This window comes from Rhodococcus sp. A14 (assembly GCF_011603105.1).
Lineage (GTDB): Bacteria > Actinomycetota > Actinomycetes > Mycobacteriales > Mycobacteriaceae > Rhodococcus_F > Rhodococcus_F opacus.
In genome coordinates this window covers 1-115,343 of sequence record NZ_JAAOQS010000008.1, presented here as the reverse complement: position 1 = coordinate 115,343, position 115,343 = coordinate 1, and the positions used below count along the sequence as shown (strand labels likewise).

Annotated in this window: 104 protein-coding genes, 4 tRNA genes and 3 pseudogenes (1 of these 111 running past the window's edge); 55 read left to right on the top strand and 56 right to left on the bottom strand. The window is 68.1% G+C overall.

What is annotated here, in order from left to right:
* From G9373_RS07135 to G9373_RS07125, 3 genes are all read right to left on the bottom strand, one after another.
* Positions 1-830 carry the 5' end (the start) of an ABC transporter ATP-binding protein gene (locus tag G9373_RS07135; protein WP_054246847.1) on the bottom strand. 904 nt of this gene lie to the left of the window's left edge, so 830 of the gene's 1,734 nt are visible here — the first part of the coding sequence; its start codon is at positions 828-830; its stop codon lies beyond the left edge, outside the window.
* 116 nt (positions 831-946) lie between these two features.
* Positions 947-3,295 carry an MMPL family transporter gene (locus tag G9373_RS07130; RefSeq protein WP_167114487.1) on the bottom strand — a complete coding sequence of 783 codons (2,349 nt, stop codon included), beginning with the start codon at positions 3,293-3,295 and terminating at the stop codon, positions 947-949.
* A 50-nt stretch (positions 3,296-3,345) separates the two neighbouring features.
* The gene (locus G9373_RS07125) at positions 3,346-3,948 is read right to left on the bottom strand and encodes a TetR family transcriptional regulator (RefSeq protein ID WP_005253325.1); all 603 of its coding nucleotides are present in this window, start codon (positions 3,946-3,948) and stop codon (positions 3,346-3,348) included.
* Positions 3,949-4,069: 121 nt separating this feature from the next.
* Here G9373_RS07125 and G9373_RS07120 point away from each other — a divergent pair, with 121 nt between their 5' ends.
* The 5 genes from G9373_RS07120 to G9373_RS07100 all read left to right on the top strand — a co-directional run bounded on the left by G9373_RS07120 (position 4,070) and on the right by G9373_RS07100 (position 8,072).
* Positions 4,070-4,885 carry a class I SAM-dependent methyltransferase gene (locus G9373_RS07120; protein ID WP_054246845.1) on the top strand — a complete coding sequence of 272 codons (816 nt, stop codon included), beginning with the start codon at positions 4,070-4,072 and terminating at the stop codon, positions 4,883-4,885.
* A gap of 136 nt (positions 4,886-5,021) precedes the next feature.
* Entirely contained in the window at positions 5,022-6,095 is a 1,074-nt protein-coding gene (locus G9373_RS07115) for an aromatic ring-hydroxylating dioxygenase subunit alpha (protein WP_043787312.1), read from the top strand.
* 18 nt (positions 6,096-6,113) lie between these two features.
* Positions 6,114-6,329, top strand: a complete 216-nt coding sequence (locus tag G9373_RS07110; protein ID WP_005561602.1) for a hypothetical protein — start codon at positions 6,114-6,116, stop codon at positions 6,327-6,329.
* A 15-nt stretch (positions 6,330-6,344) separates the two neighbouring features.
* Entirely contained in the window at positions 6,345-7,304 is a 960-nt protein-coding gene (locus G9373_RS07105) for a PDR/VanB family oxidoreductase (protein ID WP_054246843.1), read from the top strand.
* Between the two features lie 15 nt (positions 7,305-7,319).
* A complete protein-coding gene (locus G9373_RS07100) occupies positions 7,320-8,072 on the top strand; it encodes an IclR family transcriptional regulator (RefSeq protein WP_005561607.1) in 753 nt (250 codons plus the stop codon).
* On the opposite strand, the gene G9373_RS07095 is transcribed toward G9373_RS07100, so the two are convergent.
* Positions 8,038-8,535 carry an Rrf2 family transcriptional regulator gene (locus tag G9373_RS07095; RefSeq protein ID WP_005248742.1) on the bottom strand — a complete coding sequence of 166 codons (498 nt, stop codon included), beginning with the start codon at positions 8,533-8,535 and terminating at the stop codon, positions 8,038-8,040. The two genes, G9373_RS07100 and G9373_RS07095, sit on opposite strands and share 35 nt — an antisense overlap.
* A gap of 37 nt (positions 8,536-8,572) precedes the next feature.
* Positions 8,573-8,989, bottom strand: coding sequence for a VOC family protein (locus G9373_RS07090; protein WP_133985934.1), 417 nt, complete (start codon positions 8,987-8,989; stop codon positions 8,573-8,575).
* A 165-nt stretch (positions 8,990-9,154) separates the two neighbouring features.
* Here G9373_RS07090 and G9373_RS07085 point away from each other — a divergent pair, with 165 nt between their 5' ends.
* The gene (locus G9373_RS07085; RefSeq protein WP_005253308.1) at positions 9,155-10,123 is read left to right on the top strand and encodes a sterol desaturase family protein; all 969 of its coding nucleotides are present in this window, start codon (positions 9,155-9,157) and stop codon (positions 10,121-10,123) included.
* Here the strand turns inward: G9373_RS07085 and G9373_RS07080 are convergent.
* From G9373_RS07080 to G9373_RS07055, 6 genes are all read right to left on the bottom strand, one after another.
* Positions 10,055-10,738, bottom strand: coding sequence for a YceI family protein (locus tag G9373_RS07080; protein ID WP_005561610.1), 684 nt, complete (start codon positions 10,736-10,738; stop codon positions 10,055-10,057). The genes G9373_RS07085 and G9373_RS07080 overlap by 69 nt on opposite strands.
* A gap of 69 nt (positions 10,739-10,807) precedes the next feature.
* Positions 10,808-11,602, bottom strand: coding sequence for an SDR family oxidoreductase (locus G9373_RS07075; protein WP_054246841.1), 795 nt, complete (start codon positions 11,600-11,602; stop codon positions 10,808-10,810).
* A gap of 93 nt (positions 11,603-11,695) precedes the next feature.
* Positions 11,696-11,786, bottom strand: a tRNA-Ser gene (locus tag G9373_RS07070).
* A gap of 55 nt (positions 11,787-11,841) precedes the next feature.
* Positions 11,842-12,033, bottom strand: coding sequence for a CsbD family protein (locus tag G9373_RS07065; RefSeq protein WP_005561211.1), 192 nt, complete (start codon positions 12,031-12,033; stop codon positions 11,842-11,844).
* A gap of 138 nt (positions 12,034-12,171) precedes the next feature.
* A complete protein-coding gene (locus tag G9373_RS07060) occupies positions 12,172-12,630 on the bottom strand; it encodes a nucleoside deaminase (RefSeq protein ID WP_005561213.1) in 459 nt (152 codons plus the stop codon).
* Positions 12,631-12,641: 11 nt separating this feature from the next.
* Positions 12,642-13,181: a tRNA adenosine deaminase-associated protein gene (locus G9373_RS07055; protein ID WP_005561215.1), complete on the bottom strand. Its 540-nt coding sequence runs from the start codon at positions 13,179-13,181 to the stop codon at positions 12,642-12,644.
* Positions 13,182-13,230: 49 nt separating this feature from the next.
* Here G9373_RS07055 and G9373_RS07050 point away from each other — a divergent pair, with 49 nt between their 5' ends.
* Positions 13,231-14,199: a prephenate dehydrogenase gene (locus G9373_RS07050; RefSeq protein WP_037202828.1), complete on the top strand. Its 969-nt coding sequence runs from the start codon at positions 13,231-13,233 to the stop codon at positions 14,197-14,199.
* A 49-nt stretch (positions 14,200-14,248) separates the two neighbouring features.
* Here G9373_RS07050 and G9373_RS07045 read toward each other — a convergent pair whose 3' ends face one another.
* Positions 14,249-14,836, bottom strand: coding sequence for a putative glycolipid-binding domain-containing protein (locus tag G9373_RS07045; RefSeq protein WP_005248751.1), 588 nt, complete (start codon positions 14,834-14,836; stop codon positions 14,249-14,251).
* Positions 14,833-15,945 carry a hypothetical protein gene (locus G9373_RS07040; protein ID WP_005561218.1) on the bottom strand — a complete coding sequence of 371 codons (1,113 nt, stop codon included), beginning with the start codon at positions 15,943-15,945 and terminating at the stop codon, positions 14,833-14,835. The genes G9373_RS07045 and G9373_RS07040 overlap by 4 nt, the downstream gene beginning before the upstream one ends.
* Before the next feature lie 180 nt (positions 15,946-16,125).
* Here G9373_RS07040 and dcm point away from each other — a divergent pair, with 180 nt between their 5' ends.
* The 5 genes from dcm to G9373_RS07015 all read left to right on the top strand — a co-directional run bounded on the left by dcm (position 16,126) and on the right by G9373_RS07015 (position 19,316).
* On the top strand, positions 16,126-17,271 hold the full coding sequence (dcm, locus tag G9373_RS07035) for a DNA (cytosine-5-)-methyltransferase (protein WP_005561219.1): 1,146 nt from the start codon (positions 16,126-16,128) through the stop codon (positions 17,269-17,271).
* Between the two features lie 14 nt (positions 17,272-17,285).
* Positions 17,286-17,690: a very short patch repair endonuclease gene (locus G9373_RS07030; RefSeq protein WP_005561220.1), complete on the top strand. Its 405-nt coding sequence runs from the start codon at positions 17,286-17,288 to the stop codon at positions 17,688-17,690.
* 128 nt (positions 17,691-17,818) lie between these two features.
* Complete coding sequence (locus G9373_RS07025) at positions 17,819-18,085, top strand: hypothetical protein (RefSeq protein ID WP_231137792.1); 267 nt, start codon at positions 17,819-17,821, stop codon at positions 18,083-18,085.
* Positions 18,086-18,146: 61 nt separating this feature from the next.
* Entirely contained in the window at positions 18,147-18,803 is a 657-nt protein-coding gene (locus G9373_RS07020; protein ID WP_133985933.1) for a class I SAM-dependent methyltransferase, read from the top strand.
* Between the two features lie 81 nt (positions 18,804-18,884).
* On the top strand, positions 18,885-19,316 hold the full coding sequence (locus tag G9373_RS07015; protein WP_005561222.1) for a nitroreductase family deazaflavin-dependent oxidoreductase: 432 nt from the start codon (positions 18,885-18,887) through the stop codon (positions 19,314-19,316).
* A gap of 16 nt (positions 19,317-19,332) precedes the next feature.
* Here the strand turns inward: G9373_RS07015 and G9373_RS07010 are convergent, their stop codons facing one another.
* The 5 genes from G9373_RS07010 to G9373_RS06990 all read right to left on the bottom strand — a co-directional run bounded on the left by G9373_RS07010 (position 19,333) and on the right by G9373_RS06990 (position 25,632).
* Entirely contained in the window at positions 19,333-20,136 is an 804-nt protein-coding gene (locus G9373_RS07010) for an NAD(P)H-binding protein (RefSeq protein WP_005561223.1), read from the bottom strand.
* A 76-nt stretch (positions 20,137-20,212) separates the two neighbouring features.
* The gene (locus tag G9373_RS07005) at positions 20,213-21,526 is read right to left on the bottom strand and encodes a serine hydrolase domain-containing protein (RefSeq protein WP_037202823.1); all 1,314 of its coding nucleotides are present in this window, start codon (positions 21,524-21,526) and stop codon (positions 20,213-20,215) included.
* A gap of 102 nt (positions 21,527-21,628) precedes the next feature.
* Positions 21,629-23,197, bottom strand: coding sequence for an MFS transporter (locus G9373_RS07000; RefSeq protein WP_005561224.1), 1,569 nt, complete (start codon positions 23,195-23,197; stop codon positions 21,629-21,631).
* The gene (locus G9373_RS06995; RefSeq protein ID WP_054247594.1) at positions 23,194-24,432 is read right to left on the bottom strand and encodes a cation:proton antiporter; all 1,239 of its coding nucleotides are present in this window, start codon (positions 24,430-24,432) and stop codon (positions 23,194-23,196) included. The genes G9373_RS07000 and G9373_RS06995 overlap by 4 nt, the downstream gene beginning before the upstream one ends.
* Before the next feature lie 126 nt (positions 24,433-24,558).
* Complete coding sequence (locus G9373_RS06990) at positions 24,559-25,632, bottom strand: D-2-hydroxyacid dehydrogenase (protein WP_054247593.1); 1,074 nt, start codon at positions 25,630-25,632, stop codon at positions 24,559-24,561.
* Positions 25,633-25,883: 251 nt separating this feature from the next.
* Here G9373_RS06990 and G9373_RS06985 point away from each other — a divergent pair, with 251 nt between their 5' ends.
* From G9373_RS06985 to G9373_RS06975, 3 genes and pseudogenes are all read left to right on the top strand, one after another.
* On the top strand, positions 25,884-27,287 hold the full coding sequence (locus G9373_RS06985) for an MFS transporter (RefSeq protein WP_054247592.1): 1,404 nt from the start codon (positions 25,884-25,886) through the stop codon (positions 27,285-27,287).
* On the top strand, positions 27,284-28,024 hold the full coding sequence (locus G9373_RS06980) for a fumarylacetoacetate hydrolase family protein (RefSeq protein ID WP_054247591.1): 741 nt from the start codon (positions 27,284-27,286) through the stop codon (positions 28,022-28,024). The genes G9373_RS06985 and G9373_RS06980 overlap by 4 nt, the downstream gene beginning before the upstream one ends.
* Positions 28,021-28,161, top strand: a pseudogene (locus tag G9373_RS06975) (SDR family NAD(P)-dependent oxidoreductase); the annotation flags it as partial. The gene G9373_RS06980 and the pseudogene G9373_RS06975, both read left to right, overlap by 4 nt.
* Before the next feature lie 65 nt (positions 28,162-28,226).
* Here G9373_RS06975 and G9373_RS06970 read toward each other — a convergent pair.
* Entirely contained in the window at positions 28,227-29,138 is a 912-nt protein-coding gene (locus tag G9373_RS06970; RefSeq protein ID WP_054247590.1) for a LysR substrate-binding domain-containing protein, read from the bottom strand.
* Between the two features lie 101 nt (positions 29,139-29,239).
* Here G9373_RS06970 and G9373_RS06965 point away from each other — a divergent pair, with 101 nt between their 5' ends.
* Both G9373_RS06965 and G9373_RS06960 read left to right on the top strand, forming a co-directional pair.
* Complete coding sequence (locus G9373_RS06965; protein ID WP_005253274.1) at positions 29,240-29,605, top strand: nuclear transport factor 2 family protein; 366 nt, start codon at positions 29,240-29,242, stop codon at positions 29,603-29,605.
* Positions 29,606-29,691: 86 nt separating this feature from the next.
* On the top strand, positions 29,692-30,165 hold the full coding sequence (locus tag G9373_RS06960) for a hypothetical protein (protein ID WP_050998641.1): 474 nt from the start codon (positions 29,692-29,694) through the stop codon (positions 30,163-30,165).
* Positions 30,166-30,181: 16 nt separating this feature from the next.
* Here G9373_RS06960 and G9373_RS06955 read toward each other — a convergent pair whose 3' ends face one another.
* Complete coding sequence (locus G9373_RS06955; RefSeq protein WP_005561235.1) at positions 30,182-30,541, bottom strand: Rv2640c family ArsR-like transcriptional regulator; 360 nt, start codon at positions 30,539-30,541, stop codon at positions 30,182-30,184.
* Positions 30,542-30,634: 93 nt separating this feature from the next.
* Between G9373_RS06955 and G9373_RS06950 the strand changes: the two genes are divergently transcribed.
* Positions 30,635-31,108 carry an ArsI/CadI family heavy metal resistance metalloenzyme gene (locus tag G9373_RS06950; protein ID WP_167114482.1) on the top strand — a complete coding sequence of 158 codons (474 nt, stop codon included), beginning with the start codon at positions 30,635-30,637 and terminating at the stop codon, positions 31,106-31,108.
* 59 nt (positions 31,109-31,167) lie between these two features.
* Here the strand turns inward: G9373_RS06950 and G9373_RS06945 are convergent.
* The 3 genes from G9373_RS06945 to G9373_RS06935 form a co-directional block, all read right to left on the bottom strand.
* A tRNA-Arg gene (locus G9373_RS06945) sits at positions 31,168-31,240 on the bottom strand.
* Positions 31,241-31,285: 45 nt separating this feature from the next.
* Positions 31,286-31,377: transfer RNA gene (locus tag G9373_RS06940), tRNA-Ser, on the bottom strand.
* Positions 31,378-31,476: 99 nt separating this feature from the next.
* Positions 31,477-32,202 carry a dienelactone hydrolase family protein gene (locus tag G9373_RS06935; RefSeq protein ID WP_005253270.1) on the bottom strand — a complete coding sequence of 242 codons (726 nt, stop codon included), beginning with the start codon at positions 32,200-32,202 and terminating at the stop codon, positions 31,477-31,479.
* A gap of 61 nt (positions 32,203-32,263) precedes the next feature.
* Here G9373_RS06935 and hisC point away from each other — a divergent pair, with 61 nt between their 5' ends.
* On the top strand, positions 32,264-33,340 hold the full coding sequence (gene hisC, locus G9373_RS06930) for a histidinol-phosphate transaminase (RefSeq protein ID WP_166680659.1): 1,077 nt from the start codon (positions 32,264-32,266) through the stop codon (positions 33,338-33,340).
* A gap of 89 nt (positions 33,341-33,429) precedes the next feature.
* A complete protein-coding gene (locus G9373_RS06925; RefSeq protein ID WP_133985931.1) occupies positions 33,430-35,130 on the top strand; it encodes a 5'-nucleotidase C-terminal domain-containing protein in 1,701 nt (566 codons plus the stop codon).
* Positions 35,131-35,138: 8 nt separating this feature from the next.
* Here G9373_RS06925 and G9373_RS06920 read toward each other — a convergent pair whose 3' ends face one another.
* Entirely contained in the window at positions 35,139-36,140 is a 1,002-nt protein-coding gene (locus tag G9373_RS06920) for an alpha/beta hydrolase family protein (RefSeq protein WP_005253267.1), read from the bottom strand.
* Between the two features lie 310 nt (positions 36,141-36,450).
* Positions 36,451-37,083 carry a maleylpyruvate isomerase family mycothiol-dependent enzyme gene (locus tag G9373_RS06915; protein ID WP_005569415.1) on the bottom strand — a complete coding sequence of 211 codons (633 nt, stop codon included), beginning with the start codon at positions 37,081-37,083 and terminating at the stop codon, positions 36,451-36,453.
* A gap of 142 nt (positions 37,084-37,225) precedes the next feature.
* Between G9373_RS06915 and G9373_RS06910 the strand changes: the two genes are divergently transcribed.
* Genes G9373_RS06910 through G9373_RS06895 form a run of 4 tightly spaced genes read left to right on the top strand, consistent with a single transcriptional unit; the run spans position 37,226 to position 39,657 of the window.
* Positions 37,226-37,492 carry a metalloregulator ArsR/SmtB family transcription factor gene (locus G9373_RS06910; RefSeq protein WP_231137790.1) on the top strand — a complete coding sequence of 89 codons (267 nt, stop codon included), beginning with the start codon at positions 37,226-37,228 and terminating at the stop codon, positions 37,490-37,492.
* Positions 37,492-38,475: a TIGR03086 family metal-binding protein gene (locus G9373_RS06905; RefSeq protein WP_133985930.1), complete on the top strand. Its 984-nt coding sequence runs from the start codon at positions 37,492-37,494 to the stop codon at positions 38,473-38,475. The genes G9373_RS06910 and G9373_RS06905 overlap by 1 nt, the downstream gene beginning before the upstream one ends.
* Before the next feature lie 24 nt (positions 38,476-38,499).
* Positions 38,500-39,291 carry a VOC family protein gene (locus tag G9373_RS06900; protein ID WP_005253264.1) on the top strand — a complete coding sequence of 264 codons (792 nt, stop codon included), beginning with the start codon at positions 38,500-38,502 and terminating at the stop codon, positions 39,289-39,291.
* 3 nt (positions 39,292-39,294) lie between these two features.
* Positions 39,295-39,657 (top strand): TfoX/Sxy family protein, encoded by a 363-nt coding sequence (locus G9373_RS06895; protein ID WP_005569418.1) that lies wholly within the window; start codon positions 39,295-39,297, stop codon positions 39,655-39,657.
* A 54-nt stretch (positions 39,658-39,711) separates the two neighbouring features.
* On the opposite strand, the gene G9373_RS06890 is transcribed toward G9373_RS06895, so the two are convergent.
* Both G9373_RS06890 and G9373_RS06885 read right to left on the bottom strand, forming a co-directional pair.
* Positions 39,712-39,799 (bottom strand) — tRNA-Ser (locus tag G9373_RS06890).
* Between the two features lie 42 nt (positions 39,800-39,841).
* Positions 39,842-40,324 carry a MarR family transcriptional regulator gene (locus G9373_RS06885; protein WP_005248780.1) on the bottom strand — a complete coding sequence of 161 codons (483 nt, stop codon included), beginning with the start codon at positions 40,322-40,324 and terminating at the stop codon, positions 39,842-39,844.
* 121 nt (positions 40,325-40,445) lie between these two features.
* Here G9373_RS06885 and G9373_RS06880 point away from each other — a divergent pair, with 121 nt between their 5' ends.
* Positions 40,446-41,441, top strand: a complete 996-nt coding sequence (locus G9373_RS06880) for an NAD(P)H-quinone oxidoreductase (RefSeq protein WP_005253262.1) — start codon at positions 40,446-40,448, stop codon at positions 41,439-41,441.
* Between the two features lie 104 nt (positions 41,442-41,545).
* Here the strand turns inward: G9373_RS06880 and G9373_RS06875 are convergent, their stop codons facing one another.
* Positions 41,546-42,748: a cysteine desulfurase-like protein gene (locus G9373_RS06875; protein ID WP_005253261.1), complete on the bottom strand. Its 1,203-nt coding sequence runs from the start codon at positions 42,746-42,748 to the stop codon at positions 41,546-41,548.
* Between the two features lie 133 nt (positions 42,749-42,881).
* Between G9373_RS06875 and G9373_RS06870 the strand changes: the two genes are divergently transcribed.
* The 8 genes and pseudogenes from G9373_RS06870 (at position 42,882) to G9373_RS06835 (ending at position 50,956) form a co-directional block, all read left to right on the top strand.
* Positions 42,882-43,466, top strand: a complete 585-nt coding sequence (locus tag G9373_RS06870; protein WP_005571487.1) for a bacterial proteasome activator family protein — start codon at positions 42,882-42,884, stop codon at positions 43,464-43,466.
* Positions 43,467-43,514: 48 nt separating this feature from the next.
* Positions 43,515-44,387 carry an ABC transporter permease gene (locus G9373_RS06865; protein WP_005571488.1) on the top strand — a complete coding sequence of 291 codons (873 nt, stop codon included), beginning with the start codon at positions 43,515-43,517 and terminating at the stop codon, positions 44,385-44,387.
* A 12-nt stretch (positions 44,388-44,399) separates the two neighbouring features.
* Complete coding sequence (locus tag G9373_RS06860; RefSeq protein ID WP_133985929.1) at positions 44,400-45,296, top strand: ABC transporter ATP-binding protein; 897 nt, start codon at positions 44,400-44,402, stop codon at positions 45,294-45,296.
* A complete protein-coding gene (locus G9373_RS06855; RefSeq protein ID WP_133985928.1) occupies positions 45,293-46,204 on the top strand; it encodes a glycosyltransferase family 2 protein in 912 nt (303 codons plus the stop codon). The genes G9373_RS06860 and G9373_RS06855 overlap by 4 nt, the downstream gene beginning before the upstream one ends.
* Before the next feature lie 157 nt (positions 46,205-46,361).
* Complete coding sequence (gene rsgA / locus G9373_RS06850) at positions 46,362-47,477, top strand: ribosome small subunit-dependent GTPase A (RefSeq protein ID WP_133985927.1); 1,116 nt, start codon at positions 46,362-46,364, stop codon at positions 47,475-47,477.
* Positions 47,478-48,070: 593 nt separating this feature from the next.
* Positions 48,071-49,870 (top strand): zinc ribbon domain-containing protein, encoded by a 1,800-nt coding sequence (locus G9373_RS06845; RefSeq protein ID WP_064080284.1) that lies wholly within the window; start codon positions 48,071-48,073, stop codon positions 49,868-49,870.
* 3 nt (positions 49,871-49,873) lie between these two features.
* A pseudogene (locus G9373_RS46280) lies at positions 49,874-50,014 on the top strand (GTPase RsgA); the annotation flags it as partial.
* 66 nt (positions 50,015-50,080) lie between these two features.
* The gene (locus tag G9373_RS06835; protein WP_054248767.1) at positions 50,081-50,956 is read left to right on the top strand and encodes a class I SAM-dependent methyltransferase; all 876 of its coding nucleotides are present in this window, start codon (positions 50,081-50,083) and stop codon (positions 50,954-50,956) included.
* Here the strand turns inward: G9373_RS06835 and G9373_RS06830 are convergent.
* From G9373_RS06830 to G9373_RS06820, 3 genes are all read right to left on the bottom strand, one after another.
* On the bottom strand, positions 50,928-52,451 hold the full coding sequence (locus tag G9373_RS06830) for a glycosyltransferase family 39 protein (RefSeq protein ID WP_133985925.1): 1,524 nt from the start codon (positions 52,449-52,451) through the stop codon (positions 50,928-50,930). The two genes, G9373_RS06835 and G9373_RS06830, sit on opposite strands and share 29 nt — an antisense overlap.
* Positions 52,448-54,337, bottom strand: coding sequence for a glycosyltransferase (locus tag G9373_RS06825; protein ID WP_054248769.1), 1,890 nt, complete (start codon positions 54,335-54,337; stop codon positions 52,448-52,450). Before G9373_RS06825 ends, G9373_RS06830 begins: the two co-directional genes overlap by 4 nt.
* 81 nt (positions 54,338-54,418) lie before the next feature.
* A complete protein-coding gene (locus G9373_RS06820; RefSeq protein WP_005253252.1) occupies positions 54,419-55,222 on the bottom strand; it encodes a glycosyltransferase in 804 nt (267 codons plus the stop codon).
* Positions 55,223-55,304: 82 nt separating this feature from the next.
* On the opposite strand from G9373_RS06820, the gene G9373_RS06815 reads away from it, so the two are divergent.
* Positions 55,305-57,488, top strand: coding sequence for a hypothetical protein (locus G9373_RS06815; protein ID WP_133985924.1), 2,184 nt, complete (start codon positions 55,305-55,307; stop codon positions 57,486-57,488).
* Here the strand turns inward: G9373_RS06815 and G9373_RS06810 are convergent.
* Together G9373_RS06810 and G9373_RS06805 are read right to left on the bottom strand one after the other, a co-directional pair.
* Positions 57,460-58,311 carry an SGNH/GDSL hydrolase family protein gene (locus G9373_RS06810; protein WP_005571168.1) on the bottom strand — a complete coding sequence of 284 codons (852 nt, stop codon included), beginning with the start codon at positions 58,309-58,311 and terminating at the stop codon, positions 57,460-57,462. The genes G9373_RS06815 and G9373_RS06810 overlap by 29 nt on opposite strands.
* A 61-nt stretch (positions 58,312-58,372) precedes the next feature.
* Positions 58,373-58,993 carry an XRE family transcriptional regulator gene (locus G9373_RS06805; protein WP_005253247.1) on the bottom strand — a complete coding sequence of 207 codons (621 nt, stop codon included), beginning with the start codon at positions 58,991-58,993 and terminating at the stop codon, positions 58,373-58,375.
* Positions 58,994-59,079: 86 nt separating this feature from the next.
* Here G9373_RS06805 and G9373_RS06800 point away from each other — a divergent pair, with 86 nt between their 5' ends.
* Positions 59,080-60,036: an NAD(P)/FAD-dependent oxidoreductase gene (locus G9373_RS06800; RefSeq protein WP_133985923.1), complete on the top strand. Its 957-nt coding sequence runs from the start codon at positions 59,080-59,082 to the stop codon at positions 60,034-60,036.
* Here G9373_RS06800 and G9373_RS06795 read toward each other — a convergent pair.
* Complete coding sequence (locus G9373_RS06795) at positions 60,026-60,991, bottom strand: Gfo/Idh/MocA family oxidoreductase (RefSeq protein WP_133985922.1); 966 nt, start codon at positions 60,989-60,991, stop codon at positions 60,026-60,028. The two genes, G9373_RS06800 and G9373_RS06795, sit on opposite strands and share 11 nt — an antisense overlap.
* A complete protein-coding gene (locus G9373_RS06790) occupies positions 60,991-62,091 on the bottom strand; it encodes a DegT/DnrJ/EryC1/StrS family aminotransferase (RefSeq protein WP_005571174.1) in 1,101 nt (366 codons plus the stop codon). The genes G9373_RS06795 and G9373_RS06790 overlap by 1 nt, the downstream gene beginning before the upstream one ends.
* A 104-nt stretch (positions 62,092-62,195) precedes the next feature.
* Between G9373_RS06790 and G9373_RS06785 the strand changes: the two genes are divergently transcribed.
* The 3 genes from G9373_RS06785 (at position 62,196) to G9373_RS06775 (ending at position 64,779) form a co-directional block, all read left to right on the top strand.
* Positions 62,196-62,915 (top strand): DapH/DapD/GlmU-related protein, encoded by a 720-nt coding sequence (locus tag G9373_RS06785; protein ID WP_133985921.1) that lies wholly within the window; start codon positions 62,196-62,198, stop codon positions 62,913-62,915.
* 69 nt (positions 62,916-62,984) lie between these two features.
* The gene (locus G9373_RS06780) at positions 62,985-63,977 is read left to right on the top strand and encodes a lysylphosphatidylglycerol synthase transmembrane domain-containing protein (RefSeq protein WP_133985920.1); all 993 of its coding nucleotides are present in this window, start codon (positions 62,985-62,987) and stop codon (positions 63,975-63,977) included.
* 10 nt (positions 63,978-63,987) lie between these two features.
* Entirely contained in the window at positions 63,988-64,779 is a 792-nt protein-coding gene (locus tag G9373_RS06775; protein WP_133985919.1) for a class I SAM-dependent methyltransferase, read from the top strand.
* On the opposite strand, the gene rfbB is transcribed toward G9373_RS06775, so the two are convergent.
* Entirely contained in the window at positions 64,769-65,773 is a 1,005-nt protein-coding gene (gene rfbB, locus G9373_RS06770) for a dTDP-glucose 4,6-dehydratase (RefSeq protein ID WP_133985918.1), read from the bottom strand. The genes G9373_RS06775 and rfbB overlap by 11 nt on opposite strands.
* A gap of 63 nt (positions 65,774-65,836) precedes the next feature.
* Between rfbB and rfbA the strand changes: the two genes are divergently transcribed.
* From rfbA to G9373_RS06740, 6 genes are all read left to right on the top strand, one after another.
* On the top strand, positions 65,837-66,712 hold the full coding sequence (gene rfbA / locus G9373_RS06765) for a glucose-1-phosphate thymidylyltransferase RfbA (RefSeq protein WP_005248802.1): 876 nt from the start codon (positions 65,837-65,839) through the stop codon (positions 66,710-66,712).
* Position 66,713: 1 nt separating this feature from the next.
* A complete protein-coding gene (gene rfbC, locus G9373_RS06760) occupies positions 66,714-67,301 on the top strand; it encodes a dTDP-4-dehydrorhamnose 3,5-epimerase (RefSeq protein ID WP_005565990.1) in 588 nt (195 codons plus the stop codon).
* A gap of 57 nt (positions 67,302-67,358) precedes the next feature.
* Positions 67,359-67,865: a polyketide cyclase gene (locus G9373_RS06755; RefSeq protein ID WP_005248804.1), complete on the top strand. Its 507-nt coding sequence runs from the start codon at positions 67,359-67,361 to the stop codon at positions 67,863-67,865.
* A gap of 22 nt (positions 67,866-67,887) precedes the next feature.
* Positions 67,888-68,697, top strand: coding sequence for an enoyl-CoA hydratase (locus G9373_RS06750; protein ID WP_133985916.1), 810 nt, complete (start codon positions 67,888-67,890; stop codon positions 68,695-68,697).
* 84 nt (positions 68,698-68,781) lie between these two features.
* On the top strand, positions 68,782-69,189 hold the full coding sequence (locus G9373_RS06745) for a PPOX class F420-dependent oxidoreductase (protein WP_133985915.1): 408 nt from the start codon (positions 68,782-68,784) through the stop codon (positions 69,187-69,189).
* 27 nt (positions 69,190-69,216) lie between these two features.
* Positions 69,217-70,293 (top strand): trypsin-like peptidase domain-containing protein, encoded by a 1,077-nt coding sequence (locus G9373_RS06740; protein WP_133985914.1) that lies wholly within the window; start codon positions 69,217-69,219, stop codon positions 70,291-70,293.
* Here G9373_RS06740 and G9373_RS06735 read toward each other — a convergent pair whose 3' ends face one another.
* The 3 genes from G9373_RS06735 to G9373_RS06725 form a co-directional block, all read right to left on the bottom strand.
* Positions 70,294-71,331: an alpha/beta hydrolase gene (locus G9373_RS06735; RefSeq protein WP_005565986.1), complete on the bottom strand. Its 1,038-nt coding sequence runs from the start codon at positions 71,329-71,331 to the stop codon at positions 70,294-70,296.
* 170 nt (positions 71,332-71,501) lie between these two features.
* Positions 71,502-72,401, bottom strand: coding sequence for a PIN domain-containing protein (locus G9373_RS06730; RefSeq protein WP_133985913.1), 900 nt, complete (start codon positions 72,399-72,401; stop codon positions 71,502-71,504).
* Between the two features lie 122 nt (positions 72,402-72,523).
* Entirely contained in the window at positions 72,524-73,000 is a 477-nt protein-coding gene (locus tag G9373_RS06725; RefSeq protein ID WP_005248820.1) for a GtrA family protein, read from the bottom strand.
* 98 nt (positions 73,001-73,098) lie between these two features.
* Here G9373_RS06725 and G9373_RS06720 point away from each other — a divergent pair, with 98 nt between their 5' ends.
* The 4 genes from G9373_RS06720 to G9373_RS06705 all read left to right on the top strand — a co-directional run bounded on the left by G9373_RS06720 (position 73,099) and on the right by G9373_RS06705 (position 77,585).
* Positions 73,099-74,532 carry an FAD-binding oxidoreductase gene (locus tag G9373_RS06720; protein ID WP_005253221.1) on the top strand — a complete coding sequence of 478 codons (1,434 nt, stop codon included), beginning with the start codon at positions 73,099-73,101 and terminating at the stop codon, positions 74,530-74,532.
* Positions 74,532-75,293, top strand: a complete 762-nt coding sequence (locus G9373_RS06715) for a decaprenylphospho-beta-D-erythro-pentofuranosid-2-ulose 2-reductase (protein WP_005248822.1) — start codon at positions 74,532-74,534, stop codon at positions 75,291-75,293. Before G9373_RS06720 ends, G9373_RS06715 begins: the two co-directional genes overlap by 1 nt.
* Positions 75,294-75,304: 11 nt before the next feature.
* On the top strand, positions 75,305-77,197 hold the full coding sequence (locus G9373_RS06710) for a galactan 5-O-arabinofuranosyltransferase (RefSeq protein WP_208328707.1): 1,893 nt from the start codon (positions 75,305-75,307) through the stop codon (positions 77,195-77,197).
* Positions 77,198-77,309: 112 nt separating this feature from the next.
* Positions 77,310-77,585 carry a hypothetical protein gene (locus tag G9373_RS06705; protein WP_054246977.1) on the top strand — a complete coding sequence of 92 codons (276 nt, stop codon included), beginning with the start codon at positions 77,310-77,312 and terminating at the stop codon, positions 77,583-77,585.
* On the opposite strand, the gene G9373_RS06700 is transcribed toward G9373_RS06705, so the two are convergent.
* Positions 77,582-78,283 carry an MspA family porin gene (locus G9373_RS06700; RefSeq protein ID WP_120659913.1) on the bottom strand — a complete coding sequence of 234 codons (702 nt, stop codon included), beginning with the start codon at positions 78,281-78,283 and terminating at the stop codon, positions 77,582-77,584. The two genes, G9373_RS06705 and G9373_RS06700, sit on opposite strands and share 4 nt — an antisense overlap.
* A gap of 214 nt (positions 78,284-78,497) precedes the next feature.
* Between G9373_RS06700 and G9373_RS06695 the strand changes: the two genes are divergently transcribed.
* A complete protein-coding gene (locus tag G9373_RS06695) occupies positions 78,498-80,288 on the top strand; it encodes a glycosyl transferase (protein WP_133985912.1) in 1,791 nt (596 codons plus the stop codon).
* A gap of 7 nt (positions 80,289-80,295) precedes the next feature.
* Here G9373_RS06695 and map read toward each other — a convergent pair whose 3' ends face one another.
* Complete coding sequence (gene map / locus G9373_RS06690; RefSeq protein WP_133985911.1) at positions 80,296-81,060, bottom strand: type I methionyl aminopeptidase; 765 nt, start codon at positions 81,058-81,060, stop codon at positions 80,296-80,298.
* Positions 81,061-81,112: 52 nt separating this feature from the next.
* Between map and G9373_RS06685 the strand changes: the two genes are divergently transcribed.
* The 4 genes from G9373_RS06685 to G9373_RS06670 all read left to right on the top strand — a co-directional run bounded on the left by G9373_RS06685 (position 81,113) and on the right by G9373_RS06670 (position 89,253).
* Positions 81,113-81,373: a helix-turn-helix transcriptional regulator gene (locus tag G9373_RS06685; RefSeq protein WP_005572349.1), complete on the top strand. Its 261-nt coding sequence runs from the start codon at positions 81,113-81,115 to the stop codon at positions 81,371-81,373.
* A gap of 59 nt (positions 81,374-81,432) precedes the next feature.
* A complete protein-coding gene (locus G9373_RS06680) occupies positions 81,433-84,669 on the top strand; it encodes an arabinosyltransferase domain-containing protein (protein ID WP_054246983.1) in 3,237 nt (1,078 codons plus the stop codon).
* A 66-nt stretch (positions 84,670-84,735) separates the two neighbouring features.
* On the top strand, positions 84,736-88,059 hold the full coding sequence (locus tag G9373_RS06675; RefSeq protein WP_054246985.1) for an arabinosyltransferase domain-containing protein: 3,324 nt from the start codon (positions 84,736-84,738) through the stop codon (positions 88,057-88,059).
* 219 nt (positions 88,060-88,278) lie between these two features.
* Positions 88,279-89,253 carry a hypothetical protein gene (locus tag G9373_RS06670; RefSeq protein WP_133985910.1) on the top strand — a complete coding sequence of 325 codons (975 nt, stop codon included), beginning with the start codon at positions 88,279-88,281 and terminating at the stop codon, positions 89,251-89,253.
* A 20-nt stretch (positions 89,254-89,273) separates the two neighbouring features.
* Here G9373_RS06670 and G9373_RS06665 read toward each other — a convergent pair whose 3' ends face one another.
* The 14 genes from G9373_RS06665 to glf all read right to left on the bottom strand — a co-directional run bounded on the left by G9373_RS06665 (position 89,274) and on the right by glf (position 111,920).
* Entirely contained in the window at positions 89,274-90,818 is a 1,545-nt protein-coding gene (locus G9373_RS06665) for an acyl-CoA carboxylase subunit beta (protein WP_005565873.1), read from the bottom strand.
* Positions 90,815-95,791: a polyketide synthase Pks13 gene (gene pks13 / locus G9373_RS06660; RefSeq protein ID WP_005565876.1), complete on the bottom strand. Its 4,977-nt coding sequence runs from the start codon at positions 95,789-95,791 to the stop codon at positions 90,815-90,817. Before pks13 ends, G9373_RS06665 begins: the two co-directional genes overlap by 4 nt.
* A gap of 73 nt (positions 95,792-95,864) precedes the next feature.
* Positions 95,865-97,760 carry a long-chain-fatty-acid--AMP ligase FadD32 gene (gene fadD32, locus G9373_RS06655; RefSeq protein WP_054246989.1) on the bottom strand — a complete coding sequence of 632 codons (1,896 nt, stop codon included), beginning with the start codon at positions 97,758-97,760 and terminating at the stop codon, positions 95,865-95,867.
* A gap of 187 nt (positions 97,761-97,947) precedes the next feature.
* Positions 97,948-98,937 carry an LLM class F420-dependent oxidoreductase gene (locus tag G9373_RS06650; RefSeq protein ID WP_005248835.1) on the bottom strand — a complete coding sequence of 330 codons (990 nt, stop codon included), beginning with the start codon at positions 98,935-98,937 and terminating at the stop codon, positions 97,948-97,950.
* A 194-nt stretch (positions 98,938-99,131) separates the two neighbouring features.
* Entirely contained in the window at positions 99,132-100,112 is a 981-nt protein-coding gene (locus tag G9373_RS06645; RefSeq protein ID WP_005565878.1) for a cutinase family protein, read from the bottom strand.
* A gap of 6 nt (positions 100,113-100,118) precedes the next feature.
* A complete protein-coding gene (locus G9373_RS06640; protein ID WP_064080280.1) occupies positions 100,119-100,694 on the bottom strand; it encodes a DUF732 domain-containing protein in 576 nt (191 codons plus the stop codon).
* A gap of 126 nt (positions 100,695-100,820) precedes the next feature.
* A complete protein-coding gene (locus G9373_RS06635) occupies positions 100,821-102,707 on the bottom strand; it encodes an alpha/beta hydrolase-fold protein (protein ID WP_037204975.1) in 1,887 nt (628 codons plus the stop codon).
* A gap of 131 nt (positions 102,708-102,838) precedes the next feature.
* Positions 102,839-103,834 carry an alpha/beta hydrolase family protein gene (locus G9373_RS06630; protein ID WP_080606195.1) on the bottom strand — a complete coding sequence of 332 codons (996 nt, stop codon included), beginning with the start codon at positions 103,832-103,834 and terminating at the stop codon, positions 102,839-102,841.
* 285 nt (positions 103,835-104,119) lie between these two features.
* Entirely contained in the window at positions 104,120-105,130 is a 1,011-nt protein-coding gene (locus tag G9373_RS06625; RefSeq protein ID WP_043789365.1) for an alpha/beta hydrolase family protein, read from the bottom strand.
* Positions 105,131-105,467: 337 nt separating this feature from the next.
* Positions 105,468-107,387, bottom strand: a complete 1,920-nt coding sequence (gene zomB, locus G9373_RS06620) for a flagellar motor control protein ZomB (RefSeq protein WP_005565887.1) — start codon at positions 107,385-107,387, stop codon at positions 105,468-105,470.
* Position 107,388: 1 nt separating this feature from the next.
* The gene (locus tag G9373_RS06615; protein WP_005248842.1) at positions 107,389-108,294 is read right to left on the bottom strand and encodes a decaprenyl-phosphate phosphoribosyltransferase; all 906 of its coding nucleotides are present in this window, start codon (positions 108,292-108,294) and stop codon (positions 107,389-107,391) included.
* Positions 108,291-108,809 (bottom strand): phosphatase PAP2 family protein, encoded by a 519-nt coding sequence (locus tag G9373_RS06610; RefSeq protein WP_005260442.1) that lies wholly within the window; start codon positions 108,807-108,809, stop codon positions 108,291-108,293. The genes G9373_RS06615 and G9373_RS06610 overlap by 4 nt, the downstream gene beginning before the upstream one ends.
* A complete protein-coding gene (locus tag G9373_RS06605; protein WP_005248844.1) occupies positions 108,790-110,706 on the bottom strand; it encodes a glycosyltransferase in 1,917 nt (638 codons plus the stop codon). Before G9373_RS06605 ends, G9373_RS06610 begins: the two co-directional genes overlap by 20 nt.
* Positions 110,703-111,920: a UDP-galactopyranose mutase gene (gene glf, locus G9373_RS06600; RefSeq protein ID WP_005260443.1), complete on the bottom strand. Its 1,218-nt coding sequence runs from the start codon at positions 111,918-111,920 to the stop codon at positions 110,703-110,705. Before glf ends, G9373_RS06605 begins: the two co-directional genes overlap by 4 nt.
* 147 nt (positions 111,921-112,067) lie before the next feature.
* Here glf and G9373_RS06595 point away from each other — a divergent pair, with 147 nt between their 5' ends.
* On the top strand, positions 112,068-113,192 hold the full coding sequence (locus G9373_RS06595) for a glycosyltransferase (protein WP_005565890.1): 1,125 nt from the start codon (positions 112,068-112,070) through the stop codon (positions 113,190-113,192).
* Here G9373_RS06595 and G9373_RS06590 read toward each other — a convergent pair.
* Complete coding sequence (locus tag G9373_RS06590) at positions 113,189-114,763, bottom strand: SpoIID/LytB domain-containing protein (protein WP_133985909.1); 1,575 nt, start codon at positions 114,761-114,763, stop codon at positions 113,189-113,191. The genes G9373_RS06595 and G9373_RS06590 overlap by 4 nt on opposite strands.
* Positions 114,764-114,999: 236 nt before the next feature.
* Here G9373_RS06590 and G9373_RS06585 point away from each other — a divergent pair.
* A pseudogene (locus tag G9373_RS06585) lies at positions 115,000-115,343 on the top strand (cold-shock protein); the annotation flags it as partial.

Genomic DNA, 115,343 nt, shown 5'->3' with positions numbered 1-115,343 from the left:
ATCGCGGTCAGCGAGCCGACCTGCATGGTGCCGCTGTTGATCTCGTGGCCGCCGAACCAGATGACGGCGACACTGGTGATGTTCGCGATGACCATCACGAGGGGGAACATCACCGCCGTCAGCCTGCCGACCCGGAGGGCTGTCTGGGTGAGCTGCTCGTTCGCGTCGCCAAACCGCGCCACCTCGGAGCGCTCACGGACGAACGCCCGCACCACGCGGATACCGGTGATCTGCTCACGCAGCACCCGGTTGACCCCGTCGATACGGGTCTGCATCTCCCGGAACGCGGGCACCATCCGCGAAATCACGAATCCCATGGACAGCGCGAGAACCGGCACGGTGACCGCCAGGATCCAGGCGAGCCCGGCGTCCTCCCGGATCGACATCACGACACCGCCGACGCACATGATCGGCGCCATCACGAGGATCGTGCAGCTCATCACGACGAGCATCTGCACCTGCTGCACGTCGTTGGTGTTGCGGGTGATCAGGGACGGCGCGCCGAAGCGGCCGAACTCGCGGGACGAGAAGCTCCCGACCTGATGCATCACGGCGCGGCGCACGTCGCGCCCGAAACCCATTGCGGCACGGGCGCCGAAGAACACGGAACCGATCGAGCAGATGATCTGCACGACGGTGACGAGCAGCATCATGAGGCCCGTGGACAGGATGTACCCGGTATCGCCCTTGGTGACGCCGTTGTCGATGAGATCGGCGTTCAGACTGGGCAGGTAGAGGGCGGCCGCGGTCGCGACCAGCTGGAACAGGACGACCGCCGTGAGGTCCCGCTTGTACGGGCGGAGGTACGTGGTGAGCAGGGCATTCAACATGGGCAGCGATCCTGGCGGGTCATCATTGTGTCCGAAGGTTACCAACAGAAGGCCTACGGCCTTGTGCGCCTTTCTGGTAGCAGGCACTACCAGAAAGGCGCACGGGCGCGAAGCGCCTACCGGACCGGCTGCAGCGGCTCGTCCGCGTCGTGCAGGACCTTCTTCAGCTTCTCGCCCTCGATGTCCACGTTGGGCAGGATCTTGTCCAGCCACTTCGGCAGCCACCACGCCTTGTCGCCGAGCAGTGCCATCACGGACGGGATGATCACCATGCGCACGACGAAGGCGTCGAAGAACACGGCCGCCGCCAGGGCGAAGCCGATCGACTTGATGAACGAGTTCGGCTCGGCGATGAACGCCGCGAACACCGAGATCATGATGACCGCGGCGGCGCTGACCACCCGGGCACCGTGGTTGAAGCCGACGGTGACGGCCTGCTTCGCGGTCGCGCCGTGGACGTATTCCTCCCGCATCCGGGTCACCAGGAACACCTGGTAGTCCATCGCGAGACCGAACACGACGCCGATCAGGAAGATCGGCATGAAGCTGACGATCGGCTGCGGGTTGGAGATGATGCCGCCCCAGCCCTCCTGGAACACCGCGACCGTGGCACCGAACGTGGCCGCGACGCTGAGGAGGAAGCCGAGCGTGGCCGTCAGCGGCACGAGCACCGACCGGAACACGAGCAGCAGCAGGAGGAAGGCCAGGCCCACGACCACCGCGAGGTACGGGATCAGCGCGTCCTGCAGCGTCTCGGACACGTCGCCTTCGAGCGCGGTCTGCCCGGTGACGCCGTAGTTGACGCCGATCGAATCGTGCAGACCTGCCTCCGCACCGCGGATGTTGTTCACCAGGTCCATCGTCGCCGGATCGCTGGGGGCGCTGCTCGGCGTCACCAGGATCTGCGCGGTGTCACCGGCCTTGTTCACGCCGACGACCTGCGCGTTGGACACGTCGTCCTGCGCGGTGATGGTCTTCACGACCTCACCGAATGCCTCCGACGGCGTGCCGGTGGTGACGTCCTTGGCGTCGACGACGACGAGCAGCGGACCGTTCTTGCCGGGGCCGAAGCCTTCGCTCACGAGGTCGTAGGCCTGCCGGGAGCTGGTGGCGGGGTCGCCGGTGCCCTCGCTGGGCAGGGCCAGGCTCAGGCCGGTCGCGGGGATGGCGAGCGCCCCGAGCACCACGACTCCGGCGATCAGCGGAATCGCGGGACGGCGGACCACGGCGCTGATGTACCGCAGGGCGAGGCTCGGCTTGCCCTCGTCGTCCTCGAGGTCGCGACTGCTGAGGAACGGGATCTTGCCTGCGAACGCCTTCTTCCCGAACAGCCCGAGGATCGCGGGCAGGAGCGTCAACGCGATCGAGACGGCGATGAACACCGTGAACGCGGCGGCCGCACCCATGTCGGAGAGGAACGGGATCCCGACGACGCGCAGCGCGATCAGGGCGATGATCACCGTGAGACCGGCGAACACCACGGCGGAACCGGCGGTGCCGACGGCACGTCCGGCCGCTTCCGAGCGGTCGTCCGTGAGGGTGAGTTCGTGCCGGAACCGGGACACGATGAACAGCGAGTAGTCGATGGCGACGGCCAGGCCGATCATGATGGCCAGCGTGGGTGTCATCGAGCTGAGGTCGGTGAAGCCGGTGGCGACGGTGATTCCGAGGCTGCCGATCATGATGCCGATGATCGCGGTGATCAACGGCAGACCGGCGGCGACCAGCGAACCGAACGTCAGTGCGAGCACGACAGCGGCCACGCCGATACCGACGAGCTCGGTGGCGCCACCGGGCGGTTCGGCTTCGTTGGCGGCGGAACCACTGATCTCGACGGTCAGTCCGGCGTTGCGGCCGGCGTCGGCAGCGGCCGAGATCTGGTCGCGCAGAGCCTGGTCGACGTCACCCATGCTGCCCTTGAACGGCACCTCGACGTAGCCGACGGTCTTGTCGGCGTTGAGCGGGGACAGCGCCTGCGCGTTCGCGACGGCGGCCTCTTCACCGATTCCCTTGTCGGGCGCGGACGACTTCGCCATCTCGACGAGCTGCTCGTTCGCCGTGACGGGGTTGACCAGGGCCTTCGCGGCGTCGGCGCCCGAGGCGGTGGCGGGATCGACCTTGGCGGCGTCCTGGACCTGGTCGATGCCGCGCACCTTGGCGAGCACCGCGTCCATCGCCTGCCGACTCTGCTCGCTCTCGAGGGTCTGCCCCTCGGGAGCGGCGAACACGTAACGCGCGCTGACGGCGTTCATCGGGTCGCTGGCCGCGGCTTCGGGGAACCGTTCGGCCATCAGGTCCTGCGCCTGCTGCGCGGGGGTGCCCGGGATGGAGAACGAGTCCTTCGTGGGCCCGGACAGTGTTGCCGCCCCGACGCCCATGAGGACCAGGATCACCAACCAGACGCTGAGGACCGCACCTTTTCGCCGGTAGGCGAATCTGCCGATCCGATAGAGATAGGTGGCCACGAGAGGCTCCTTCTGAGTCGGTGGAACGAAGAGTGATTCGGGGCAGCCGGCTACGGCTGCGGGATTCCCTGACGGAGTTGGCGCATGGCGTCGCGGACCAGTTCTTCGGGTCCGCTCGCGCCGGATTTGCCGCTCATCCACAGGTCGAGCGACGCCTTGCACGCCGATCCGACCGCCAGGTGCAGCAGGTTGGGGTAGAGGTCGGTGTCGATGTTCGTGCCCGTGCGTTCGGCGATCACCTCACCGACCAGACGGGTGACGCGCAGGTGCACTTCGAGTTTCTTCGCGAGCAGCGCGGGGCTGGTCTCGACGAGTTCCATCATCACCGCGGTCTCTTCGAGCGGTTTCGCCGGATCGGTGACGATCTGGACCACCACGTGCTCGAGGGAATCCCAGATCGGCTCGTCCTCCGGGCGGGCGCGGAGCAGGTCCACCCAGTCGTGGACGGACTGCTCGAAGTGCGCGAGTACCGCCTCCTCCTTGCTGGAGAAGTAGTTGTGGAACGTCCGAGTCGAGACCCCCGCCTCGGACGCGATGGCGTCGGCAGTGACGCATTCGATGCCCAGCGCGCGGGCCAGGCGTGCGGCGGCGCCGCTGAGGGCTGCACGCGTGGCGGCCTTCTTGCGGTCCCGCAGTCCGATTTCCGAAATCACTACTCCGACGGTACAGAACTTGCAGAGCTCTGCAAATTTGCGCGACAGTGCAACTTTCATGTTCTTGCCCACAGCCCGCGCAGCACTGTGTCGGGAGTCACCGCGGCGTTACGGTGGATCCATGTCCGATCCGACGGCGCCGCTGTCGTTCCGGGCGGACGAGATCGACCGCGCCGCCCTGGACCAACTCGCCGCAGTCCTCGACCTGCAGGCCGCGCGCCCGGGAATCCGGCGACTGCGCGAGTGGTCGCTCGCTGCCCTGCACGTGCAGCCGGGCGAGAGCGCCCTCGACCTCGGATCGGGCACGGGATCGGAGACGCGGGCCCTCGCCGCCGCGGTCACCCCGTCGGGTCGCGCGATCGGACTCGATCCCAATCCCGGCATGGCCCTCCTCGCCCGGGAGCGGACCGAGGAGGAGGGCTCGACCGCGCAGTTCGTGATCGGCGACGCCTACTCGCTGCCGTTCCCCGACGACCGCCTCGACGTCGTACGGTGCGAACGGGTGTTCCAGCACCTGAGCGAGCCGGACCGCGCGGCGGCGGAAGTGGCCCGCGTGCTGCGGCCCGGCGGGCGCGGCGTCATCGTCGACAGCGACTGGGGCACGGCGATCATGCACCCCGGAGATCCCGAGATCCTGCAACGGATCATGGACGTGATGCTGTCGCACACCGCGAACCCGCACTCCGGGCGGCTGCTCCCGGGACAGCTCACCTCCGCCGGACTCGTCGTCGAGGACATCGGCACGGAGGCGCTGATCCAGGATCCGGGCGATGTGACCGGCCCACTCGTCCAGATGATGACGGCCGCCGCGATCGCCGCGGGGGCGATCACCGAGGCGCAGAGCGCCGAGCTGCTGGACCAGCTGAACGCCGCCGCCCGCAGCGGCGACTTCCACATGTCGGTGACGATGTTCGCCTATCTCGTTCGCAAGCCCTGACGAAACCCTTCCGACATTCGGAAACCGAGTGTGGTGGATCACCTCCGGTGCCGCACAGTGGTGGAGACGACGCCGACGCCTCACCGAGTCCGGCGTCACGAATAACGCAGCAGCCCAGCATATTCCGGAGGCACTCATGTCCACGATCGCCCGTAACCAGTGGTACGTCGCAGCGTACGGCCGTGAGGTCGGACGCGAGCTGTTCTCGCGCACCATCTGCGAGGAGCCGATCCTGTTCTGGCGGACCGAGGCCGGCGAGGCCGTCGCGATGAGCGACCGGTGCGTGCACCGCCGGTACCCGCTGTCCGAGGCGCCGAGCCGGCTCGACGGCGACAAGGTGGTCTGCGGCTACCACGGATTCACCTACGGCAGCGACGGCGGCTGCGTGTTCGTGCCCGGCCAGGCGCGCGTTCCCCGCACCGCCCGGCTGAAGTCGTATCAGGTGGTCGAGCAGGACTCGTTCGTGTGGGTCTGGATCGCCGACCCACAAAACCCCGAGCAGGGCGATCCCACCCGCATCCCCCGCGCACCGTGGATGGACTCCCCCGACTACACCGTGGTCAGCGGCATGGAACCGATCGACTGCAACTACGGCCTGCTCGTCGACAACCTGATGGACCTGTCGCACGAGACGTACCTGCACGGCGGCTACATCGGCACCCCCGAGGTGGCGGAAACCCCGATCACCACGGAGATCGACGAGGACCGGAACGTCATCTACGTGTCCCGGCACATGGACGACGCCGAGTGCCCGCCGTTCTACTCCAAGTCCACCGGCATCGAGGGACGCATCACCCGCTGGCAGGACATCGAGTACACGCCGCCGTGCCTGTACCTGCTGCACAGCCGCATCGCCCCGATCGGCGCACCGCTGCCCGGCGACGACGGCTCCGACCCGCACGCGTTCCACAGCGAGATCGTGTACGCGATCACCCCGTCGACGGAGAATTCCACCCTCGACTTCTGGGCCGTGGCCCGCGACTTCGCGGTCGGCGACGACGCCGTCACGACGTTCCTGGCGGAGAACAACCGAACCGTCGTGATGCAGGACGTCGTGGCGCTGAACGTCCTGCAGAAGGCGCTCGACACGGAAAAGGACGGCTACCAGGAGCTGTCGATCAACATCGATGCCGGTGGCCTCGGCGCACGCCGGATCCTGAAGAAGCTGGTCGACGCGCCGCAGGCCGTCACGGCAGCGGCGGTGGGCTGAGCCGTGGAACCGACCAGGATGCTCCGCGGCGCCAACGTGATGCGCATCGTCTGGCTTCCGGGCTCGGACCTGCTCGAGGGCGAGTGCCACTGCGGCGCGCGCCACGTCGCGGAAGAACCCGCCACCCTCTGGGAGTGGTTGCTCGCCCACCCCGAGGGACACCACCCCGCCGATCCGCCGGTGCCCGCCACGCCGCTGCCCGCGGCGCCGGAATCCGCTCCCGTTCCCGTCTGACCCGGAGAAACCGCCATGCCTACCCCACCCGAACCCGTGCTCGAGCTGGAGCTGACCACCAGGACCACCGGCGCCGACGGCGTCGTCGTCCTGGAGTTCCGCGACCCGTCCGGCGCGGACCTGCCCGCGTGGACACCGGGTGCGCACATCGATCTCGTGCTGACGCCGGAGCTCACCCGCCAGTACTCGCTGTGCGGCGACCCGGCCGACACCGGGACCTGGCGCGTCGCCGTGCTGCGGGAGGCGATGGGGCGCGGCGGTTCGCAGTTCGTGCACGACAAGCTGAGCGAGGGCGACCGCGTCACGGTCCGGGGACCGCGGAACCATTTCGAGCTCGCACCGTCACCGCGGTACGTGTTCGTCGCGGGCGGCATCGGGATCACGCCGATCCTCACCATGGCGCACGCAGCGGAGAACGCCGGCGCCGACTGGACCCTGGTCTACGGCGGGCGCAGCCGCAGTTCGATGGCGTTCGCCGACGCACTCGCCGAGCGGTTCGGCGACCGGGTGGTAGTGCACCCCGAGGACGAGCACGGCCTCATCGACCTACCGGGACTGCTCGACGACGTCCGGGACAACACCCTCGTGTACTGCTGCGGGCCCGCGCCGCTGCTCGACGCGGTCACCGGTCACTGCGACAGCTGGCCGTCCGGCGCGCTGCACATCGAGCGCTTCGCGGCCAAGGATCTCGAGGAACCGGTCCGCGCCGAGGGGTTCGAGGTGGAGCTGACTCTGAGCGGCAAAACCGTCACGGTGGCACCCGAGCAGTCGATCCTGCAGGCCGTCACCGCCGCCGGCGTCCAGGTGCTGTCGTCCTGCGAGGAAGGGACCTGCGGAACCTGCGAGACGGCCGTGCTCGGCGGTACTGTCGATCACCGGGATTCCCTGCTCACCGCGGACGAGCAGGCCGCCAACGACACCATGATGATCTGCGTCTCGCGTGCGAGCTGTCCACGTCTGACGCTGGAACTGTGAGACGGAGAACGAGCAATGGCGATCACCGGGTCGGTGACCATTCGCTCGTTGCGGCTCCTCGAGCTCTTCACCCCCGCGTCCCCGCGGCTGACCCTCAGCGATCTGTCGCGGAAGTCAGGGTACCCGCTGAGCACCGTGCACCGGCTGACCAGCGACCTCATCGAATGGGGCGCCCTCGAACGTGACAGCAGCGGCCGCTTCACGGTCGGGCTCAAGCTGTGGGAGATCGCGTCGCTCGCACCGCGCGGCACGATGCTGCGCGAACTGGCGATGCCGGTGATGGAGGACCTGTCGCAGATCACGCGGGAGAACGTACAGCTCGGCATCGCCGAGGGCACCGAGGTCGTGTTCGTCGAACGCATCGCCGGACAGAAGGCCGTGCCCGTCCAGACCCGCGTCGGCGGCAGGTTCCCGCTGACGGCGTCCGGCATCGGCCTGGCCCTGCTCGCCTACATGCCCGCCGACGTGCAGGAGCAGGTGCTGAGCGGGCCGATCGAGAAGTTCACCGAACGGACCGTCACCGACCCCGTCGTGCTGCGGCGGACGCTCGCCGAGATCCGCCGATCCGAGGTCGCGATCAGTGATCGCCAGGTGACCATGGACGCGGTCTCCGTCGCGGCACCGATCTTCGAGCGTCCCGGAGCGGCGGTCGCGGCCGTGTCGCTGGTGGTCTCGGCGGAGAACGCGTCACTGAACGCGCTGGTCCCGCTGGTGCGTGCGGCCGGCCGGACGATCAGCCGCGCGCTGCGCCCTCGTCAGCCGTCGTAGCCGGACGGGTGCGACGCTCCCAGGCCCCCGGATCGGATGTCAGCGTGGTGAGGAAACCCGGCAGCTGCTCGTTCGCCACATCCGCCAGGCTCACGTTCTCGAGCACGGCCCGCAGGTTCACCCGTACCGCGATCCACACGTCCTGCAGTTTGGCGGCCGGCCCGCAGTAGTCGACGTCCTCGGGACGCTCACCCCGCACCGACGCGAGCGGACCCTCGACGGTCCGGATGACGTCGGCGATCGTGATGTCCTCGGCGGGACGGGCCAGCCAGTAGCCGCCGTCGGGTCCGCGCCTGCTGTTGACCAGTCCCCCGCGCCGGAGGTCGGCGAGGACGGCCTCGAGGAACTTGTGCGGAATGGTCTGCGACTGTGCCAGGAACTCGGCCTTGGACGGGGACGGCCCGGCAGCGGCCAGTTCGATCAGCGTCCGCACGGCGTAGTCCACCTTTGCGGTGATGTGCACACCGAATTCCTACCATCCGAGTATGAAAACGGGCAACTCACGCTTCGCCGCGCGCACCCAGAATGTCCAGGTAATGCGGGTTGTACATGACGCCGAGGATGTTGCCGAACGGGTCCACGACGGACGCGGTGACGAATCCCGACTCACGTTCGGTGCGCGGCTCGTGCTCTGTCGCGCCCATCGACAGCAGCTTCTCGACGGCGACGGTCACGTCGTCGACGTGCCAGAACACCACCACGCCGGACGGGCCGTCCGCGGCGCCGTGCGGGGCGTATCGACGGTCGATGATGCCGAGCTCGTACTGGTAGTCGCCGATCCGGTATTCGATGTACGCAGGGTTCTCGGAGCCGGGGCGTTGGAAGTACGGGGCGATGCCGAGCACGGCGCTGTACCACTCGCGGGCCGCCGGGATGTCGTCGGCGAAGAGGCTGACGGTGGTGAGTCCTCGCAACATGACGAGTCCTTTCGACTGATCCGGTTCCTGCTGACGGGATCCATTCTTCGCCGCAAAGTGCGCACCCGATGAGCACTTTGTTTTGCTCTTCGAATCGAGGCGGATAGTGATGCGTGTCACTCCGAGGTACATTGAACTGGACGATCGTCTTGTGGAGGAAGCAGCATGTGGGAGACCGTGACGTCGGCGTGGAATTCGGCGCTGCTGACGCCCCTGCACGAGCCGGTGACGCTGGCCATCCCGGCGTTCGTGCTGTTCCTCGCCATCGAATGGTTCGCGGCCCGGCACCTCGAGGACGCGACGTTCGACCCCGACGGACGGTCCCGCCCGGTGCGCGGAGGCTACGAGCGCCGCGACGCGCGGGCGAGCGTGTCGATGGGCGCCGTGTCCATCCTGACGACCACGTTCTGGAAGCTGCTGGCCCTGATCGGGTACTCCGCCATCTGGGTGTACCTCGCGCCGTGGCACCTACCCGCGGACGCGTGGTACACGTGGGTGATCCTCATCCTCGGCGTCGATGCGCTGTTCTACGCGTATCACCGGATGGCGCACCGCATCCGCCTGATCTGGGCCACCCACCAGGCGCACCATTCGAGCGAGTACTTCAACTTCTCGACCGCGCTCCGCCAGAAGTGGAACAACAGCGCCGAGATCGTGATGTGGATTCCGTTGCCGCTGATCGGCGTTCCGCCGTGGATGGTGTTCATCGGATTCTCCGTGAACCTCGTCTACCAATTCTTCGTCCACACCGAGCGCATCGGCACGCTGCCCCGGCCCATCGAGTTCGTGTTCAACACCCCCTCTCATCACCGCGTCCACCACGGCTGCGACCCCGAATACCTCGACCGCAACTACGCCGGCATCCTTATCGTGTGGGACCGGATGTTCGGCACGTTCCAACCCGAAACCCACCGCCCCACCTATGGACTCACGAAACCGGTGGGCACCTACAACATCTGGAAACTGCAGACCCGCGAATACGCCGCCATCGTCCGGGACTGGCGCCGGGCGTCGTCGTGGCGCGACAAGCTCGGCTACGTGTTCGGGCCGCCCGGCTGGGCGCCGTCAGGAACGCGCGAAGCTGACCAGGAAGTCGACCGTGCCGTTGCCGTCCACGGTCACGAAGCCCAGTGACGGCGGCGTCACCCCGAAGTCCGTCCAGGTCACCGGGATACTGCCCGAGGCGATGAGGTCGTCGCCGGAACGCAGCACGTCGATGTCGACGGACACCGGACGCGACTGCCCCTTGAGGGTCAGCGTGCCCTGGGCCGTGACCGTTCCCACGGAACCGTCCGCAGGCAGCCCGGACAGATCGACCGGGGAATCGACCGTGAACGTGGCGGTCGGGAACGTGCCTGTGTCCATCACGTTGCCGCGGAACTGGTTGTCGCGGCGGGACTGATCGGTCGCGATCGTCGCCACCTGCACAGTCACCTCGCCGGCGGTGAGTTTCTCGCCCTCGACGGTCGCGTTGCCGGTCACGTCGCCGGTCGACCCGACCACCGTGACGCTGGCGCCGTTGAGGATCTCGTGGACGGTGTACCCCGCCGCCGTCTGGTTGGAGCCCTGACCCGGCGTGACGGTCCACTGTCCGTCGACCGATCCGGTGGCCGCCTCCGCGCCCTCGGTCGACACCGAGGCCGCCGGTGCGTCGTCCTCCGCGATGAATTGGCCGTAGAACCACGGTCCCACCAGCACCGCGATCACGACGATGACAACTGCGCCGACCAACCACCACAGCTTCTTCATGAGATCACGCTAATTGCAGCTTCAATGGATGTCACTCGCTACGACCTGCGAGAGTGCTGTGAACGGCGGTCACGGGACGATGGAATCGATGTAGCCGCCGTCCACCCGCACCGCCGCGCCGGTGGTCGCCGACGCCTGCGCCGAACTGAGGTAGACGACCATGTTCGCGATCTCCTCCGGCTCGATGAGTCGCTGCAGCAACGACTGCGGCCGGTACTTCTTCATGAACTCGCGCTGCGCCTCTTCCCACGGCAGGTCCGTGTCGACAAGGCTGTAGACGAAATCCTCCACACCGCCCGTGTGGGTGGGGCCGGCGAGAACCGAGTTGACCGTGACCCCCGTCCCCGCCGCCTCTTTCGCGAAGCCGCGCGAGACCGCCAGCAGTGCCGTCTTCGACATCCCGTAATGGATCATCTCGGCGGGAATGACGATCGCGGAGTCACTGGCGATGTCGAGGACCCGGCCCCACGACCGTTCGACCATGCCGGGCAGGACCAGACGTGTCAGCCGGATCGCGGACAGCACATTCACCTCGAAGTAGCGGCGCCACTCGTCGTCATCGATCTCCAGGGCCGGCTGTGAGCCGAAGATCCCCAGATTGTTGACGAGGATGTCGACGACCGGAACGATCTCCAGGACCCCGCGCGCGCCCTCGTCCGTCGTGACGTCGGCGGCCGCCGGAACGAATTCGCCGTCCGGGACGTCGGCCCGCAGTCGCTCGATCGCCGCACCCACGGACTTCTCGGTGCGGCCGTTGATCGCCACCCGTGCGCCGGAGCGGGCGAGACCCGCTGCGATCGCGGCGCCGATGCCCTGCGTCGATCCGGTGACCAGTGCCGTCCTGCCCGTCGAGTCGATGCGCATGTCGCCTGCCCCTTCCCTCCAGGACACGCTAACGAACATCCCCGGCACGGATACACAAAAAGCTCCCCACCTGCGAGTGCAGGTGGGGAGCTTTGGCGGTGGCGGAGGGATTTGAACCCTCGGACGGGGGTTACCCGTCACACGCTTTCGAGGCGTGCTCCTTAGGCCGCTCGGACACGCCACCGCCGGTGACTTTACCGGATGTGGCGCCCGAGCCCGAAATCGCCAGGTGAAACCGTTTAAGTCAGCTTGTCCTTGACGTTCTTGGCGGCGTCCTTGACCTTCTCGCCGGCATCCTTCACCGCCGAGGACGCCTGGTCTGCCTTGCCCTCGTCGCGCAGGTCCGGATCGCCCGTGGCTTTGCCGGTGGCTTCCTTCGCCTGGCCCTTGAGGTCTTCCGCCTTGTTCGAAGCTTTGTCTGCGATTCCCACGAGATACCTCCGTGAATCCGATTTCGAACCCGGGGACGGGTCCGGCGGCGCCTCGTCAGCGCCTGTCTCCAGAGAAGCACGGGTCATGCGGACCCGGCCACATTGTGTCGAGTACCCCACGAAAGAGTTTGAAACCGGTCAGCGCCGTTCACGGAAGAAGTCTTCGAGGATGCCGGCGCATTCGTCCTCGAGAACACCGCCCCTGACCTGCGGGCGGTGCGTGAGGCGGCGGTCGCGGACCACATCCCACAACGAGCCGACGGCACCGGTCTTCGGCTCCCACGCCCCGAACACCACCCGGGAGATCCGGGCCAGCACGAGCGCGCCCGCGCACATCGTGCACGGCTCCAGCGTCACCGCGAGCGTCGCCCCCTCGAGACGCCAGCCGTCGCCGTACACCCGCGCAGCGGCCCGCAACGCGATGATCTCCGCGTGGGCCGTCGGATCCGACATCGCCTCCCGCGAGTTCACGGCCCGCGACACCTCGACACCGTCGGCGTCGAACACCACCGCACCCACGGGCACGTCGGCGTCGGTGGCAGCCCGGGCCGCCTCGATCGCCGCGCGGATCATCCGCTCGTCGTCCTGAAGAGTCACGGCGCGTGGAACTACCGGGGAAGCGTGTCGAGAACCCCGGCCAGCTCCGTGGTGAACCCGAGCCGCTGCGCGATCATCCCGAGCTGCTCGTCGGGATACAGGTCCGTCTCGGACGTGATGACAGCCAGAACGGGTTCAGGCAGACCGAGGTCCGCGAGCAACGACAGGTCGCCTTCCTCCCACGGCTCGATGTCGTCGAGTTCGTCCGGGTCGATGTCCGGGACCTCGACGTTGAGCGCCTCGAGGACGTCGGCGGCGATGTCGTAGTCGAGGGCCGCGGTGGCGTCGGACAGCAGCAGACGCGTTCCCGACGGCGCAGGCCGGAGCACGACGAAAAATTCGTCGTCCACGTCCAGCAGACCGAAGAACGCGCCCGCGCTACGAAGGGCCCGAAGCTCCTCCTCCGCGACGCTGAGACTGGTCAGAGCAGCCGAAGTGAGGGCCTTGACCTTCCACCGGCCGTCCTCGTGTACTACCGCGACACCGAAGCCCTCCAGATCCTCTGCCCGATCCGAGGAGGCGCTGTTGTTTTCCGCGCGCTGTGCACCCATGAGCGCAACGGTAGCCCGCGGGGTGCCGGTAAATGAAGTCCGCACTCGAATGTGCCAACCTGTTCGGGTGTCTGATACCCCTTCCGCACCTCCGGTGTGCGTGCTCGGCCTGGGCTTGATCGGCGGTTCACTGCTGCGTGCGGCGGTCCGGGCGGGCCGCGAGGCGTGGGGTCACAACCGATCCGCGCCGTCCGTCGACGCCGCCCGGGCGGACGGTTTCGACGCCGACACCGATCTGGTCGCGGTGCTCCAGCGTGCGTCGGCCGCGTCGGCGCTGATCGTGATCGCGGTCCCCGTGCCCGCCGTCGCCGCCACCCTCACCGCGATCGCCCTGTACGCACCGAACTGCTCGATCACCGACGTCGTCAGCGTCAAGGCGGAGGTCGCGGCGGCGGCAGCCCGTCAGGGCCTCGCCGACCGCTACGTGGGCGGGCACCCCATGGCGGGAACGTCGGCGTCCGGGTGGAGCGTCGGCAGCGCCGACCTGTTCCGGGAAGCCGTGTGGGTGGTCGGCACCGACGACGGCGTCGACCCCGCCATCTGGACGCAGGTCGCGCAACTCGCGTTGGACTGCGGTTCCGTCGTCGTGCCCGCCGAGTCCGCCGAACACGACCGGGCGGTCGCGCGCATCTCGCACCTGCCGCACCTACTGGCCGAGACCCTCGCAATCACCGGTGCCCGCGGCGGACCGCTCGCCCTGGGCCTGGCGGCCGGCTCGTTCCGCGACGGCACCCGCGTGGCCGGCAGCGCGCCCGGACTCGTCCGGGCCATGTGCGAGGGCAACCGGGACGCCCTGCTGATCGCCCTGGACGAGGCGCTGGCACTGCTGCAGGACGCGCGGACCGAACTGGCGGACCAGTCGTCGGCCGCGACACTCGTCGAGGCCGGTCACACCGCTCGCCTGACATACGACAACCAGGAGACGTGGGAAATCACCGGCATCGTTCCCGGCCGCGCAGGCTGGATCGACGACATGCGTGATGCGGGTCGGCGGGGAGGGCGGCTCCGCCGCCTGTGAGCCTTTCTGGTTGCCGGAGCTACCAAAAAGGCGCACGGGTGCGGAGCGCCTAAATCCGTTCGGCCAGGCCCGGGTAGTCGATGATGAACCCGTCGCGGTCGACGGTCACCGAGGAACTCGACACCGGCGACAGCACGTGGATGCCGTCCGGACCACTGCTGTATGTGAGGATCGCGCCCTCGACCCGGAGGTCCAGGAGGTTCACGTAGACAACGGGTACCTCGACGTCCTCGGACCCGAGGTGCAGTCCGTACCGCCGGATGGGCAGGGCGTTGAAGAACGGGCTGAGCACCATGTCGACGTCGAGGGCGCCGTCGAACGTGGACCGCTGGTGGTTGGCGCCGTGCTCCACCATCCACGTGCCCTCTTCGTCCCGGCTGATCGACATCTGCCGTTCACCGGCCGCAACGGACGTCCGCAGCGACAGCCGGCGGGTGACGCCGCTTTCGTCCGTGACGAGGTCGTAGGACGCGCTGAACGCCGGATGCTCAGGGCACTCGCCGCCGATGATCCGGCCTGCTGCCTTGATGCGGTCACCGTTGAGCTGGACGCGCACCGATTCCATTCGGGGTGCGTTGTCCGCCCGCCACGTCAGTACTGCGGGCCAGGTCGAGGCACCGGAGGCTTGGATGCTCACCTGTCTACGGTAAGCGACGACGGCTCCCGGGGTGGCAACGGGCCGAGTTTCGTTGCAGCAGAGTTGCCGAGACTCAGTGCCCGGGCTCGTTCCGTGACCGCGATGCGCGACGAGAAGACGACGAGGGCGCCGAGTCCGACCGCCACGTTCAACAGCGCCCCGAACTCCTGGGCGACGAAGTCGAACACCTCGGTGAGCAGCACCGTGACCAGCGCCGCGGCCCGCAGGAACTGCAACGGCCACAGCTTCCCGTTCCGCAGTCGCACGATGGCCGACCAGCACAGGACGAACGCGATCGCGGACCCGGTGAGCTGGCCGACCGTCGTGATGTCCGTTCCCTCGTCGCCGCGGAGGTCGTCGTCGAGCGTGATCACCGCACTGAGCAGTCCCAGGGTGGAGAACAGGGTGAGGAGCACGGCCGCCGTCCAGAGCATCCCGGGACCCTTCGCGAAGGCGGGGGTCGCGCGGCGGGCCAGCTCCCGGGCCGTGGGCACGGCCCGGCCGTTCCGGTCCGGGCAGTGGGCGAGCAGATCCCGGACCGACGTCAGCGTCGCCTCGTCCGCGCCGGCGGCGGCCGCCCGGCGCAGCTGCGCCAGCGCCTGCTCCCGGCGTGCGCGGTCCAGCCCGCGATCCAGGCCGCCCAGCGCGATGGCGGCGGCGTTGGCGACGTCCTCCGTCGGGGTCGGCGGCCGGACGTCGTGCAGCGACCGGTTGACCAGCAGCAACACGACGATCACCACGTACATGATCGCGACGGACGGCCGATAGAAGTAGTCGTTGGACTTGGTGACGAACTTGCCGATCTCGTCGAGGAACAACCCGAACCCGATGCCGCCGATCACGACGCCCAGGACGCGCGGTTTCATCCCCAGGAACGAGAACACGGTCACCAGCGCCACGACCATGCCGAGTCCGCCCCACAGGACGTGCGCGATGTGCAGCGAGGAACCCCCGACCTGCGGATAACCGGTGAGATGAAGGTAGGCGCGGGTGAGCAGGATCGTGACGATCCCGATGATGACGAACGCTTCGACGAGGCCGCTGCCCTGGGCGTCGCGCAGGAGGTGCGGCCGGTTCCGGAAACCCGAGATCCGGAAACCCGAGATCATGGCGCCTCCCTGTGCTCCCACCTACTGGAAGTCTATGTGGCTTCGCCACCCGTGAGTACTTATTAACCGCCCGCCGTTAATAAGTACTCACGGGTCGTTGGTCAAAGCGGGCACAGATCTCGAGTAACGTTCTCGGGTGACTGGTTCGTGAGGAAGGGTGCCGTGACGTCAACCGGGAGCATGGTGGGCCTGTTCGCCGGTATCGGCGGGCTCGAGTTGGGTCTGAGAGAGCACGGCTGGAATACCGAACTGCTCTGTGAGATCGACCCGGGCGCCCAGGCGGTTCTGCGTACCCGATTCACCGACGTCCCTGTGCATTCCGACGTCACCAAGCTGCGTTCCCTCCCCCAGGACATCGAACTCGTCGCCGCGGGATTCCCCTGCCAGGACCTCTCCCAGGCCGGCCGGACCGCCGGTATCACGGGTTCCCGTTCCGGCCTCGTCGACGAGGTGTTCCGCTTGGTGAAGCGGAAGAAGGGTCCGCGCTGGCTCCTGATCGAGAACGTGCCGTTCATGCTGCAACTGGGTCGCGGGGCTGCTATGAGGCATATCACGGACGCCCTCGAGGACCTCGGCTACACGTGGGCGTACCGGGTGGTCGATGCGCGCGCGTTCGGGCTCCCCCAGCGCCGTCAGCGGGTCCTGATGCTCGCCTCGCGCACCGAGGACCCCCGCGCGGTGCTGTTCGGTGAGGACGCCGGAGAACGCCCCGTCGACGACCATGCCGACTTCCCGTGCGGTTTCTATTGGACCGAGGGCACCCGCGGTCTCGGGTGGGCGGTCAACGCGGTCCCCACGCTGAAGGGCGGTTCGTCCGTCGGTATCGCGAGCCCGCCCGCCGTGCGACTGCCGTCGGGCGAGATCGTGACGCCCGGACTCGTGGACGCCGAACGCCTGCAGGGCTTCGACCCCGACTGGACGGCGCCCGCCGCGCTGGTCCCCGGGCTGCGGAACAGTCATCGGTGGAAGCTCGTCGGCAACGCGGTGAGTGTGCGGATGGCGTCGTGGGTCGGTCGGCGTCTGCTCGAGCCGGCGGACTACGAGCGGGGCATCGAGACGCCGATGAAGCCCGGCGACGCGTGGCCGGTGGCGGCGTGGGGCAGCAATCGTCAGGCCTTCCGGGTGCACACCTCGACGTGGCCGGTGCAGGAGCCGTACGAGGATCTCAGCGGATTCCTGGAGGACACCCGGCTGCTGTCTGCGCGCGCGACCGCCGGCTTCCTGAAGCGGGCGCGGATGGGCAATCTGCGTTTCGTTCCCGGGTTCATCGACGACGTCGAGAGCCACCTCGACCGCATGGGCGGCTTCCCCGAGGCCGCCGCGTAGCGGACGGACCCGCGATGCCCGCCACCGATCCCGCGACCAGTGCCCGGATGCGGGCGCAGCGGCGTCGCGACACCGCACCCGAACTCGCACTGCGCCGGGAACTGCACCGGCGTGGGGTCCGGTACTACGTGGACCGGGCGCCGATGAAGGGCGTCCGGCGGCGCGCCGACCTGGTGTTTCCGCGACGGAAGGTGGCCGTGTACGTGGACGGGTGCTTCTGGCACAGCTGCCCGCAGCACGCCACGTTCCCGAAGAACAACGCGCAGTGGTGGGCCGAGAAGCTCGCCGGCAACGTCACCCGCGATCGTGACACCGACACGAGGCTGACCGACGCCGGGTGGACGGTGGTGCGGATCTGGGAGCACGAGAATCCGGTGGTCGCCGCGAACAGGGTCCAGGAAGCTCTGGCCGACGAGTGACCCCTGCTTCGCTGACGGCGGCAGGTCGAGGTGTTGAATTTTCCACCCCTAGGGGTATGGTCGCCGACGGCGGATCAGTGCAGGATGGTCTCATCGGTAACCATTCGGACCACCTTCGGAGGAGCATGATGATCCGCCGAATCGTCGCGGCGGCCTCCATTGCGTTTGCAGCAGCGGCCGTCCCACTCGTCGGTCCGGCGACCTTTGCCGTCGCTGCACCGGGTGACACCTACATCAGCAACCCCCCAGCCAACCCGTCGGATCAGAGTTTCTGCGACGACCAGGCCGCCCTCGCCAACAACCTCTCCGCGAAGGGCGATTTTGCGCGTGCAGACGGCGTCGTGTCGGCCGCGAACATGAGCGGTTGCCGCATCTACACGTTCCCCAGCCCGTAATCGGTTGCCGTTCCGGCAACCGGATTCCCGGTTCGACGGGCCCGGCGGCCACAGTGGGAGCATGACCCACGAGCAGGCACCGGACATGACCGATTTCTTCAGCCAGGAGTTCTGGGACGAGCGTTATCGCTCGACTACCGCGGTGTGGAGCGGCAACCCCAACCCGCATCTCGTCGAGCAGGTCGCGGACGTGACCCCGGGCAGCGCCCTGGACGTGGGCAGCGGTGAGGGCGCCGACGCGATCTGGCTGGCGGCCCGCGGGTGGAACGTCACCGGAGTGGACGTGTCGACGGTGGCGTTGGAACGCGCCGCCGAACGGGCCGCCGCAGCCGGCGCCGACATCGCGGACCGGACGACGTGGGAGCAGGCCGACATACTGTCGTGGGAGCCGCAGGCCCGCCGATTCGATCTGGTGTCGGCACATTTCATGCATCTGCCGGGCCCTGCCCGCGAGGCCCTGCACCGTCGCATGGCCGGAGCGGTCCGTCCAGGTGGGCGGCTTCTCGTCGTCGGGCATCACCCGTCCGATCTGGAGACGTCCGGCGGGCGGCCCAATGTTCCCGACATGCTGTTCACACCGGAACAGGTCGCTGCCGTACTGGACGCCGCGGAGTGGGAGATCCTGGTGTCGGCGGCGCCCTCGCGTGAGGCGCGCGACCCCGAGGGCCGGCCCGTCACCGTTCACGACACCGTTCTGCACGCGGTTCGCCGGGCCTGACGACGGTCTACTGTGTGGGCACGATCTGTTCCGAGTGCCGAGACCAGAGTGCCGAGACCAGAGTGCCGAGACGAGGACGCCGTGGCCGACCTGTTCGTGAAAGCCCTTCAGCTGCACCAGTTCGTCTACGAACGCAGCGGAGGATGGGTGGGGCACCGGTTGCTGTTCGGGATGCCGACCCTGCTGCTACACAGTGTCGGCCGGAAGTCCGGGCAGCCGCGCACGTCCGCGTTGACGTACGGCCGCGACGGCGCACGCTTTCTGGTCGTCGCGTCGAAGGGTGGTGCGCCCACGTCGCCCGCGTGGATGCACAACGTGCTGGCCGCGCCGACCTGCGAGATCCAGGTGGGCCGCGACCACATCACCGTGGCGGCGCGGAAGGTTCTGCCGGGCGACCCGGATTACGACCGGATGTGGGCGACGATGAACGAGATCAACCACGGCCGGTACAGCGACTATCAGAAGAAGACGGATCGGCCGATCCCCGTCATCGCGCTCACCCCGACCCGCTGACTCGGCCGGTGCGGCCTCAGCGGAACTCGTCGACGTGCGCCGACGCCCACTGCGCGAAGGTGGTCGCGGGGCGCCCGGTGAGTTGCTCGACGAGCCGGTTCGCCTCCTGGGGAGCGTCGACCAGACTCGCCATCCCTTCCAGATACCAGCGGGCGTACTCCCCCATCGCCGGTGTCAGGACGTCCACGGCCTCGTCCAGCGACACCTGCCGGTACTCGATGTTCCGGCCGAGGGCGGCGCCGAGTTCTCGGACGAGGTCGGCGCGGGTGATCGTCTCGGGACCGGTGAGTTCGTACGACGCGCCGACGTGCCCGTCCTCGAGGAGAGCGACGGCCGCGACCTCGGCGATGTCGTTCATGGCGATCGGCGCGTTCGCCGCCGTCGGGTACGGCTCACGCACGGTGTCTCCCGCGGCGATCTGCGGTGCCAGGATTCCCGCATTCTCCATGAACTCGCCGGGCCACAGGTGCGTCCACTCGATGCCGGACGCCTCGACGGCCCGTGCGACGTCACCCCAGTGTCCGTCGTGGGGGCCTGACAGGTCGACGACGTGCCGGACTCCGGCCTGCTTCGCCAGGGCGAGCGCGTCCGGGGCGGTGTCGGGAGTCGGTGCGAGGTACAGGGAATCGACGCCCTCGAACGCCGCGGGCAGGCTTGCGAGTCTGCGGAGGTATCCCTCGACGACGGTGACCGAGCCCGGAAGTTGCGCCTTGTCAGGATGATTCGTGAGGGCCCGGACGTCCGTCGCACCCCGCGCGAGCAGGTGGTCGACGAGCATTCTGCCGATGTTCCCGGTTGCCCCCGTCACGAGAATCGTCATGCCCTGCACGCTACCGCCGCGGGAGGGCATGTGAGTGGCGAAGTGTGCTCGCGTACGCTTTGCCACTCACATGGGGTCAGCTGGTCGGCGGGGCGGACGTCGAGGACGTTGCCGGGGTCTCCGAGGGCGTCGGCGTGGCCGGGGACGACGCGTCCGGATTCTGCACTCCGGCGCTGAGCTTGTAGACGTGTTCCGGCGAGATGATCTCCGTGACGGCCCCCGCCAGCGCCGTGCTGGGTTCGCTGCCCTGATAGGGGACGTCGGTGTTGATCATGATCGCGAGGGTGGTTTCCTGCTCGGGCAGGTAGACGCACACAGTCTGGTACCCGGGGAGGCTGCCGTTGTGCCCGATCCAGCCGGCGACGTCGAAGATGCCCAGGCCGTAGCCCACGTCGGATGCCAGACCCGGTGCGTTCACCGTCTCGAGCCGCTGCGCCTGTGTGGCCGGCTGCAGCAGGGTGCCGGTGGCGAGAGCCGGCGCCCAGATGTGCAGGTCGTCGAGGGTCGAAATCATCGCGCCCGCCGCCCATCCCCAGGACGGATTCCAGTTGGTGGCCACGGCTTCCTTGTCGTCCAAGGTCTGCTCGGTGTAGCCCTGCGCGTGCGGTTCGGGGAACGCGTTGGTGGTCGGGAAGCTCGTGCCCGCCATCTTCAGCGGCTGGACGATCTTCTGCGTCACGTACTCCGGGAGCGGCAGTCCGCTGACCTTCTCGATGACAAGTCCCAGCAGGGTCGTGTTCGTGTTGGAGTACTCGAACCCCTGGCCGGGCGGGAACGTCGCGGGCTGCGCGAACGCGTAACCCAGCAGTTGTTGCGGGGTGAACGCGGCCTGCGGGTCGCTGAGCAACGCCTTCTGGAAGTCCTCGTTGGCCGAGTAGTTGGCCAGCCCGCTCTGCATCCGGGCGAGCTGGCGCAGCGTGATCTGATCACCCAGCGGCACGCCCTCCACGTACTTCGAGATCGGGTCGTCGAGCGCGACCTTGTCTTCGTCGACCAGTTGCAGCACCCCGGTGACCGTGAACGTCTTTGTCACACTGCCGATTCGGTGGTAGAAATCGGTCTCCATCGGCGCGCCCGTCGTCTTGTCGGCGACACCGAACGCCTTCACGTAGTTGCCGTCGGGCCCCCACACTCCCACTATCGCGCCGGGAATCGCCGCCATCGACATCGTCTTCTCGATCGCCTCGTCGAGTCGGTCCGCGACACCGGGGTCGATCTGCGCGTCCGCCCCGGCGTTCGGTGATCCCGTCTGCGTCGTCGTGGAGGTGGCGGAGGTGCCCGTGGAGGACGAGTCCTCGGAGCACGCCGCAGGCACTACCAGCAGCAATGCCGCGGCGGCCGCCACGAGGCCTCGCCGCCGATTCGTCCTGGTCACGACCTGAGCTGTCATCGTGCGTCCCGTCGTCGAGGTGCCCCTCTCGGGAATTTACTCCGCGACCGCCGGGCGAATGTACCTTTCGGCGCTTCTGAGGCGACCGGCGGTACATTCGCCCTACTGCGCTCTCTCGGTCGCGTATTCGGCCAGCAGCCGCTTCTCCTTCTCCCGGTGCGGGAAGAAGAAGAACACCACCACGGCCCCCGCGCACACCACCAGGATCGCGGCGAGGTACGCGCGATCGTCGCCGTCCAGGAAGGCGTTGCGGGCGGCGGCGATGATCTGCTCGGCGTACTGCGGATAGCGTTCCGCGAGCACTTCGGCGCTGGAGTACGACTTCGTGAGCGCCGCTTGGGTTTCCGGGGTGATCTGGCTCGAGTCCGGCGACGAGGCGATCGTCGCCGACAGCGACTTCGCGTAACCGGCGGTGAGCACCGCGCCGAGGATCGACTGCATGATCGCGCCGCCGAGGTCGCGTTGCAGGTCGGATGTGCCGGACGCCATGCCCGCCCGCGACACCGGCACCGAACCGGTGAGCGACCGCGACGCCGGGGTGCCCGCGAACCCGACCCCGATGCCGACGAACGCGTACGCGAGGGCCACCCACCAGAAGGTCGCGTCCTCGTCCCACCACACCAGCGCGACAAGCAGTCCGAGGACGACGAACAGGTAGCCGAGCAGCAGCGTGAACCGGGCGCCGTGCGATTCGACGAGTTTCGCGGAGCGGGGTGCGACGAGGACCATCGCGACCGCAGCCGGGATGATCGCGGAACCGGCGGCGAGCGTGGAGTACCCGAGCACGTTCTGGAGGAACTGCTGCCCGATGAACATCGCACCCATCAACGCGCCGAACACGATCACCCCGCCGACGGCGGCCACCCAGAACGTCGGGCGGGCGGCGACGTGCAGATCGAACAGCGGGTGCGCCGCCCGCCGTTGCTGCAGGAAGAACGCGGCTCCCGCGGCGAGGGCGATCAACCCGAGACCGAGGGCGAGCGCCCCGGCGCCGTCCACAGGCGCGAAATTGATCGCGAGGATGAGGGCGGCGATGAAGACGACGGAGATGATGCCGCCGAGATTGTCGACGGGATCGGTCGTCTCGTTGACGTGGGCGGGCACCCACAGGATGGCGGCCACGAGGGCGAGACCGGCGAGCGGAAGGGTCACGAGGAACACCGAGCCCCAATGGAAGTGCTCGAGCAGCGCGCCCGACACGATCGGCCCGAGCGACGAGATCGCGCCACCGAGGGCCGACCACAGTGCGATCGCCTTGGTCCGGGGCGGTCCCGACCACAGCGCCGTGATGATCGCGAGGGTGGTGGGGAACGCGAGCCCGGCGGAGACACCGCCGAGAACACGTGCGAGAAATAGTATTTCGAAGTTCCCGGCGAATCCCGCGATCGCCGACGCCGGCAGCGACAGCGCCATGCCGAGCACCAGCATCTGCTTGCGGCCGTAGCGATCGCCGAGGGCCCCCAGATACAGGACCGACGCGGCGAGCCCGAGGGAGTACGCGACGGCGACGAGGTTCAGCTGCGTCTGACTCGCGTCGAAGGCGCGGCCGATGTCGGGGAGTGCGACGTTCGCGACGGACAGGTTCAGGTTGGCGACGGCGGCGACGAGGATGAGGGTCGCGAGGATCAGCGTGGCGCGGGCCGGCGCCTGCGTCGTTTCGGTTCGAGTCACTGTCTGCTCCCGGGGTTCTGGTCGCCGCGTGGGCTCGCCGTGTCGGCCGACGGTTCGGGGCCCGACGCCAGCAGCGACGCGGCGAGCGGGAAGAGGAGGACGGTGATCGCGCCTGCCGCGACGAGCACGGAGGCGTTGGCGGACGTCATGTCACCGGAGTCGACGGCCACTCCGGTGACGGCCACGATCAGCGGCAGACCCGTTCCCGCGTACAGCGCCAACTGGGTGCGTTCGCGGCCGGTGAAGGGCGGATCCGTGCCGTCGGCGCCCCGGTCGAATCGCCCGGCGAAGTAGACCGGGCCTGCCCGCACCAGCAGGATCAGTAGGACGAACGCGATCAGGACGCCGGGTTCCGACGCCACCCCGGCGACGTCGATAGCCATCCCGGACGTCACGAAGAAGATCGGGATCAGGAACCCGAACGCCAGGCCGTCGAGCTTCGTTTCGAGCGTCTCGTCACCTTCGGGCGTGGCCCGCCGCAGGATGAACCCGGCCGCGAAGGCACCGAGGATCGTGTCGAGACCGAACGACGCCGCGAGCACGGTGAGTGCGACGAGAAGCAGCATGGTGAGCCGGACCGTGGTCTGCGACGTCGTCTCCGATCCCGACCGGATGATCGCGGTGATCCGGGAACCCTCCCGCCGCACGCGGGCGGGTATGAACGCGACCAGCACCGCCGCGGCCGTGAACAGTCCGAGGACCACGATGGACGCCACCGACCCGCGGGAGCCGAGCAGAACTGCCATGGCGACGACGGGTCCGAGTTCGCCGAATGCGCCGTGATTGAGGATCGTCCTGCCCAGCCGGGTGTCGAGTGCGCCCGCGTCCCGGAGGATCGGGAGCAGCGTGCCGAGCGCCGTCGACGTCATGGCAATGGCCACCGCCGTTCCGGCGTCGACCACGTGGACGAGGCTCAGCAGCGTCACCACCGCGAACGCCAGGGCAAGCGACACCAGCCACGTCAGCAGGGCCCGCCTGCCGCCGCGGCCGGTGATCTCGGCCGTGTCGATCTCGTACCCGGCCAGCAGGAACAGCAGCCCCAGCCCCAGGTCGCGCAGCAGTTCGATCTCGCTGCCCTCGACCGCCAGGTCGAAGACGTGCGGACCGATGACGATCCCGGCGACGAGGAGAAGTACCACCTCGGGCACCAGCTTCCGGGGAAACAACCCGGCGAGCAGTGGGGCGACCACGGCGCATGCGACGATCCAGAACAGTGAGGCTCCCACGGAAGGCATGCATCACCCCGTCTCTCGAACACCGGACACAGCACTGCGTTCGAGCCTCACAGAGCCCGGACGACGAGACATCATCCGTGAGGGATGAACGCCACCGGCGCGCCGTCGACAAGCAGGCGGAAAGCGTCAGTAGAACTCGACGGTGTCGACGCGGTTGATCAGTTCCTCGCCGTCGAGGAACCGGGTGGCGTTGCGCGCGAACAGTTCCGCGATGAGGCGATCCTCCGCGGGGTTCAACGCTGCGGTGTGCGGGCTGACCAGCACGTTCGGGTGAGTCCACAGCGGGCTGTCCGACGCCAGGGGCTCGGACGCGAAGACGTCCAGCGCGGCGAATCCGACCCGCCCGTCCTCGATCGCCGCGGTCATGGCGATCTCGTCGACGACGGTGCCCCGGCCCACGCTCACCACCGTCACGCCGGGCTTGACCGCGCCGAATACCTTTGCGCTGACGAGGCCCTCGGTGGAACTGGTTCCGGGAAGCGTCACGACGATGCCGTCCGCGTCCCCGACCACATCGGCCAGCCGGTCGGGGTGCACGATCTCGTCGACTCCCTCGATCGCGGTGTCGCGCCTGCTCGTTCCGACGACGGTGGCGCCGAGGGCCTTCAGTTTCAGTGCCGTCGCGCGGCCGATGCTGCCCAGCCCGACGATGACGATGCGCTGCCCGGACACGGTTCCCATGGCCCAGCGGCCGCTCCACACCTTGTCGCGCTGCTGGGCGAGGAGGCGCGGGAGGGTCTTGGCGCCGGCCAGCAGGCCGAAGACGGCGAACTCGGCCAACGGTTCCGCGTGCACACCGGCGGAGGTACTGAATGCGATCCGGTCGAGTTGCTCGTCGGTGAGGCCGGCCGCCTTCACCTGGGCCCCGCCGCCGGCGGGCATCGTGTGCACCCAGCGGAGTTTGGGGTTGACGCCCGCCGTCCTGGTCAGCGCCGCGGGAGTCTCGTCGGGCACGCCGTACAGGGCTTGCGCCGAATCGACCAGGTCGTCGAAGGCCTTCTGCTGCTCCGCGGTCCGGGAGAACGACGGATCGCCGGAGTGATCACCCGGGAATCGGGAGGGCGGCAGCAGATCCTGCTCGCGGATGAAGTCGATGCGCGGTTCCGCCCGAATGACGAGACTGATGAGCTCTTCGCTCACGGGGGTCGCGGCGACGACGCGGAGTCGCCCGTCGAGTGGCTTCGAGTCGTGTGCGCTCACTGCAGATTCCTTCGTATACGGGCCGATTCTGACCATATGTTCAGAACAAAAACTGTGCACTAATCATGTGATTCAGTCAACACTTTCATTTATGTATGACAAATGGTCGTCTTCGCGGTATCGTCCTCGACACGCCAGTGACCTGGGTCACTACACCGAACTGTTTGTGACCGCGCTCGACGTGGTCCCGTCCCACAACGGAGCAGAAGATGTCCCCAGAATCGAAGACTCAAGTAGGCGCCGACTCGAAGATGCCGGAAGGCCGTGAATCCACCCGACCGGTGCGCGCCTCCGACGACCCGGAGTACGCCGCGAACCTCAAACGCGCGACGCTCGCCAGTTCCATCGGCAGCGCGCTCGAGTACTACGACTTCGCCCTGTACGGCCTGGCGTCGGCGCTGATATTCGGCGAGCTGTTCTTCCCCGCCATGGGTGCGTCGGCCGCGCTGATGGCCAGTTTCGGCACGTACGCCGTCGGCTTCCTCGCCCGTCCCGTCGGCGGCCTGTTCTTCGGCGCCCTCGGGGACCGCCTCGGACGCAAGGCCGTCCTGATGATCACGATCGCGATCATGGGCGGCGCGAGCACGCTGATCGGCGTCCTGCCCACCGGCGCACAGGTCGGCATCTGGGCCCCGATCATGCTGGTCGCGCTGCGACTGCTGCAGGGCTTCGGCGCCGGCGCCGAGCAGGCCGGTGCCACGACACTGATGGCGGAGTATTCGCCCACCCCGCGACGCGGATTCTTCTCCGCACTCCCCTTCGTCGGGATCATGGTGGGCACCCTGATGGCCTCCGGGGTCTTCGCGATCCTCGGCCAGATCGACCGTGAACTCCTCCTCGACTGGGTGTGGCGGGTGCCCTTCCTGGCGTCTGTCTTCCTCATCGCGGTCGCCGTGTTCATCCGGCTCCGCATGCAGGAGAGCCCCACGTTCATCAAGCTGGAGAAGCAGGATCAGATCAGCGAGAGCCCGTTCCGGGAGCTGATCGGCAGCTCGATGCCCAGCGTGCTCCGCGGCATCGGCCTCCGGATGGCCGAGAACGGCGGCTCGTACATCTTCCAGACCCTCGGCATCAGCTACGTGACGACGGTGGTGGGTGTCAGCAAGTCGATCGGACCGCTCGCCATCGCCTGCGGCGCCGCCATCGGCATGCTCGTCATCCCGATTTCGGGCGCGCTGTCGGACCGCTTCGGCCGGATGCGGGTGTACCGGTTCGGTGCGGCCCTGCAGCTCGTCCTCGCGGTCCCGTCGTGGTGGCTGCTCTCACTCGGCAACCCGGTTCTCGTGGTGGCAACGCTCGCGGTCAGCTACGGGATCGGCGTCAACGTGATGCTCGGTGCGCAGTGCGCGGCCCTGCCCGAGTTGTTCGGCAATCGCCACCGCTACATCGGCGTCGCGGTCGCCAGGGAGACGAGCGCCATCCTCGCCGGCGGCATCGCGCCCTTCGTCGGCGCACTGCTTCTGTCGCTGCTGAACAACTCGTGGGTGCCGCTCGCAATTTACGTTCTGGTCCTCAGCGTCATCACGTTCGCCACCACGTTCGTGACACCCGAAACCCGTGGCCGCGACCTCGGGCTCGCCTGGGACGCGATGGCCGACCCGGTCCACGGACCGGATGCCGTCACCACGGGGTCGAAGGATCGGGTCGACGCATGAGACTGGCCCGCATCGCCACCGACTCGGGACCGCGGCCGGTGTGCCTGCGCGACGGTCGCTGGCACGAGGTGGCGGATCCGTACGCGGATACCCTGACCTTCACCGGACCCGCACACGACCTCGACGGCGCACGCCTGCTCGCGCCCGCCGAACCGCGGGTCCTGCTCGGGATGGCCCACAACGGCGCACCCGGAGATCGCGACCTCCCGTTGCAGGCGTTCATGAAGTCGACGCGCACGGTGATCGGCCCTGAGGATCCGATCGTGGTCGACGAAGGGCTGGGGCAGGTCAACGTCGAGGGCGAGCTGGCCGTCGTCATCCGCCGCACCTGCCGCCGCCTGCGCCCCGGGGACGTCCCGTCCGCGATCCTCGGATACACGATCGGCAACGACGTCACCGCGGTGGAGCAGACAGCGTTGGACGACAAGCTCACCCAGGCGAAACATGGCGACGGTTTCACCCCGCTGGGACCGTGGATCGAGACGAATCTCGGCTCCGGGGACGTGCCGATCGCGGTGCGCGTCAACGGCGTGACGGTGGCCGAGGCGTCCACCCGGCAGCTGGCCTGGAACGTGTCCGAGCAACTGGTCCATCTCACCCGGTATCTGACCCTCGGTCCGGGAGACGTCGTGCTCACCGGTTGCCCGCTCACGCTCGGCCCGGTCAAACCGGGTGACCGTGCCGAGATCACGCTCGGCGGAATCGGCACGCTGGCCAACCCGGTGCGTGCGCTGTGAACCTCTTCGATCTGTCCGGGCGCATCGCCCTGGTCACCGGTTCGAGCCGGGGAATCGGCTACGCCCTCGCGCGGGGCCTGGCCGAGGCGGGCGCCACGATCGTCCTCAACGGGGTGTCGGCCGAGCGCGTCGGACGGATCTCGGTATGTCAACGGTCAGGTGATCTTCATCGACGGGGGGATGACCGCGGTGGTGTGAGGGTTCAGCCGCCGACCGCGGCGGCCGGTTCGGTCTGCAGCTCACCGAAGGAGCGGCGGGTGTGCAGGACGAGTTCGCGGAGCGCGGGACCCGCGAGGCTCTTCCAGACCAGCGCGAGCACGGCCGGGATGTCCACGTCGTCCAGTGCGACCGCCGTCAACCGTCCTCGGTAGTCCGTCGCCATCGACTCGCTGAGGATCGCGACCCCCAGCCCGCGGATCGCGAGGTCGGCGACGGCGTCGGGCGCACTCGCCTGCAGGGCGATGTCGGGGCGGAGGCCTGCGGCCGCACACGCCTGGTCGAAGACCGTCCGGATCCCCGTTCCGGTCGGCATACATACGATCGCATGGTCGCCGAGTTCGGCCAGGGTGACGCGCGAACGCCCGGCCAGGGGGTGTCCGGGTGGCACGGCCGCGACCAGCCCCTCGCTGATGATCGGGAAGGCGTCCAGGCCTTCCGGCGGGGCGGTCGCGGTGCCGACGAGAGCGAGATCGATGGCACCGGCACGGACCCGTTCGACGAGGCGGTCGGAACTGTCCTCAGTCAGCGTGATCTCGATCCCCGGGTGCGCGACGTGGAACGCGGACAGCGCGTCGAACAGCGGCTTCACCGTGCAGGCGGTGACCATCCCGACGACGAGCCGGCCCCGGATCAGCTGGTTGACGTCGTCCACAGCCTGTCGCATCGACTCGGCCGACGCGAGCGCCTCGCGGGCGTGCACGAGCGCTGCCTCCCCCGCGGACGTAAGCGTCGCGGTCCGGCTCGACCGGTCGATCAGCGTGGCGCCGAGGTCGTGCTCGAGCTGCCGGATCTGCGCACTGATCCCCGATTGGCTGATGTGGACGCGTTCGGCGGCACGGGTGAAGTTCGCTTCTTCGGCGACCGCGACGAAGTACTCCAGCTGCCTCAGTTCCATAAGCAAAGATTCTAGTATCCAGCAAAACTATCTGTTGGACTCCCGGTTGCGGGGCAACCATTCTGAGATGTGACAGCAAGTTCACCCACGAAAGGAGTCCCGTGTCCGACTACGAGAAGGCCCTGAACCCCGAAGATCTCACCCGACTGTTCGTCGAGCGCAGCAATGCCGGCGACGCGGCCGGAGTCGCCGCCCTGTACGAGGAGAACGCCGTCATGGCGTATCCGCCCGGCAGCCGGACGGTCGGCCGGGCAGCCATCCAGAAGCTGTGGGAGTCGGTGCTCGCGAATGCGCCGCACTTCGAACCGGAGACGCCGCTCCCCACGCTGGTCAGTGACGACATCGCGCTCACGTCCACCCCGCCCACGGACGGATCCGGCGCGCGGGCCCAGGTCGTCCGCAGGCAACCGGACGGAACCTGGCTCCGACTGCTCGACCAGCCGGAGTTCGTCCCGCCCACCCGCTGAGGTTGTGGCTGCACCGGCCCCTACACGGCATGAACTTCGTTGTCCACCATTGCATCTGCACTCGGATCGGTGGGACCATAGGGGTCATGCGCAGACCGCGTTGGCCGGCAGTAGCACCACCCACCACCGGAGGACACCGGGTGCACGGTCCCCTGCTCCTCACGGCCGAAGACCACCTCACGCTCGAACTGTTCGAGGTCGTGGCGTTCCCGGACGGCCTCCACCTCCGGATGGCCCTGACCGCGACGGGCAGGCCTGCGGAGCTGGCGCAGTTCGAGACCCGCCCGCTGTCCGACCCGGACGATCCCTCGACTCGGTGGTCCTATCTGTCGGTGCGGGCGCGGGTCGACGACATCGAAGGCGAGGCCGACCCCTACCATCCGGCGGCGGCGTCGAAGCCGTGCCGGAGCGGGCCACCCGAGTACCGCACCGAACCGCATTACTGGCTGGACGCGATACCCACGTCGGGATTCATCGCGGTCACCGCAGGCTGGCCACGGATCGGTCTCGGTTCGACCACCACCACGATCGGTCTCGAATCGAGCACGCGAACGTCGTGACCGGTCCCGGTCGCCGTCAGGTGCAGCAGTTGGGGTCGAGGACCACCCGCAGTGCGTCGAGGGCGTCCGGCCGCGCACTGTAGAAGACGTTCATGCCACGGCGGACGGGCTGGACCATTCCCGCCTTCTTGAGCTGGCCGAGATGGTGACTGACGGTCGATTCGGACAGGCCCACGCCGGTCGCGAGATCGCACGTGCACACCTCGCCGCCGCGCGCGGTCAGCAGGATCGACATCAGCTTGATGCGGACCGGGTCGGCCAGCGCCTTGAGGCGTAGCGCGAGGTGCAGAGCGGCCTCGTCGGTCATCGGGGCGGCCGAGACGGGCGCGCAGCAGATCGGCGCTGAGACATCTACGACCGGCAACGTCTTGGGCATGACTCCATCCTCCCACCTTCTTGACATATGTCAAAAAGGTGGGAGTCTGTGATTGCAAGCAATTCGATATATGTCCCACAGGTGGAGGTTGTCATGTCCCGCGCCCAGCTCGCCCTCAATGTCGACAATCTGGAAGAAGCAGTCACGTTCTACTCGAAACTGTTCGGTACACAACCGGCGAGACTGAAGCCGGGCTACGCGAACTTCGCCATCGCGCAGCCACCCCTCAAGCTGGTGCTGCTGGAGAATCCCGGCGAGGGCGGCACCATCAACCACCTCGGCGTCGAGGTCGAATCGAGCGCCCGGGTGCACGAGGAGATCGCACGGCTGTCCGGGGAAGGCCTCTTCACCGACGAGGAGATCGGCACCACCTGTTGCTTCGCGACCCAGGACAAGGTGTGGGTCACCGGCCCCGCCGGCGAGAAGTGGGAGGTCTACACCGTGCTCGCCGACTCCGACACGTTCGGGTCGAGCCCCCGGCACCTCGACGCCGACACCGAGGGGGGCGCCTGCTGCGGCACCGCTGCGGACGGGGAGAAGGCCGCCGCGGGCACGTCCTGCTGCTAGTGCGCCCGGCAAAGAGAAACCCCGCCATCTGCATCACTGCAGTTGACGGGGTTTCTTTGTGCGCCCGAAGGGATTCGAACCCCTAACCTCTTGATCCGTAGTCAAGTGCTCTATCCGTTGAGCTACGGGCGCATGTTCTTCAGTTGTCTAGCTTGCACCGGCCGACTAGGCCCGGTGTGGCGGAGGCGAGAGGATTTGAACCTCCGGTCCCTCGTAAAAGGGACAACTCATTAGCAGTGAGTCCCATTCGGCCGCTCTGGCACGCCTCCCTGGGGTGGTTCCGATCCCTTCGGACCGCCGGTGCGAAAGATTACACACCTTTCCACCACAAAGGCAAAACGGCTGGTCAGAGCGTAAGGCTGGCCGGTTTATCGCAGGTGACTGTCGAACCAGTCGAAGATCCGCCGCTGCGCGTCGACGATCGCCTGCGCGCCCGGGTCGTCGTCCCTGCCGTCGGGCACCTGGGGCGGTTCGTCGGCCCGGTGGGCGAGCCCCGCATAACTCACGACGAGCCCCGCGACGTCCGACTTGGCGGTGGCGTCGCGCAACAGCTCGACCTGATCGGGCGGCGTAGACGGATCGTCCTCCCCGTACAGACCGAGCCACGGCGCCTTCAGGTCGGGTGCGGCGTCCACCAGCGCAGGCGCGTCCTCCGACAGCGGCTCGACGATGCCGCGGGCGGCAACACTCACGGCGGCGCCGACGGGACGCGTGGTGGCGACCAGCAGGGCGGCGGTTCCGGCGTCGTCGAAACCCAGCACGCCCACGCAGTCGGCGTAGATGCCCCGCGCGATCAGCCAGTCGAAGGTGGCGTCGAAGTCGGCGAACAGGGCGTCGCCGAACACCTCGACATCGCTCGGCGCCGGTTCCCGGTGGAAGAGGTGCGGCGCTACCGTCACCCACCCCTCCATCGCGAGCGAGCGCATCAGATCGAGGAGAGGTTCGCTGAAGGTGCGCGACTCGTGCAGGACCACGATCCCGCCCCGCGCCGGACCGTCCGGTTCGACCGCGGTGAGCGGAACACGCATCTGAGGGCTTTCCGGCGCGTCTCCGGACGTCCGCAGGGCTGCACTGTCCCTGAAGAATCCCGACATGCCCCTACCTTGGCACGAAGGGGGCGTCGGCGCAGTGGATCGGGAGGCGCATAATCGCCTGGTGACTCCGCGAACCAGGGCAGACCTCGAGACGATTCCGGCCTACATCCCCGGCAAGAACTTTCCGGGCGCGATCAAGCTGGCGAGCAACGAGACCACGTTGGGGCCGTTGCCGAGCGTGCGCGACGCCATCGCGGAGGCCGCCGGCAACGCCAACCGATACCCGGACAACGGCCATGTCGCCCTGATCGCGGCGCTCGCCGACCACCTCGGGGTGGCCACGGAGAACATCGCCGCGGGTTGCGGTTCGGTGAGCCTGTGCCAGGAGTTGGTGCAGGCCACGTGCAACGACGGTGACGAGGTCATTTTCGCGTGGCGGTCGTTCGAGGCCTATCCCGTGGTCACGCAGGTGGCCGGGGCGACGCCCGTCAAGGTTCCGCTCACCGCCGACTACGGTCACGACCTCGACGCGATGCTGGCCGCGATCACCGACCGCACCCGGCTGATCTTCGTCTGCAACCCGAACAACCCCACCGGCAACACGCTCACGAAGGCCGAACTCGAGCGGTTCCTCGACGCCGTCCCCGCCGGCGTTCTGGTGGCCCTCGACGAGGCCTACTTCGAGTACAACCGGTCCGACGCCGACGGCATCGAACTGTTCCGCGGACGCCCCAACGTGGTGGTGCTGCGCACGTTCTCCAAGGCCTACGGCCTCGCCGGCATCCGCGTGGGGTACGCGGTCGCCGATCCCGCGGTGGTCACCGCGCTGACCAAGGTGCACATCGCGTTCGCGGTCAATGCCGTCGCGCAGGCCGCCGCCATCGCGTCGCTGGCCGCGTCCGGAGAACTGCTGGCACGCACGGACGGCGTCGTCGCCGAGCGGAACCGGGTGCGCGACGCCCTGCTCGCCGCCGGGTACGACGTGCCCGAATCGGCCGCCAACTTCGTCTACCTCCCGCTGGGCACGCACTCCGGGGCGTTCGCGGCCGCCAGCGCCGAGGCCGGCGTGCTGTTGCGCCCGTACGGCGACGACGGCGTGCGGATCACGATCGGCGATCCCGCGGAGAACGACGCGTTCCTCGCGTTCGCGACGAGCACCGAGGCACGCTCGATCGCGAACGTCGCGGTCCGCGCGTAACGCTCGAGACGTAAACGTTACCCACGGGTATAACGCCCGTGACTCCCTGTTGGCAGACTCAGTGAGGTTTTGCCGAAGGGAGCCCATACATGCGTCGCCGCGCCGCGCTCCGCACTGCCGTGCTGGCGGCCGGACTGGCGACGACGCTGGCGGTCTCGGTGACGTCGGGGCTGTCGGCGGCGCAGTCGCAGGACGCGGCGGTCTCCGTCCGGCTCCTCGCCTTCAACGACCTCCACGGCAGCCTCGAACCGCCGCCCGGCATCCGCAGTCAGGTGAAGCACGCCGACGGCTCGCTGGTCCCGGCCGGCGGCGCCGCCTACCTGGCCGCGTACGTCGACCAGCTGCGCGGCCAGGCGACCCATTCGCTGCTGTACTCGGTGGGTGACAACTGGGGGTCGTCCGCGCTCGAATCCGCGATGTTCCACGACGAACCGACCGTGCAGCTGCTCAACAGGATGGGCGTCGACGCGTCCGCGATCGGCAATCACGAACTCGACGAGGGTTACACGGAGTTCCGGCGGATGCAGACCGGTGGCTGTCATCCCGTCGACGGCTGCCGGTTCGGAAACACGTTCGAGGGCGCGAACTTCCCGCTCCTCGCGGCGAACATGGAGTTCGACGACGGCGCGCCCGCGACCCTGCCGTTCACCGTCAACTACGTCGAGGGAATCCCGGTCGGCGTCATCGCGACCATGCCCGCCGACACCGCGACGATGGTGACCCCGGAGGGGGTGGGCGGGTTGCGCTTCACGGACGAACTCGCCGCCGTCGACCGCACCGCGGATCTCCTCGACTTCTTCGGCGTGCGGGCCATCGCGCTGCTGATGCACAAGGGAGCCGAACCGGACGCCGACAACGGCCCCAACTCGTGCGAGGTGACATCCGGACCCGCGCGCGACCTCGCGCTGCGGGCGTCCCCGAAGGTCGACGTCATCTTCACGGCCGACAGCCACCAGCAGTACAACTGCTCGTTTCCCGACCCGATGGGAAACCCGCGCGTCATGATGCAGGGCGCGTCACACGGCCGGATCGTCTCGGTGGTCGACGTGTCGATCGACCGCACCACCCGCGACGTCCTGCGCGACCGCGCGTCGGCGTTCAATCAGGTGGTCACCCACGACATCCCGTCCGACCCCGACATCCAGGCGCTCGCCGACGGTGCCGCCGCCCAGGCCTCCGAGATCGGTGCGGCGCGCGTGGCGTCGGTGACGGGCGACCTCACCCGCGACGAGACCGGCAGCGGCGAGTCCACCCTCGGCAACGTCGTCGCCGACGCCCAGCTGGCGGCCGGATCGGCGCACGGCGCCCAGGTGGCACTCACCAACCCCGGTGGACTCCGCGAGGATCTGCTGCGCGGCCCGGACGGCGCCGTCACCTACGGGCAGACCTACGCCGCTCAGCCCTTCGGCAACACCCTCGAGGTCCTGACGGTCACCGGCACGACCCTGAAGCGTGCCCTCGAGCAGCAGTTCCAGCCGCGCGGAGACGGCACGATCACGGAGCGGATCCTCGCCCCGTCGAGTTCGCTGACCTACACCATGAATCGTTCGGCGACTGTCGGCGAACGCATCTCGGACATCCGGGTGAACGGCGACGCGGTCGTCCCCGACGGCACCTACCGGGTGGCCGTCAACAAGTTCCTCGCCGACGGCGGCGACGGCTTCGACGCGTTCCGCACCCGCGCCGAAGCCGTGCGCGCGGGCTGCGACCTCGACGCGTTCACGGCGTATCTGGGGACCACTTCACCGGTGACGCCGCCGAACACCGACCGGATCACCGTGGTCGGATAGGGACGCGGTCAGACGCCGAGCGCGCTCTTCAGGACGGGCCACGACGTGCGCAGTTCGTCCTGCCAGTACGGCCACGAATGCGTGCCGAAGTGGCGGTAGATGAACGTCGCCGGAATCGCGAGGTGGGTCAGGCGCTGCTGGAACGTCTGCGTGCAGAGGTTCGCCGCGGCCTCGAGGGGACCGCCCACCGCGATCGTGGACGCGATGTCTCCGCTGATCTCATACGGTCCGGGGAGCCCGTTGCCCGTCGAGATGTAGATCTGCTTGCCGCGCAGGGCTTCGGCGTTCACCGAAGGGTCGTGCGCAGTCCAGGCCGGATCGGTGTCGGGACCCCACATGTTGGCCGGGTTCCCGCCCTTGAACGCCACCGTGCCCCGCACCGAATCCCGCGAGCTGGGTTGCGTGTTGTCGAGGCATCCGCTGTAGGCGGCGAGACCGCGGTAGAGCTGCGGGTGCCGGGTGACGAGGTTGGCGGCACCCATCGCGCCCATCGACACACCCGCGACGGCGTTGACGCCGTTGCCGCTGAAGTTCTTGTCGATGATCGGCGGGAGTTCGTCGGCCAGGAACGTCTCCCACTTGTTGACACCCAGCGTGGGGTCGGGCTGCTGCCAGTCGGTGTAGTAGCTGGCGGTGCCGCCCACCGGGAGCACCACGTTGACCTTCTTGTCGGCGAAGAACTGGACCACGTCCGTCTTCTGCGTCCAGGTGCTTTCCCGGAAGTCCGACTCGGCGCCTGCGCTGACCCCGTCGAGCAGGTACAGCGACGGCCTCGACCCGCCACCAGCGGGATGCAGCACCTGCACCTGTACGACGCGGCCCATGGCGGGGGAATTGATGAAGACGGCACTACGGGTGTCGGTAAGCGGGACGATCTTGTCGACGCTTGCGACGCCACTTCCCGGAGGCGCGACCGGAGCAGGCACCGGATCGGCCACAGCAGTGAACGCCGGCCCCATGAGGGTCAGTGACACTGCCAGACCGATGGCAGCCAATGCTTCGCGACGCATAAAGAAATACCTCTTCCCCGGACTGTGTGGACCCCGATTGCACAGTACAAAATGCGTCCGGTCAACAAGAGCTTAGAGGTTTTGTGACAGCTGTGTGCTCCAGCGTGATCACGTTGTAGTCACCAGGGTTGAGGGTCGGGGGGAGGCGCTCGGCCGCTGGGCACCTCCAACCCTGTGAGCAGGGACTTCCACTGGTAGTTCCGGCTCATCCGCCTCGACAGCCGCACCCGTTTCACGCAGCCGCACCCCGTCTGGGGCCCGAATACGGGTGCGGCGACGCAGAAGGGGTGCGGCTGCGGATGCCGGGCCGTTACTTCGGCAGGGCGGACTTCAGCTGGTCGAGACCGTCGCCGCTGAGTTCGTCGAGGGCGGCGCGACGACCCGTCATCGCCAGCACCAGCGCCAGCATCGGACCGGAGACCTCCGGCCCCGATCCGGTGGACCACTCGGTGTCGGTGGCCCGCAGCGTGAGCCCCGCGACCCGGGACTTCGACCCGATCAGCAGGTTCGAGTTCTTGTAGAAGTCGGCGACTCGGATAACCGCGTCCATCGGGTACTCGTGTGCGATGCCGAGCGGTCGGCGGATGTCCTCGGCGTGGACGATCATCTCGCCCAGCATGGCGTCGATCGGGCCGGGCGGATGCGTGGAGTCACCCATGTGCGCCCGGAACTCGTCGAGCGACTCCGCTGGTGTTCCTTCCTCTTCGTGTGCGATGTCCTTCTCGAACATGGTGTTGATCCGGAATCCCGACCCGACGAGTTTTCCGACGAACTTCGGCGGCGTCATCTTCTCCGTCGCCGTCATGTGCGCGAACACGTCCCGCACGGTCCACCGTTCGCAGAGCGACGGCGTCGACCACTGGGTATCGGTCAGCGGTTCGAGGTCGTCCACCAGTGCGCGGCGTTCGTCGTGAATCGTGGGCCAGGGGCTTGACGTTGTCATTTCTCACTCCCTCGTCGCTCTGAATTCTCCCACCTCACGATCGCTGCGGCGAGACCCATTGCACAACGCGTTAGTCACGACTAACGTATTGATCGTGCTCGATCAGTTGGAAGTCGCAGCTGAGCCCACCCGGAGACGCCTCATGCAACTGCTGACATCAGGTGAACAGACCGTCAACAACCTCGCCGCACACTTCCCCGCGAGCCGGTCGGCGATCTCGCAACATCTCCGGGTGCTCGCCGAGGCCGGGCTGGTCACTGCGCGTAAGGATGGACGCTTCAGGTACTACCGGCTCGACCCGCAGGGACTCGTTCAACTCCGGACGTTGTTCGACTCCTTCTGGATCGACGAACTCGACCGCCTCGTCGCGGACGCCACCGAGGAAGCAGCTTCCAAAGGAGACAGCTGATGCCATTCGACAAGACCGTCGTCGTCCCGCTGGACCCGGACGCCACGTTCGACCTCGTCACCCGACCGGAACGATTGCGGCGATGGCAGACCGTCGCGGCACGCGTCGACCTGCAAGCCGGCGGCGAGTACCGGTGGACCGTCGTCCCCGGACATTCCGCCGCGGGCACGTTCAGCGAGATCGTCCCCGGCAAGCGGGTGGTGTACACGTGGGGATGGGAAGGTGACGACGAACTCCCCCCGGGCTCGTCCACCGTGACCGTGACTCTGACCCCCACCGCCGGCGGGACCGAGGTGCGACTCGTGCACGACGGGCTCACCGACGAACAGGCCGTCCGCCACGCGGAGGGCTGGAACCACTACCTCGACCGTCTCGTCGCCGCCGCCCAGAAAAGTGACGCCGGACCCGACGACTGGGCGGCCGTACCGGATCCACTCGACGAACTGTCCAGTGCCGAGGCGACATTGGCGGTCGTGCAGCGTGTCCTTCGCGACGTCACAGACGAGGACATGTCCAAGCAGACGGCGTGCACCGAGTTCACCGTCTCGCAGCTCGCCGATCATCTCGTCGGTTCGATCACGGCCCTCGGTGGCGCCGCGGGCGCGACGTTCGACGACGACCCGGGCAAACCCGTCGAGGCCAGAATCGCCGACCTCGCCCAACTCGCACTGGAGGCGTGGCGCAGTCGCGGCCTGGACGGCACGGTGACGATCGGGACGAACAACCCTCCCGCCACCGTCGCCGCGGGGATCCTCTCGATCGAATTCCTCGTTCACGCCTGGGATTTCGCGGCAGCGACCGGAGGTGAGGTTGCCGTATCCGAGCCTCTCGCCGAATACGTGCTGTCGCTGACACACAAGATCATCACACCCGAAGGCAGGAAGGCCGTCGGGTTCGACGACCCCGTACCCGCCCCACACACCAGCGACGCAATCACCCGGCTCGTCGCCTACACCGGTCGCCACCCCGTCCCGGCCGTCTGACACCTCACACGGAAAGGTCCAGTCATGCCCATCAAGTCGGAATACGCCCAGGGAACACCGGACTGGGTAGACCTCCAAACCAGCGATCAGGACGCCGCCAAGGAGTTCTATGCGGAACTGCTCGGCTGGGAATACGACGACCGTCCGATGCCCGAAGGCCCCGTCTACTCGATGGCCACCGTGCGCGGCGAGAACGTCGCCGCCATTGCGCCACTACAACCCGACGCGGCCGCGGCCGGGGCGCCGGCGAACTGGAACACCTACATCGCAGTCGACGACGTCGACGCGACGCTCGCGAAAGTCCCCGGCGCAGGCGGCCAGGTTCTGATGCCGGCGTTCGACGTGGGGGAAGCGGGCCGCATGTCCTTCGTCACCGACCCCACCGGGGCGGCCGTCGGATTGTGGCAGGCGAACAAGCACATCGGCGCCACCCTCGTCGGCGACCCGGGCGCCTGCCTGTGGAACGAACTGAACACCGGCGACGTCGACAAGGCGCTCGCGTTCTACAACAGCGTCTTCGGGATCACCTCGTCGAAGATGTCGATGGGACCGGAGTACACCTACACGCTGTTGGAGGTGGGTGACGACCAGGTCGGCGGCTGCGGTGAGCCGATGAAACCCGGCACACCGAACCACTGGCGGGTGTACTTCGCCGTCGAGGACGTCGACGCCAGCGCCGCGAAGGCCGTCGAACTCGGCGGCACGATCGTCGAAGAAGCGATGGACATCCCCACCGTCGGCCGCATGGCCGCCGTCACCGACCCGCAGGGCGCGATCTTCAGCATCATGACGCCCGAGGAACGTCAGGATCAGTAGACCGTGAAGATGCCCACACCCTCCGAGGAGGACAAACAGTTCTTCCGGTCGCTGATCCCCGACACCCCCGGCGTCGAGGTGAAGCCGATGTTCGGCAACCTGGGTGCGTTCGTCAACGGCAACATGTTCGCCGGACTCCTCGGACCGAAAGTCGGGGTCCGGCTGCTCACCGAGCAGGCAAGGGACGAGCTGGCGTCGTCCGACGGCGCGGGCCCGTTCGGTCCGGGCGAAAAGCCGATGCGCGAGTACCTGGCCCTGCCCGACCGGTGGCGCGGCACCCCGGACCGCGCCACACCGTGGGTGGAACGGGCGCTCGCCGAGATCGGCGCACTGCCGCCGAAGCAGCCGAAACCCCGGAAGAGGTAGCGGTACGACAGCAGCCCTGACCTGGAGGGAAACCAGATCAGGGCTGCCGGTCGTTGGCGGAAGCGGAGGGATTTGAACCCCCGGTCGCTTTCACGACGCTCGCTTTCAAGGCGAGTGCATTCGGCCGCTCTGCCACGCTTCCGTGGGCGATCTTATCGGTACGGAGGCGCCGGCGGGCAACCGGTCAGCGGTCGCCGATGGCCTTGTCGACGCGTTCGAACACCTCGGCGAGAACCTTCAGCTGAGACTTGGTGAGCAGATCGACGAGATTGCTCCGCACCCCCGCCACATGGGTGGGGGCCGCTTCGGCCAGCCGGGCGCGACCTTCGTCGGTGATGACGGCGAGCACCCCGCGGCCGTCCTCGAGGCAGGTGTCGCGGGTGACCATGCCCTGCGCTTCCATCCGCCGGATCTGGTGGGTGAGGCGGCTGCGGGAGGAGAGGACGCCGTCCGCGAGGTCGCTCATGCGCAGCGACCCGTCCGGCGACTCGGACAGCAGCACCAGAATGCGGTAATCCGCGAGGGACAGATCGTGTTTCTCCTGCAGATCCCGGTTGAGGACGTCCATCAGCCGCTGGTTGCCGTCCATGTAACCGCGCCAGGCGCGCATCTCGGCCGGGGTCAACCAATTGGTCGCGGCTTCGGCGTCGGAGGTTTCTGCTGTCACAGGTTCACAGTCTAGTAGTGCGACATTACTTTCCAGTAGCGTGCGGTCCCCGGAACGCCGAGGGAACGCTGTGATCGCTCACATCCACCGGGCGCCGACGCATTTCGCTAGCGTCGTCCCCATGTATGCGATCACGATCGACCAACCGGGCGGCCCCGAAGTCATGAAGTGGGCGGAGCAGCCCGACCCGGAACTTCCACCCGGTCACGTCCTCCTCGACGTGGCCGCGACGGCCGTCAACCGCGCCGACCTGTTGCAGCGTCAGGGGTTCTATCCCCCGCCGCCCGGAGCCAGCGACGTCCTCGGGCTCGAATGTTCCGGCACGATCGCCGAACTCGGCGAGGGAGTGTCGGGGTGGTCCGTCGGCGACCAGGTGTGCGCACTGCTGGCCGGCGGCGGATACGCGGAGAAGGTGGCCGTCCCCGCGTCGCAGCTTCTCCCGCTGCCCGAAGGGGTGGACCTGCTCGTCGCCGCGTCACTGCCGGAGGTCGCGTGCACGGTGTGGTCGAACGTCGTGATGGGCGCCGGGCTGTCCCGCGGCGACGTGCTGCTGGTGCACGGCGGTGGCGGCGGCATCGGCACGCACGCCATCCAGGTGGGCGTCGCGCTGGGTGCCCGCGTGGCCGTCACCGCCGGCTCCGAGGAGAAGCTGGCGCGCTGCCGCGAACTCGGCGCCGACATCCTCGTCAACTACCGTGAGGCCGATTTCGTCGACGAGATCCGCAAGGCGACCGACGGACACGGCGCCGATGTGATCCTCGACAACATGGGCGGCTCGTACCTCGACCGCAACGTCGACGTGCTCGCCGCCGACGGCCGGCTCGTCGTCATCGGCATGCAGGGTGGCCGCAAGGGAGAACTGGACCTCGGCAAGTTGCTGTCCAAGCGCGGCCATGTGACGGCGGCCGGACTGCGGGGGCGGGCCGAGACGGGACACGAGGGCAAGGCCGACATCGTCGCCGACGTCCGCAAGCGGCTGTGGCCGCTGATCGCGGAGGGCGCGGTCCATCCCATCGTCTCGGCCGAACTGCCCATCACCGAGGCGCCGCGCGGTCACGAACTGCTGGACTCGGCGGACACCGTCGGCAAGGTGATCCTGACGATCCCGCGGAACTGACGGCGAAGTGCGTCGCCCGATGTGACATTCGTCCACTCGATCGGAACGAATGTCACATCGGGCGCAGCAGGCGGCGGGGTCAGCGGGCAACAGCGGGCGGCGGATCAGCCCAGGGTGGCGAGCTCGTTCACGAGCTGGTCGATCTCGTAGCGCGTGGTGTACGGCGCGAGACCGATGGTGACGGCGCCGCCCTCGTCGTTGACGCCGAGCGCGTCGAGCAGCCGGGAACCGCCGTGGACGCCGCTGACGGTGGCGATGCGCTTGTCGGCGAGATGCGACGCCACCTTGTCGGCCGAGACTCCGGCGACGGTGAAGCTGAGCGTCGGAACCCGGCTGGGCGAGCGCCCGATGACCATCACCTGCGGTAGCCGCTTCAGCGACGACATGAGGTGGTCGAACAGGGTGTCCTGGTAGTTCTGCAGCGAGCTGATGGACGCCTCAAGCTTCTCGCGCCGGGAACCGGTGGCCGATTCGTCGAGGTTCGCGAGGAAGTCGATGGACGTGGTGAGGCCGGCGAGGAGCGCGAACTGGTGCACCCCGACCTCGAGACGTTCGACACCCCGCGCATACGGGTTGAGCGACACGGCGGGGATGCGGTCGAGGAGGGTGGGGTCGCGGAAGACGAGCGCCCCGACCTGCGGCCCGCCCCAGGAGGTGGCGCCGACGGCGACGACGTCCGCTCCGAGTTCGTTGATGTCGACGTGCGCGTAAGGGGCGGCGCCGATCGCGTCGACGACCATCAGTCCCCCGACTTCGTGGACGCGGTCGGAGGCGACACGGACGTCGGGCGCCGAGCCGACGATCGGGGAAGCGGCGGTGAGTGCGACGAGACGCGTCGTGGTGGTGATGAGGTCCTGGAACTGCCAGCTGGGGAGTTCGCACGTCTCGATCTCGACCTCCGCCCACCGCACCTGGGCGCCGTAGCGGCTGGCGACTCTGAGCCAGGGGGCGACGTTCGCTTCCTCGTCGAGGCGGGAGAGCACCAGCCCGGTTCCGAGGCCGAGTCGCGTGCTCAGCGACTCCGCCAGCCAGGCGAGGAGAACGGATCGGTCGGGTCCGAGCACGACCCCGGCGGGATCGCCTCCGACCAGGTCGGCGACGGCTGCTCGGGCCGCATCGAGTACCGCCGCACTGCGCCGGCTGGACACATGTCGCCCGGTCGACGAAGAGGCAGACGCCCGGAAGGCCGTGGAGACAGTGCGCGACACCGCGTCCGGAATCTGCATGCCGGCCTGCGGATCGAGATGGATCCAACCGTCGCCGAGTGAGGGGATGAGTCCCCGAACGCGGGCAACGTCGTAAGCCATGCCCGACACTCTAAGACCCCAAGTCAATACGGTCGAAGCCAGCCATCGATTGTTGTGGAGTGCAACAAAGGTGGAATGGGCCCAAATTGGACGCACCTTCGCACTGCCGAGCGGGAACAGCCAAGATAGAGGCATGACGAACTCGGAGAATGAACACGTCGTCGTGATCGGCCCCGACGGTCAGCCCATGGCCATCCCCGTGGCCGAGGCCGCGAGCAAGCCCGAGGGCTCCGACGCCGCCGCGGATGCGAACGGGAACGGCACGGAGTCGGTGGCCGACATGGTGGAGCAGCCGGCCAAGGTCATGCGCATCGGCACGATGATCAAACAGCTCCTCGAGGAAGTGCGCGCCGCACCGCTCGACGACGCCAGCCGCAACCGGTTGAAGGAGATCCACAAGTCGTCGATCCACGAGCTCGAGCAGGGCCTCGCCCCCGAGCTGCGCGACGAGCTCGAACGCCTCACCCTGCCCTTCACCGACGACACCGTCCCCACCGACGCCGAACTCCGCATCGCCCAGGCGCAGCTGGTGGGGTGGCTCGAAGGACTGTTCCACGGCATCCAGACGGCCCTGTTTGCCCAGCAGATGGCGGCCCGCTCCCAGCTCGAACAGATGCGTCAGGGAGCACTGCCTCCGGGTTTCAGCATGGGCAACCCGCACGGGGCGCACAATCACGATCCGGGGTCGCAGTCGAGCGGTACCGGCCAGTACCTGTAGCAACGGGCGAAACAGCATGGAACTCGACTCCCGGTAGGCTCGGTGCCCGTGTCAGCATCCGCTATCGAAACCGAGGCCACAGGCGGCCCGCTCCCGACGTCCGACTCGCAGACCTTCCGTCGCGCGTTCAAGGACCTCAGGGACGGCTTCGCTCAGCGCGAGCTGTGGCTGAGCCTCGGCTGGCAGGACATCAAGCAGCGCTACCGCCGGTCGGTGATCGGCCCGTTCTGGATCACGATCGCGACCGGCGTGCAGGCCGCGGCGATGGGCATCCTGTACTCCGCCCTGCTCGACATCCCGCTGGACGAGTTCCTGCCGTATGTCACCGTGGGTCTGATCGTCTGGAACCTGATCAGCGCGAGCATCCTCGAGGGATCCGAGGTGTTCATCGCCAACGAGGGGCTGATCAAACAGTTGCCGTCGGCGCTGAGCGTCCACGTCTACCGGCTGGTGTGGCGGCAACTGCTGCTGTTCGCCCACAACCTCGTGATCTACGTGGTCATGCTGTTCGCGTTCGGGGTGTGGCGCCACCTGACCTGGATGTCGCTGGCCGCGATCCCGGCGATCGCGCTGATCGTCGTCAATGCGGCGTGGGTGTCGATCATGTTCGGCATCTTCTCCACCCGGTACCGGGACATCGCGCCGATCCTCGGCAGCATGACGCTGCTGCTGTTCGTGCTGACTCCGATCATGTGGACGACGCAGAGTCTCGAGGCTCAGGGCGGGCAGGCCGCCGAGCGCGTCAAGCTCGCCGAGTTGAACCCGCTGTTCCACTACCTCGACATCGTGCGCGCGCCCATGATCGGTCAGGATCAGCAGGCGTACCACTGGTACATCGTGCTGACCATCACCGTCGTCGGGTGGGCCGCCGCCATCCTCGCGCTTCGCAAGTACCGGGCCCGTGTGCCCTACTGGGTTTAGGGGTCAGAAGTAATGACAGAGCATGTGAGTATCGAGACGCGGGACGCCTGCGTCGACTTCCCGATCTTCGACGCCAAGTCCCGGTCGCTGAAGAAGGCGTTCCTCGGCAAGGCCGGCGGGTCGATCGGGCGCAACAACTCGGACGTCGTGGTGGTCGAGGCCTTGCGCGACATCAACCTGTCGCTGAAGGAAGGCGACCGGATCGGCCTGGTCGGCCACAACGGCGCCGGCAAGTCGACGCTGTTGCGGTTGCTGTCCGGCATCTACGAACCCACCCGCGGCAGCGCGAGCATCCGCGGCCGCGTGGCCCCGGTCTTCGACCTCGGTGTGGGCATGGACCCCGAGATCTCCGGCTACGAGAACATCATCATCCGCGGGCTGTTCCTCGGGCAGACCCGCAAGCAGATGCTCGCGAAGATGGATGAGATCGCCGAGTTCACCGAGCTTGGCGAGTACCTGTCGATGCCGCTGCGCACGTACTCCACCGGTATGCGCGTGCGCGTCGCGATGGGTGTGGTCACCAGCATCGACCCGGAGATCCTGCTGCTCGACGAGGGCATCGGTGCCGTCGACGCGGAGTTCATGAAGAAGGCGCGCGTGCGTCTGCAGGCGCTGGTGGAGCGGTCCGGCATCCTGGTGTTCGCCAGCCACTCCAACGAGTTCCTCGCCCAGCTCTGCGACAGGGCCATGTGGATCGACCACGGTCAGATCCGTCAGCAGGGCGGCATCGAGGACGTCGTCCGCGCGTACGAGGGTGACGACGCCGCCGACCACGTCCGCCACGTCATCTACGAGTTGGACCGGGAGAAGTCCGGGGTCACCGCTTCGGCCGAACGGGACGCCCGTAGCGACAGATCGAACGAGCGTCCCGTTCGTACGGCCGCGGAAGCCGAGGCGGAGTCCGCGTGAGCGCTGCTGCCGAGCGGATCGTCGGTGTCGTCGTCACCCACAAGCGCCGCGCACTGCTGGCGGAATCGCTGAAGGTCCTCGGCTCGCAGACGCGTCCGCTGGACCACCTGGTGGTCGTGGACAACGCCGCCGAGGACGACGTGTGTGAGCTCGTCGAATCGTCCGGGATTCCCGTCAGCTACCTCGGTTCGCAGCACAATCTGGGCGGGGCGGGCGGCTTCGCGCTGGGGATCCTGTACGCCCTCTCGCTCGGCGCCGACTGGGTGTGGCTCGCCGACGACGACGGACGGCCCGAGGGACCGAAGGTCCTGGAGACGCTGCTCGATTGCGCGCAGCGGCACGGGCTGGCCGAGGTCTCCCCGGTGGTCTGCGACATCGACGACCCCGACCGTCTCGCGTTCCCGCTGCGCCGCGGTGTGGAGTGGCGACGGCTGCGTTCCGAACTGTTCGCGGACGGCGACGACTCTGCCGACCTGCTGCCGGGCATCGCGTCGCTGTTCAACGGCGCCCTGTTCCGCGCGTCGGCGATCGACACGGTCGGCGTTCCCGACCTGCGTCTGTTCGTCCGCGGCGACGAGGTGGAGATGCATCGCCGGCTGGTGCGATCGGGGCTGCCGTTCGGCACGTGCCTGCAGACGGCGTACGTGCACCCGAACGGCGCGGAGGAGTTCAAGCCGATCCTCGGGGGCCGGATGCACACGCAGTACCCGGACAACGAGACGAAACGGTTCTTCACGTACCGCAACCGCGGCTACCTGCTGTCCCAGCCGGGCATGCGGAAGCTGCTGCCGCAGGAATGGGTGCGGTTCGGGTGGTACTTCCTCGTCACGAGGCGTGATCCGCAGGGTCTGCGTGAGTGGATGCGGTTGCGGAAGCTGGGCCGTCAGGAGCGGTTCGAGCGACCGTAATTCGGTTGCGTCCGGGTTCCGCCGGGTGGGAGCATCGTGGGGTTCCGGTCTGAGAATCTCGACGTGTTGCGAAGGAGTGAGTGTCCGATGACTGTCTCGTCGGTCGACGCCGTGTGCGTCCGCTCCCCCTTCCCCCTCGCCTGACCGAACCCGTGCAGTGGTCCGGTCGGCACTCATCGACCCGAGGATCACACCCACCATGTTCGACCCTGGACAACTCCTGCCCTACGGCTGGAACGACACACTTTCCGACACCTTCGACAACTACCCGGCCGACGGTCGCGAGCCCGGGCGGGTGATCCGCGTGGACCGCGGTCGCTGCGACGTCGCCACTCCCGCGGGCGTCGTCCGCGCGCTCGCCGGTGAGCACACTCTCTGTACCGGCGACTGGGTGACGCTCCACCGTCACGGCGACGAGATCGCCGTCGCCGACCTCCTCCCGCGGCGCAGTGCGATCGTCCGGGCGTCCGCGTCCGGCCGGTCGGAGGGCCAGCTCCTCGCGGCCAACGTCGACACGGTGGTGATCGCCGCCGGACTCGACACCGTCCTCGATCTCGGACGCATCGAACGCCTGCTGGCCCTGGTGTGGGAGAGCGGCGCCCAGCCGGTGGTCGCGCTCACCAAATCCGATACCGTGCAGGATGTTTCCCTCGCGACCGCAGAGGTGGCAGCGGTGGCGCCGGGTGCGACGGTGCTCGCGGTGAGCGCCGACACGGGCGACGGCATCGACGTCCTCACTGCCGTGATCGACGGGACGGTCGCGCTCATCGGACCGTCCGGCGCGGGCAAGTCGACGCTCGCGAACGCGTTGCTCGGCGAAGACGTGCTCGCGACCGGACGTGTCCGCGAGGGCGACCACAAGGGGCGGCACACGACCGCGCACCGTGAACTCCTGCCGCTGCCCTCCGGGGGCGCCCTGATCGACACGCCGGGACTGCGGGGTGTCGGCATGTGGGACGCTGCCGACGGCATCGACAAGACGTTTCCCGAGATAGAGGAACTCGCGGCGCAGTGCCGGTTCGCGGACTGCTCGCACACGGCCGAACCCGGCTGCGCGGTGCAGGGCGCGGTGGAGCGCGGCGAATTGCCCGAGCGGAGGCTCTCAACTGTTGCCTCGATATCTAATACTATCCGGTATGTTCTGACACTATCTACGACGCGAATTGGTGAGGCTGCGCAATACTTGGGCCCGTCGGCAGTTAGGACGCGCACGGCGGCATCGGAGGGCCGGTTGCCCTCTCGGCGCACCGGTTTCGGGGGACCGAAACTGTGATCGCGTGGACCCCGACGCCTACCTGGGCCGGCCTGTATCGGAGTGTGCGGGAGCGACGCCGGAGAGGTGGAGGCATTGTAATGCCGGGTGTCGGGCTCGACCGGGCGGGAGGCTTCGCTGGCCGATCAGGAAAAGGTGTTTCGGGAGAGCGTTTACTGGTGAGGTGTGTGGGGTCTCCAAAGGATCGCGGTTCGGGACTCGAGGGAGTGGCGAGGGGCGCGGCCGGATGCTCGACGACGCGGCCAAGGGCGGGGTTCACGGTGGTGCGGGTGGTGGCGAGATCGATTGGCCCGATTCGCCGGTGGCGTGGGTCGGGCGGTACTTGTCGGGGGTCGGCGTTACAGTCGGGTTCTGTGAGAGGCGGGCGAGGTATCGCTGGGGGAGTTGGTGGATGACGTCATCGCGTTGCTGGCATCGTTGTCCGGCCGGTTGTAATCAGCCGCGGTCGATGCAGTTTCAACACCGACTTCTTCAATACCGGCTTCGGGGCGATGCCGGCGCACGGTTGGGAAGGGGTGGCTGGTGAGGATCTCGGGGGATCGCGAATCTTGTTCGGCCGCGGGGGTGCTCGCCGATCGTGAATTGGGCCCGGCATGAGCGGGCCGGGATCGACTGCGGCGCGGCAGTTTTCGGTGACCACCCGCGCCCATGTGGCGGTCGACGATGCGACCGGCGAGCCGATCGGTCTCGACGACGTCGATGTCCGGGTGGGGTGGCTGCTCGACCTGGTCGCCGCGGCCGGCGCCGAGTTGGTGTCGCGGCTGTGGCAGCCGGCGACGTTCGATGTGCTCGCCGCCGGCCTTGACCGCCAGGACCGCAGGCTGCCCGCGCAAGGTCACGTCGCCGCGGCCCGTCTCGGCTGGACTCCGTTCTATCCGGACGGGGTCTACGTGCCGTCGCGGGTGAGCAGGGTGGTGACCGCGCAGGTGGTGGCGACCCTGCGGACCCTGGCCTACCGGGACACCGCGATCGCGGCGCTCTCGGCCCGGTTCGACCCGGCCACCGGTCGTCTGACCGCACCCACCGAGCCGGGCGACTCTGTGCCGGCGGGTTTCGCCCGGGGCGTGCGGCGTCAGCTCGCCGCCCGCGGGGGCGGCGGGGCACCGGCCGGCCGGTTGCGGATCACCGAAATACAGGGACCGCCACAGACGAGCGCGATGGCCCGGCTGTCGGCCGCCGATCGGCAACTCGCGCAGATCACCGTGACGGGCCGTGAGCTGGTGTTGACGGTGAAGCTGCCCACCAGTCCGACCCCGGCGGGGCGGGCGCAGTGGCGCAGTGTCCGACTGACCGCCGCCATCCCCGAGCATCTGCACGGCAGAGCCGTTACCGACTGGCATCTGCCGACCCTGGTCCTCGACGGCCGGGGTCTGCTCTGGCGGTGCGCCGCGACCGAACTCGTCCCCGCAGACGACCTGGACTCGGCCGCGGTCGCGGTCGGGGTGGACTGGTCCCCGACCAGTCTGGGTGCCGCCGCCCTCGTGGCCGAGGGTGCTGACGGGTTGTCCTCGGATTACCGAGGTTGGACCTACGACGACCGCGGCCTCGGGATCAAACTGGCACGCCTGCAGACCGAGGGGCAGCTGCTGCACGGCAAGGCGGCCCGGTTGACGCGGCTCGCCGCCGCCGCCCCGCCCGAGGTACGCGCCCGGCTGGAGGCGAAGATCGCCGTCCTCGACGCCCACCGCACCGCGGTGGGTGTCAAGAGGGGAATGATCAACCGGGAACTGGCCTTCCATTTCGCCCGCCAGGTCACCGACTACGCCACCGCCGCGGGCGCGCAGGTGATCGCGGTGGAAGATCTCACCACCCTCGAGACCCGCGGACGCGGACGGGTCAACAACAACCGGGCCGCGCAGTCCGCCCGCCGCCACGCTGTCACTGCCCTCGCGCACACCGCCGCAGGTGTCGGCGTCACGGTGGTCTCGGTGCCCGCCCGGGGCTCCTCCGCATGGTGTCCGGGCTGCGACGAACCGCTCTCCCGCCCCGGCGGCTACCACACCGCCTGGTGCCCGGCCTGCCAGGTCGGCGGCAACCGCGACCACATGGCCGGGGTGAACCTGGCCAAACGCGCACTGCTCGGCAGAAGCAAAGTCACCAGGCGGCGTGGGCGGATGCCCGTGGTCCGGGTGGCCGAACATGCGCCGGTGCGCCGGTGCCGCGACAAGAACGGTCCCACACCGAGCAGACCGCGGCACCGCCGGGTCCGCCGCAGCCTGCCCCCCACAACACGGCGGGTGGGGGTGAATCCGAAACAGCATGTTCCTGCACCACAAGCGTCGGTGTGGGACACGGTCAAACCCACACCACCGCACGGTGATACCGGTAGCCGTGACACACGTACATCTCAAGCGTCCGCCCCACCAGTGGCAGACGGTATGAGATCTACGTAGACGCTTGCCAGCTACCGCAAGCTGATTCGGGAGAACGGCTGGATCGCGTCACGCACCGATGCGAGGCTCCGGGCCGAGCGTGAACGCGAGTGGAAGAGCATCGCCCGCTGGCAACGTCAGATGTACCGCAGTCGCGGTCACTGACACGGGCGCCCGACCCGCATCCCGGTTCGAGCGGTGAGCCGGGATGCGGACTGGCAACATGGGTATATGTTCGATCTTCGGAGAAAGGCCCGTCTCAAGCTTCAACGTGCCATGTCCGAGGTGGTGGCCGAATCGGATCGGCGGTCCCGCGAACTCACCGAGAACCAGCACGACCAGACCCTGGCCGAGCTGAGCGCGACCAACCAGGAACTCGCGCGGGTGCTGTCCGAGCTGTCCGATGCCCGCATGGAGATCTCCGACGTCCAGCAGCGGCTCGGCGAACTCGAGCAGCAGGCCCGCCGCGACATCACGCAGGCGCTGGACGTGCGTGCCACGAACGAGGCCGCGGCGTTCGTGCTCGAGCACATGCCGAAGGCGCCCGTGTTCTGGAATCCGCAGGACACACTGCGCTACGGACTGTCGCAGGTGGAGGTCGAGGGGCTGGCCCTCGAGTTCGGGGTGGCGTCGGGCACCACGCTCCGGATCATCGTCGAACAGTTGAAGGACGCCGAGCACGAGGTGTTCGGGTTCGACGTGTTCTCCGGTCTGCCGCAGACCTGGCGCACCGGATTCCCGGCCGGGGAGTTCGCGCAGCAGAAACTGCCGCACGTGCGGGGCGCGCAGCTGGTGCCCGGACTGTTCGAGGACACGCTGGCGGGTTTCCTCGAGGAACACCCGGGACCGGTGTCGTTCGTGCATCTCGACGCCGACCTGTACTCGTCCACGAAGTCGGTGCTCGACCGGCTCGAACGGCGGGTGGTCGCGGGCACGGTGATCGTGTTCGACGAGTTCTTCAACTTCCCGGGCTGGCAGGAGCACGAGTACCGGGCGTGGACGGAGTTCGTCGACCGCACCGGCGTCGGCTTCGAGTACCTGAGCTACACCGCGAACCACGAGCAGGTGGTCGTGCGGATCACCGCACCAGCTTCACCGCCTGCGTGACGTTGAACGTCGCGCGTGCGTCGATCCGCAGTCCGGACCGCGCGAGAGCGGCGAACGCCTCGGTGTCCTCGAAGTGGTGCGGCGGCAGCGTCCACACCTCGTTGGACGTGTGCCGGATGATGCGCTCGGTGTCGCGTTCGTAGTCGGTGAAGAACCAGACCACGGAGCACGAGTCGAGCGCGCCCGCGAGGTCAGGGACCGCGAGTTCGTCGTCCCACAGCGACCCCCGGCTCGCGGCCGTGGTCCCGAGCCCGATGTCGCGAGTGCCGTCGAAGGCCTCCGGCCGCACGTTCTTCACGAGCCGCAGCGACGTGGGGTTCCAGGCCGGCTTGTCGAACAGCACGCAGTCGCCGGGGCGGAGGTGTTCCCCGGCGAAACCGTTGACGGTGCTGAAGTCCATGCCGCTGGGTTTCGCCCACTGCTCGCGCTGTTCGAGGTAGCTCGGCGATGCGGCCACCGCGAACACCGCGATCACCGCGGCGGACTGCCACCACTTCCGGGTGAGGGCGGCCAGGCAGAGTCCGCCGACGAGGGCCACCGCGGGCGTCGTGAATGTGAAGTACCGGGGGAGATACACCGGGCTGCGCAGGAGCGAGTACGCGAGCAGCGTCGCCATCGGCACCGCGATCCACGGCAACGCGACGGACAGTACCGGGGGCAGCCGGTGACCGCGCACCAGCGCCACCGACCCGGCCACCACCAGCACGGCGAACAGCACCGCGAACCACGGTGCGCCGACGAACCACTGGTACTCGGCGACGGCCCGGGGCAGGTGCCCGTCGAGCGGCGGGATCCACGCCACCTGGACCGATTCCCGGCGCACCAGTGCCACGAACGGCGCCGCGACCACCGCCCCCGCGGCCGTGCCCGACGTCCAACCGAGCCAGGACCGCCGGGCCTCGCGCAGCAGCAGGATCGTCAGCAGGTGCGCGGGAACGAGGGTGATCAGGTAGACGAACAACACGATCGACACCGCCAGGCCTGCGGCGTACAGCGCCCACAGCCACCAGCGCCGGAACCTCAGTGCCGCAAGGAGAATCACGGTCAGCCAGACCGCGGCCGCCGCCGTGGCCGCGTACCCGCGCGCCTCCGTGGCCGCCCACGTGACACTGGGCAGGATCACGAACAGGATCCCGGACAGCACCGCCACCCGCCTGGTCGAGATCAGCGCACCGAGCACCACCACGCCTGCGCCCGCCGCGCCAGTGGCCAGGGCGCTCGGGAACCGCGCCGAGAACTCGGAGGCACCGAACGCCGCGAACCAGTAGTGCATCCCGACGTAGTACAGCCCGTGCACGGCATCGATGTGGCCGAGCAGATTCGACAGGTCGGGCCGGGACCGCTGACTCGAGTACAGCGTCGCGACCTCGTCGTACCAGAACGACGGACGCCAACTCCACGCCGCGCCGAGCACCACACCGACAGCGAAGACGAGGAACGAATCCCGGAGCAGCCCGCGAACATCGCGTGCCCGCAACGGTCCGGCCGACGTCACTGACCGTAGAGGCGAGCCCAGTTCTCCCGGCTGGTGAGCTGCGGCAACGCGTCCCGGTACTGGCGCTGCGTGGACGCCGCATCCTCGCGGAACCGTTTCATCAGCTTCGCGGTCCGGGCCGTGAGCTCCCGGGCCGTCTCCTTGTCGCGGCGGCGCACCCGCACCCCGGACTGGGAGGCGTCGGTGATGACGGCGGTGTCGAACAGCGACACGTGCCACCAGTGCGCCTCCGCCACAGGGATACTCGCGACACCGTGCTGGGTGCGGCCGAGCCACTGGTTCGCGGCCCGCTTGGCGAGGACGAGGTCGAGCTTGCTCTTGTCGGGCTCGAAACCGGCGTACCGGGTGACGAGATCGGAGTTGCGGACCCCGGGAATGTTCGACGCGGGATGCTTGACGGTTTCGGGGAACCGCTTGCGCTCCTCGCGGATCGACGCCAGCACGGCCTGACCGCCGTCCTCGAGCACCTTCGGGCCCTCGAGGAAGTCCTCGATCCCGCGAATCATGGTGTACGCCAACCCGTACTGCATCGACACGAGGTACTGGGTGACCTCCCGCGTCATCATCTTGCTCAGCGACTTGGCGTCGAAGTCACTGTGCAGCGCGGCGGCGATCAGCGAGTTGCGGATGCTGAAGTACTTGGCCCAGTCGTCGCGGTCCTTCCAGTGGAAGTCCGCGTGCCACACACCGGCGTTGGGCAGGGTGACCGTGACGAATCCGGCGGCGCGGGCGCGGATGCCGTACTCGATGTCGTCCCACTGGAAGAACATCGGCAGCGGGAGCCCGATCTGCGCGACCACCTCGGCGGGGATCAGACACGACCACCACGCGTTGTAGCCGGCGTCGACGCGCTTGTGCTGCTTCTTCTTGATCAGGTTGATGTCGTGCCGCGACCCGGCCGCCCAGCGGCCCGCCTTCAGCTTCGACAGGTCCGCTTCCTCTGCGCTGACGTGCAGGTGTTCCGGGTTCATCAGGTACAGCATCTGCGCGCCGACGAGCGTCGGCTCGGTGGTGACGTTGGCGAATGCGTTCATCCGCAGGATCGACTCCGGCTCGCACAGGATGTCGTCGTCCATCAGGATCAGGTTGGCGTGCTCGTTGATGCCCGAGACCTCGTACATGCCGCGGGTGAATCCGCCGGCCCCGCCGAGGTTCGGCTGCCGCAGGTAGACGAGCTTGTCGCCCAGGATCTCGGCGACCTCGGTGAACTTCTCCCGGTCCGACACGTGGTCGCTGCCCTGGTCGACCACGTACACGGCGTCGATGCCGGACGCCATCGTCGAGTCGTTCGCGATGGCGGCGACGGTCTCGGCGCAGTCGTCGGCGCGGTTGAACGTGCAGATCGCGATCGCGGCGGGCCGGATCACCGACGGCGCGGCGACGGTCCACTCCAGTTCGCTCACCGCGAGGGGGCCGTCGACGGCGGTGAACTCCACCCACAGGGAGCCGCCGTCGAGGTAGGCGTCCAGCTTCGCCGACAGCGTCGCCGTGCCCGAGCCGTCGATCTCCGTCGTCGCGAGGATGCGCGAGTTTCCGCCCGAATCGGAGCCGCGCAGCGCCACCACGGCACGTCCGCCGGCCTCGTGGTGGAACCCGACGGTCACGTCGGTGACCGTGGTCCAGCGCTGGTAGTAGCTGGCCGCGAACCGGCCGAAGTAGGTGTCGGTGTCGACCGTCGCACCCTTCTCGAGGTGCACGACGTGGCGCTCGCGGTGGGCACGGCCCTTGACGATCCTGGCGTACAGGTCGTCCTTGACCCGGGTGGTCGGTCCCGTGAAGAGACCTCGCGCCACCACGAGGCGGTCGGGTGCGCGATGCTCGGTGAGAGCACTCCGTACCGCGGCCGTGCTCCCGTCCACAGGTGCTACCGACGCAGACTCGTTCATAGTGCTCCTACTGTTCCCCGCGAGAGGTGGGCTGGACCGCGCCACGGCGACGGCACGATCCTCTTCTCGGTTCGCAGGGTATCAACCTCGCGACCCGCTCCCCGACCATGCGAGGCGACCTCCGTCCCGGTGACGGGCCCGCAGCCGGAACAGCCCCACCCCCATCGCGAGCACATCTGCCCTGGATATGCGGGTTTCGTGGCTGTCGTGGTCGTCGCTCAGACGCACCGGGACCTCGACCGGCACGATGCCCGCCCGCTCCGCGAGGTAGACGAGTTCGGTGGTGAACAGGAATCCGGGTTCGACGAGGTCGGGAACCAGTCCCCGCATCAGGTCGCCGTCCATCAGGACGGTGCCCTGGGGGTCGCCGGTGCGCATCCCGAGGACCACCCGACGCAACGCCGCGAAACCCCACGTCAGGGTGCCCCGGAGGGCGCCGCGCCGCACCTGCGAGTCGGGGTGGGCCTTGGAACCGATCACGACTTCGGGCAGCCGGCCGTCGTGGCCGGCGGCGAGTTTCTCGGCGCCGTCGAGGTCGTCGAACCCGAACGGCAGGTCGTCCGCCGTCAGCAGCACGTGCGCGCCGCGACTCGCCTCCGCTCCGGTCCGCAACGCGTTGCCCATGCCCTTCTCACTCCGCAGGACGGTGAGCGACACACGTCCGGGCGTCCAGTCCGCGGCGAGGCGGGTGCAGATGTCCACGGTGTCGTCGGTGGATCCGTTCTCCACAACGATGATCTCGACGTCGTGGCCGGCCAGTCGTTCGGCGACCCGGTGGACGGTCTGCTCGATGACGGCGGCGGAATTGTAGGCCGGGACGACGACCGACAGCGCCTTCGGCGCACGTGCGCCTTTCTGGTCGTGGGAACAACCGAAAAGGCGCACGGGCGCAGCCTAACTCGTAGGCTCGGAGTCCGTGGCACCCTCCGCGTCCGTGTCTTCGACGTTCACCCGATCGATACACCGCATGCCCGAGTGGTTGGTGGCACTGGCGGTCGCGGTGGCTGCCGTGGCCGTCGCGACGATTCCGCGGATCGTGTACGACCGCTTCTACTACGGCGGCGACATGCTGGAATCGTTCGTGCCGTCCTGGCACCGGATCGGCACGGAACTCCTGGCCCGGCGGTGGCTCACCGTCAATCCCGACGCCTGGATCGGCGGAAACTACGCGGGCGAGGCCGCGTACGGTCTGTACAACCCGGTCAACCTGGCCAACTACGTCCTGGCCGCGAAGTTCGAGAACCTGTCCGTCGCGGCGTTCGTGATCATGGCCGAGTTCCTTGCGCTGTTCGCCCTCGCGACGTATCTGCTGTGCCGCGAATACGGCGCCCGCCGCGGTCCCGCGATCCTCGCCGGACTGACCATTCCGTTCAGCGGTTTCACCCTGTTCTACGAGGCGGCGGGCTGGCCGTCCGGGATGATGGCCGTCGCGTGGGTGACGCTGTTCTGGTGGTCGGCGCTCCGCCTCTCCCGCGGTCGCACGAACCCGCTGGTCACCTTCGTGATCGGTGCGCTGACGGTGAGCATGGGCAACCCGTACGCCGCGCTCGGCGCCGTCGTCGTACTCCTCGGCATCGGGATCGGCCTGCTGGTCGAGCGGCAGTTCTTCCGGTTGCTCGTGCTCGTCGTCACCGGCGCGTGCGCGGGCACCGCCGCGCTGGTGACGTACCTGCCGCTGTTCCTCAGTGTCGACGTCACCACCCGCGCCGGCAGCACCGGCATCTTCAACGACACGTTCCTGCAGCCGCAGATCGGCGGCCTCGCGGGAATGAGCAGCCCGTCGTATCTCCCCGTGATCATGACGTTCGGGGGTCCCGTCGAGGTGATCCCGTCGCTGTACCTCGCGTGGTTCGTGCTGCCACTTCTGCCATGGCTTCCGTGGGGACGGATCCGCGCGCTGTTCGCGTCCGCGGAGTTCCGTCGCGCGCACGGGCGACCACTGATCAGCCTGGCCGTGATCGCGGTCGTCTACTTCCTCTTCACGTTCGGACCGTCGAACGTCGGGATGTTCCGGTGGCCGATCCGGCTCGTCGAATACCTGTACCTGTGCGTGGTGATCGGCCTGGCGCTCGCGCTGTCGCTGGGGATCGCGCGCGACCGGGTGCGTCACCGGGCGACGGCGTCGGCGGTGCTGATCGCGCTGGGCTTCTACCTGGCGTTCTCGTCCTCGCCCGCCCTGACGCTGCGGCACACGCTGTTCGCGCTGCTCGTCGCGGCGCTGTGCGTGCTCGCGTACACCGGCTGGCGCACGCGGGGGCCGAATGCTCTCGTCGCCGCCCTCGTCCTGGGCACCGTGGTGGTGGCCGCCGCGCAGGTCTGGTCCCTGACCCGCGACGTCGAGCGCGGCAGCCGCGTCGACCCGGCGAGTACATCGGTGCTGTCCGAGCAGACCGACCGCTACCAGGGCACCGTGCTGCAACTCGCCGACCTGGGCGACACGTCCCACGAGGACGTCACCGCCGGCCGGATCCTGTTCGGCAACGAGATCATGGCGTCGTCCGTCGAGGGCAGCATCAACGCCTACACCGGTATCGGGTTCACCGAGTTCCAGGAAGCCCTGTGCATGGACTACCGCGGCGCCGTCTGCCCCGGGGTGTACGGGGCGCTCTGGCAGCCGGTGAACGCGGACATCCCGATCCCGCTGATCGACTACCTCCGGGTGTCGACGCTCGTCGTGGAGCACGGGCTCGTGCCCGAGGTCGCGACGGCACCGCCCCCACCCGGCTGGCACGTCACCGAACGCGGCGACTCCCGGACGGTGTTGCAGCGGGACCGGCCGCTGCCCCTGCCCGGACGCGTGGCGTTCGCGTCCGACGGCGTCCGGGTGCTCTCGTCCGACACGAGCGCGGCGACGGAGACCGTGCGGGTGGCGGGCAGCGGCGGCACCGTCTGGTTCGCGCGCCTCGCGTGGCCCGGCTACTCGGCCACCGTCGACGGCGAGCCGGTGGACGCGACCGCCGGGTGGCACGGTCTGCTCGAGGTGTCGGTGCCGCCGGGTGACCACGATCTGGTCGTGTCGTTCCGGCCGCCGCGGCAGAACCTGTCCGTAGCGGCATTCGGCGCAGCGACGGTCGTGGTGCTGATCTTGTCCGTCGTCGATGCGGTGGTGCGCCGGCGCAGGCTCAGCGCGGCGACCACTCGGACGACGTGAACGCCGACGCCTCGGTGGAGCCGGATCCCGCGACCGACGCGGACGACAACGCGTCGGCGATCAGCTGGTGGCCGATCTGGTTCGGGTGGTCGCCGTCGTCGGCCAGCAGTCCCGTGGGGTCGCCGTCGCCCCACGTCCCCTTGAACGTGCTGAACAGGTCGACGTAGGTGGCGCCCTCGGCACCCGCGACCTCCGAGATGACGTCGTTGGCGCGCAACGTCAGTACGGCGCTGTCCCGGAGGAACTGCGGGCCGTACAACTCGCGGGCCACGTCGCCGTCGGGGAAGACGTCCCAGTACCCGGTGACCAGCACCGCGGTCGGCTGACCGGCCCGCAGTTCGGCGATGCGGTCGAGCACGGACGTCAGCGTGGTCTGTAGCTGCGGGAGGACGGGTTCGAAGCAGCCGAGGCCGTCGTCGCCACCGCAGTCGCCGTCCAGGTAGTCGTCGAGTTCGGCGTAGAAGTCGTTGGCGCCGATCGTGACGGTGACGAGGTCGGCGTCGCGGACGGCGTCGGCGTCGTATTCGCCGGGTTCGAGGGAGTCGAGCAGGTCGGTGCTGGTCCAGCCTCCGACACCCAGGTTGGCCACCTGGACGGGCAGCGCGTCGTCGCCGGACAGCTGATCGCCGAACAGTTCCACGAACGGCGTGCAGCCGGGGCATCCGTCACCGGCCGGGATCGAATCCCCCAGGCCCACGAGAGTCGCACCTGCGGGCGGTGATTGCGGCTGCGGTTGCGCGACGGGCGGTGCCACAGTCGTGGAACAGCCGGCGAGGAGCGGAATCAGGACCGCTACGGGAACACCGAGAATCCAGCGTCGCACGGGGCCTCCCCATCACGTCCTGCGCCTCGGAGGGAGCGCTCGTCACCGGTCCGGACGAATTCTACCGACGGTCGTGCTCGGCTGCCGTTCCCCGCGGGACCGTGCGGACGTGCGCCCGCTCGCCCTGGGGACCGAACAGGCTGAGGATCTCCGCCGGTTGCGGTCCGGGGTTGCCGAACCAGTGCGGGACGTGGGTGTCGAACTCCGCGACCTCCCCCGGCGTCAGGATCACGTCGTGTTCGCCGAGCAGCAGTCGCAGCCGGCCGGACAGGACGTACAGCCATTCGTAGCCCTCGTGGACCTGCAGGTTCGGGACGCCGTTCGGGTCACCCGGTGGGATCACGTGCTTGAACGCCTGGATCCCGCCGGGCCTGCGCGTCAGCGGGATGATCGTCGAGCCGTTGCGCTCGAGGGGTCGCAGATGGACGCGGGGGTCGCCGGTGGCGGGTGCGTCGACGAGTTCGTCCAGGGGCAGTTGGTGGGCGCGGGCCAGCAGGAGCATCAGCTCGAGAGTGGGTTTCCGCTGGCCGGACTCGAGCCGCGACAGGGTGCTCACCGAGATCCCGGTGGACTCGGAAAGCTGGGCGAGGGTGGCACCGCGCTGCTGCCGGAGTGCTTTCAGCCGCGGTCCCACGGCGTCGAGGACGCCGTCCAGATCGGGTACGTCGTTCACACCCACCATGTTGCCACAGCGGCAAACTTGCTTGCCAGTTTCGCGGCCTCCCCGGACAGTGGACGTCACGAGGTCGACGAACGAAGGAGAACGCGATGGAAGACAGTTACGACGTAGTGGTCGTCGGTGGCGGCGCGGCCGGACTCGGCGGGGCACTGGCCCTGTCGCGGGCACGCCGCTCGGTGCTCGTGATCGACGCGGGCGCCCCGCGCAACGCACCGGCCGGGCGCATTCACAACTATCTCGGCCGAGAGGGCACCCCTCCCGGCGAACTACTGGCCATCGGACGCGCGGAGGTCGCCGGGTACGGCGGCGAGATCGTGACCGGCACCGTCACGTCCGCAGACAAGATCGGGGACGGCCAGTTCCGGGTGACACTCGCCGACGGCGCGGCCGTGCGGGCGCGGAGACTGCTCGTGACCACCGGCCTCGTCGACGTGCTCCCCGACATCCCCGGGGTGGCCGAGCGATGGGGACGCGACGTCCTGCACTGCCCGTACTGCCACGGCTGGGAGGTCCGAGACCAGCCGGTCGGCGTCCTCGCCGGCAGTCCGCTGGCGGTGCACCAGGCGCTGATGTGGCGGCAGTGGACCGAGAACGTGACGCTGTTCCTGAACGACGCGGACGAACCCACCGGCGAGGAGTACGAGCAGCTCGCCGCACGCGGTATCGCCGTGATCGACGGCGGTGTGGCCGGGCTCGAGGTGCAGGACGACCGGCTGACCGGTGTCCGGCTGCGCACGGGTCAGGTCTTCTCCCTCACCGCCGTGGTGGTCCCGCCCGTGTTCAGGGCCCGCGCCGACTTCCTTACGAGCCTCGGCCTGGACACCACCGAGATGGAGATGGCCGGACACGTGATCGGCACCGCCGTCGCCGCCGACGCGACCGGCGCCACCGCGGTTCCGGGGGTGTGGGTGGCAGGCAACGTCGCAGACCCGAAGGCGCAGGTGATCGTCGCCGCCGGAGCCGGCCTGAGCGCCGCGGCAGCGATCAACGCCGATCTCATCATGGACGACACCCGCCTGGCGGTCGCCGGAGCGCTCAGCCGGTAGCCGACACCGTCGCCTCGTGGACCACGCGATGCGCGGGCAGGATCGAGTCGCGCTCCGCTTCGGCCTCCCCCTCGCCGCCGATCAGTCCGACGTAATGCGCGAGCTGGGCGGCGAGGGGTTCGTCGCTGTAGCGGAGGGTGGGGATCTCGATCACCGTCTGCTGCTTGTAGCCGTCGCGGTCGGCGGGCAGGTCGTCGTCGATGTGCCGGTAGATGGTGATGTCGCGGCGCAGGAGGTCGATCTCGATCAGGCGGTCCGGCTCCAGCAGCGACAGCTGCCGGACCTTCCGCTGACTCACCCGGCTGGCCGAGATGGTGGCCACCGCACCGGATTCGAAACGCAGCACCGCCTCCGCGCAGTCCTCGGCCTCGTTGCGCCGCGAACTGTCGTGGAAGTACCCGAATTCGGCCTTCACGCCGACGGGTGGTGATCCGACGAAACCGATCGCGAGGTCGACGTCGTGGATCAGCAGGTCGGTCGCGACGCCGGTGGGGATGCGGGAGACGAACGGCGAGTGCCGGATTCCGTTGACCTGCCACACGTCACCGGCGAATTCGCGGGCCGTCCGGACCGCCGGATTGAATCGCTCGAGCAGGCCGCACATCAGCGGGACACCCGTCGCGGCGGCACGTTTCACCAGATCCGTGCTCTCCTCGTACGTTGCGGCGAGCGGCTTTTCGACGAGCACCGGCTTGCCGAGGTCGAGGACGCGGCCCGCCAACTCGTAGTGGGCGGGTGTCGCCGCCGCGACGACGGCGGCGTCGATGCCGTCCAGTTCGTCGAAATCCGCAGCCCATTCGGTGTCGAACCGTGCGGCGACCTCCCGCCCGTGTTCCTCCCGCGGTTCCACGAGCAGGGCGAGGTCACACAGCGAGGACTGCGCGAGAACGCGGGCGTGCAGCGAACCCATCCTGCCGGATCCGATGAGCGCGATCCGCGGTCGCGTGGACGTCATCATGCCTCCATCGCCTCGCGCACCGCGGCGACGATCCGGTCGACGTCGTCGGTGGAGAGCGCGGCGTGGACGGGAATGCTCAGGCACCGGCGGGCCACGGACGTCGCGACCGGCGTGGGCGAGATGATCACCCGGGGATGCTCGCGGTAGCAGTCGTAGTCGTAGACGGTTCTCGGGTAGTAGACACCGCTGCCGACCCCCCGATCTCCCAGACGCTGCGCGAGGGTGTCGCGGTCGATCGGCGCATCGGGTGCGAGGATCACGGTGAACTGGTGCCACACGTGTCCGCGGCCCGCGAGTTCCGAAGGCAGAACGAGACCTTCGACGTCCTTCAGACCGGTCCGCAGCGCCTCGGCGTTGCGCCGGCGCGACTCCACCTGCTGTAGATAGGAACCCAGTTGCGGCAACCCGAGACTGGCCTGCAGATCCGTCATCCGGAAGTTCTGGCCCGCCATCTCGTACTCGTAGCGGCGTCGCATGCCCTGATTCCGCAGCACCCGCAACCGGTCGGCCACCGCGTCGTCGTCCGTCGTGACCATGCCGCCCTCGGCGGTGGTGAGATTCTTGGTGGCGTAGAACGAGAAGCAGCCGAGCCCGAAACTGCCCGCACCCTTGCCGTCGAACGTGGCACCGTGCGCCTGCGCGGCGTCCTCGACGACGGCGAGTCCCCGGGTCTCGGCCAACGGCATCAGCGCACCCATGTCCGCGGTCTGCCCGTACAGATGCACCGGCATCAGCACCCGGGTGCGCTCGTTCACGCACTGCGACACGATGTCGGCGTCGAGTGCGAAATCGGCAGCCCCGATGTCGGCGAACCGGGCCGTCGCGCCGGAGTCGAGAATCGCGTTGAGCGTGGCCACGAACGTGAACGGGGTGGTGAGCACCTCGTCGCCCGGTTGGAGGTCCAGCACCCGCAGCGCCGCGATCAGCGCGGTGGTGCCGCTGTTGACGGCCACGGCGTGCCGGGTGCCGACGAGTTCGGCGAACCCGTCCTCGAACCTCGCGACCTTCGGTCCCTGCGCGACCATCCCTGATCGCAGGGTGTCGAGAACCTCGCGCTCGACGTCCTCTCCGAAAGAGATACTCGAGATCGCGATCACGGTTCCTCCGATAGATTGACGTGCGTTCACACCGTCTTCACAGATTGCACCCTCTTGAAGGTTCCCACGGTCTGCACGGCTCCTGGAAGGAATCGCCAACTTTCATGACCATCGGTGAAAACTGCGAGATCCACCCGACCGTCGTGATAGGCGACGGCGTCACGATCGGGGACCGGGTGAGCATCGGACCGTATGCCGTCCTCACCGGTCCGCTCGACATCGGCGACGACTGCTGGATCGGCGCCCACGCGACGCTCGGGGCGCCGCCGGAGTGGATAGGAAAGACGCATCCCCGCACGTGGACGGAGATCAGTCCACATCAGGGTGTCGTGATCGGCGCGGGCACCGTGATCCGCGAGATGAGCGCCGTCCAGCAGGGGGCCGAGCGGCCGACGACCATCGGGCGCGGCGGATTCGTCATGAACCACACGTCCGTCGAGCACGACGTCCGGATCGGCGACGACTGCGTCCTCTCGCCGTCCAGCACCCTCGGCGGTCACGTGACTCTCGGCGACGGCGTCAACCTCGGTATGAGCGCGGTGGTGCATCAGCGGCGGGTGATCGGTGCGCGGGCGATGGTCGGAATGGGATCGGTCGTCGCCAAGGACATTCCGCCGTTCGCCACGGTGTTCGGCAATCCCGCCGCCCTGCGCGGCACCAACCGGGTGGGCATGAGCCGCGCCGGGATCGCGGACCGGGACATCGCGGCGGTGGCGACGGTGTATGCCTCGGGGCGGCTCGACACCGACGCGGAACTCCCGAACTCGCTCGCCGACGCGTTCGCCTGGTGGCGGGAGCTGGCGGTGAAACCGCTCGTTTCCTGATCCGGCGCCCTCCGATTGCTATCGTCGGAAACGAACGCTGCACTGCCGCAGCGCACTGCCGGTGAGGGGGTGGTTCTCGTGGACGCCGATCCCGAGATCGTCCCGGACCGCGGCGGTCGCGCCGTCCTGATGAACGCGCTGCGGATCCTCGTCACCCTCGCGATCGTCGTCGCCGTCGTGTTCGCCGTGAAATCGCAGTGGGCCGAGGTCAGGGACACGATCACCCAGCTGGACTGGTGGGCGCTCGCCGTCTCCGCGGTGTTCGTCTTCCTCGGCATGGGCGCGGCGGTGCGCGCGTGGCAGCACGCGCTCGGCGCCCTCGAACATCCGATCCCCGCCTTCGACGCCGCCCGCTGCTACCTGGTCGGTCAGCTCGGCAAGTATCTGCCGGGCAGTGTGTGGGCGTTCGTCCTCCAGACCGAGCTCGTGCGCCGGGCCGGGGTGTCGCGGGCCAACGGATTCGTCGCCGTCCTCGTCACCGTCGGGCTGAGCATCACGTCGGCGCTGGTCGTCGGGCTGCTGGCGCTGCCCGCCCTGTTCCACATCAGCACCGTCGCGGCGGTCGCGGTGATCGTTCTCGTCCCGATCGCGCTCGTCTGCTGCTACCCACCGGTCCTCACCCGGCTGGTGAACCTGGCCCTGCGGATCCTGCGGCGGGCCCCGCTGCAGCGGCAGCTGACCATGCACAAGATCGGGCTGGCCCTCGGCTGGTGCGCCGTCAGCTGGGTCCTCTACGGCGTGCATCTGTGGTTCCTCGCGTCGAGCTCGGCGGGATTCGAGGCGGGCACCCTGGTGCAGTGCATCGGCGCGATCGCCCTCGGCATGTGCGTCGGCGTGCTGGTGGTCGTCGCGCCGTCCGGCATCGGGGTCCGCGAGGCCGTCGTCGTCGCGGCTCTGTCCCCGTTCATGGACAGCGGGGTCGCGCTCGGGCTGGCCCTCGCGTCTCGCCTGGTGTTCACGCTGTGCGAGGTGCTCGCCGGCTTCGTCGCCGCGATCGCCGGTTCGCGTTCGCTGCGCAACGCCCTCGTCCGCGAGGATTCCCGGGTACCGCAGCCGTCCTGAGGAGATCGCGATGACGGACGCCTGGGAGATCGATCCCGCGTACGAGCGCTACATCGGCCGCTGGAGCCGGCCGGTCGCGACGCAGTTCCTGCGGTGGCTGGCCGCCGGCCCGGGCGGCGCATGGTGCGACGTGGGTTGCGGGACGGGCGCCCTCGCCCACACCGTTCTCCGCACGGCGGATCCGGCCCGGGTGGTCGGCGTCGAACCGTCGCAGCCCTTCGCGGCGGCGGCTCGGGCCGGCACGGACGATCCCCGCTTCGACGTCCGGTCGGGCACCGCCGAATCCATCCCCGCCGAGGACGGCGAGTTCGACCGCGTGGTGTCCGGGCTCGTCCTCAATTTCGTTCCCCATCCGATCGACGGGCTCGCCGAGATGCGCCGAGTGACGCGAACCGGCGGGACGGTCGCCGGGTACGTGTGGGACTACGTCGAGGGAATGCAGATGATTCGCACATTCTGGGACGCCGCTCGCGAACTCGACGAGGCGGCCGCGGACCTCGACGAGGGCGTCCGCTTCCCGCTCTGCCGGCCCCAGCCTCTCCGCGACGCACTGTCCACCGCAGGGCTGGCCGCGGCGGAGGTGCACCCACTCGACGTGCCCACCGTGTTCTCCGACTTCGACGATTTCTGGCGGCCGTTTCTGGGCGGGCAGGGACCGGCACCCGGATATTGCGCGTCGCTGCCCGCCGTGCGCCGAGACGAGCTTCGCGACCTGCTCGATGCCCGCTCGAGGCGCGACGAGGCAGGCCGCATCGCACTGACGGCGAGAGCGTGGGCGTTTCGCGGAACCGTCAGCCGATGACGGATTCCGTGGCCGCGTACGCCTTCTCCGCGGATTCCTTCTGCGCCCGCCACCACGACTCGTTGTCGCGGTACCAGCGCACGGTGGCCTCGAGCCCGCTGCGGAAATCCTTGTACTGCGGCGTCCAGCCCAGTTCGGTGCGCAGCCGAGTCGAATCGATCGCGTAGCGCAGGTCATGGCCCGGGCGGTCCGTGACGAAGTCGAGGTCGTCGGCGTCGCGGCCGAACAGTTCGAGCAGCGTTCCGACGACGGTCCGGTTGTCGACCTCGCCGTCCGCGCCGATCAGATACGTCTGACCGAGACTCCCCTTCTCCAGGATCGTCCAGACGGCCGCGTTGTGGTCGTCGACGTGGATCCAGTCGCGCACGTTCTTCCCGCTGCCGTACAGACGGGGGCGCACCCCGTCGATCAGGTTGGTGATCTGGCGCGGAATGAACTTCTCGACGTGCTGGTACGGGCCGTAGTTGTTGGAACAGTTCGACAGGGTGGCCCGCACCCCGAACGACCGCGCCCAGGCCCGCACCAGGAGGTCGCTGGACGCCTTGGTGGCCGAGTACGGGCTCGACGGGTTGTACGGGGTCGACTCGGTGAAGCGCTCGGGGTCGTCCAGTTCGAGGTCGCCGTACACCTCGTCGGTGGAGATGTGGTGATACCGGACGTCGTGGGCGCGGACGGCCTGCAACAGCGAGAACGTGCCCATCACGTTCGTCTGCACGAACGGCGTCGGATCGGCCAGCGAATTGTCGTTGTGCGATTCCGCGGCGAAGTGGACCACCGCGTCCGAGCCGGCGACCAGACGGTCCACCAGCGCGAAATCCGCCACGTCGCCGTGCACGAACTCGATGCGGTCGGCCACCGGGTCGAGCGACTGCCGGTTGCCGGCGTACGTCAGCGCGTCGAGCACCGTCACCTGCACGTCCGGGCGCTCGGCCACCGTCTGGTGCACGAAGTTCGCACCGATGAACCCGGCGCCGCCTGTCACGAGAAGCCTCATGTGCACCCACCCTAGTGTCGCGCCCGAGTTTCTATCCGACGCGAACACTGGAACACTGCGCACATGCGCGGAATCATCCTGGCAGGGGGCACCGGGTCCCGATTGCACCCGATCACTCTCGGAGTGAGCAAGCAACTGGTCCCGGTCTACGACAAGCCGATGATCTACTACCCGCTCTCCACCCTGATGCTGGCGAACATCCGGGACATCCTCGTCATCACCACCCCGCACGACGCCGAGCAGTTCCGCCGGCTCCTCGGCGACGGCTCCCAGTTCGGGGTGAACCTCACGTACAAGGTGCAGGAGGAACCGAACGGCCTGGCGCAGGCGTTCGTGCTCGGTGCCGACCACATCGGCAACGAGTCCGTGTCCCTCGTGCTCGGCGACAACATCTTCTACGGCCCCGGTCTCGGTTCCCGGCTGAACCGCTTCGAGAACATCGACGGCGGCGCCGTGTTCGCCTACTGGGTGTCCGATCCCAGTTCGTACGGTGTGGTCGAATTCGACGACACGGGCCGGGCGATGTCCATCGAGGAGAAGCCCGCCACCCCGAAGTCGAACTTCTCGATCCCCGGCCTGTACTTCTACGACAATGACGTCGTCTCGATCGCGCGCGATCTGAAGCCGTCGGACCGCGGCGAGTACGAGATCACCGACGTCAACCAGGCGTACCTGCAGGCCGGACGGCTGCAGGTCGAGGTGCTTCCCCGCGGAACCGCGTGGCTCGACACCGGCACCGTCGATTCACTGCTCGAGGCGTCGAACTTCGTGCGCACGCTCGAACACCGGCAGGGGCTGAAGATCGGCGTCCCGGAAGAGGTCGCGTGGCGCCGCGGGTTCATCACCGACGCCGAATTGTGTGCCCGCGCCGAGACTCTCGGCAAGTCGGGATACGGCGACTATCTCCTCGAACTTCTCGAACGCGGCAAGGACTGGTGACGTGGAGTATCGGGAACTGAAGGTTCCGGGCGCCTGGGAGATCACCCCGAGGCAGTTCGGCGACGACCGCGGCGTGTTCCTCGAATGGTTCAAGGGCTCGGAGTTCGAGGCCGCCGTCGGGCACAGTCTCGAACTCGCGCAGGCCAACTGCTCGGTGTCCGCCGCCGGTGTCCTGCGCGGCATCCACTTCACCGACAACCCGCCCGGACAGGCGAAATACGTCACGTGCGTCAAGGGTGCGTTCCTCGACGTGATCGTCGACCTGCGCGTCGGGTCGCCGATGTTCGGGCAGTGGGATTCGGTGCTCATCGACGACGCCGACCGCCGCGCCGTCTACCTCCCGGCCGGTGTCGGCCACGCGATCCTGTCCCTCGAGGACGCGTCGACCGTGATGTACCTGTGCTCGATCGAGTACACCCCGGCCCTCGATCACGACCTCCATCCACTCGATCCCGAACTGGGAATCGACTGGCCCACGGTGGGCCGGGACGGCAACCCGCTGACCTTCCAGCTGTCCGAGAAGGATTCGGCCGCACCGTCTCTGAAACAGGCCATGGACGCCGGAGTGCTGCCCACCTTCCCCATGTGAGTGTTTTTGCGTGCCCGAGCACTCGATGGCACTCACATGGGGTGGCAGGATGCGGACATGACAACTGACACCGGCGAGCGGCTGGAGGTCCGGCGGGCTGTCGCCGCGGACCCGGCGACGATCTTCGGCCTGCTCTGCGATCCCGAGGGACATGTGGCGATCGACAGTTCCGGGATGCTGATGTCCGCGGAGGGGGACCGCGTCACGGCGGCGGGCGACACGTTCGTCGTGCACATGGACCGCGACGCGTTGAACGACTTCGACCTCGGTCTCTACGACGTGACGGTGACGATCGAGACGTTCGTGCCCGACCGGGAGATCTCCTGGAAGGTCCTCGGGCAGATCCGGCCGCAGATCGGGCACGTGTACGGCTACCGACTCGAGCCGATCGACGAGGGAACGATGGTGACGTCGTTCTACGACTGGTCGTCCATCGACCCGGTGTGGCGCGAGTCCGGGATCTTCCCGGTGATTTCCGAGACCGCCCTGCGCGCGACGCTGGGCATCCTCGCGCGCACGGTCGCCCCCGGGCGTCCACGACCGCAAATTGATCCAGAGAATTGAAACGTGTTCTAGTATCGAGTGCGTGAACTTCGTCGTCGTCGACCATCCCCGGCCGGGCATCGCCCTGGTGACGCTCAACCGCCCGGAACGCATGAATGCGATGGCGTTCGACGTGATGATCCCGTTCCGCGACGCACTGGAGGAGATCAGCAACGACAACGCGGTGCGCGCGGTGGTGATCACCGGTGCGGGCCGCGGCTTCTGCTCCGGCGCCGACCAGAGATCCGCGGGCACGCTCCCCCACGTGGACGGCCTCACCCCGCCGACCGTCGCCCTGCGGGCCATGGAGATGCTCGACAACGTGGTGCTCTCGCTCCGCCGGATGCACCAGCCGGTGATCAGCGCGGTCAACGGCGCGGCCATCGGCGGCGGCCTGTGCCTGGCGCTCGCCTCCGACATCCGGATCGCGGCGGAAGACGCCCACTTCCGGGCGGCGGGCATCAACAACGGCCTGACCGCAAGCGAGCTGGGCCTGAGCTACCTGCTGCCGCGGGCGATCGGTTCGTCCCGGGCGTTCGAGATCATGCTGTCCGGGCGGGACGTGCACGCCGACGAGGCCGAGCGGATCGGACTCGTGTCGCGGTGCGTGCCCGGCGAGGACCTCCTGGACGAATGCTTCGACCTCGCCGAGCGCATGTCCGGGTTTTCCCGGCCCGGCCTGGAACTGACGAAGCGCACGCTGTGGTCCGGGCTCGATGCCGCCTCCCTCGAAGCCCACATCCACCAGGAGGGTCTCGGGCAGCTGCTCGTACGGCTGCTGACCGACAACTTCGAGGAGGCCACCGCCGCACGCAAGGACAAGCGCGAACCCCGGTTCCGGGACCGGCGTTAGGCCGCCTTCCCCGTGCGGGGTTGACGAGGGCCTGGACTCGCCAACCACGCACAGGGCCGAAGGCCTCAGGAGTATCTTTCGGACATGTCGAAGCCACCTCTGACACCGAAAGCCGCCGAGATGTTCGCTCGGCCCAATTACGCCACCATCGCCTGCGTCCGACCCGACGGCCAGCCCGTGTCCGTGGCCACCTGGTACCTGTTCGAGAACGGCAAGGTGCTGGTCAACATGGATGCCGAGCGCCGACGCCTGGACTACATGCGCGCCGACCCCCGCGTCAGCCTCACCGCGATGGACCCCGACGACTGGATCACCCACGTCAGCATCCAGGGCCGGGTGACCGAATTCGTCGACGACGGCGAACTGGCCGACATCGACCGCCTCGCCACGCATTACACCGGCAAGCCGTACCCCGTCCGAGACCGGAAACGGGTCAGCGCCTGGATCGAGATCGACACCTGGCACGGCTGGGGGTCGCTGAAACAGTCCTGAACCGACTCCGCGACGACGACAACCGGCATGACGACGCCCCGCGCCGCAACGGTCCTCGCCGTGGCCACGGCGGTGATCGGCAGCCTGCTGCTGAGCGCACCACCGGTCCGCGAACCGGGACCGCCGGCGGCGACGGTCGCCCAGCCCGCCGCGCCTCCTCCGCCGCCGCCCGTGGTCCTGACCCCGGCTGAGGTCGAGGCCACGGTGATCCCGGCGATCGTCACGCTCGTCGCGGATTCGGGTCTCGTCGAAACCGCGGGAACGGGGATCGTGCTCACCCCCGACGGCGTCGTCCTCACCAACCATCACGTGATCGACGGGGCCCTCGACATCAGCGCGGTGAGCCTGGGCAACGGTGCGGAGTACGTCGCGGACGTCCTCGGGTACGACAGTTCCCGCGACGTCGCGGTACTCCGGCTCCAGGGCGCGGGCGACCTCCCGGTGGCGACCCTCGCGAAGGACACCACCATCGGCATCGGTGACCCGGTGACCGCGGTGGGTAACGCGGAGGGAGGCGGAGTTCCGGTGGCGGCCCGCGGGTTCGTGACCGACGTCGGGCAGACGATCACCGCCCGCAGTTCCACCGACGGTTCCCGGAACCGGCTGAACGGGCTGATCCAGATCGATGCGGCCGTACGTCCCGGCGACTCCGGCGGCCCCCTCGTCGACGCCACCGCCGCCGTCATCGGCGTCAACACCGCGGGCAACGCCGACTCCGACCCCGCGAAACCCGCTCCCACCCAGCCGAGATCGTATGCGGTGCCCATCGACACCGCGATGACGATCGTCGATCAGGTCCGCGCCGGAACCACGTCCGCCACCGTGCACATCGGCGACACCCCACTCCTCGGGATCAGCGTCACCGACGACGATCGGGGCGCCGAAGTGCTCTGGGTCAGCATCGGCACTCCCGCCGACGACGCAGGCATCGAGATCGGGGACGTCGTCACCGAATTCGACGGAACACCCATCCGGTCCTCGGACGATCTCAGCGAACGCATGATCGCACGGCACCCCGGCGACGAGGTCGCGCTGCGCTGGTTCGACGAGACCGGCCGACAGCGATCGACGACGATCGTGCTCGAGAAGGGCCCGCCGCGGTAGTCAGGCGGTCTTGTCCCGGGCGACACCGTCCTCCGGCCGCACACGCGACGCGACGAAACGCGCGATACGCCGAAGCACCGCACGGCTTTCCGGCAGCCCGGGCCACAACGCCGGGAACGCGTGCACCTGGCCGTCCCAGATCTGCAGCGTCGTCGCAACACCCGCAGCGCTCAGCCGATACGCCATCAGCTCCGAATCCGACCGCAGCACCTCGCCTTCCGCAGCGACCAGCAGCGCAGGCGGCAGACCCTCGAGAGCGCCGTTCACGGGTGACAGCGCGGGGTCGAGCACGCCGTCGACCTCGCCGCCGAGCTTGCCGATGGTGACGAGCGCCTCCACTGGCGCGAACACGTCGCGGGCCGCATTGGCGTGCACCAGCTTGTCCGCGCAGTCCAGGTCCAGCAGCGGGGACAGTCCGACCAGGCCCGCGGGCAGATCGACGCCCTCCTCGCGCGCCTTCAGCGCGGTCGCGAAGACGAGGAACCCACCCGCCGAGTCACCGGCGAACACCGTCCCGCCCGCGCGGGCTCCGTTCTCCAGCAACCACTTGTACGCCGTCAGGCAGTCGTCGACCGAACCGCTGATGTTCGTGTCGGGCAGTTGCCGGTAGCCGACGTGCATCACCGGCAGCCGGGTCAGCTTCGCGATCGTCGCGACCACCGGCCGATGCGTGTTCAGCCCGCAGCACAGGAACCCGCCGCCGTGCAGATAGAGGACGACCCCGTCACCGAGATCCGGTGACACCCCCGGCGCGCGCACGATCTCCGCGTCGAATCCGGGCAGTCGCACCTTCTGGCGGCGGATACCGGAAGCCGGACGGATCCCCGCCGCCATGTCCAGCAGCGCGGCCCTGCGAATCGCCGATTCGTTGATCGGGGCCATCCGCACCACAGGCCGGAGAAACCACCTGCATGCCTGGTAGAGAACCTGGGATTCGATACTCGGCCCCGCGAGCCTCGCACCCGAACGGTATTGGACGATCGGTGTCCCGTTCCGCTGCTGCGCGGACGGCTTGCGGTCGTTCGGCACAGATTTCATGCCTTCTCCCCTGGTCGCCGATACCCGTCGCCATTGACGGATACGTAACTTCAACCTTGGAGTACCCGCCGCGATCGTGTGTCACTCATGGTGGCTTCGGCCCCAAGTCGTTATCCCCTTTGCCCGAATCGTTATCGCGGGCGTGCCAAGTGGGACATCGGGCGTCCGGCTCAGCCGAAATCGAGGTCGTCGAGCTCCTCCACGACGGTGACCTTTCGCTTGCGTCCGCCCATCACCCTGCCGATGCCGCGGCGTCCGGTGTCCGCGTTGCCCGAGGGCAGGATCCGCTGCGGCGCCACCCGGGGTCGCGCCACGTGCACGGGAGGCACGGCCGCGGCGGGAGCCGGACCCGAGGGTTCCACGGGTTCGGGGGCCGCGACGGGCGCCCGAGGCGGGAGTGGCGCCGTGACGGCGGCCACGGGCGGCGACGTGACGACCGGCTCGAAGACCCGTTCGCGGCGGGGCAGGCCGGTTTCCCGGAGGTCCACGTCGTGCAGGTCGACCACCCACCGCACCCGGTGATCGAGACCACGTTCCTGCAGCTCGGCCCAGATCTCGTCGTGCCACGTCGACGGCTCGCCGCTACCGAACGCCCGGGAGTTGGCACTGACCCACACCACGTCCTCGGACGGGCGGCGATCGGCGATGTCCAGGACCGTCAGCCAGTTCACCGTGGCGGTGTAGCCGTGCCGTTTCTTGTCCACGTACGGGCGACGACGCTGCAACTCGCGACCGGCGATCTCGAGGTGCGAGGCGTGCGCCGGCTCGATCACGTCGCAGCCCATCGCCTCGAGCTGCCGGGCCAGCGAGTCGACGTACCCGTCGGCCTTGGCCCGGGCGGCATCCACGAAGACCGACAGATCCTCCCGGAGCCCGAGCCGGTCGTACATGCGCGCCTGGACGGTGAGGGCCTCGATCATCGCGACCGATTCGCGCTGGTACCGGTGCGCGACCTCGACGAGGACCAGGCGCGGCACGAGTACCCGGCTCCCCTGATCGAGGGCGTCGCGGACGAACGTCTCGAAGCGCACGTCGCGAGTGACGGCCGAGGTATCGAGAACAATCAGCATTGATCGATTCTCACCGAACACACCCGCCACACCAGAGAAGTTGCTGAGTCGTTACCGAAACACCCGGATAGGGGTCATCGCAGCACCCGCCGGGGCATTGCCGTGCGGTTGCCCGGCAGCGCCTAGTGGATCTTGAAGATCACCGCGCGCTGCACGACGAAATTGATGACCGTCGCCGTGCCCTGGGCGATGACGAACGCGAGCGGCAGACGCCACCATTCGTCGGGGAATGCGTGGTACATCACCCAGTTGAGGCCCACCTGCACGGCGAACGTGACCGCGTAGAGGATGACGACGGCCACGAAGCGGGCGCGGCTCGGTTCGGCCTTGAACGTCCACCGGCGGTTGATCAGGTACGCGGTGGTGGTGCCCGCGATGAAGCTGATCGACTTCGCCACGTTCACGGGGAGCCCGACCACTTCCAACAGCAGGAAGTACAGCCCGAAGTCGACGATGGCCGACAATCCACCGGTCAGGACGAAACGGATGATCTGCGTCTTCAGGTCCAGTGCGTCGTCCGCGATGTTCTCGGTGACGGGGATCTCGACGGGGAGCGGAACGTGCGGTTCGTGCTCGTGACTCGGCTGGGTTTCTGACACGACGACGAGGCTAGCGCCCCGTGAGTACTTGTCGACCGCCCGCGGTGGATAAGCACGCACGGGCCCACGGGGCCGGCCTCCGGGTACCCTCTACCTCGATGTCCACGACAGCAGAAGAGACGCCCACCCAGGCGCTCCCCACACAGACCCGCACCCTCACCGGCTGGGGACGCACCGCGCCCACCACCGCGCAGGTGCTGTCCACTCCCGACGTGGAAGTGATCGCGCGAGCGGTTGCCCAGGTCGCGGAGCAGAACGAGTCGAAGCCCGCTCACCTTCAGCGTGGGGTGATCGCCCGTGGCCTCGGCCGCTCCTACGGCGACCCGGCGCAGAACGCCGGTGGCCTGGTCATCGACATGAATGCGCTGAACCGGATCCACCGCATCGACCGCGACACCCACCTGGTCGAGGTCGACGCCGGCGTCAACCTGGACCAGCTGATGAAGGCGGCCCTGCCGTTCGGTCTGTGGGTTCCGGTGCTGCCCGGCACCCGGCAGGTCACCATCGGCGGCGCCATCGGCTCCGACATCCACGGCAAGAACCATCACAGCGCCGGGAGCTTCGGCAATCACGTGGTGTCCCTGGACCTGCTCACGGCCGACGGCAAGGTGCGGACGCTGACGCCGAAGGGCGGCCGCAACGACCCCAAGGGCGCACTGTTCTGGGCGACGATCGGCGGCATGGGCCTGACGGGCATCATCCTCAAGGCCACCATCAAGATGACGCCCACCGAGACGGCGTACTTCATCGCCGACGGCGACGTCACCCAGACGCTCGACGAGACCATCGCGCTGCACAGCGACGGCAGCGAATCCAACTACGAGTACTCGAGCGCCTGGTTCGACGCCATCGCGGCGCCGCCGAAGCTGGGTCGCGCCGCGATCTCCCGCGGTTCGCTCGCGAAGCTCGACCAGTTGCCGGCCAAGCTGCAGAAGAACCCCCTCGCGTTCGACGCGCCGCAGCTGCTGACGTTCCCGGACGTCTTCCCGAACGGCCTCGCCAACAAGTTCAACTTCTCGATGATCGGCGAGCTGTGGTTCCGGAAGTCGGGCACGTACCGCGACAAGGTTCAGAACTTGACGCAGTTCTACCACCCGCTCGACATGTTCGGTGAGTGGAACCGCGCCTACGGATCCAACGGATTCCTGCAGTACCAGTTCGTGGTGCCGACCACCGCGGTCGAGGAATTCAAGGCCATCATCCGCGACATCCAGAAGTCGGGGCACTACTCGTTCCTCAACGTGTTCAAGCTGTTCGGCGAGGGCAACCAGGCCCCACTGAGCTTCCCTATCCCGGGCTGGAACATCTGCGTCGACTTCCGCATCAAGCCCGGCCTGAACGAGTTCGTCACCGAACTCGACAAGCGGGTCCTGAAGTTCGGCGGCCGCCTCTACACGGCCAAGGACTCGCGGACCACCGCCGAGACCTTCCACGCCATGTACCCGCGGATCGACGAGTGGATCGCCACCCGCCGCAAGTACGACCCCACCAATGTCTTCGCCTCCGATATGTCCAGAAGGTTGGAACTCTAGTGATCAACGCTGTCGGGAACCCCCAGACTCTCCTGCTGCTCGGTGGCACCTCCGAGATCGGTCTCGCGATCTGCGAGGAGTACCTGAAGAAGGCGCCGATGCGGGTGATCCTCGCCGCGCTGCCGGGTGATCCCGGTCGCGATGCCGCCGTCGCCCAGCTGAAGGCGGCCGGCGCCAACGCCGTCGACGTCATCGACTTCGACGCCGTCGACACCGAGAGCCACCCGAAGGTCATCGACGAAGCGTGGGCGAAGAGCGACGTCGACGTCGCCATCGTCGCGTTCGGCCTGCTCGGCGACGCCGAGGAACTGTGGCAGAACCAGCGCAAGGCCGTCCAGATCGCCGAGGTCAACTACACGGCCGCGGTGTCGGTGGGCGTGCTCGTGGGCGAGAAGATGAAGGCACAGGGCTTCGGCCAGATCATCGCCATGTCGTCCGCCGCAGGCGAGCGCGTGCGGCGCTCCAACTTCGTATACGGATCCACCAAGGCCGGACTCGACGGCTTCTACCTCGGACTCGGTGAGGCACTGCGTGAATTCGGTCCGCGCGTCCTCGTCATCCGACCCGGCCAGGTCCGCACCCGCATGTCCGCGGACGTGAAGGAAGCCCCGCTCACCGTGAACAAGGAAGACGTGGCCAAGCTCGCCGTCACGTCGGCGGAGAAGGGCAAGGATCTCGTGTGGGCGCCGGGCGCCTTCCGTTACGTGATGATGATCCTGCGGCACATCCCGCGACCGATCTTCAAGAAGCTGCCCATCTAAGCTTCGCCCTCGTGACGGAAGCAGACGTAGCACCGGCCCGACGGTCCCTGTCGACAGCTCTCGAAATGCTGCTGGGGGCCGTCGTGGCCGCAGTGGTGGCGGCAGTCGGACTGTTCGCGTTCGCGCGGGTGCAGTGGCCGGCGTTCAACTCGTCCAACGTGACTCAGGCCGTCACCACGGTCGGCCAGGTCGTCGCCATCGCGGGAATCGCGGTGTCGGTGCTGCTCGTGCGACTGCACCGGACTCCGCGGTTCGCCCGGCTGCTGTCGTGGGCGAGCCTGTCCGGGTTCGTGACCGTCACCCTCGGCCTGCCTCTCGCGGCCACCAAGCTCTATCTACACGGCGTCTCCGTCGACCAGGAGTTCCGCACCGAATACCTCACGCGGCTGACCGACTCGGCGGCACTGCGCGACATGACGTACGCCGACCTGCCGCCGTACTACCCCGCCGGATGGTTCTGGGTGGGCGGGCGCGTCGCCAACCTCCTCGGCATGGACGGCTGGGACGCCTTCAAGCCGTACGCCATCGGATCGCTCGCCGTCGCAGCCGTCGTGGCACTGGTGTTGTGGAGCAACCTGATCCGCCACGACCTGGCCATCGTGGTGTCCCTCGCGACCACGGCACTCGTCCTGGCCTACGGGTCACCCGAACCGTACGGCGCCGTCATCACCCTGCTGATCGGTCCCGCACTCGTCCTCGCCTGGGGCGGGCTGCACCGTGTCGACGGTCGCGGCGGCTGGGGCGCCGTGATCGGCACCGGTCTGTTCCTCGGCCTCGCCGCCACGTTCTACACGCTGTATCTCGGACTCGCCGCCTTCGCGATCACCCTGCTCGCACTGCTGGCCGCGACCCTGCGGATTCGCGCCCAGAAGTCGTGGCGGGCGGCGATCGATCCGCTGGTCCGGCTGATCGTGATCGCCGCCGTGTCCGGCCTTCTCGCGCTGACCGTCTGGTTGCCGTATCTGCTGAAGGTCGTGGGCGGTTCGCCCGCGGCGTCGGGAACAGCGCTGCACTATCTGCCCGAGGCAGGCGCGCATCTGCCGCTGCCGATGATCCACTTCTCCCTCACCGGGGCACTGTGCCTGCTCGGCACCATCTGGCTCGTCGCCCGCGCGTCGACGTCGCGGCGCGCGCAGGCACTCGGCGTCGGAGTGGTGGCCATCTACCTGTGGTCGCTACTGTCGATGGCGTTCACCGTGCTCGGCAGCACCCTCCTCTCGTTCCGGCTCGAGCCTGTGCTGATCGTCCTGCTCGGCGCGGCAGGTGTCTTCGGATTCGTCGAATTCGCAGGATGGCTCGTGCTCGCGACCAGCGACAACCCGCGGGTCAAAGGGGCGGTCCTGGTGATCGGGGTGTTGGGCGCGCTGTCGTTCGTCCAGAACATCCCCAAGTTCCTCGACTCCGACATCGCTGTCGCCTACACCGACACCGACGGCAACGGTGAACGCGCCGACCAGCGCCCACCCGGCGCCGCCGCCCACTACGCGGCAGTCGACGAGCTGATCCAGACGCAGGTCCCCCGCGACCGCGACGACACGGTGGTCCTCACCGCCGACACCAGTTTCCTCAGCTTCTACCCCTACCTCGGGTTCCAGGCGCTGACGTCGCACTACTCGAATCCCCTGGCGGACTTCGCCGGACGCGCCCGGACCATCTCGGAGTGGAGCGAGCTCGAGACGCCCGACAAGCTGGTGACCGCACTCGACACGGCGCCGTGGCGCGCCCCCGACGCGTTCGTGTTCCGCCAGGGCCCCGACGGGTACACGCTGCGGCTCGCCGAGGACGTGTATCCCAACGACCCCAACGTGCGCCGCTACACCGTCACGTTCCCGAAGGAACTGTTCGACGACCCCCGATTCACGGTGTCGGAGACCGGGCCGTTCGTGGTCGTCACAAGAAACTGATCGGTCTGTTCACGTTTATCGCACCCCCCTCGCGGGAACCCCGCACCCAATCAGGGAGGCGGGAATTTTCCGCGCCCCGAGGGGAATTGTCGGGTCGTCGCGAGGAGCGGTCATGCCGGATGCAGTGGAGCCGCGACGTGCCGGTAGCGGTGCCGAGGACTATCTTCTCGGCACCGCCGGCGGTGAGGTGGTCGTGCATGCCGGACTCGCTGTGACGATCGGAGCGATCGTCGGAGCCTACGTCGGGCAGTGGGCGCTTTTCGTGATCGCCGTGCTCGGTGCCGCCGTGTGGATCACAGGCGACATCGTCGTCCATGTCAGTCGACAAAGGTCGCCGGACGTCAGTCCGGCGACCCCTGTCAGGCACCCTGTCGGGCGGGCTGCCTAGTTGAGCTTCTGCGGCACGCCGTAAGTCATCACGGTGTCACCGTTCTCCGTCACAGCCATGGCGTACGGACGGATGGTGACCGGCCCGATAGCACCGGAGATGGAGCCATGAACTCCCTGCATCCTGACCACAGCCGCCGATCCGTCGAACTCCTGACCCTCGAGGAGCGGAACGGTGGTGATTCCACCGGGCTCCAGGTCGATGTCGAGTTCCTGCGACGGAATGATGTCACCGGCGAGTTCCGCGTTGGTCCCGGCGTTCAAATCCAGCGTGAAGTCCGGGACAAGTCCCAGATTGATTCCGTTGCTCGACCCGATCGCGAACCCGAGCCCGGGCGAATTGAGAACGATCGTCGCGCCGGCCAGGGAGACCGGGTAGCCGATCTGATAACCGACGGTGAGCTGAGTTCCCTTGAACTCCTCCGCGTTCGGCCCGGTGATGGCGACCCCCGCGTAACCGTTGTGGAAGAACTCCACGCTGGTGGGTACGCCGTCCAGCGGCGGTACGACCTGATACTGCGTGTCGCCCTGCACGACTTCGATGCGATTCCCTCGTGCGTCGATCACGGAGCTGGAATTGTCCACGCCGGCCGACGCGGTGCCATTGCCCATGACCATGGCGAGCGCGGCGATGCCTGCGACTGCCACCGAGCGTGTAAACCGTTTGTACCCAAATCGAGATGTGCTGATGTTCGTCATGCCGACCCCATTCAGAGTGCACTGCAACCGATACGAAAAAGCATGCTGAGCGTAACCAGTGGGGCAGGAGAATATCCCTGTATTGATCAGAAGTTCACAAATCAACTTGATGTGATACATGCAACAATCACGCGATCGCAACCCAGGAAGCTCTCAGCGACCTCCGGTACCCTCGGGCGATTGACATCGACCCGAGAACCGGAGGCGCAGCTGCGTGACTGAGATACTCACCCAGGTCGAGACCACTCGGCAGGCAGAGAGCACCAGCACCATTGCTCGCCCTCTCCGCTCCCGTCTCCGGCCGCACCCGGCCGACGTCGCGGCGATCGTCTTCTACGTCGGTCTCGCGGCATTCGTGTTGGCCCGCCAGTGGAAACACCTCGGGACCGGCTATCTGGTACGCAGCGGCCAGGACCAGACGATGTGGGAATGGTTCTTCGCGGTCGCGGCACGCTCACTGGTCCATCTGGAGAATCCGCTGTCCAGCGACCTGCAGAACTACCCGCTGGGCGTCAACCTCATGGGCAACACGGCGATGTTCGGCATCAGCATTCCGCTGGCGCCGATCACGCTGTTGTTCGGACCGAACGTCACCTTCACTCTCGCGCTCACACTTGGCCTGTCGGGCACGGCAATTGCCTGGTATTGGGTGTTTTCGCGGCATGTCGTGTCGTCGCGACTCGCGGCCGCCGTCGGCGGTGGTCTGTGCGGTTTCGCCCCCGCCCTGATCTCGCACACCAACGGGCACCCCAACTTCGTCGCCCTGTTCCTGCTGCCCTTCATCGCGCTGGCCGTGATCAGGCTGGGCAGCGGGGCGCGCCCGGTGCGCGACGGCATCGTACTGGGCCTGCTGATCGCCTATCAGATCTTCCTCGGCGAAGAACCCCTGCTGATCTACGCTCTGGCGTTCGCGGTCTTCGGTGCCGCGTTCGCGGCGTCGCGCCCGCGAGCGGCAGTCGCGGCGGCCACGCGCAGCATCACGGGATTCGCGATCGCCGGCGGCATCGCGCTGGCCATCGCCGCCGTGCCCCTGTGGTGGCAGTTCTTCGGACCCGACAGCTACCGGGCGATCGAACACGGCCCGGTCGGCAACGACACCGAGGCGTTCACCAGCTTTCCGACGTCCTCGCTGGCAGGCGAGCCCGGGTCCGCCGAGTTCAGTATGAACGCCACCGAGGAGAACGCGTACTTCGGCTGGCCCCTGCTGATCCTCCTCGGCCTGTCGGCCCTGTGGCTGTGGCGCATGCCGCTGGCCCGCGCCGCCTCCGCGACCGTGGCCGTGATGGGCGTCCTGTCACTCGGGACGTCGTTGACGATCGGCGGCTGGGACACCGGAATCCCCTTGCCGTGGAAGCTGATCTCACACCTGCCGCTCCTCGAGTCCGTTCTCGAATCGCGCTTCGCGATGGGCTGCCTGCCCGCCGCCGCCCTGCTGCTCGCGCTGGGCACCGACCGCGCCCTGGCGTCCGCCCGCGAGGGCCAGCGGACCACCACCCTGCTCTGGGTCGGCTGGCTCGCGGTGGCGCTGCTTCCGCTGACGCCCACGCCGCTCGCCGTCGTGCAGCGCGACACCGCACCAAGTTTCTTTGCCGACGGCACGTGGCGGGAGTACGTCACCGAGGGTTCCGTCGTCACGGTGCCGCTCCCCTCCCCGGAGAACGCGCGGATGCTGCGCTGGCAGACCGAGCAGGATCTTGCATTCCCCATCGCCGGAGGGTATTTCGTCGGCCCGGCCGGCAGCGAGGACCAGGGAAAGTACGGGCCCGACGATCGCCCCACCGCGCTGCTGCTCGCGTCCGCACAATCGTCCGGCCAGGTGCCTGCCATCGACGAGGCGACGAAAGCCCAGGCACTGACGGACCTGAAATTCTGGAACGCCGACGTCCTGGTCCTGCCGCACACCCAGAACGATCGCGTTCTGCGCGAGACGGTCCGGCAGCTCGTCGGGGCGCCCGCGAAGCCGGTCGACGGCGTGTGGGTGTGGGACGTGCGAGCACTGACGTAGGAAAGACTTACCGCGTCAACACTTCCGGTCCGTCCGTACCGATCGCGACGGTGTGCTCGCTGTGCGCGGCACGGGCGCCCGTCGCCGTGCGGAGCGTCCAGCCGTCTGCCTCGTGCCGGTAGTCGTCCGTGCCGTCGGCGATGAGCATGGGTTCGATCGCGATCACCATCCCCGGACGCAGCAGCATTCCCTTCCCGACACGTCCCTCGTTGGGCACGTGCGGATCTTCGTGCATCTGCCTGCCGATGCCGTGCCCGCCGTGGTCGGCGAGCATCCCGTACCCCGCGCCGCGCGCGAACAATCCGATGGCGGCACCGATGTCTCCCAACCGGTTTCCCGGCCGTGCGGCCGCAATGCCGTGCGCGAGAGCGGTTTCGGTGGCCTCGACGAGTGCCACGTCCGCCGGGTCCGCCGTTCCCACGACGAAGCTCACGGCGGCGTCCCCGCACCAGCCGGCGAGCCTGGCGCCACAGTCGATGCTGACGAGGTCACCGTCGCGGAGACGGTACTCGCCGGGAATGCCGTGCACCACAGCATCGTTCACGCTCGCGCAGATGACCCCGGGAAACGGGCTGGGCGCCCAGTTCGGGTGATAGTTCAGGAACACGGGCTCCGCTCCCGCGTCGCGGATCACCGCGGCGGCCACCGCATCGAGACCCTTGAGCGTCACCCCGGTCACTGCCGCCTCACGTACGGCTGCCAGAGCGTCGGCCACCACCCGGCCGGCCGCGCGCATCGCCTGCACCTCGGCCGCCGTCTTCAACTCGACCACAACACCCTCCACGACGGTTTCCAATTTCTATACCGGTATTACTATATGGCACATGGTGCGTGTGCCGTTGACAGCAGAGGAACTCGAACGCGGGCAGAGGCTGGGTGAGCTGCTGCGATCCGCGCGAGGAGACATGAGCATGGTCACGGTCGCACTCGACGCGGGTATCTCCGTCGAAACCCTGCGCAAAATCGAGACCGGGCGCATCGCGACACCCGCGTTCTTCACGATCGCCGCGGTCGCCCGGGTTCTCGACCTCTCCCTCGACGACGTCGCCGCGGTCGTGACCTTCGGTCCCGTGAGTACTTCTTAACGTCCGGGCGTTAACAAGTACTCACGGGTGGCAGAGCCACCATCGCCTAACATCGTTCTGTGCCGTCCCAACCCCCGCCGCCTGACCTTCGGACCATCCGCACTTCCCGGCTCGTCGCGATCGTCACCGGCCTGATCGGGTTCGTGCTCGCGCTGGCCACCCCGTTCCTGCCGGTGAAGCAGGACGCCGCGTCGATCGACTGGCCGCAGAACGGCACCCTGAACAGCGTCGAGGCGCCGCTGGTCTCGTACACACCGCTGGACATACAGGTGAACGTGCCGTGCTCGGTGTTCACGCAACTCGGACCCGACGGCGGCACCGTCGTCTCCACCCTCCCGAATCGCGCGCCCGACTTCGAGAAGAACGGTCTCGTCGTGAAGGGGGGCGCCGGCGGCACGGTCGACGTCACGATTCGCGGCATCTCCCTGATCTCGGCGGACGCCGCGGACCTCCGGGGCTGCACCGCCCTCACCGTCACATCCGACCATCAGCGGACGTCTGCCGAGATCACCGGCACCGCCGAACCCCTCGCCGGTTCCGTCGAGGGCGACCAGCGCCCGCAGATGGTCGGCCTGTTCACCGACCTGCAGGGCGCGGCGCCGGCGGATTTGAATGTGCACGTCCACCCCGACTCCCGATTCTCGTCCAGCCCCACCCTGCTCAAACTGCTGGCGATGATCGTGTGCGTCCTCGCGACACTGACTTCGCTGTACGCGTTGCACCGCGTGGACGGCATCGACGGCCGCCGCGCGCGCCGCTTCCTGCCCGCGCACTGGTGGAAGTTCACCGGTGTCGACGCGGTCGTGATCGGGACGCTGCTGCTGTGGCACGTGGTCGGCGCCAACACCTCCGACGACGGCTACCTCCTCGGCATGGCCCGCGTGTCGGAGCATTCCGGCTACATGGCCAACTACTTCCGCTGGTTCGGCGTCCCCGAGGCACCGTTCGGATGGTCGTACGAACTCCTCGCGGCGCTGGCGAAGGTGAGCACCGCGAGCATGTGGATGCGACTGCCGACGCTCCTCGCCGCCCTCCTCTGCTGGATGGTGATCAGCCGCGAGGTCATTCCCCGCCTCGGTGTGGCCGTGCGCCGCAACAGAACTGCCCTCTGGACCGGCGGACTGGTCTTCCTCGCGTTCTGGTTGCCGTACGACAACGGGCTGCGTCCCGAACCGGTCATCGCGCTCGGCGCCCTCCTCACGTGGTGTTCGATCGAGCGCGCCATCGCCACCGGACGACTTCTCCCCGGCGCCGTCGCCGTGCTCATCGCCGCGTTCTCCCTCGCGGCCGGACCGTCGGGCCTGATCTGTATCGCCGCCCTGATCGCGGGCGCGCGGCCGATCCTGCAGATCGTGATCGCACGGGGCCACCGGGTGGGATTCGCGTCCCAGATCCTGCCGATCCTCGCCGCCGGAACCGTGGTGATGGTGGCGGTCTTCGCGGATCAGACACTCGCGACGGTGCTCGAGTCGACGCGCGTCCGCACCGCCCTCGGCCCCAACGTGGCCTGGTTCGACGAGCGGCTGCGCTGGGATTCGCTCATGGGGATCTCGCCGGACGGCTCGCTGGCCCGCCGATTCGGCGTGTTCGTGATGCTGCTGTGCGTCGTGGTCTGCGTGATGCTGATCCTGCGCAAGGGGAAGGTGCCCGGGACCGCGATCGGACCGTCCCGCCGCATCCTCGGCATCGTGTTCGCGTCACTGCTGTTGATGATGTTCACGCCCACCAAGTGGACCCACCACTTCGGTGTGTACGCGGGTCTCGCCGGCTCGGTCGCGGTGCTCGCGGCGGTCGGGGTGGGTGCCGCGAGCATCCGTTCCAAACGGAACCGCACCCTGTTCGCCGCGGGGGTCCTGTTCATCCTCGCGGTCGCGTTCACCAGCTCGAACGGCTGGTGGTACGTGTCCAGCTACGGCGTCCCGTGGTGGGACAAGCCGCCGATGATCGCGGGCAAGGGCTTCTCCACGCTGTTCCTGGGCCTCACGGTGCTCACGCTGCTCCTCGCCGCCTGGTACCACGTCCGCGAACCGTACGAGAACGGCAGGAAACCCAACGGCAAGCGTGCCCGGATGCTGGCGCCGTCGCCGCTGACCGTCGCGGCCGGGGCCGTCGTCCTGTTCGAGGTGCTGTCGCTGCTGAAGGGGGCCGTCGCGCAGTACCCCGGGTACTCCATCGCCAAAGCCAACATCGAGTCGGTGACCGGCAACTCGTGTGCGCTCGCCGACGAGGTCCTCGTCGAGACCGACCCCACCGCCGCCCTGCTGCAGCCGCTCACCCCGGTCACCGACCCGAACGGCGCAGGCGCATTCGGCACGACCGCCGCGGAAGGCTTCACCCCCAACGGCATCGCCGACGACCTCACCGCCGACTCCGAGAAGATCGCCACCGGCGGCGCGAACACCGTCGACACCGAGACCGACGAGACGACGACGGGAACCAGCTCCGGTACCGGTGGCGGCACCGAGGCCACCGCCGGAGTCAACGGCAGCACCGTGACGCTGCCGTTCGGCCTCGACCCCGCCCGGACCCCGGTCCTCGGCAGTTATCAGCAGGGCGGGGAGCAGAAGCCCGCCTCCCTCACCACCGGTTGGTACGGCCTGCCCGACCGCAGCGACGACGCACCGATCCTCACCATCTCGGCCGCCGGACGCATCCGGTCGGTCGACGCGGACGGCGTCGTCACCCCCGGCCAGAGCCTGAAGGTCGAGTACGGCGTCACCGGCCCCGACGGGTCCGTCACCGCGCTCGGCACCGTCGACCCGATCGACATCGGACCGTCCCCGTCGTGGCGCAACCTGCGCGTGCCACTCGACCAGCTGCCCGCCGAGGCGAACACGGTCCGGCTCGTCGCGGACGACCCGGACACCGACCCCGGTCAGTGGCTGGCGGTCACGCCGCCCCGGGTGCCGTCGATGCAGACACTGCAGACCGTCGTCGGCTCCAGCGACCCCGTGCTCCTCGACTGGGCCGTCGGGCTCGCATTCCCCTGCCAGCGGCCCTTCGACCACCGCTACGGCGTCGCCGAGGTCCCGCAGTGGCGCGTCCTCCCCGACCGCATCGGTGCCGAGTCCACCAATGCCTGGCAGGACAAGTTCGGCGGCGGCCCGCTGGGCTGGACCGACCAGCTGCTGTCGGCGAGCACCCTGGCCACCTACCTGTCGAACGACTGGGACCGCGACTGGGGCTCGCTCGAGCGGTACACGTCGCTCGACGAGTCGGCGACGCCCGCGCGGGTCGAATCCGAACAGGTGACCAGGTCGGGTACCTGGTCGCCCGGACCGGTGCGCTACTACTAGACGTGTCCCTACCCTCTGGTAGGCGGCAATATGCCTACTCAGGTTCCTGACATACCATCGACAACCGTGCCCGACGCTCTGACAACTTCCGTCTCCGATCCCGCATCCACTTCGCCGCCTGCTCGCCAGGACCGGCGGAGTGAGTACCGGACCGCCCGTCTGATCGCCATCGTCACCGGCCTCATTGGGTTCGTGCTGGCAGTGGCCACCCCGTTCATGCCGGTGCAGCAGACCACCGCAGCGGTGAACTGGCCGGAGAACGGCGTCGTCGGCGACCTCGAGGCACCGCTGATGTCGCAGGTCCCGGTCGACCTGTCGGCGGCGATCCCGTGTTCGGCGGTGGCCGGGCTGCCCCCGCAGGGCGGAATCCTGCTGGCCACGGCCCCCGCGCAGGGCGAGGGTGCGGCACTGAACGCGATGTTCGTGCGGGTGTCGGACAAGTCCGTGGACGTGCTCGACCGCAACGTCACCATCGCGACGGCGCCGCGCGAACAGGTGCAGTCGGGCGCCTGCACCGAGATCCGCATCACGTCGAACATCGACGCGACGTCCGCCGAGTTCGTGGGTCTGACCACTCCGACCGGTGACCCGATCGCCGGTTCCCTCACCGGCGACCTCCGCCCGCAGGTGGTGGGCGTGTTCAGCGACCTCCGTGACGGGGCGGCGCCGGCGGGCCTGTCGTTCACGATGAACGTGGACTCCCGATTCTCGTCGAGCCCCACACTCATCAAGCTCGTCGCCATGATCGTGGCCCTCCTCGCCACGGCCATTGCCCTGGTCGCCCTCGGCCGCCTCGACGGCACGGACGGGCGCGGGCACCGCAATTTCCTGCCGTCGCACTGGTGGAAATTCACCGGACTCGACACGATCGTCGTGGGCACGCTGGTGCTGTGGCACTTCATCGGCGCCAACACGTCCGACGACGGCTACCTGCTCACCATGGCCCGGGTCTCCGACCACGCCGGCTACATGGCCAACTACTTCCGCTGGTTCGGTGTCCCCGAGGCGCCGTTCGGCTGGTACTACGACGTCCTCGCCGCGATGGCCAAGATCTCGACGGCCAGCCCGTTCATGCGACTGCCCGCCCTCATCGCCGGCATCCTGTGCTGGATGGTGATCAGCCGGGAGGTCGCTCCCCGCCTCGGCCGGTCCGTCCGGCGCAACAAGGTCGCGCTGTGGACCGGCGGACTCGTCTTCCTCGCGTTCTGGCTGCCCTACAACAACGGCCTGCGGCCCGAGCCCATCGTGGCGCTCGGCGCCCTGCTCACGTGGTGCTCCATCGAGCGTTCCATCGCGACCGGACGTCTCCTCCCCGCGGCTGTTGCCGTGCTGATCGGCGCGTTCACGCTCGCGGCCGCCCCGACGGGACTGATGTGTGTGGCCGCCCTGCTCGCAGGCGCCCGTCCGCTCGTCCGGATCGTCGTCAAGCGCCACCGCCAGGTGGGGACGCTGCCGCTGCTGGCTCCGATCGCGGCCGCGGGCACGATCGTCCTGGTCGTGGTGTTCGCCGACCAGACCGTCGCCGCGGTGATGGAGGCCACCCGGGTCCGCACCCTGATCGGCCCGAACCTCGAGTGGTACAAGGACTTCCTGCGCTACTACTACCTCTTCGTCCCGACCGTCGACGGTTCGGTGGCTCGCCGCTTCGCGTTCCTGACGATGATCCTGTGCCTGCTGACGACGCTGTTCATCCTGTTGCGCCGCAAGCGGATCCCCGGCGCCGCCACCGGCCCGTCGTGGCGTCTGCTCGGTGTCGTGTTCGGCACGATCTTCTTCATGATGTTCAACCCCACCAAGTGGACCCACCACTTCGGGGCGTACGCGGGCATCGCCGGTTCCCTGGCCGCACTCACCGCCGTCGCGGTGTCGGCGTCCGCGCTGCGGTCGCGCCGCAACCGCACGATCTTCCTCGCCGGCCTGCTCCTCATGCTGGCCCTGACGTTCGCGGGCATCAACGGCTACTGGTACGTCTCGAGCTACGGCGTGCCGTGGTTCGACAAGACCGTCTCCATCGGCGGCCGCCAGTCCAACACGTTCTTCCTCGTCCTGTTCGGGCTGGCCGTCGCACTGGCCGCCTGGCAGTACCTGCGTGAGGGATTCGCCGCGCCACCCGCCCGCGCCAACACCGAGAAGGGCAGGCGGATCAGGAAATTCGCGGCCGCCCCGCTCACCGTCATCGCCGGCATCATGGTGCTGTTCGAAGTCCTCTCGCTCCTCAAGGGCGCCGTCTCCCAGTACCCGGCGTACTCGCTGGCACGGTCGAACTTCGACTCCCTCACCGGGCAGACGTGCGGCCTCGCCGAGGACGTCCTCGTCGAAGGCGACACCAACGGCGGCAACCTCACACCCCTCAACGATCCCGCGCAGCCGCTGGCGAACCCCGCCGACCCGCTCGGCGGCGCCAACCCCGTCGGCTTCTCCCCCAACGGGGTGCCGTCCGACCTGACCGCCGACTACGTCGAGGTCAAGCAGGGCATGGGCAACACCGACAACCAGAGCGTCGGGCCCAGCTTCGAGACCGGATCGAGCGCCGGGACCAGCGGCGGCACCGGCAACGTCGGCGTCAACGGCAGCACCGCCAAGCTGCCGTTCGGACTCGACCCCGCCACCACACCCGTCATGGGCAGCTACCAGGAAGGCGTGCAGGAACCGGCCACGCTGTCGTCCAGCTGGTACGCACTCCCCGAGCGCAGCGACGACGCCCCGCTGATCGTCATGTCCGCCGCGGGCCGCATCTGGTCGGTCGACTCGACCGGCGCCCTCACCTACGGTCAGTCACTGCTCCTCGAATACGGCAAGCGTCAGCCCGACGGCACCGTGCAGGCCCAGGGCACCTACCTGCCCAAGGACATCGGGCCCGCACCGTCGTGGCGCAACCTGCGCGTCCCGATCAGCGAACTGTCCCCCGACGCCGACTCCGTGCGGATCGTCGCCAACGACCCCAACCTCACCGGCGACCAGTGGCTGGCCTTCACCCCGCCGCGGGTCCCGAAGCTCGAGACCCTCAACTCGACGATCGGCAGCTCGCAGCCGGTGCTCCTGGACTGGGCCGTCGGGCTGCAGTTCCCGTGCCAGCGTCCATTCGACCACCAGTACGGTGTCGCGGAGATGCCGAACTACCGCATCCTCCCCGACCGCCCGCTGGCCGTCAGCTCCACCGACACCTGGCAGTCCCCGGAGAACGGTGGCCCCCTCGGCTTCACCGAACTACTCGCCAGCGCCACCGCCATCCCCACCTACATGCGGGACGACTGGGGCCGCGACTGGGGCTCCCTCGAGCGCTTCGACCGGTACTACCCGGACGCCACCGCGGCCACGGTCGACACCGAGACCGCCACCCGATCCGGACTGTGGAAGCCGGGCACCCTGCGGGTGTACAGCAGCCCGTAGACCTGCCTATTCGCTTCTGCTCTGCTTGCGTCGCCCGATGTCACACGCGTTCACTCTGACTGAACGAATGTCACATCGGGCGCCGCGCTGGGCGGGCCGACACGGCGAAACGGCTCCGCCGCCCGCGGAGTTGTCCACAACCTTCCGTCCATCCACAGGGCAATTTCCGACGTGGGCTTTCCGGCGACGGTCCGATTCGCCCGCGGCATGCTCTGACCCATGCGACGAGGAACCTGGGCCGAAGATCCCTCTGCGATAGCCGCCGTCAGCCGCGACGGTGTGGTCCGCGCGGCCACCCTGGAACGGCTGGGTGTCGCGAAGGGCACCATCTCCGCACGCTGCGCCGACGGCGGTCCGTGGCAGCGGATCCTCCCCGGCGTCGTCCTGCTGCACAACGGGCCGCCGACGATGCTGCAGCGCAATCTGGCGGCGCTCGAATACGGCGGTCCGGACGCGTTGCTGTCCGGTCACGCCGCGCTCGCCGCGTTCGGCTACACCTCGTCGGCGTCCCGGAACGACGTGCTGCTGCTCATCCCGTCCACCCGGCACCGCCGGGACTGGGCGTACGTGAAGGTCGAGCGGACGTGGCGCATGCCCGCACCGGTCCACCGGGGACTCCTGCGGCTCGCTCCCCCGGCGCGCAGCCTCCTGGACGCCGGTCGTCGCACGCTTCAGGCCGACAGCTATCGGGCGCTCCTCGCCGGCGGGATCCAGCGCGGCGACGTGACTGTCGACGACCTCGTGCGTGAACTCGAGCACGGCAGCGACCGCGGAAGCCGCCTGCCCCGCGCGGTCTTGCGTGAACTGAGCGACGATGCGCATTCCGTCGCCGAGGTGCACGCGCAGAAGGTGTATGCGACGAGCGGTCTTCCGCCGATGTTGCACAACGTGGACGTCCTGTCCGCCGCCGGGCTGTGGATCGCCCGTCCCGACGGCTGGCTGGACGACGTCGCCGTCGCCTGGGAGATCGACTCGCTGAAGTACCACTTCTCGCCGGAACTCCACGAGGCGACGATGAGGCGGCGGGCGCGTATGCAGCGCGAGGGCATCATCGTCGTGACGCACCTGCCGAAGCAGATTCAGGCCGACCCGGCGACGGTGCTCGCCGACCTCCACGCGGCGCACACGCGGGCGGCGTCGCGCCCCCGGCCGCCGGTGTTCGTCCACACCGAACCGAAGCGGCGGTCGGCATGAGTCACTGCCGCGATGGCGACCTACAGAGGCATCAGATCGTGCTTGCGCGGGTTGCGCTGCACCTTCTTGTCGCGCAGCATCGTCAGCGCCTTGCGGATCTCGAGCCGAGTGGTGGCGGGCTCGATGACGGCGTCGATGTAGCCACGCTCCGCCGCGATGTACGGCGTCGCGATGTTCTCGTTGTAGAAGTTGATCAGCTGCCTGCGAACCGCGGGAGCGTTCTCACCCGCGGCCTCGATCTGCCTACGCCCGATGAGGTCGACAGCACCCTCCGCACCCATCACCGCGATGCGGGCGGTCGGCCACGCGAAGTTGATGTCGGCGCCCAGCTGCTTCGAGCCCATGACGGCGTACGCGCCGCCGTACGCCTTGCGGATCACGACGGTCACCTTCGGGACCGTCGCCGTCACGAACGCGAAGATGAACCGGCCACCACGCTTGATGACGCCGATCCGCTCCTGCTCGAGGCCGGGAAGGAACCCGGGCGTGTCGACCGCGAACACCAGCGGGATGTCGAAGGCGTCGCAGATACGGATGAAATGTGCGGCCTTGTCCGAGGCCTGGGCGTCCAGCGCGCCCGCCGCGACCAGCGGCTGGTTCGCGATCACCCCGACCGTACGTCCGTCCACGCGGGCGAAGCCGGTGATGATGTTCAGCGCCACCTGCCCGCCGATCTCGTGGAACTCGCCGTCGTCGAAGATCCGCAGCAGGATGTCGTGCATGTCGTAGCCGGCGTTGTCGGCGTCCGGGATGAACGTGTCGAGGTCGCGGTCGGAGTCCGTGATCTCCGGTTCGAGACCCGGGTTGACCACCGGCGGCTTCTCCATGCAACTCGACGGCAGGAAGCTGAGGTACTTGCGCACCCACTCGAACGCGGCCTTCTCGTCGGCCGCCACATGGTGCAGGTTGCCGTACTGCGCCTGGTTCCGGGCGCCACCGAGTTCTTCGAGGCTGACGTCCTCACCGGTGATCTTCCGGACCACGTCGGGCCCGGTGACGAACATGTACGACTCCTCGGTGGCCACCAGGACGTCGGTGTTGATCGGCGCGTAGACCGCGCCGCCCGCGCACTTGCCGAGGATCATCGAGATCTGCGGGCACATCCCCGACAGCGGTTCCTGCCGACGGCCGAGCTCCGCGTACCAGGCCAGCGACGTCACCGCGTCCTGCACCCGGGCACCGCCCGAGTCGTTGATGCCGACGCAGGGGCAGCCGATCTTGGCGGCGAACTCCATGATCGCGGCGACCTTGCGGCCGAACATCTCGCCGACGGAACCGCCGAACACGGTCTGATCGTGCGAGAACACCGCGACCGGTCGTCCCTCGACGGTCCCGTGGCCCGTGACGACACCGTCGCTGTACAGGGCACCCGGATCACCGGGCTGGCGCATCAGGCCGCCGACCTCGATGAAACTTCCCGGGTCGAGCAGCATGTCGATGCGTTCGCGCGCGCTCGGAATACCCTTCTTCGCGCGCTTGGCGATAGCCTGTTCGCCCGCGGGTTCCTTCGCCGTTTCGAGCTTTTCGCGCAGTTCGGCAAGCTTCTCTGCGGTCGTGGTGGTCACTGATGCGCTCCGGTTCCGGCGGCCTGGATCGCCGCCAGCTTCTTGGTGAGGTCGGCACCGACCTTCGCGATGTACGGCTCGTCGACGATCTGGATGTGATCGCCGCCCACGTGGATGATCTCCAGGTTCTTCACCGCGTCGCCCCAGCCGCCGTCCGGCTTCCGGGTCTTGAACGCGGGCTCCAGGTTCATCACGTCGTCGTGGTAGCGGTCGGCCATGTACAGGACGACGTCGCCGTCGTACTGCTCGAGCTCGGCAGTCTGGATGGCCCGGTTGTCGAGCCACGACGTGCGCTGATGCTCGATGATTCCACCGGGAATCTTCGTACCACTCAGCTTGAGCAGTTCCGTCAGGATCTTGATCTGCTCTTCGTCGCTCTCCGCCGCAGCGAGCTTGTCGTACGGCAGCGGGTAGTCCACGTTGTACGTCTTCTTCGCGAACGCGGCGTACCGCTGCCAGCGTTTACGGATCTCGTCGGGGGTGTCCTCGACCTTCTCCCCGGCCATCACCGTGTCGATCAGGCCGACGATCCGGACGTCCGCACCCGACTCGCGCAGCAGCTTCGCCACCGCGTAGGCCAGCACACCGCCCAGCGACCAGCCGTACAGCACATACGGTCCGTCACCCTGGATCTCACGGATCAGCGGCAGGTACTCCGCCGCGCGGACCTCGATCGGACCCTCGGTGCGCTCGAACCCGTACATCGGCGTGCCCTCGGGCAGACGCTTCAGCAACGGCTCGTACGCGACCGTCGAACCACCGGCCGGGTGGAACACGAACACGGGGACGGCATCCGATCCTTCCGGGCGGGCCCGCAGCGCACGGACCAGTCCGTCGATCTTGCCGGAATCCTCGAGGAATCCGCGCACCACATTGGCGAGTTCCTCGATGGTGGTGGAGTCGAGAACGTCGTCGAACGTGATCTCACCGTTCGCGCGTTCCGACAACCGAGCCGCCAGCTTCTCCGCCGTCTCGTCGTTCAGGATCGGCAGCGTGTTGAAGATGCCCTTCGCGGACTCGCCGGTGACGACGGCCCACGTGGCGAACGTCAGACGCTCGGCGGCGTCGCGGGGCGGAACGTCGGAACCGGTCGCGTCGGCGAACGCTTCCTTGCTGTCCACGGCGGCCGCCTCGGGAGTAGCAGCCGTCTCCGGCACCGGCGTCGCGGCGAGGATCGCCTCGGCCTCGGCCTCCACGGACGTGTTTTCCGCGTCGAGCGGAGACGCGGCGCCCTCGGATTCACGAGCGGCCTCCGAGTCACGGTCGGCCTCCGCGGCCTCCGCGGCCTCCTCCGCTTCCTTCTCGGCCTTCTGCTTGTCCGCCAGCGCCTGCACCTCTTCGCGGTTCTCGACCGCGTAACGCAGGTACTTGCCGACCTCCATCAGATTCGCGTCCCGGACCGCCTGCAACTGCAGCTGCGGGATGTCGAACTCGTACTCGACGCGGTTCTTGATGCGGACGGCCATCAGCGAGTCGAGGCCCAGCTCGATGAGCGGGATCTCGGCGGGCAGGTCTTCCGGGGCGTAGCCCATGGACTCGGCGACGATCAGCGCGAGACGGTCTTCGAGGGTCTGCGAACCGTTCGGGTCCCACTTCTCGCCGATGTCCTCGACGACCTCGGGCAGCTCCTCCACCGGGGAGGTCGACTGCACCGGCGGCGCGACGACCGGCTCGGGCAACGCCGCACCGGACGTGACGGCGGCATCGAACAGCAGCGTGAAACTCGGGCCGCTCTTCGCGTGCACCTGCAGCGACGCGCCACCCGGATGCGGGTTGAGCGTGGTGGTGAGCGTGCCCTCCGCGGGAGCGTGAGCGTGCAGGACGGACGCGGCGAGCGTCACGTCCGACAGCACCTGCGACGCGGCGGCGGTGACCAGTGCGGGCAGGTCGGTGACCGCGCCGGCCTGGACCTCCCACACGTGGCGGCCGTCGGGCAGCGACACGTGCGCACCGGGGACACGGGTGTTGCCGCTGGAGTCGATGCGGGTCTCCACCCAGTACGGCTTGCGGATCCACGCGGTACGCGGAACGGACGCGAAGTCGCCCTCGGGGAGCAGCGACGACAGGTCGACGGCGTGCCCGTGCACGTACAGCTGCGCGAGCGCGGCGAGGACACCGAGCGGCTCGTCCTCCTTGCGCTTGAGCGTCTGGATGAGCTGCATGTCGTGCAGGCCGGCATCGAACGCGGTGGCGGCCACCGACATCAGGGCCACCGGGTTGGGCGCCAGCTCCACGAACGTGGTGTGCCCGTTGCCCACGGCGAGGCGCACGGCGTTGGTGAAGTACACACTGTGGCGCAGACCCTTGGTCCAGTACTCCTCGCGGTGGATCGGCTCGTGGCCGGCGCGGTAGTACGTGTCCTGGTCGACCGAGGAGTACACGCCCAGCTTCAGCTTGGTCGGCTCGATCCCCGCCAGTTCCGCGGCCAGCTCGCCCAGCAGCGGATCCACCTGGGAGGTGTGGCTGGCGCCCTTCGTCTTGAGGACGCGGGCCATTTTCTCCTCGCCCTCGGCGCGCGCGACGATCGCGTTGACCTCGGGCTCGGGGCCACCGATCACGGTGTGCGTCGGGGCCGCGTACACGCAGACCTCGAGGTGCGGGAAGTCGGTGAGGACGGTCTCGATCTCGGACGCACTGTACTCGACGAGCGCCATCAGACGGATGTCGTCGCCCTCGAGCGTGGCCTCGGCCTCGCCCATGAGGCGGGACCGGGCGCAGATCACCCGCACCGCGTCCTCGAGAGGCAGACCACCCGAGATGTACGCGGCGGCAGCCTCGCCCATCGAGTGCCCGACCACGGCCTCGGGCTCGGCGCCGTGGTGACGCAGCAGGGCCGCCAGACCGATCTGGATGGTGAAGATACCGACCTGGGAGGTCTCGACGTCGTAGTCGATCGCGTCGTCGAGGAACTTCTCCTTCATGGAGTAGCCGGCCTCGTCCTCGATCAGCGCGTCAACCTCGTCGATGGCGGCGGCGAAGACCGGGTTCTCCAGGTAGAGCTGCTTGGCCATCTTGCGGTGCTGCGAACCGAAGCCCGACAGGACCCAGACGGCGCCCTTCGACGACGGCGAATCCGCCGAGAACACACCCTGCCCGGGCTTCCCTGCGGCGATGGCGCGCAGCCCGGTGACGGCCTCGGAGCGGGTCTTCGCCAGGACGACGGCGCGCGAGCGGCCGTGGTTGCGGCGGGCGAGAGCACGCGCGACATCGGCGAGCGGAGTGGTGCTGCCCTCTTCGGTCTCCAGCCAGTCGGCCAGATCCGCGGCGGCCCGGCGGCGACGCGACGGCAACGCACCGGACACCGCGAGCACGATCGTCGGCTCGACGGCCTCGGACACCGATTCCTCGGTGGGAACAGCGGGCTCGGTGACCTCGGCCGCGTCGTCCGCGGCAGGTCCGGTGTACTCACGCACGACGACGTGCGCGTTGGTGCCACCGAAACCGAACCCGGACACACCGGCGACGGCCGTGCCCGTGTAGCGCGGCCACGCCGCACCCTCGGGAATGACCTGCAGGTGCGCCTTGTCGAACGCGATGTACGGGTTGGGTCCGGCGAAGTTCAGCGTCGGCGGAAGTGTGTCCTCCCGCATCGACAGCACGACCTTGATCAGGCCCGCCGCACCTGCGGCGGCCTCGAGGTGACCGAAGTTGGTCTTGGCCGAGCCGAGCAGCGCGGGCTTGTCGTCGGCGCGGCCACGACCGACGACGCGTCCGAGCGCATCTGCCTCGATGGGGTCGCCGAGGATGGTGCCGGTGCCGTGCGCCTCGATGTAGTCGACGCCGGCCGGGTTGATGCCCGCGTCCCGGTACGCGTGCCGCAGGACGTCGGCCTGCGCGTCGGGGTTCGGGGCCGCGAGACCGTTGGAGCGGCCGTCCTGGTTGACCGCGCTACCGGCGATGACGGCGAGGATCTCGTCGCCGTCACGCTCGGCGTCCTCGAGACGCTTGAGGACGACGAGGCCGCCACCCTCGGCGCGGATCATGCCGTCGGCGTCGGAGGAGAACGCCTTGATGCGGCCGTTGGGGGCCATCACACCCAGCTGGTCGAAGCCCAGCGTGGCGGGCGGCGCGACGAGCATGTTGACGCCACCGGCGAGCGCGAGATCCGACTCACCGGACCGCAGCGAGCGCACCGCCTGGTGCACCGCGACGAGCGACGACGAGCACGCCGTGTCGAGGGCGATGGACGGTCCGCGGAAGTCGTAGAAGTAGGAAACCCGGTTGGCGACGATGGACGTCGACGTACCGGTCAGCGCATACGGGTGCGCGTGGACGGGGTCGCTGACCGCGAGCAACTGGTAGTCGTTGGCCGAGCTGCCGATGAACACACCGACCTGCTCACCCTTGAGGTCGCTGGCCGGGATGCGGGCGTGCTCGAGGGCCTCCCACGTCAGTTCCATCGCGAGGCGCTGCTGCGGGTCGACGTTCGCGACCTCCAGCGGGGACATCGCGAAGAACTCCGCGTCGAAGGTCTTCACGTCGTCGAGGTAGCCGCCCTGCGTGTTGGCCTTCTCGACGGCCGCCTTGATCTGCGGGTCGGAGGTGAACTCCTCCCATCGACCCTCGGGCAGGTCGGAGATGCCGTCGCGGCCCTCCGCGAGCATCTGCCACATCTCGGCGGGAGTCTTACCCGCGCCGGGGAAGCGGGAGGCCAGACCCACGATCGCGATGTCGTGCGCGTCCGACGTCGGCACCGACGCGTAGTACGCGGCGTCGGCGGAGTCGTCGGGCTGCTCGGGTTCGCCCTCGATGATGCGGGTGGCCAGCGACGCGATGGTGGGGTGCTGGTAGGCGACCGTCGCGGTGAGCGTGACGCCGACCAGTTCCTCGATCTCGCCGCTGAGCGCGACCGCGTCGCGAGACGAAAGACCGAACTCTTCCATCGGACGGTCGTCGGTGATCTGACCGACCGGTTGCCCGGTTGCGTCGGCAATCCAGTTGCGCAGCCACTCGCGCAGCTGCGCGACCGTCATGTCACCTGTGCTGCTGGTCCGGTCATCATCTTTTTCAGCCATCAACTCACCAAGCTACCCGTCAGGAAGTGGACTATTCGGAAACGCTATCGGGGAAGGCCGTCTGCGTGTATCCGCCGCGCAGGGTGCCTTCGATGTAGCTCGCCTTGCACGCGCGGCGGGCGATCTTGCCGCTCGACGTACGAGGAATCGAGCCCGCGGGCACCAGCAGGATGTCGCGCGCGGTGACCCCGTGCCTGCTCGACAACGCCGCCCGCACCGTGTCGGCGATCGGCTGGGGGTCGGCCTTGCCCGCACCCGGTGCGCGCTCGGCCACGATCACGAGCTGCTCGGACGAGTCGCCCGCGTCGTAGTTCAGACCCGAGTGTGTGTTCTCGAACACGACGGCGGGCAGCTGGTTGGCCGGGACCGCGAACGCGGCGACGAAGCCGGGGCGGAGCGCGGTGCTCGCCTCCTGCGCCGAGTACTCGAGGTCCTGCGGGTAATGGTTGCGGCCGTCGACGATCACGAGGTCCTTGACGCGGCCCGTGATGAACAGCTCGCCGTCGATGTAGACGCCGTAGTCGCCGGTCCGCATCCAGTTGGCGTCCTCGGGGGTGCCCTCCGCGTGGCTGCCCTCGGCGAGCCGGTTGGTGAGCTTGTTGTGGAACGTCTCGGCGGTCTCGTCGGTGCGACCCCAGTAGCCGATGCCGATGTTCTCGCCGTGCAGCCAGATCTCTCCGACCCGGTCGTCGGGCTGCTCGATGCGCGACTCCGGGTCGACGATGGCGGCCCACTGGCTGCGCGAGACGTACCCGCAGGACACCTGTGGGATGGCGTTCTCGGCGTCCTGGTCCACCTTCACGACGCGACCTGCGTTGAGCTCGTCGCGATCGACGTAGATGACGCGGGCCTCGTCCGAGTGCCGGGTGGAGGACACGAACAGGGTGGCCTCGGCCATGCCGTACGAGGGCTTGATCGCCGTCTTCGGCAGGCCGTACGGCGCGAATGCCTCGTTGAACTTGCGCATCGACGACGTGGTGACCGGCTCGCTGCCGTTGATGAGACCGATCACGTTGCTCAGATCGAGGCTCTCACCGTTCTTCGGCAGACCGCGGGCGGCCGCGTGCTCGAACGCGAAGTTCGGTGCGGCCGCGAACGTGCCCGCACCGTCGGACACCGCTGCCAGTTCCTTGATCCACCGGTACGGCCGCTGCACGAACGCGCGCGGGCTCATGATGGTGATGTACTTGCCGCCCAGGGCGGGCAGGATGACGGTCAGCAGACCCATGTCGTGGAACAGCGGCAGCCACGTGACGCCACGCGAGTTCTCGTTGAGCTCGATGGAGTCGACCATCTGCAGCGCGTTCGTGCCGACGGCGCGGTGCGTGATCTCCACACCGGCGGGCACACGGGTGGAACCGGACGTGTACTGCAGGTACGCGATGTCGTCGAGATCGATCTCGGGGCGCACCCAGGACTCGCCGACGCTGTCGGGGATGGCGTCGACGGCGATGATGCGGGGGCGTTCGGCGGCGGGGAGGGAACGGAAGAACTGTCGAACACCCGCGGCGGAGGAGGTGGCCGTGAGGATGGCGGCAGGCTTGCAGTCACCGAGGACGGCGTGCAGACGGTCGGTGTGGCCGGGTTCGTCGGGGTCGAACAGCGGCACCGAGATCGTTCCGGCGTGGATGGCGGCGAAGAAGGAGATGACGTAGTCGAGACCCTGCGGCGCCAGGACGGCGACACGGTCGCCGGGCTTGGTGACCTGCTGGAGGCGCGCAGCGACGGCGCGCAGGCGGTGGCCGAACTGTTCCCAGGTCAGCTCTTGCGCTTCGCCGTCTCTGTCCCGCGAATAGTCGATGTAGCGGTATGCCAGCTCGTCCGAGTTCTCCCGGGTGTGCCGCTGGACGTAGTCGACCAGCGTGCTTCCCGAGTCGAGCCTGATATGGCCCTTCTCGTCGATAAAATCATCGAACTTCGCGTTCATTCCATCTCCTCCGAAGCGATCACACAGGCATGCCACCGGCATGACTGCGCCCCAGACTTCCTTCGCCGAATCGGATCTTGTACAACTCGTGGGGAATGACGTAACTCGCCACTCACCCGAATAAGTTCATCGATTCCAAACCATCGATATGTTACAGATTGGCATCGCCGCCCTCGGTACGCTGCGTCTACTCGCCCTTCAGTTGCGAGATGATCGGCGCGAACGCATCCATCTGTGTGGGGAACACACCGACGTAAGACATTGTCGTCTTTTCTCGCACCATGCGTATCTGATCGGCGATCTCCTCGAAGCTTCCGATCGCGAGATACGGCGAGCTCAGGATGTCTTCGACGGACAGCTTCGTGTCGACCTCGATGTTGGGCGGGAAGCCCTGATCGAGTGCGGCGAGCGCCATCTCGGCGGTCTGCTCACGGTCGTCGGTGATGACGATGGTGGTGATCGTCCAGTTCAGTTCGATGTCGTCGAACCGGTCACCGGCAGCTTCCCGGATACGGTCGACGCGCTCCATCGTCTTCTCGAGCGTGACACCCGAGAGCAGGAGCTTGCCTTCCTTGCTGGTGGGCGTCGCCACGGAGATGATGTCGGCGTACTTGGCCGCGAGCGCCAGCATCTTGGGGCCGCCGCCGCCGACGGCAATCGGGGGACGCGGGCCCTGCCGCGGTCGCGGGCTGCCTGTCAGGCCCTTGATCTGGTAGTACTTGCCGTCGAAGTTGCACTCCTGGCCGCGCAGCAGCACGTCGAGGATCTGCAGGGTCTCCTCGAGCTTGGCGATCCGGATGCCCGGGCGCTCGTAGTCGATGCCGCCCTTGTCGAACTCTTCCTTCATCCAGCCGGCGCCGATGCCGAGTTCGAGGCGGCCCCCCGACAGCACGTCGATGGTGGCGGCGTCCTTGGCGAGGATCGCCGGGTGCCGGAAGCCGTTGGCCAGGACGGCGGTGCCGAGCCGGATCTTGTCCGTGGCGATCGCGAGTGCGCCGAGAGCGGCGATCGGTCCCACCTGGTTACCCAGGTGGTCGGGGATCATGAAGCTGTCGAACCCGAGTTCCTCGGCCTTCTGCGCAAGCTTGACGAACCGACGCGCGCCGCCCTCGTCCGCGTTGCCCTCTCCGCCTGCCGCGAATCGGAACTTACGCAACGAGCTGGCGTCGGAACTCATGAATAGCTTCTCCTGTGGTGAAACGCCCGCGTTTCAGGACGTGAACATCGGTGGGGTCGGGCACCGGTGATGCCGCAACAGTGCAGCACTCTACCGGTGCCGAGAAACGCACACTACCGGCCAGTACGCGTCTCGCCTATCTGTTTGGGACGTTTCACGGCTCACCGACCACGGTGAACCCACCCGCCACAAAATCAACTGTGTGCCGGGGTCGGGGCGGCGTCTATCTTCTCGGCAGCCCAACCGGCGATCCACTGCGTGGCCGTCGTGCCGGAGTCGTCGACGACGTACGAGTTGTACATCGCGTGGACGGGGTTGTTGTTGTACTCGAGTAGACGTAGTCCGCTTCCGATCCAGTTGCTCGGTTTCAACGCCTGCGCCGGGGCGTCGCAGATTCCGTCCGTCGGGGCGCAGATCTCGACCGCCCGGTCCGTGAGATCACCGAAACCGCCGGGGCGCGGGCCGGTCATTGTGATACCCGGGATCTGCAGACCGGCCAACGACAGTTCGGCTCCGACGCCGGTGACGGGCTGGCCGACATTCGTGGCGGCGGCCGGGTCGCGGCGACCGTCGGCGATGAGCCCGACACCCAGCACGAGATCGGCCGGAACAGGACCGTCACCTGCACCGATGCTCGACGCGACGTCGCCGGCGATGACCGCGCCCTGGGAGAAGCCGGTGAGCAGGAAGCTGGTCAGCGGGCACTCGGCGTGACGACGGATCAGGATGTCGTTGGTGGCGGCCGTGCCCGCGCCGCGGCTGTTGTTGTACGACTGCTGCCCGTCCGGCGGGAAGGCGATCGGGTTGGAGAACTGGGCGACGTACGGAACCGTGTACACGTCGGCGCGCGACGGCTCGAACTGCTCCTGCAGCGGCCGCGACACGTTGAGCATCAGCGACGCCGGGTTGGCCGACGGGTTGTACGGGTCGTCCGTCGGGCTGGACTCCCACGTGCCCGGGACGACCACCACCTGGACGTCGGGGCAGCTGGCCGGCTGGGCGTTGGGACGCTCGGGACCGGGCGGGGTCGGGATCGGCTTGGGCAGTCGCCCTGCGAGGAGATACCAGAGCGCGATCACTGCGACGAGAATCACCAGCAGGATCACGATCAGCACCACCAGCTTGCGCAGGAGGCTGCTCTTCTTCTTCCGCGTTCCGCGCCCGGTCAACGACATCGACGTCTACTTGCAGTAGGTCGCGTGGGCGACATCCATGTAGGTCTGGGCGTTGGCCGTCGCCTGCTCCTGGGTCAGTTCCTGACCCGCAGCCGACGCCTCGGTGCCGACCATCGCTGTGACGAACACCATCGCTTCGGCGTCGCTCTTGCCTTCGGCCTTGGCCTGGCAGATGAAGTCGGCGGTGCTCACGGCCATGGTGCCGTCGGCGGCCGGCTCGATGCCCTTGGCCTTCAGCGCGTCGAGGAACTTCTGGCCTTCGGCGCTGACCGGGACCTCGCTGGGGCCGGGGAAGTCGCCCGGAACTTCCTCGGGCTGCTCCGGCGGCGCCGTCGCCGCCTCACCCGGGCTCGTCACCGGCGCGGAGGCCGGGGCCGAGGCGCTCGCGCTGGGCGCGGCAGACGCCGAGCTCTCGGCGGAGCTGGACGCCGCAGCGGTCGTCGTGGCGCTGGTGGACGGGTTCGACGTCGCCGTGGAATCGTCGCTGCCGCACCCGACCAACAATCCGCTCGCTGCGACGGCGAGCGCGCCTACGGCGATCGTCCGTCGGAAGGTGGTGCTGATACGTGAGTGCTGCGGCATCTATTTCCGTCCTTGCTTTCCAAGTCGTTGTCTCTCGACAGGGTACAGACGCAGATCGGGCGGAACCCTGGTCCGCCGGACCCGGCCCCGCCCGCTGCGAGTGAGATTTCTACTGCGATCCGGCCATCAGTGAATCTCGGCCTTGTTGTCGATCACTGTGACGTAACCGGTCTGGAAGTTCTGCTGGACGCCGCCGGGGATGGCGAACTTGTCGCTGATCGGGAAGCCGAGCCGGCCGCCCTCGTAGCCGGCGCTCTTCCAGGCGTCGAAGATCGGTCCGTTCTCGACGGCCCACGCACCCGACAGCGGGCTCCAGTAGATGTTGCCGCCCTCGAACTGGTTGAACCGGCCGCCGTCCTTGACGGCGATCTCACTGGTCTTCGGGAAGCCGAGCCACCCGCCCTCGTAACCGAGTTCGGCATACTTGCCCATGATCATTCCCTGCACGCGGTGGGTGCCGTTCGCGGGACTGAAGTACATGGCGCCGATCTCGAAGCCCTGCACCGCGCCGTCCTTGCCGGGCGTCGGAACTTCCTCGGCCACCGGGTATCCGAGCGGTCCGCCCTCCCAGCCCTGACGTGCCCACTCGTCGCGGATCGCGCCGCGGACGGCGTGCGCCCCGGTCTGCGGCGACCAGTAGACGGACCCGTGCTCGAAGTGGTTGAAGCGGCCGCGACCGTCGGGGGTGGCCAATTCGGGCGTCGTCGGGTAGCCGAGCGGCCCACCCGGACCACCGGTCGCCTGGTAGACGCCGCCGATGGCGCCGGCCACCGGCTGCGCGCCGGTGTCGGACTTGGCGAAGATCCGGCCGTTGCGGAAGTCCTGCACCGTTCCGCCCGCGAGGCTGTACTCGGGGGTCAGGCAGTCGCCGATCCACGGGTTCGCGCCGGCGACCCCGGCGATGGAACCGCCTGTGGTGCACACCGGCTTGTCGGGTTCGACGTCGACGGCGCCGGCGAGCTGCGGCCACAGCTGGTGGAGCTCGAACTGCCAGTACGGCCACGAGTGTGTGCCGGACGGCCGGTAGTTGACCTGGGCGGGGATGCCCAGCTTGTTGAGCTTGGTCGCGAACGTCTGCGACGTGAGCCGCGACAGGATCTCGAGGCCCATACCCGCGTAATTGGTGCTGACGCCGGGGATTCCGGACGGCTGGTCGTACGGGCCGGTGGTTCCGCTACCGCTGGAGATGTACAGGCTGACGCCCTTGAGCTTGTCGGCCAGCAGGTAGGGGTCGTGCTCCTCCCACGCCGAACTGGTCGGGGGTCCCCACATCGCGTCCGCGTCGAATCCGCCTGCGTCGCTCATCGCGTACGCGACGGCCTGCGGCATCCCGAGCGCGGTGGTGGTGAGCATGCCGGACAGCGACGCGGCGAACGTGAAGAATCCCTGGTTGCGGGCCGCGAGGAACATCGCGGACGTGCCGCCCATCGAGAGTCCGATGACGCCGCGTGTCTGCGTGGTGCGCCAGTCGCTTTCGAGGATCGGGGGCAGTTCCTTCGTGAGGAATGTCTCCCACTGATAGTTCTGACCGTTGTCCTGGGCCACCCAGTCGGAGTAGAAGCTGGACTGGCCGCCGACCGGGAGGACGACGTTGATGTTCTTGTCGGCGAAGAACGACTCGGCGTCGGTCTCGAGCGTCCAGCCGTTCTCGTTGTCCTGCGCGCGGAGACCGTCGAGCATGTAGACGGACGGAAACTTCTCCGTGGGCTTCGAGTTCCAGTCGCGCGCAAGCAGCATCTGCACCTGGATCGGCACGCCCATCGACGGAGAGTTGATCCAGATCGCCACGCGACGGTCGGTGAGCCAGTCGACGTGATGGATCGTCGCGCCGCCCGGAGCCTGCGTGGCCACCGGAGCCTGCGCGGCGACCGGCGCAGCCGAGACGGTGGCGGTCTGGGTGAACCCGACCGCCACCGGCACCACGAGCACAGCGGCAAGCGAGGCCAGCGTCCGCCTTCGGACATTCCCGGCCGACGAACGCTGACGTTCTGCCTTGAACAGGCCTACTCGCATGACGTTCACTCTCTCTCTGCGCGTCGAGGCCAACACGGAGCACGGCCTCGCGTTCCGGTTCTTTCTACACGCAAACGACAGACGAGTGGGAGTGCCGCGCTGTTACAGCTGGTGCAATTGTTACTTCCGAGCTACCCGATCGTGTTGCCGAGGTCGCCCGCCAGATCGTGGATCTGCTGCTGCCAGTAACGCCACGTGTGGATGCCGCGGGGCGGGAAGCTGTAGGTGACGTTCTTCGCGCCGAGGGTCGCCATCTTGACCTGGAAGGCACGGGTGTTCGCCAGCGACAGCGCCTCGAGGCTCGCACCGGTGCTCGCGTTGAAGACGTCCATGAATCCGGTCGGTGCGGCTCCGCCGGGGGCGGGGATGCCGTTGGCGGCCGACACCCACAGGCGGGTGTTGTTGTCGCGAAGCTTGTTCGCGAACACGAACGGGTCGTTGCGCAGCCACGCCGGGTTCCACGGCGGACCCCACATCGCGTCGACGTTGTAGCGGCCGGCGTCGAGCATCGCGATGCGGATGGCCTCACGCATGCCGGGAGCCGAGATGTTCAGGTACCCGGACAGCGAGCCCGCGTAGTTGAACTGATCGGGGTGGTAGGCGGCGAGGGTCAGGGCGGCACTGCCACCCATCGACAGGCCGATGACGCCGTTACGGGTGGACTGGAACCCGAGGCGGTTCGCCAGTGCGTCGCGAAGTTCCTCCGTGAGGAACGTCTCCCACTTGTACGGGGTCTTCTGGCCGTTGAGGTTCGAGTTCGAAATCCAGTCGGAGTAGAAGCTGGACTGCCCGCCGACCGGCTGGACGACGTTGATGTTCTGCGAGGCGAGGAACGGGCCCGCGTCGGTGTTGACCTCCCAGCCGCTCAGGTCGTCTTGCGCGCGCAGACCGTCGAGCAGGTAGACCACCCGGTTGGTGTTGCCGTCGGCGGCCCGCCAGATGCGGCTCTTGATCGGGCCCATGGCGGAATCGACCCAGAAGTCCTGCGCGGCGGGGTCGAAGGCGGCGGATGCGGTTGCGCCGCCGCCCACCATGGTCACGCCCAGCGGCAGTGCGACCGCCAGAGCAATTGCGGCGGCAGTACGCCTGGCCCATCCGCTTGTTCTCGTCGAACCCCCAACACGCATGAACTCGTCTTCCCTCCGCTTGATCCGTCTCGCGCCGCGGCCGCGGCAACCTCTCGATAACTCTCGTGAAAATCTCACGTACAGACGCCACCCGCGCAGCGCTCGCTGCGCGGGTGGCGTCTCGACGGGATCACCTTACTGACAAAACGTTCCGTTGTGCACTCTCGGGGGAAGGGAATCCTGGGTTTTCCCTCACGCCCCGGCCGTGGCGCGGGCACCCCGGAGCGCACGAGTGCCGCCCCGCCGGATCGGCGGGGCGGCATTCGCCACGAGGGTGGTGTCAGATCACCAGGCGCCCAGTGTGTCCAGGATCTGGCCGCGCGCCTTGAACAACTCCGAGCCCCAGTACGGCCACGAGTGCGTGCCATTGGCGGGGAAGTCGAAGGTGGCCGGCACACCGAGGGTGGCCAGACGCACCTGGAAGGCGCGGGTGTTGGCCAGGGCGAGAGCCTCGAGGCCCATGCCGTTGGCGGTGTTGTAGTAGTCGATCGGAGCGCGCGGGTGGTCGAACTCACCGGGCAGACCGCTGGCAGCCGAGATGAACATCGACAGGCCCTGCAGACGCGGCGCGAACACGAACGGGTCGTTACGCAGCCACGCCGGGTTCCACGGCGGACCCCACATCGAGTCGACGTTGAAGCGGCCGGCGTCGAGCATCGCGACGCGGATCGCCTCACGCATGCCGGGAGCCGAGATGTTCAGGTAGCCGGACAGCGAACCGGCGAACTTGAACTGGTCGCGGTGGTACGCGGCGAGAGTCAGAGCGGCGCTGCCACCCATCGACAGGCCGAGGACGGCGTTGTTGGTGCGCGAGACGCCGTAGTTGGCCAGGAAGTCGGGCAGTTCCTGCGTCAGGAACGTCTCCCACTTGTACGTGACGGGCTGACCGTTGAAGTTGCTCGCCGAGTACCAGTCGGAGTAGAAGCTGGACTCGCCACCGACGGGCATGACCAGGGTCACGTTGTCGTTGCGGTACTGGTCGAACGCGTTGGTCTCGAAACTCCACGCGTTGCGGTCGTTGCGGGCGCGCAGTCCGTCGAGCAGGTACAGGGCGGCGCTACCGCCGCGGGCTGCCCACTGGACCTGGACCTTGATCGGTCCCATGGAAGAGGGAACCCACAGTTCCTCGTAGCCACCGGCCGGCGCGGTCTTGGCGGGACCCGCGTGCGTCGGTGCTGCTGCGGCGACGGCTCCACCAGCGATTCCTGCGCCCATAGGCAGTACCAGTGCGACGGCTCCGATGGCCATCGCACGCTGCTTGAGGCGCTGAGACAACCTCGGTCTGGCAAAACGCATGAATACTGCTCACTCTCTTCGTCTGCGGACTCCGCCACTGGGCGGCTCCGGCGGATTCCGTCGGGGAACAGGCGACCTGCCGGCCCGGGCATGAAGCCGGGTCGGCAGCGGACCTCTTCCAAGTCACACTGCGCTCGGTGGACTGTATGTCACACGAACTTCTCTGACAAACGCTCACGGAGCGCTTTCCAGGGAACTTCCCAGACCACCGTCACGATGACTCATCATCGACGTACATCGTCGCCGACAGTTCCTGCGTTACACAAACGAGATCTGATGTTCCGACATCGAGATCTACCCGGGACGCCCTGGTGACCCACGCCCCGCCCGGTTCGCCCTATTTGGCTGGTTCCGGGAACGGCGGCTCGAGATTGCACCGCTGAATTTCATATGCGGGCACTCGTTCGAATCGATAACTCGCGAAATGCAGCGCATCCTTGAAATTCTGCTTGAATCGCGGCCACGTCAGTTCCGACCGATACGACGTCAGCAGGTCCTGCGTCTCGGGGCACGTGAGCGCGACCCGCGCCTCGGTCACCCATTCCTCATCGAGGAATCCGGGCATCCACGGGTGCTTGTCGATCATTCCCGTGTCCACCACGACCCAGTCGGGGTACAGGTTCTTGTCGTGCCCGATACGGCCGTCGTCCAACCGCTCGGTGTGCGCCGCGAGCGGGTAGGCGAGACCCATCTGGTCCAGCACACGCACGTCGAGACCGACGTTCATGCTCGTCATGCCGAGGTTCAGGAAGTACACCGTGTGACCTGCGCCGCCGTCCGGGATCGGAAGGGGCGGAGGAACGACGAACCAGTACGTGTAATCGGCGGACGGGATGAGCAGGCCGCCGTCCGGGGTGTCCGAGATGGTCTGCACCATGGCGCGCATCCGCGGGTAGTCCAGATAATCGTCCGCGCGAATCGGGTGCGCATGACCGGTGTTGAGAACGTAGAAGGCGCGTTCGTCGACAATTCCGGAACGTCCGATAACGACACCTTCCGGCATTCCCGTCGTGTTCGACGCGAAAAACGCCCACACGACGGTGCCGGCCCACAGGAAAGCCATTGCGAGGAAAATCGACGATTCCCCATTACGCCCCCACGCCGCCCGGTCCGGAATTCGCACCGGAATTACGGCGACGGGAACGATGAAACAGAACAGAACGGGGAGAAGAACGCGGCCGTGCATGAAGTCGCCGCCGACGCGCAACGAGTACAGACCGAGGATCAGCCCGCTCGCGAGAATGAACACGACGACGGCGTTCTGCGTCCGCAGCCATCCGCGCAGGCGCGTCAGCCGATTTCCTTCGGTGTGACGAACACCATCTTCGATGGACTTGTCCCGGCCGCGCCAGGCGATCACGGCGCCGGCGAAAAGGAAGACCAGCGGTAGCCACAGCAGGTACGGGCCGAGCAGATTCCAGAGGTAGGCGAAACCCTGCGACCACTTGGCGCCGCCGGCGTCCTTCGACACCGCGGTGTTGGGGTACGGGAGGGCGTAATAGCCCATTCGCCAGATCTGGTAGCCCACCGGGACGATGCCGGCGACGAACACCATCGCCACCCGCACCACCCAGGTGAGACCGGGAGCGAGGAAGATCATGGCCAGCGACAGCACACCCAGGATCGCCAGCTCGGGGCGCACGAGGGGCCCCATGCCCGCGATGAACGAGAGAACGAGCACCGAGGTGGTGGACGGAGCGGTGGCCTGACTCCATCGGACCAGCAGCAGCCAGAGCAGCGCGATCCAGAAGATGACCAGGCAGCTTTCGAGACCCGACGTCGCGAAGTCGCGGGCCGGGGGCACCGCGATGTACACGAGCACACCGGCGGGCATCAGCAACAGCGTGCCGCCGCCGGCGAAGGACCCACCGCGGTACAGGCGCGCGGTGCCGAACATGGCGAGCACGATCGCCGCCGTGGACAGGATCAGCGCGATCGTCAGGACGACGTATTCGAGCCGGGCCTGGGAGAGCCAGCTGAACGCGTAGACGATGTATGTCCACGCGGTGCTGGTGTTGGCCTCGACACGCTCACCCGAGTTGAAGACCGGACCGTTGCCTGCGAGGAGGTTGCGGACCGTGCGCAGCACGATCAGACCGTCGTCGGCAATCCATCGCCGTTCCCAGGCACCCCAGAACATCAGGAGAGCCGAGATGGCCACACCCCCGAGGAAGACCACCCTCGAGAGGATGGCCTTCCGGTGGCGTTCGGTGGTCCGCTCCGCGGCGGCGTCCGAGTCCTCGGCGCCTCCTACCAAGTCAGACGAGGTAGACAGCGACACCCACCACTCCGATCCAGGCAATCGCGAGGAGTTGGAGCACGCGGTCGCCCAGCGCGATCTCCTCGGGCTCCCCCGCCTCGCCGCCGTCGACGTCCACGGCGTAACGCAGGATCGCGATGGTGAACGGCACCATGGAGATGGCGTACCAGTTGGTGGCCTTCAGGTCGTCCTGCTGGAACGCCCACAGTCCGTAGCAGAGCACGACCGCGGTGGCGCTGAGCGTCCACACGAAACGCAGGTACGTCGTGGTGTAGTTCTCCAGGGACTTGCGGATCTTCGCGCCGGTGCGCTCGGCGAGCTGCAGTTCGGCGTATCGCTTACCGGCCGCCATGAACAGCGAACCGAAAGCCATGACCAGCAGGAACCACTGCGACAGCGCGATCTCGGCGGCCACACCGCCTGCGATGGCGCGCAGCAGGAACCCGGACGAGACGATGCAGATGTCGAGGACGGCCTGGTGTTTGAGACCGAAGCAGTAGGCCAGCTGGATGCCGATGTAGACGGCCATCACGACCGCCAGCTGCCAGTTGGCGAGGAACGACAGGGCGATGGACCCGCCGAGCAGCACGACCGCCATGCCGAACGCCAGGTTGACGGGCAGCACACCGGCCGCGATGGGGCGGAATCGCTTGGTGGGGTGCGCGCGGTCCGCCTCGACGTCCATCGCGTCGTTGACGAGGTAGATGCCGGACGCTGCCATGCAGAACACCACGAAGGCGAGTGCGACGGGAAGCAGGACGTCGGATTCCGTCGCCGTGCCCGCGGCGACGGGAGCTGCGAGGACCAGGACGTTCTTGACCCACTGACGCGGGCGGACGGCCTTGACGATGCCTGCCGCCAGGGATGTCGGGGGTCCGGTGACGACGGCCGGTTCCTCGCTCATTTCTCTCCAAACTTCTGCTCGGCCTTCAGCACCGCGACCGCAGAGGCGGCCCCCAGGGCAGATCCGGCGAGCACATCGGTCGGGTAGTGCACTCCCAGAACGAGCCGGGAGAGCAGCATCGGCGGTACCAACAACGCAGGCAAGGGTAGCCCGGTGAGACGGCCGAGCAGCACGGCAGCCGCTGTCGTGGACGTTGCGTGCGACGACGGGAAGCTCAATTTGCTGGGCGTCGACACGTTGACCTGGATCGACGGGTCGTTCGGCCGGGGGCGGCGGACGATGCGTTTGATCACGATCGAGGCCGCGTGGGCGCCGACGGCACCCACCGCAACTCCCGCCCACTGCCGGCGACGAGGCTTGTCGAGTGCCGCGCCGATACCGGCGACGGCCACCCACCCGAGGGCGTGCTCACCGAAGTGCGACATACCCCGGGCGGTCGAGACGACGCCGGGACGGCTCGCGATCGTCGACTGGACGGTGTGCAGGATGTGAATCTCACTGGATGCCGAAGACACGTTCCCACCTCTCCTTGCTGGTCAGGGCAGGAACGGCGTCCTGGTACTCGCGCTTGAGCTCGGGGAACCGCTGGGCCAGTTCACGGCGTAACCGGATCGCTTCCTTCAGCAGCGCGAGCGCCAGCTTGGGGTTGCGCTTGCGGTAGACGACTCCTCGCCCGTCCGCGGTGGTGACGGTGACGCCGTCCACCTGGGACAGCAGGAACCACCGCGCGTCGATGGTGGGCACGTTGAGCTGGGGACGCTCGTGGTGCTGCTCGTGCGCGGGCTTCACGTTGTGGACCAGGCCCTTGCCGAGACGCACGATCTTCGCGAGCGGGTTCGTCGGCAGGCCGACCGCGCCGACTTCCTCACCGGAGGGCAGCGGCAGGCTCGTCGACGACGGCAGCACGACGGCGTCCGGGTACTCCTTGCGCATCGCGTGGACGTTACCGAGCGCGGTCGGGAGCAGTTCGAAGATGTGCTCGGGGCCCTGCAGGAAGTCGGCGATGGCCTGGTTCTGGATCGCGACGGTCGAGTACTCGAGGCACAGCAGGTGCTTGATCGTGGCCTTGACGGTGTTGATCACGAGTCCGCGGCCGTTGCCCGGCATGTGCAGGGCCGCGACGACGAGCCGGTTACGGAGGTGGAAGTACGCCTGCCAGTCGATGGCGTCGTCCTTGTCGCTCCACGCCATGTGCCAGATCGCGGCACCGGGCATGGTCACGGTCGGGTAGCCGGCATCCCGGGCACGCAGGCCGTATTCGGCGTCGTCCCATTTGATGAACAGCGGCAGCGGCTGACCGAGTTCCTCGGCGGCCTGCCGCGGGATCATGCACATCCACCAGCCGTTGTAGTCGACGTCGATCCGGCGGTGCAGCAGCCGGGAGTTCTCGCGGTCGCTGAGCGGGTAGCGGGAGAAGTCGTGGTCGTACTCGACGTTCGGGGCGGCCGTCCACATGAAGATGCTGCGGTCGACGACCTCGCCCATCGAGTGCAGGTGACTGCGCTCCTGGAGGTTCAGCATCTGCCCGCCGACGAGCATCGGCGACTTCGCGAACCGCGACATCGCCAGCGCGCGCAGGATCGAGTCGGGTTCGATCTCGATGTCGTCGTCCATGAACAGGATGTGCTGGCAGTCGGTGGTCTTCAGCGCCTCGTACATGATCCGGCTGTAGCCGCCGGACCCGCCGAGGTTCGCCTGGTCGTGGATGGCCAGCCGGTCGCCGAGCGCTTCGGCCGCCTCCGTGAAGCCGGGCTCGTCCTTGACCTTGCGGGTGCCCTGGTCCGGAATGATGACGGCCTTGACCACGTCCATGACGAGTTCGTCGGACGCCAGCGCCGTCAGCGCCTTGACGCAGTCGGTGGGTCGGTTGAACGTGGGGATGCCGACGGCGACGGTGGCCTCACCGGGGGCGTCGACCGGCGCGTACCAGCCGGCGCTCTCCAGCACGACCTCGGTGTCGGTGGTGATGTCGAACCAGATCCAGCCGCCGTCCTCGAACGGGGCGAGTTCGATCTCGAACTCCAGCGCGGCGTCACCGTCCTGGAACTCGCGGCCTTCGACGTGGATGCGCGACGAGTCGGCCTTCGAGCGGTACACGTCGATGCGGCAGTGCCCCGACAGCTCGAGACGCAGCACCACGGAGTTCAGGGTGCTCCACCGGCGCCAGTAGCTGGCCGGGAACGCGTTGAAGTAGGTGCAGAACGACGCCTCCGCCTCGGCGCCGACCGACAGCGAGGTGCGCGAGAGCGAATGCGCGCGACGACTGTTGGTCTTCGCCTCCTCCAGGTAGAGGGTGCGGACGTCGAGCGGCTCGCCGGCACGCGGCAGGATCACCCGCTGCAGCAGCGACTTGCCCAGTAACGGGGCGTCCTCGGTGACCTTCTCGGATTCGAGCAGATGTCGGGCGCTCATTCGGCATCCCCCACCAGGGCCGCACCGGATTCGAAGTGCGGACGCAGGGAGTTGTCGAACATCGACAGCGCGCTGGCGATCGCCATGTGCATGTCCAGGTACTGGTAGGTGCCGAGACGGCCGCCGAACAGAACCTGGTTCGACGCCATCTCCTCCTTCGCGCGGTCGCGGTAGGCGGCGAGCATCGCGCGGTCGTCGGGAGTGTTGATCGGGTAGTACGGCTCGTCCTTGCTCTCCGCGAACCGCGAGAACTCCCGCATGATGACCGTCTTGTCCTTCGGGTAGTCCCGCTCCGGGTGGAAGTGGCGGAACTCGTGGATCCGGGTGAAGGGCACGTCGGCGTCGTTGTAGTTCATGACCGGGGTTCCCTGGAAGTCGCCGGTCTCGAGCACCTCGGTCTCGAAGTCGAGGGTGCGCCAGCCCAGCTCGCCCTCGGAGTAGTCGAAGTAGCGGTCGAGGGGGCCGGTGTAGACGACGGGGGCGTCGGGGCTCTCGGCGCGCAGGTCGTCGCGGACGTCGAACCAGTCGGTCTCGAGCCGGACCTCGATCTTCGGGTCCTTCGCCATGTTCTCGAGCCACGCGGTGTAGCCGTCGACGGGCAGGCCCTCGTACGTGTCGTTGAAGTAGCGGTTGTCGAACGTGTACCGCACCGGCAGGCGGGTGATGTTGCCCGCGGGCAGGTTCTTGGGGTCCGTCTGCCACTGCTTGGCGGTGTAGTCGCGCACGAACGCCTCGTACAGCGGCCGCCCGATCAGGGAGATCGCCTTCTCCTCCAAGTTGGACGCGGACGCCGAGTCGATCTCGCTGGACTGCTCGGCGATCAGCTTCCGCGCCTCGTCCGGGGTGAAGTAGCGCCCGAAGAACTGCGACACCAGGCCCAGCCCCATCGGGAACTGGTACGCCTGCCCCTTGTGCAGCGCGAACACGCGGTGCTGGTAGTTCGTGAATTCGGTGAACTGGGTGACGTAGTCCCACACCCTCTTGTTCGAGGTGTGGAACAGGTGCGCTCCGTACTTGTGGATCTCGATGCCGGTCTCGGGCTCGGCCTCCGAATAGGCGTTTCCGCCCAGGTGATGACGACGGTCGAGCACCAGCACACGCTTACCCAGCTGTGTTGCTGCACGCTCGGCGACGGTCAGTCCGAAAAATCCGGAGCCGACGACGATGAGGTCGTACCGGCCAGGGGCGGTTGTCTCTGGGGTTGCAGCGGTCACGATGAACCAGGGTAAGCGACTCCGCCGCCCGTGCGCGGCCAAGGGGGGCAAGGACCCCCTCGGCACGCACGAGGAGTTCTCCCTGTATTCACCGGTTCTGCAGACCTCGTTGTTCCCGCCGACGCGGCGATCGCGCTTCATGAGCGGGTGCGCATCGTCCAGCTGGCGAACTTCTACGGACCGCGGTCGGGTGGGCTTCGCACCGCCCTCCACAACTGGGGTCAGGGGTACGTCGAACGCGGGCACGAGGTGGTCCTCGTCGTCCCAGGTCAGCGCGACTGCGAGGAGCTGCTGCCGAGTGGGGTCCTGCGGATCACGCGGTCTGCTCCCACCATCCCCGCGACAGGGGGTTATCGCGTGGTCAATCCGCGGCGGGTGGCCGACGTCGTCAGCGGTCTGCGACCCGACGTCCTGGAGGTGTCCGACCGGCTCACTCTGCGCGGTTTCGGGGGCTGGGCCCGCACCCGTGGGGTGCGCAGTGTGGTCGTGTCACACGAACGCCTCGACCGGCTGCTCGGCCAACTCGCTCCGCGTCGAGTAGCCCGCGGCTGGGCCGATATCGCGAACCGCCGGATGGCCCGCAATTACGACGCCGTCGTCTGCACGACGGACTTCGCGAGCGAGGAGTTCACCCGGATCGGGGCCCCCAATCTGCACCGGGTCCCGCTCGGTGTGGACCTCACGATGTTCCATCCCGGCAAACACGACCAGGTGATGCGCGACTCGTTCGCCGACCCGGCGCAACGTTTCCTTCTGCACTGCGGCCGGCTGTCGGTGGAGAAACAGGTGGAACGGAGCATCGACGCCGTCCGGCTGCTGCGGCGGCAGGGCCACGACGCCCGGCTGGTCATCGCCGGGGACGGCCCGCGGCGTGAGGCGCTGCAGTACCGGGCCCGCGGGCTCCCCGTGCACTTCACCGGTTTCATCAGCGACAAGGGCCGCCTGGCGTCGCTGTTCGCGTCGGCGGACGTGTCGCTGGCGCCCGGACCGCACGAGACGTTCTGCCTGTCGGCGCTCGAGTCGCTCGCGGCGGGCACCCCGGTGGTCGCGTCACAGTCGTCGGCGCTCGCCGAGATCATCACACCCGGCTGCGGCGCCCTGGCCCGGGACCGGGGTCCCGCGTTCGCCGAAGCGGTGAGCGGCATACTCGCGATCCCCTCACGCACGCGCCGGGCGTCGGCCCGACGGCGGGCCGAGGACTTCGGCTGGGGCGAGTCCGTCGACGGGATGCTCGCCGTGCTCGAGGGAACCGGTCCGCTCTGCCCGGCCTAACTGCCGCCCGTCGGTAACCACTCGCGCAGCACGCTGGCGTCGATCACCTGCGCGCCCAGCTTCTTGGTCCAGATGATGGTTCCGTTGGTGTACATCCGGAACTTCCCCGCCTCCGACGGCAGCATCATCTCGGGACCGATCGGCGCTCCCAGCGTGCTGTTGACGCCGCCGAGTTCCTTGTACTTCTCGGCGATCGGCGAACCCTCGGTGGTGCCGACGGTGTCCTCGTCCTCACCCGCGGACGCGAGGGTGGACTCGGGTTCGGGGGCGGAAGGCGGTGCGGGGACGCCGAGCCCGTCACCGACCGTGAACCAGTCGGACTTGAGTTTCAGCTTCGACCGCGCCTCGGCGCCCGTCGCCTCGGCGGTGCCCGACGATCCGACCACCTTCACACCGGTGACGCGTCCGCCGTCGACTCCGAAGTTGTTGCGGGTGACCACCTCGAACGATTCGAGGTCTCCGACGTTGAACGCGGACGCGATGTCGCCCGCGGTGAGGGTCACCGTCCAGTCGTGGTTCGGTGACACGGTGTCGCCCTGGTCCTCGACGGCCGGGAACTCGCCGCCCGCGGTGTATCCGCCTGTGGACGAGGAGAATTCGGCGGCGACGGGCTTGTTGTCCTTCGTCAGGATGGTGCCCTTGGTAGAACGGACGGCGTCGGTGGTCCGCGGGTCTTCCTTCGCGGAACCCCCGTACACCTGGCAGCTCTGGGTGTCGCAGGTCTTCGCGTACTCTTCCCGGTTCTCGGCGGCAGCGTAGGAGCGGGCCGCGACGGCCTGCGCCCGAAGCGCCTCGGCCCCACCGGTGTCGGCCCAGCCGGCTTTCGCCTCGGCGGGCACGACGCCCAGGAGGTAGTCGTCCATGTCGAGGACGTTGACGGTGCGGACGGCGGCGCCGTCGAGCGCGACCCCGAGCGCGCCGCGGTAGGGGGTGTCACCGGCGCACAGCTTCAAGTGCTCGTTCGCGGGACGGTCCGGGGTCAGGTCGACCGGGTCCACCCACGGATGGTCGGTGGCGTCCTGCCACAGGACCTCGCCGGCACATCCGCGCGTCACCACGACGTTGGCGCCGCCGTCGGCGGTCGGCGTGAGGTGGACGGCCTCTCGCGGTCCGACGGGCTTGCCGGCGACGACGGCGCCGGCGTCGGAGTAGACGTCGAGCGGCTGATCGTCACGCGCCTGCAGCCGGACGCTGATCTGTGCGTCGGCGAGGGTGCCGAGTGTGGTGCCGCCGTAGTAGTGGCCGAGGATGCGCTCGGCCGCCCATCCCTGATCTTTCGCGTATCCGTAGGCGCCCCACTGGCCCATCCCGCGGCCGTGGCCGTTGCCGTGCCCGGAGAGCGTGTACGGCGTGTCGGAGGCGACGGTTTCCCGGACGTCCTGGCCGGAGGAGCGCACGTGCACGACGACGCCGGTGACGGCGCCGACGACGAGGACGGGTGCGATGCCGAGCGCCGACGCGCGCAGAAGTCTGGCCGTGAATCCGCGCGGGGCTGGAGGGCCCGCGATGTACCGCCTCCTGCGGGTCCAGGCAGGTCTACCTGCACGAACCCCGAATTCGGTCTTCGCCATCACTGCACTCCTCATCGCTGAACAACGAGCGCTGAGACGGGGCGTGCACCTCGTCTCAGCGGGTCCGAGAAATTCGGGATAAAGTCTCAATGTAAGGTTGAGCGTTATGGACCTGTGTGACTAGTGTGGCAAGAGTGGTTGGAGTTAGCAACAACAGTCTCTTCAGTCACATGAGCATCACGAGTTGCAGACACGCGAGGTCGCTCGCAGGAAACTACAACTGAGGAGAGTCCCCCTTGCCGCACCGTCGACCGAAGCCCTCGATTGTCCTCGGGGCTGTCGCCGCTCTGGCTGTCGCAAGTCCCGTTGCGGTCTACGGCATCAGTAGCGCACCCTCCGACGTCAAATCCACGAACGAAACCTCCAACTCGGCAGTGTCCACCGAGATCGCGCAGGTCGTGCTGTCGCAGATCCCCGACATCGTCATTCCGCTGAAGGAACTGACCGGGCTGAACCTGCCGGACGTCAACATCGGCGACCTCCGGAACCTGAAGATCCCGCCGTACCTCCACATCCCCAGCAACGTGCAGCTCCCGGGCGGAATCCAGATCCCGAGCCTGCAGATCCCACTGAAGCTCCC

Bases quoted from the DNA above. Each gene is read 5' to 3' on its own strand.
- G9373_RS07120 (WP_054246845.1), top strand. From the start codon at position 4,070: ATGTCCGATCCGACGGCGCCGCTGTCGTTCCGGGCGGACGAGATCGAC.
- G9373_RS07115 (WP_043787312.1), top strand. From the start codon at position 5,022: ATGTCCACGATCGCCCGTAACCAGTGGTACGTCGCAGCGTACGGCCGT.
- G9373_RS07110 (WP_005561602.1), top strand. From the start codon at position 6,114: ATGCTCCGCGGCGCCAACGTGATGCGCATCGTCTGGCTTCCGGGCTCG.
- G9373_RS07105 (WP_054246843.1), top strand. From the start codon at position 6,345: ATGCCTACCCCACCCGAACCCGTGCTCGAGCTGGAGCTGACCACCAGG.
- G9373_RS07100 (WP_005561607.1), top strand. From the start codon at position 7,320: ATGGCGATCACCGGGTCGGTGACCATTCGCTCGTTGCGGCTCCTCGAG.
- G9373_RS07090 (WP_133985934.1), bottom strand. From the start codon at position 8,989: ATGTTGCGAGGACTCACCACCGTCAGCCTCTTCGCCGACGACATCCCG.
- G9373_RS07085 (WP_005253308.1), top strand. From the start codon at position 9,155: ATGTGGGAGACCGTGACGTCGGCGTGGAATTCGGCGCTGCTGACGCCC.
- G9373_RS07080 (WP_005561610.1), bottom strand. From the start codon at position 10,738: ATGAAGAAGCTGTGGTGGTTGGTCGGCGCAGTTGTCATCGTCGTGATC.
- G9373_RS07075 (WP_054246841.1), bottom strand. From the start codon at position 11,602: ATGCGCATCGACTCGACGGGCAGGACGGCACTGGTCACCGGATCGACG.
- G9373_RS07055 (WP_005561215.1), bottom strand. From the start codon at position 13,181: ATGGGTGCACAGCGCGCGGAAAACAACAGCGCCTCCTCGGATCGGGCA.
- G9373_RS07050 (WP_037202828.1), top strand. From the start codon at position 13,231: ATGTGCCAACCTGTTCGGGTGTCTGATACCCCTTCCGCACCTCCGGTG.
- G9373_RS07040 (WP_005561218.1), bottom strand. From the start codon at position 15,945: ATGATCTCGGGTTTCCGGATCTCGGGTTTCCGGAACCGGCCGCACCTC.
- dcm (WP_005561219.1), top strand. From the start codon at position 16,126: ATGGTGGGCCTGTTCGCCGGTATCGGCGGGCTCGAGTTGGGTCTGAGA.
- G9373_RS07030 (WP_005561220.1), top strand. From the start codon at position 17,286: ATGCCCGCCACCGATCCCGCGACCAGTGCCCGGATGCGGGCGCAGCGG.
- G9373_RS07025 (WP_231137792.1), top strand. From the start codon at position 17,819: ATGATCCGCCGAATCGTCGCGGCGGCCTCCATTGCGTTTGCAGCAGCG.
- G9373_RS07020 (WP_133985933.1), top strand. From the start codon at position 18,147: ATGACCCACGAGCAGGCACCGGACATGACCGATTTCTTCAGCCAGGAG.
- G9373_RS07010 (WP_005561223.1), bottom strand. From the start codon at position 20,136: ATGACGATTCTCGTGACGGGGGCAACCGGGAACATCGGCAGAATGCTC.
- G9373_RS07005 (WP_037202823.1), bottom strand. From the start codon at position 21,526: ATGACAGCTCAGGTCGTGACCAGGACGAATCGGCGGCGAGGCCTCGTG.
- G9373_RS06995 (WP_054247594.1), bottom strand. From the start codon at position 24,432: ATGCCTTCCGTGGGAGCCTCACTGTTCTGGATCGTCGCATGCGCCGTG.
- G9373_RS06985 (WP_054247592.1), top strand. From the start codon at position 25,884: ATGCCGGAAGGCCGTGAATCCACCCGACCGGTGCGCGCCTCCGACGAC.
- G9373_RS06980 (WP_054247591.1), top strand. From the start codon at position 27,284: ATGAGACTGGCCCGCATCGCCACCGACTCGGGACCGCGGCCGGTGTGC.
- G9373_RS06970 (WP_054247590.1), bottom strand. From the start codon at position 29,138: ATGGAACTGAGGCAGCTGGAGTACTTCGTCGCGGTCGCCGAAGAAGCG.
- G9373_RS06960 (WP_050998641.1), top strand. From the start codon at position 29,692: ATGCGCAGACCGCGTTGGCCGGCAGTAGCACCACCCACCACCGGAGGA.
- G9373_RS06955 (WP_005561235.1), bottom strand. From the start codon at position 30,541: ATGCCCAAGACGTTGCCGGTCGTAGATGTCTCAGCGCCGATCTGCTGC.
- G9373_RS06950 (WP_167114482.1), top strand. From the start codon at position 30,635: ATGTCCCGCGCCCAGCTCGCCCTCAATGTCGACAATCTGGAAGAAGCA.
- G9373_RS06935 (WP_005253270.1), bottom strand. From the start codon at position 32,202: ATGTCGGGATTCTTCAGGGACAGTGCAGCCCTGCGGACGTCCGGAGAC.
- G9373_RS06925 (WP_133985931.1), top strand. From the start codon at position 33,430: ATGCGTCGCCGCGCCGCGCTCCGCACTGCCGTGCTGGCGGCCGGACTG.
- G9373_RS06920 (WP_005253267.1), bottom strand. From the start codon at position 36,140: ATGCGTCGCGAAGCATTGGCTGCCATCGGTCTGGCAGTGTCACTGACC.
- G9373_RS06915 (WP_005569415.1), bottom strand. From the start codon at position 37,083: ATGACAACGTCAAGCCCCTGGCCCACGATTCACGACGAACGCCGCGCA.
- G9373_RS06910 (WP_231137790.1), top strand. From the start codon at position 37,226: ATGCAACTGCTGACATCAGGTGAACAGACCGTCAACAACCTCGCCGCA.
- G9373_RS06905 (WP_133985930.1), top strand. From the start codon at position 37,492: ATGCCATTCGACAAGACCGTCGTCGTCCCGCTGGACCCGGACGCCACG.
- G9373_RS06900 (WP_005253264.1), top strand. From the start codon at position 38,500: ATGCCCATCAAGTCGGAATACGCCCAGGGAACACCGGACTGGGTAGAC.
- G9373_RS06880 (WP_005253262.1), top strand. From the start codon at position 40,446: ATGTATGCGATCACGATCGACCAACCGGGCGGCCCCGAAGTCATGAAG.
- G9373_RS06875 (WP_005253261.1), bottom strand. From the start codon at position 42,748: ATGGCTTACGACGTTGCCCGCGTTCGGGGACTCATCCCCTCACTCGGC.
- G9373_RS06870 (WP_005571487.1), top strand. From the start codon at position 42,882: ATGACGAACTCGGAGAATGAACACGTCGTCGTGATCGGCCCCGACGGT.
- G9373_RS06860 (WP_133985929.1), top strand. From the start codon at position 44,400: ATGACAGAGCATGTGAGTATCGAGACGCGGGACGCCTGCGTCGACTTC.
- G9373_RS06845 (WP_064080284.1), top strand. From the start codon at position 48,071: ATGAGCGGGCCGGGATCGACTGCGGCGCGGCAGTTTTCGGTGACCACC.
- G9373_RS06835 (WP_054248767.1), top strand. From the start codon at position 50,081: ATGTTCGATCTTCGGAGAAAGGCCCGTCTCAAGCTTCAACGTGCCATG.
- G9373_RS06825 (WP_054248769.1), bottom strand. From the start codon at position 54,337: ATGAACGAGTCTGCGTCGGTAGCACCTGTGGACGGGAGCACGGCCGCG.
- G9373_RS06815 (WP_133985924.1), top strand. From the start codon at position 55,305: ATGCCCGAGTGGTTGGTGGCACTGGCGGTCGCGGTGGCTGCCGTGGCC.
- G9373_RS06805 (WP_005253247.1), bottom strand. From the start codon at position 58,993: ATGGTGGGTGTGAACGACGTACCCGATCTGGACGGCGTCCTCGACGCC.
- G9373_RS06800 (WP_133985923.1), top strand. From the start codon at position 59,080: ATGGAAGACAGTTACGACGTAGTGGTCGTCGGTGGCGGCGCGGCCGGA.
- G9373_RS06795 (WP_133985922.1), bottom strand. From the start codon at position 60,991: ATGACGTCCACGCGACCGCGGATCGCGCTCATCGGATCCGGCAGGATG.
- G9373_RS06785 (WP_133985921.1), top strand. From the start codon at position 62,196: ATGACCATCGGTGAAAACTGCGAGATCCACCCGACCGTCGTGATAGGC.
- G9373_RS06775 (WP_133985919.1), top strand. From the start codon at position 63,988: ATGACGGACGCCTGGGAGATCGATCCCGCGTACGAGCGCTACATCGGC.
- rfbB (WP_133985918.1), bottom strand. From the start codon at position 65,773: ATGAGGCTTCTCGTGACAGGCGGCGCCGGGTTCATCGGTGCGAACTTC.
- rfbA (WP_005248802.1), top strand. From the start codon at position 65,837: ATGCGCGGAATCATCCTGGCAGGGGGCACCGGGTCCCGATTGCACCCG.
- G9373_RS06755 (WP_005248804.1), top strand. From the start codon at position 67,359: ATGACAACTGACACCGGCGAGCGGCTGGAGGTCCGGCGGGCTGTCGCC.
- G9373_RS06745 (WP_133985915.1), top strand. From the start codon at position 68,782: ATGTCGAAGCCACCTCTGACACCGAAAGCCGCCGAGATGTTCGCTCGG.
- G9373_RS06740 (WP_133985914.1), top strand. From the start codon at position 69,217: ATGACGACGCCCCGCGCCGCAACGGTCCTCGCCGTGGCCACGGCGGTG.
- G9373_RS06735 (WP_005565986.1), bottom strand. From the start codon at position 71,331: ATGAAATCTGTGCCGAACGACCGCAAGCCGTCCGCGCAGCAGCGGAAC.
- G9373_RS06730 (WP_133985913.1), bottom strand. From the start codon at position 72,401: ATGCTGATTGTTCTCGATACCTCGGCCGTCACTCGCGACGTGCGCTTC.
- G9373_RS06720 (WP_005253221.1), top strand. From the start codon at position 73,099: ATGTCCACGACAGCAGAAGAGACGCCCACCCAGGCGCTCCCCACACAG.
- G9373_RS06705 (WP_054246977.1), top strand. From the start codon at position 77,310: ATGCCGGATGCAGTGGAGCCGCGACGTGCCGGTAGCGGTGCCGAGGAC.
- G9373_RS06700 (WP_120659913.1), bottom strand. From the start codon at position 78,283: ATGACGAACATCAGCACATCTCGATTTGGGTACAAACGGTTTACACGC.
- G9373_RS06685 (WP_005572349.1), top strand. From the start codon at position 81,113: ATGGTGCGTGTGCCGTTGACAGCAGAGGAACTCGAACGCGGGCAGAGG.
- G9373_RS06670 (WP_133985910.1), top strand. From the start codon at position 88,279: ATGCGACGAGGAACCTGGGCCGAAGATCCCTCTGCGATAGCCGCCGTC.
- pks13 (WP_005565876.1), bottom strand. From the start codon at position 95,791: ATGACGGTCGCGCAGCTGCGCGAGTGGCTGCGCAACTGGATTGCCGAC.
- fadD32 (WP_054246989.1), bottom strand. From the start codon at position 97,760: ATGAACGCGAAGTTCGATGATTTTATCGACGAGAAGGGCCATATCAGG.
- G9373_RS06650 (WP_005248835.1), bottom strand. From the start codon at position 98,937: ATGAGTTCCGACGCCAGCTCGTTGCGTAAGTTCCGATTCGCGGCAGGC.
- G9373_RS06645 (WP_005565878.1), bottom strand. From the start codon at position 100,112: ATGTCGTTGACCGGGCGCGGAACGCGGAAGAAGAAGAGCAGCCTCCTG.
- G9373_RS06640 (WP_064080280.1), bottom strand. From the start codon at position 100,694: ATGCCGCAGCACTCACGTATCAGCACCACCTTCCGACGGACGATCGCC.
- G9373_RS06635 (WP_037204975.1), bottom strand. From the start codon at position 102,707: ATGCGAGTAGGCCTGTTCAAGGCAGAACGTCAGCGTTCGTCGGCCGGG.
- G9373_RS06630 (WP_080606195.1), bottom strand. From the start codon at position 103,834: ATGCGTGTTGGGGGTTCGACGAGAACAAGCGGATGGGCCAGGCGTACT.
- G9373_RS06625 (WP_043789365.1), bottom strand. From the start codon at position 105,130: ATGCGTTTTGCCAGACCGAGGTTGTCTCAGCGCCTCAAGCAGCGTGCG.
- G9373_RS06615 (WP_005248842.1), bottom strand. From the start codon at position 108,294: ATGAGCGAGGAACCGGCCGTCGTCACCGGACCCCCGACATCCCTGGCG.
- G9373_RS06605 (WP_005248844.1), bottom strand. From the start codon at position 110,706: ATGAGCGCCCGACATCTGCTCGAATCCGAGAAGGTCACCGAGGACGCC.
- G9373_RS06590 (WP_133985909.1), bottom strand. From the start codon at position 114,763: ATGGCGAAGACCGAATTCGGGGTTCGTGCAGGTAGACCTGCCTGGACC.